A 113529-nucleotide genomic window follows, 5' to 3' on the forward strand; every position below is an offset into this window, starting at 1 on the left:
GAGGGGGCACGCTAATGGCGACTCTCGAAATGCAAAGCACCGCCGCGCTGGCTGAATCGCGGCGTAAAATGCAGGCCAGGCGCCGCATTAAAAACCGCATTGCGTTAACACTCTCAATGGCGACGATGGCCTTCGGTCTGTTTTGGCTGGTCTGGATCCTGATGTCCACCATCACGCGTGGCATTGACGGTATGTCGCTGGCGCTGTTTACCGAAATGACCCCACCGCCGAATACGGCAGGTGGCGGGCTGGCGAACGCCCTGGCAGGCAGCGGTCTGCTGATCCTGTGGGCGACCATCTTCGGCACCCCGCTAGGGATTATGGCGGGTATCTATCTGGCGGAATACGGTCGTAAATCCTGGCTGGCTGAGGTCATTCGCTTTATCAATGACATTCTGCTCTCTGCCCCCTCTATCGTGGTCGGTCTGTTCGTTTACACCGTGGTGGTGGCGCAGATGCAGCACTTCTCCGGCTGGGCCGGGGTCATTGCGCTGGCGTTGCTGCAGGTGCCTATTGTGATCCGCACCACCGAGAACATGCTGAAACTGGTGCCGGACAGCCTGCGTGAAGCGGCTTACGCGCTGGGAACACCGAAATGGAAAATGATCTCGGCGATAACGCTGAAAGCGTCCATCTCCGGGATCATGACCGGTATCCTGCTGGCGGTTGCGCGTATTGCGGGTGAAACGGCTCCGCTGCTGTTTACATCGCTCTCCAACCAGTTCTGGAGCACGGACATGATGCAGCCGATCGCCAACCTGCCGGTGACCATCTTTAAATTCGCGATGAGTCCATTCGTGGAATGGCAGCAGCTGGCCTGGGCCGGGGTGCTGATCATCACTCTTTGCGTACTGTTGCTGAACATTCTGGCGCGCGTCATTTTCGCGAAGAAGAAACACGGTTAATTTTTTACGGCGCGGCACATCGCGGCGCCGAATGAGGAAATGAGTCAATGAGTATGGTTGATACTGCCCCGGGTAAGATTCAGGTTCGTGATTTGAACTTCTACTACGGCAAATTCCATGCCCTGAAGAATATCAACCTGGATATCGCAAAAAACCAGGTTACGGCATTCATTGGTCCGTCTGGCTGTGGTAAATCTACCCTGCTGCGTACCTTTAACAAAATGTATTCGCTCTATCCGGAGCAGCGTGCCGAAGGCGAAATCCTTCTGGACGGTGAGAATATTTTGACCCACGCCCAGGACATTGCCCTGCTGCGTGCCAAAGTGGGTATGGTTTTCCAGAAACCGACGCCGTTCCCGATGTCGATTTATGACAACATCGCGTTTGGTGTGCGCCTGTTTGAAAAGCTCTCTCGCACCGATATGGACGAGCGCGTGCAGTGGGCATTGACCAAGGCCGCACTGTGGAACGAAACCAAAGATAAGCTGCACCAGAGCGGTTATTCTCTCTCCGGTGGTCAGCAGCAGCGTCTGTGCATTGCACGCGGTATCGCGATTCGCCCGGAAGTGTTGCTGCTGGATGAACCTTGCTCAGCGCTGGACCCGATCTCAACCGGTCGTATTGAAGAGCTGATCACCGAGCTTAAGCAGGACTATACCGTGGTTATCGTGACCCATAACATGCAGCAGGCTGCGCGTTGCTCCGATCACACGGCATTTATGTATCTGGGCGAGTTGATTGAGTTCAGCGATACGGACGCGCTGTTCACCCGGCCCGCGAAGAAACAAACCGAAGATTATATTACTGGCCGCTACGGTTGATTTGCCTCACGGCATGTGGAGAAACCATGGACAACCTCAATCTTAATAAACACATTTCCGGCCAGTTCAACGCAGAGCTGGAAAGTATTCGCACCCAGGTGATGACCATGGGGGGCATGGTCGAGCAGCAGCTCTCTGATGCTATTACGGCCATGCACAACCAGGACAGCGAGCTGGCGAAGCGCGTTGTCGAAGGCGATCATAACGTCAACATGATGGAAGTCGCCATCGACGAAGCCTGCGTGCGCATTATCGCCAAGCGTCAGCCCACGGCGAGCGACCTGCGTCTGGTGATGGCGATCATCAAAACCATCGCCGAGCTGGAACGTATCGGTGACGTCGCGGATAAAATCTGCCGCACGGCGCTGGAAAAGTTCTCGTCGCAACATCAGCCGCTGCTGGTCAGCCTGGAGTCGCTGGGCCGCCACACCGTGCAAATGCTGCACGACGTGCTGGATGCCTTCGCGCGTATGGATTTAGACGAAGCGGTGCGTATCTACCGGGAAGACAAGAAAGTCGACCAGGAGTATGAAGGCATTGTGCGTCAGCTGATGACCTACATGATGGAAGATTCACGTACGATCCCAAGCGTACTGACCGCTTTGTTCTGCGCACGCTCGATTGAGCGTATCGGCGACCGTTGCCAGAACATCTGTGAATACATCTTCTACTTTGTAAAAGGCCAGGATTTCCGTCACGTAGGCGGAGACGAGCTGGATAAGCTGCTGGCGGGTAAAGACCCGAAAGAGTGATGTTGGTGGCGGGTGGCGCGAAAGCCGCCTACCCGCCCTACGTTAACTTAACGCGTAATATCCCACCCGCGCGCCTTCCACAGCTCTGGCAACAGAGCCAGTTCGGAAAAGACGGTCACTTTAGGATGATCGATCGGCTTGTTGTGCGGATCGGCGCAGAAGTAAAACACCTCCATCCCTGCCGCAATTCCTGACTGCGCGCCTGCAGAAGAGTCATCCACCAGAATGCAGTTTTCCACGTTGACGTTCATCGCTTTCGCCGCGTGGAACATCAGCGCCGGGTCTGGCTTCCAGCGCTGGATATCGTAGCCGCTGAACAGTTTTTCCGGGAAGTGGTGCAACATCGCAAGCTTGCCCAGCGAGTGCTGCATTTTGCTGACCGGACCGTTAGAGACCACGCAGATGGGAACTGTCATCGCATCCAGTAGCGCATTTGCGCCAGCAATAACATCAAGTTCCGAGTCGAAAAGGCGCGCGACCTCGGCGCGGTACACCGGCTCCAGATCGGCTTTTGCCAGATTCACGCTGTGTTCCTGATTAATGATGTCGATGATCTCGTACAGCTTTACGCCCTTAAAGCGTTTGAACACCTCTTCGAGATCGAGCGTAATGCCGAATTCCTGGAACATGGTCACATACGCGCGGGAACAAATAACCTCGCTGTCGACCAGCGTACCGTCGCAGTCGAAAAATACCGCTTCAATTCCGGACATGCCTTTCCCTTATAATAAGTTTAACGTTTACGTACGGCAGTTTAACGAGACGCAATCGTTGCCGTATAAGTAAAATCAATGAAAAAAGTCTCTCGCAACCGCCACTATTGTCGCATTTTGGTATAGGATAGCGACGAATTTTCCCTCCTTGTTCGGAAATTGATGATGAGTCAACAACACACTACCCAGACAACTGGTCGGGGTTTGCTTGAGCGCGTGTTTAAACTGCGCGAGCACGGCACAACGGCACGCACCGAAGTGATCGCCGGTTTCACTACCTTCCTGACGATGGTGTATATCGTTTTTGTTAACCCGCAAATTCTGGGCGTTGCTGGCATGGATACCAGCGCCGTCTTCGTGACCACCTGCCTGATCGCTGCGCTTGGCAGCATTCTGATGGGAGTGTTTGCTAACCTGCCGGTCGCATTGGCTCCGGCAATGGGTCTGAATGCGTTCTTCGCGTTCGTGGTGGTTCAGGCGATGGGCCTGCCGTGGCAAGTCGGCATGGGCGCTATCTTCTGGGGCGCGATAGGACTGCTGCTGCTGACCATTTTCCGCGTGCGTTACTGGATGATCGCCAACATTCCTGTGAGCCTGCGCGTGGGTATCACCAGCGGTATTGGTCTGTTCATTGGTATGATGGGGCTGAAAAACGCGGGCGTTATCGTCGCCAATCCGGATACGCTGGTCAGCATTGGAAATCTAACCTCTCATAACGTGCTGCTGGGCGTGCTGGGCTTTTTCATCATCGCTATCCTGGCGTCACGCAATATTCATGCGGCGGTGCTGGTCTCCATTGTGGTGACCACGCTGTTTGGCTGGATGCTGGGCGACGTTCATTATAACGGCATTGTCTCCGCCCCACCGAGCGTTTCAACCGTTATTGGTCACGTTGACCTCGCCGGTTCTCTCAACCTGGGCCTGGCGGGCGTGATTTTCTCCTTCATGCTGGTCAACCTGTTTGACTCCTCTGGTACGCTGATTGGCGTGACCGACAAAGCGGGTCTGGCGGATGAGAAGGGAAAATTTCCGCGCATGAAGCAGGCGCTGTTTGTGGATAGCGTCTCTTCTGTTGCCGGTTCATTTATCGGAACTTCATCTGTTACCGCTTACATTGAATCTTCTTCCGGTGTCTCTGTGGGAGGTCGTACAGGCCTGACGGCCGTTGTGGTGGGTATTCTGTTCCTGCTGGTGATCTTCCTTTCACCGCTGGCCGGAATGGTTCCACCGTATGCGGCAGCGGGTGCGCTGATCTACGTGGGCGTACTGATGACGTCCAGCCTGTCGCGCGTGAAATGGGATGATTTAACCGAAGCGGTGCCGGCATTTATTACCGCCGTGATGATGCCGTTCAGCTTCTCGATTACCGAAGGTATCGCGCTGGGCTTTATCTCTTACTGCGTAATGAAGATTGGTACCGGTCGTTTTCGCGACCTCAGCCCATGCGTTGTGGTGGTGGCGCTGCTGTTCGTGCTGAAGATTGTGTTTATTGACGCGAAATAAACAGCAAGCCCTTTTCGAAGAAAAGGGCTTTAGTGTTTGCATCCTCTTCCGTGGGTGAGGGCAACAGGCCGCAATGACCTTACGCTTTCACCCGCTTAATATAATCTCCAAACGCCGTCAGTTGCCCGGACAGGTGGTCACGCGTGCTCTGATCCACAACCTCACCCGTTTGCGGGTCGACCTTGTTCTGAATCACACCGCCCATAAATTCCGGCTTGTTCATGACCATCGCATCCAGGAATACCAGGATCTGGCGCAGGTGATACTGACAGCGCGCGCCGCCAATAGCACCCATTGAGCTGGTCTGGATCAATACCGGTTTGCCGGACAGCGGCTGTTCCGGTAAACGGGATAGCCAGTCAATGGCGTTCTTCAGGCCACCTGGCACCGAGTAGTTATACTCTGGGGTCACAATGACCACACCGTCGGCCTGCCGGATCTGCTCTGCTAACGCTTCTACGCTCTGCGGGAACCCCACCTCCTGCTGAACATCCGCGTCATAAAGCGGGATATCGGCAATTGAAGGCAGCGCGGCGATCTCCATTCCTGCTGGTGCCAGCTGCGGCAGCGTGCGGGCAACCATGCCATTAAATGAACCTTTGCGCAGGCTTCCCAGTAACGTAACAACTTTCAACGTATCAGACATGATTACTCCTGTTTCATCATGATGGCCCTGAATGGATCAGCTTAGGGTGAATGCTTTTTCTACCGGTAAACTGGTTAATCTCATCAAGCGTGCGGCGGACTCATTGGCGCGCTCTGGCACATCCGGAAGGCTATGCCATCCGCGCTTACTGTCAAATTCCCAGATTTTCAGCCGCTCGATGGCAGGGGTTACCGCAACGGACCAAATCAACACGTCTTCAGCATCGCTCAGCGCTTCAACAAGCGTGGCTTTAGAGGCTCGCAGACGTCCGGAGCCTGGAAGTAACTGCAGCAAAGCCGCGTCGTCTGAGGCACATCCGCAGAGCTTACGAATACTCTGGCGCAGGGTAATAAGTTGGGCTCTGGCCTCAAGGGGATCGTTTTGGTTGCGCACCCACAGTTTTTCATTACTGGAGAGTGGGTAAGCGTTGTGCGGGTTAACACCGTTGAAGCCGCGAGTGGCGCGCTGAAGTTCCATATCCAGCCCGCAATCACCTTCGGTGGTAAGTGCGACGCCAATAATATTGCCGGTGTAGGCGATGGAAAAACGGGGCAGTTCAGGGTCGGCAAAGACCGGACGGCCTTCTGGCTGGATGATGATCTCCGGCAGTTCACGGGTGCCATACAGCATAAACAGCAGTTCTGCGAGCAGCCCTCTGGACGCTAAGAAACGCGTCCGGCGGTGTTCAGGAAGTTTGAGCGCCTCAGTGTGAGATGCTGATGAAACTTTGGCCGATACGAGACGTCCTTCTGTAAGTATTCCTCTTGCAAAGTGCGTAGCCATTTTTCGCTCCTTGATAATGGTCGTAGTCGGTAAAACGGTTACATCATTATCGCTTAACTTAGCTTCTGTTTTAATCAGTAAATGGAATTATGAGAAGTCTGAGGACCGAACTTTACATTTTGATGTGCAAACAGGGGGCCTGAAGTAGCGTAAGGCGCATGGCGCATCGACGTCAGCGCTAAAGGTTGCGCCATGACGCCACTCAGGTCACGGGCGATCCCCCATAACAAGATGCTGATCCCCTGGAAATCGCATAGGCCAGCATGCGTTTAAGCTCGTTTCGCGTCAGCAGCGCGACGTGATCCGAAGCTCGTTGTTTGAAGCGGTAGAGTACGACCTGAATGTGGGCAGTTGTGAGTTCTTCGAGTTCCAGCTTCCCGATGATGGGAATGATGTCCTTCTCGATAACGCGAGTAATGTTGCGCGGATCGCGGTTACTTTTTTCAACGATATCGGTCAGCCCAACGTTTGGCGAATGTTTTGACTGTCGTCAGGTCATTCTTTTTAAGTTTTTCTTACTGTTTTTTCTGCGTGAGATTGATGCCATGGGCCACCATTGAGCGGCACTTTTCACGCCAAAGCCGCGCTTCTGCAAGTGAGAAAGCCGGGTATTCACCCAGCGTGATCTTTTTCGATTTGTTAATTTTGAGATGGGCACAATTCAGGACACAACGATCGCGGATGTCTCCGCACGGCTACACATCAGTTCGGACGTTAAAAACCCGCATTAACAGGTAGTTAATGCGGGTTAGTGAACGTTCACGGACGAAGATGGACTAAAACTTACTTACCAATACAGAAGCTCGAGAAGATCCGCCCAAGCAAATCATCTGACGTAAACTCACCGGTTATCTCGCTCAGATTCTGCTGCGCCAGGCGCAGTTCTTCCGCGAGCAATTCGCCTGCCCACGCGCCCAGCAGCTGCGCCTTGCCCTGAACAAGATGATTGGCTGCTTCTTCCAGCGCCTGCAGGTGACGACGACGCGCCAGGAAGCCGCCCTCCATGCTGGTGTCAAAGCCCATGCTCTGTTTGAGATGATTACGCAGGTCGTCGACGCCTTCCCCGGTACGGGCCGACAGGCGAATAAGTGAGTGACCATTCACATCGCTGATACCCAGTATTTCGCCAGTGATATCCGCTTTGTTGCGTACCACGGTAATTGGCAGTCTGGTGGGCAAACGAGCAATAAAGTCCGGCCAGATATCCGCTGGGTCAACGGCGTCCGTCGTGGTACCGTCCACCATAAACAGCACGCGGTCGGCCTGCTCGATCTCCCGCCAGGCGCGTTCTATACCAATGCGTTCCACTTCGTCGCTGGCATCGCGCAGACCGGCGGTATCAATGATGTGCAGCGGCATGCCGTCGAGATGAATATGCTCGCGCAGCACGTCGCGGGTGGTACCGGCGATGTCCGTTACGATGGCGGCTTCACGGCCCGCCAGGGCGTTCAGCAGGCTCGATTTCCCGGCGTTAGGGCGACCAGCGATCACGACCTTCATCCCTTCGCGCAGCAGGCTTCCCTGGCGCGCTTCGCCGCGCACCGCATCGAGATCGCTCATTACCTGGTTTAGCTGGGCTTCGATTTTACCGTCAGAGAGAAAGTCGATCTCCTCGTCCGGAAAGTCGATAGCCGCTTCGACGTAGATCCTGAGGTGAGTAAGTGCTTCCACAAGGTGATTCACGCGAGCGGAAAACGCTCCCTGCAGCGAGTTCAGCGCGGAGCGGGCCGCTTGCTCGGAACTGGCGTCGATCAGGTCAGCAATCGCCTCGGCCTGAGCCAGGTCGAGCTTATCGTTCAGGAAGGCACGCTCGGAAAACTCGCCCGGCTTCGCAATGCGCAGGCCCGGCAGCGTAAGAATACGTTTTAACAGCAGATCGAGGATAACCGGGCCACCGTGGCCCTGCAGCTCCAGCACATCTTCCCCAGTGAAGGAGTTAGGGCCTGGGAACCACAGCGCAATACCCTGATCCAGCGGCGTACCGTCGGTATCTTTAAATGGCAGGTAATCAGCGTAGCGCGGCTTTGGCAGTTTGCCCAGTACCGCTTCGGCGACCTCGCGCGCCTTCAGGCCGGAGATACGCAGAATGCCAACACCACCGCGTCCCGGTGGGGTTGCCTGGGCGACGATAGTGTCGTTATGGCTCATGGTTGCTCTCGTTCAATACAAATAAAAAAGGCGGTCAATCGACCGCCCTTATTTTAGCCTTAACTTACCTAATCAGGACTTTTTCTTTTCGCGGCTATGCAGGCCACGTTTTTCCAGACCACGGTAAATCAGCTGCTGCTGAATGATGGTCACCAGGTTGCTGACGATATAGTACAGCACCAGACCTGACGGGAACCACAGGAAGAACACGGTGAAGATGACCGGCATAAAGGTCATGATCTTCTGCTGCATCGGGTCGGTCACGGTGGTCGGAGACATCTTCTGAATGAAGAACATCGTCACGCCCATCAGGATCGGCAGGATGTAGTACGGGTCCTGTGCGGACAGGTCATGGATCCACAGTGCGAACGGCGCATGGCGCAGCTCAACGGAACCCATCAGCATATAGTACAGTGCAAGGAAGATTGGCATCTGGATAATCAGCGGGAAGCAACCACCCAGCGGGTTCACTTTCTCTGCTTTATACAGGGCCATCATCTCCTGGCTCTGACGCTGTTTATCATCGCCCAGACGCTCACGCATCGCCGCAATTTTCGGCTGCAGCATACGCATCTTCGCCATGGAGGTGTACTGCGCTTTAGTCAGCGGGTACATGATGCCACGAACGATAAAGGTAATGATGATAATGGAGAAGCCCCAGTTACCCACGAAGCTGTGGATAAACTTCAGCAGCTTAAACAGCGGCTGAGAGATGAACCACAACCAACCGTAATCAACGGTCAGGTCCAGGTGTGGCGCAACGGCAGCCATTTTGTCCTGGATTTCCGGGCCAACCCACAGGGTGCTTGCCAGCTTGCCGGTTTCACCGGGCTGTACCAGAACCGGCTGGGATTTGTAGCCGATAGCTGCAAGACCGTTACCCAGGTTCGTGGTAAAGAAGTTATTGGTACCGTCGTTATTCGGGATCCACGCGGTTGCGAAATACTGCTGCAGCATCGCTACCCAACCGCCTCTAGAGCTGACGTTCAGGTTTTCGTTGTCCGCAATGGTATCGAATTTATATTTTTCGTACTTCGCATCAGGCGTAGAGTACGCCGCGCCACGGAAAGTATGCAGCGCAAAGTTGCTGCTTCCGGTGTCACGGTGAGACGGCAGATTGATGGACTGCTTTAACTGACCAAAAGTCGACACTTCAAGCGGTTTGTCGCCGGCATTCTGCACGCTGTAGCCCACGTTCACCGCAAACTCACCGCGTTTCAGGGTGAAGGTTTTGGTAAAGGTGTTGCCCGCGGCGTCGGTGTAAATCATCGGGATAACGAGTTCGTTCTGGCCATCAGCCAGCACGAAAGTATCACTCTCGACACTATACAGTGGACGCGCACCGTTTGCCGGGTTATCCGGGCCATCACGACCGGTCAGGCCGCTCTGAGCCTGGTAGATAAACTCAGACGTGGTTTCCAGTAACTGGAACGGTTCGGTAGACTTCAGCTCTTTCGGGTAGGTCAACAGCAGCGCCTGCTCAACATCACCACCACGGGTGTTGATAGTCAGCTCAAGCACATCGGTCTTAACCGTAATCTGTTTCCCCTGGCCACTGGCCGGAACGCCCTGGTCTGCGGCGCTACCCGCTACGGTGCTCGTGGTCTGCGTGGTCTGCTGCTGGGGTTGAGGATTTTTATCCTGCTCCCATGCCTGCCAGATCATGAAAGACACGAACAACAAAGCGATGATAAGAAGATTGCGTTGCGAATCCATCGTTAGTGTTCTCTGGTATCAAAGGGTCCTGGCGGGACGGGATCGTCTCCACCTGGGTGTAAAGGGTGGCATTTTAATACGCGTTTCACCGTCAACCAACTGCCTTTTATCACTCCAAACCTGCGCAATGCCTCAATTCCGTAGCTTGAGCATGTTGGCGTGAAACGGCAGTGCGGCCCGAGTAGCGGACTAATCAGGCGTTGATAGACCCTAATAAGGGCTATCAGGACCCGCGAGCCAGGCGACAGTGGCGGCGCCATAATTTTTCCAACGCTTCCGAGAGAGCACGGTTATCGAGGTCGGCAACCCCCTTTTTAGCCACCACCACGAAATCCATTGAAGGCAAATCGTGCTGACGTAAACGGAAGCTTTCACGCGTCAGACGTTTAATCCGGTTGCGTTCATGCGCACGTTTAACATTTTTCTTGGCGACTGTAAGACCGATGCGGGGATGCCCCAGCGAATTTTGGCGGCCGAGGATGGTGATTTGCGGCGTGCCAGCCCGTTGTGGCTGCTGGAAGACGAATGTGAAATGAGTGGGAGTTAACAAACGTAACTCCCTGGGAAATGCTAGCTTAACCACTCAGGGGTTAGCTTTATTACTTGGAAACGGTCAGACGAGAGCGGCCTTTAGCACGACGACGTGCCAGAACCTGACGACCATTTTTAGTAGCCATACGAGCACGGAAGCCGTGAGAACGGTTGCGCTTCAGTACAGACGGTTGAAAAGTGCGTTTCATGGCGATTTCTACCTAAACTTGAATAAATTCATGGCTTTTTCGGATGCCCGAACGCGTTTCGAATGACGGACGCCGAAGCCGTGGGTGATTAAAGAGGCCGGATTGTAATAATTGTACACTCCGGAGTCAATTCTCTTTCCTTATTTCCCGCGCATTTTCGCACGTTTTCGCATGCAAAATGAGCAGCGCTCGACGAACAGAAGCTGGGCTTTACGCGCCGGGGGAGAGGATTATACGGCCTCGCGTTCAAATCGCAAGGATCGTCCAGGATCTTCGTTAGATCATTTAAGCAAAAAATTGTCGATGCTCATTAAATTTTTCAATATGCGGGCTAAATCGTGGGGCACTCCCGTCAGGATCGTTTACACTTACCCAGTTTCGGAACTTCCTGTGGATAAATCAGGAAGAATCTGTGAGAAACAGAAGATCTCTGGCGCAGTTTAGGCTATGATCCGCGGTCCCGATCGGGATCCAGCGATCCTGGCCGGGTACAGACAGCGCATCGTTCAGGTTTTATCAACGATGCCGTGTATAACCGCTGATAGCGGTTCGCACATCACCCGCATTGGGTCATGTCGATGTGCGTCAACAATCATGAATATTCAATAGTTTTCTTTATATTGTTCCAGTGGAGTCCGCCGTGTCACTTTCGCTTTGGCAGCAGTGTCTTGCCCGATTGCAGGATGAGTTACCAGCCACAGAATTCAGTATGTGGATCCGCCCCTTGCAGGCGGAACTGAGCGATAACACGCTGGCTTTGTATGCGCCAAACCGTTTTGTGCTCGATTGGGTCAGGGACAAGTACCTCAATAATATCAACGGATTGCTAAACGATTTCTGCGGGTCAGATGCCCCGCAGCTACGTTTTGAAGTGGGGACAAAGCCGGTCACCCAAACCGTGCGCGAAACCGTCCATATGACGACCCCTGCTCAGGCTACCCGTCTCCCTGCGCCTCGCGTGGCACCTGCTCGCCAGGGCTGGGATAACGTCCCGGCCCCCGCAGAGCCAACCTACCGCTCTAATGTTAACGTTAAGCATACGTTCGACAACTTCGTTGAAGGTAAATCGAACCAGCTGGCGCGCGCGGCGGCTCGTCAGGTAGCGGATAACCCGGGTGGTGCCTATAACCCGCTGTTTCTTTATGGCGGCACGGGTTTGGGTAAAACGCACCTTCTGCATGCGGTAGGCAACGGCATTATGGCGCGTAAGCCAAATGCCAAAGTGGTGTATATGCACTCCGAACGCTTCGTTCAGGACATGGTAAAAGCCCTGCAAAACAATGCGATCGAAGAGTTTAAACGCTACTATCGTTCCGTCGACGCGCTGCTTATCGATGACATCCAGTTCTTTGCCAATAAAGAGCGATCGCAGGAAGAGTTTTTCCACACCTTTAATGCGCTGCTGGAAGGCAATCAGCAGATCATCCTGACCTCGGATCGTTATCCAAAAGAGATCAACGGTGTGGAAGATCGTCTTAAATCCCGCTTCGGCTGGGGTCTGACCGTGGCTATCGAGCCACCGGAGCTGGAAACCCGCGTGGCGATCCTGATGAAAAAAGCCGATGAAAACGACATCCGTTTGCCGGGTGAAGTGGCGTTCTTCATTGCCAAGCGTCTGCGCTCCAACGTCCGTGAGCTGGAAGGGGCGCTGAACCGCGTCATTGCCAATGCCAACTTCACCGGTCGTGCGATCACCATCGATTTTGTGCGTGAAGCGTTGCGTGATTTGTTGGCATTGCAGGAAAAACTGGTCACCATCGACAATATTCAGAAGACGGTGGCAGAGTATTACAAAATTAAAGTGGCAGATTTACTGTCTAAACGTCGTTCCCGCTCTGTGGCGCGTCCGCGTCAGATGGCGATGGCGCTGGCTAAGGAATTAACCAACCACAGCCTGCCGGAGATCGGCGATGCGTTTGGTGGCCGTGACCATACGACCGTGCTGCACGCTTGTCGCAAGATTGAGCAGTTACGCGAAGAAAGCCACGACATAAAAGAAGATTTTTCTAATTTAATCAGAACATTATCATCGTGACGCTATGAAATTTACCGTTGAACGTGAACATTTATTAAAACCGCTGCAACAGGTGAGTGGCCCATTAGGCGGCCGCCCAACGCTGCCTATTCTCGGAAACCTGCTGCTTCAGGTGGCAGACGGTACACTGTCGCTGACCGGCACAGATCTGGAAATGGAAATGATCGCGCGCGTTACGCTGACTCAACCGCATGACGCGGGCGCGACCACCGTTCCTGCACGGAAATTCTTTGATATCTGCCGTGGGTTACCGGAAGGCGCTGAAATCGCCGTGCAGCTTGAGGGCGACCGTATGCTGGTGCGCTCTGGCCGCAGCCGTTTCTCCCTCTCCACGCTGCCCGCCGCAGACTTCCCGAACCTGGACGACTGGCAAAGTGAAGTTGAATTCACCCTGCCGCAGGCGACGATGAAGCGTCTGATTGAAGCCACGCAGTTCTCCATGGCGCACCAGGACGTACGTTACTACTTAAACGGCATGCTGTTCGAAACCGAAGGTGAAGAGCTGCGTACCGTGGCAACCGATGGTCACCGTCTGGCGGTTTGTTCCATGCCAGTCGGTGTTTCACTGCCGAACCATTCGGTGATCGTGCCGCGTAAAGGGGTGATTGAACTGATGCGCATGCTCGACGGTGGCGAAACGCCACTGCGCGTGCAGATCGGCAGCAATAATATCCGCGCGCACGTGGGCGATTTTGTCTTCACCTCGAAGCTGGTTGACGGCCGTTTCCCTGATTATCGCCGCGTGTTGCCGAAAAACCCTGATAAAACGCTGGAAGCAGGATGCGATAGCCTCAAGCAGGCTTTTGCCCGTGCGGCCATTCTCTCTAACGAGAAATTCCGCGGCGTGCGCCTGTATGTGAGCGAAAATCAGATCAAAATCACCGCGAACAACCCGGAGCAGGAAGAGGCAGAAGAGATTCTGGACGTCACCTACGCCGGGACCGAAATGGAAATCGGTTTTAACGTCAGCTACGTGCTGGATGTGCTCAATGCGCTGAAGTGCGAGAATGTTCGCATTCTGCTGACCGACTCCGTTTCGAGCGTACAGATTGAAGATGCCGCATCACAGTCGGCTGCTTATGTTGTCATGCCAATGAGACTGTAATGTCGCTCACCCGTCTGTTGATCCGCGACTTTCGCAATATCGAAAGCGCGGATCTCGCTTTATCCCCTGGCTTTAATTTCCTGGTTGGCGCGAACGGCAGCGGCAAAACCAGCGTGCTGGAAGCTATCTATACGCTCGGCCACGGCCGGGCGTTTCGCAGTTTGCAAATTGGGCGCGTTATTCGCCATGAGCAAGAATCCTTTGTTTTGCACGGACGCTTGCAGGGTGAGGAGCGGGAAACCGCTATCGGTCTGAGCAAAGACAAGCAGGGTGACAGCAAAGTGCGCATTGACGGGACAGACGGCCACAAAGTGGCAGAGCTGGCGCTGTTGATGCCGATGCAACTGATAACGCCAGAAGGGTTTACGTTGCTCAACGGCGGCCCCAAATACAGAAGAGCGTTCCTCGACTGGGGATGCTTCCACAACGAAGCGGGTTTCTTTAACGCGTGGAGCAACCTGAAGCGTCTGCTCAAGCAGCGTAATGCGGCGTTGCGGCAGGTCACGCGTTACGCCCAGTTGCGCCCGTGGGATAGGGAGTTAATTCCGCTCGCGGAACAGATCAGCCGCTGGCGTGCCGAATACAGCGCAGGTATCGCTGAAGATATGGCGGACACCTGCAAACAGTTTTTACCCGAATTTTCTCTCAGCTTCTCCTTCCAGCGCGGCTGGGAGAAAGAGACGGATTATGCTGACGTGCTGGAGAGAAACTTCGAGCGCGACCGCATGTTGACCTACACCGCGCACGGCCCGCATAAGGCGGATTTCCGCATTCGTGCCGACGGCGCACCGGTGGAAGATACGTTGTCGCGCGGGCAGCTTAAGCTCCTGATGTGCGCGCTGCGCCTGGCGCAGGGGGAGTTCCTCACCCGCGTAAGCGGGCGACGCTGCCTGTATCTCATAGATGATTTTGCCTCGGAACTTGACGACGCGCGGCGCGGGGTGCTTGCCAGCCGCTTAAAAGCCACGCAGTCGCAGGTTTTCGTCAGCGCGATTAGCGCTGAACACGTTATGGACATGTCGGATGAAAATTCGAAGATGTTTACCGTGGAAAAGGGTAAAATAACGGATTAACCCAAGTTGAAATGAGCGAGAAACGTTGATGTCGAATTCTTATGACTCCTCCAGTATCAAAGTCCTGAAAGGGCTGGATGCGGTGCGTAAGCGCCCGGGTATGTATATCGGCGATACGGATGACGGCACCGGTCTGCACCACATGGTATTCGAGGTTGTGGATAACGCTATCGACGAAGCGCTCGCGGGTCACTGTAAAGACATCGTGGTGACGATCCATGCGGACAACTCTGTATCCGTCACCGATGATGGCCGTGGCATCCCAACCGGTATTCACCCGGAAGAGGGCGTATCTGCGGCGGAAGTTATCATGACCGTGCTGCACGCGGGCGGAAAGTTCGATGATAACTCCTATAAAGTTTCCGGCGGCCTGCACGGCGTAGGGGTTTCCGTTGTTAACGCCCTGTCGCAGAAACTGGAGCTGGTTATCCAGCGTGAAGGCAAAGTACACCGTCAGCTTTATACCCACGGCGTGCCACAGGCGCCGCTGGCGGTAACGGGCGATACCGACAAAACCGGTACACTGGTCCGCTTCTGGCCGAGCCATGAAACCTTCACCAACGTTACCGAATTCGAATACGACATTCTGGCAAAACGCCTGCGTGAACTGTCGTTCCTGAACTCCGGCGTCTCTATTCGTCTGAAAGACAAACGTGATGGCAAAGAAGACCACTTCCATTATGAAGGCGGTATCAGGGCGTTCGTTGAGTATCTGAACAAGAATAAAACGCCAATTCACCCGAATATCTTTTATTTCTCTACTGAAAAAGACGGTATCGGCGTGGAAGTGGCGCTGCAGTGGAACGATGGCTTCCAGGAAAACATCTACTGCTTCACCAACAACATTCCTCAGCGTGATGGCGGTACGCACCTTGCGGGCTTCCGCGCGGCGATGACCCGCACCCTGAACGCTTATATGGATAAAGAAGGCTACAGCAAAAAAGCGAAAGTCAGCGCCACCGGTGACGATGCCCGTGAAGGCCTGATTGCCGTTGTCTCCGTGAAGGTGCCGGATCCGAAGTTCTCCTCTCAGACCAAAGACAAGCTGGTCTCTTCTGAAGTGAAATCGGCGGTTGAACAGCAGATGAACGAACTGCTGAGCGATTACCTGCAGGAAAATCCGTCCGATGCGAAAATCGTGGTAGGCAAAATTATCGATGCGGCACGTGCCCGTGAAGCGGCGCGTAAAGCCCGTGAAATGACCCGCCGCAAAGGCGCATTGGATTTAGCCGGTCTGCCAGGAAAACTGGCTGACTGTCAGGAGCGTGACCCGGCGCTGTCTGAACTGTACCTCGTGGAAGGGGACTCTGCGGGCGGTTCTGCGAAGCAGGGCCGTAACCGTAAGAATCAGGCTATTCTGCCGTTGAAGGGTAAAATCCTTAACGTAGAGAAAGCGCGCTTCGACAAGATGCTCTCTTCTCAGGAAGTGGCGACGCTCATCACCGCGCTGGGCTGCGGCATTGGTCGCGACGAGTACAACCCGGACAAACTGCGCTATCACAGCATCATTATCATGACCGATGCGGACGTCGACGGCTCGCACATTCGTACGCTGCTGTTGACCTTCTTCTACCGTCAGATGCCGGAAATCGTTGAGCGTGGTCACGTCTACATTGCCCAGCCACCGCTGTACAAGGTGAAGAAAGGCAAACAGGAACAGTACATCAAAGACGATGAAGCGATGGATCAGTACCAAATCGCGATCGCGCTTGATGGTGCTACCCTGCACGCGAACTCCCACGCGCCGGCACTGGCGGGCGAGCCGCTGGAGCGTCTGGTATCCGAGTTCAACGCCGCGCAGAAAATGATTACGCGTATGGAACGTCGTTATCCTAAAACTCTGCTTAAAGCGCTGGTTTACCAGCCAACTCTGAGCGAAGACGAGTTGAGCAACGAACAGATCGTGACCCGCTGGGTGAACACCCTGGTGAGCGAGCTGAACGAGAAAGAGCAGCACGGTAGCATGTGGAAATGCGATATTCAGCAGAACGCCGATGGGCAGTTCGAGCCGATCGTTCGTGTGCGTACCCACGGCGTCGATACCGACTATCCGCTGGAGCATGAGTTTGTGACCGGTCCGGAATACCGTCGAATCTGTACCCTGGGCGAGAAACTGCGTGGTCTTATCGAAGACGATGCGTTTATCGAGCGTGGCGAACGCCGTCAGCCGGTTGCCACCTTCGAGCAGGCGCTGGAATGGCTGGTGAAAGAGTCCCGTCGCGGCCTCGCTATCCAGCGCTATAAAGGTCTGGGTGAAATGAACCCGGATCAGCTGTGGGAAACCACGATGGATCCGGAAAGCCGTCGCATGCTGCGCGTCACCGTTAAAGACGCTATCGCTGCCGATCAGCTGTTCACCACCCTGATGGGCGATGCGGTTGAACCACGTCGTGCCTTTATCGAAGAGAACGCCCTGAAAGCGGCGAATATCGATATCTAAACCGTTTTTGCCCGGTGGCGCTACGCTTACCGGGCAAAACAGACGGCTTAAGTATCGCCCGTAATTTCACTCTCCAGCGCCTGCCGTACCCAGTTCGCCGAAATATGTTCCTGCTCCAGCCGAACCTTCGCGCCAAAATGGTTATGCGCCAGCGCCTGGTAAAGCCGCTGTTCCTGCTCGGTCAGATTAGGTAATAGCCGCAGGCAGGGCTTGTCCTCTTCAACCCACGATGAGCGGTGCATGAATAATGTATTTTCATCCATCAAAACATGCTGAGTATGCGGGTAAAGTTGCCGGAACTGGCTCAGGATCGCAAAGCCGTGCGTATCAATATCGCCCCAGTAATAGAGCTTTTGGCGGCACAGCCAGCGAGCCGATGACAGCATATCGAAGCCGTAGCCTCGGCCAAAAATCACCATACTTCCCGCAGGCTCTGGCACGGTCAAAAAACTGATTTCGTTTTCAATCACCAGGACGGTGGTTACCGGTAAATTCAGCGACGCAAATTCATGGCTATCGATCTCTCTGTCCTGGCCGGCAAAACGATACCGGACGCGCTGGGGTTTATCGCGAAAACCAAAGCGGCGATTGAACTGTACGACACCGCGCGCCAGCGGGTCGATAGCCTCTGGCGGAAGGGTGAGATCCAGAAGCTCTGTTAAAATGCCGCGATGTTGTTCGATAAACTTACTGTTGATGTCAGGCAGATCGATTTGTCGTAAGTAGATGCCTGGACGAGGATTCATCTGCAACCAGGCGATAATCGCCAGCAAACGCGTCCACTCTTGCTCCAGCATGCGCAGCGGATACTTTACCAACCAGCCGCCCAGAGCAGGCTGAGCGGTAACAATGTGCTGAAAAAGATGCTGATAGCGTTCAGATACCTTCTGCTGACCAAGGATTTTTATCGCGTCCGCGGCAGAGTCCACCCAGACTTTTGCGGGCAGGCGGTTGACGCCAATGACCCTGTGCCTGACCTGTCGCCATTCGATGCGGTAGCCTTTTCCTTCAATCTGCGTCAGCGCGCCGATCCACTGGCGAACCTCATTAAACCGTGAAGAGAGATCGTCTGACGTTGGTTTTTTACATATCAATTGTCGGGGGAAATAGCCGCTGTCTTGCGTCACCTCCCGTAACAGGATCCCTTTTTCCCACAGCTTGCGTAACTGACTTTTTAGCGCCTCAGGCGTTGTCCAGCTCATGCGTTTTCTCTGCTTTTTCCTGCTGATAGACGTCGATGCTAATGTTGCGCAGGCGAGAAATTTTTCCGGCCTCGTTGTGCACAAATCCCACATTGGCGACATAGGGCTCAATAATATGAATTTTTTGCAGCGGCGTAACGATCAGCAGTTGCAGATTCAAGCGCTTGAAAAGCTCCAGCCCGTACTGCGCAGACTCGTCTGAACCCCGGCCAAACGCCTCGTCAATCACCACGAAGCGGAATGAGCGAGAGCGTTTCTCGCCCCACTCCAGCCCGAACTGATAAGCCAGGCTGGCGGCAAGTATGGTGTAGGCCAGCTTCTCCTTCTGTCCGCCCGATTTACCCCCGGAATCCGAGTAGTGTTCATGCTCAGTATCATCTTCTCGCCAGCGCTCGGAGGCGGAGAAGGTGAACCAGTTACGCACATCTGTCACTTTTGTCGTCCAGCGTTTGTCCTGATCGCTTAGCCCCTCGCGGCCCCGGAAACGTTCATGGTTAGGAAAATGAATCATCGTTTTAAAAAATTTCCTGACCATGAACAGCAGTGTCTGCAATGCAGTAATGATGTGCCATCGGGAATGTTATGGCCATAAAATGGCTCTTTCGGCGCGTTTTTAACCTGAAAGCCGTTTTTCAGATGCACTTATCCCGCAGTCTGTTCCTGAAGCCATCGTTTCCGGTCGATTTTATGCTGCCTTTCTGCCACTAACTCCGTGGCGTGCCTCCCGGCCTGAGCGCTGACAAAGCGCAGCCGGGTCCCGCACAGAAGGCATTTGTACGGATCCGTGCGCAGAAATTCTTTCATCAGCGCGGCGAAGCCGGGCTGTTCCGGTTTTTTCCGCGCTTCCATCCCCAGGGCTGCATACACCTTCGGCAGCAAGGTGCCCCGTTTACGGTTAGACAGGAAGCCGTAGTAACGCACCATCTTAAAATGCTTCTCCGGGATATGACTGATATAGCGTCCGATCATCTCCTCCTGGGTCAGCGTCTGCTGCCGGTACTGCTGCGTACGATGGTCGTAATAGTGGTGCACCACCGCGCCGGCGCTGTAGTGCCTGAGCTTCGCCGCCGATACCGGCGGGCGCTTCAGGTAGCGCCCGAGGTATTTGACGCTTCGCCATGCGCCTTTTGTTTTCTTCGCAAAGTGAACCTTCCATCGGCGTCCGTACTGCGTCTGCAGATACCGCTGCCACTGAGTTTTATCGCGGATATGGCCCAGCCCCGGCAGGCTGCCGGGATTAATCAGGTCATAACTGTGGCGCAGCAGCCGGATGACGGCTCCGCGCCAGATTTCCTCCACGGCATGCTTCTTAAAGAAGAGGTCGCGCCATACGCCGTGTTTAATATCAAGCCCGCCGCGGGTAACGGAGAGGTGGATGTGCGGATGCTGGTTAAGTTGTCTGCCGTACGTATGCAGGGCGCAGAAGATACCGACCTCCACGCCCTGTTTGCGGGTCCACCGGAGTATGGCCCGGGTGGCTGCCCGGAACAGTGCATTGAGAAGGGGCCAGTTGCTGTTGAAGAAGGGCCACAGCAGGTGGGGCATGGTGAAGGTGATGTGCTGCCAGTCACAGTCGGGCAGAATATGCTGTTGCTCTGTAATCCACTGTTCCGTGGCTTTATGTCCACACGAGCTGCAGCCTTTTGATTTACAGGTCTGGCAGAAGAAGCGGGAATGTGTACAGTCCGGGGAGGCGCAGCAGTATCGCTTCACCCCCATGGCAGCAGTGCCGCAGGCGAGCATGCGCTCGACACAGAGAACGGTCCACGGGCTGAGGGTGTCACCGTGTTTATCCATATACCTGTTCCAGCCGTCATCAGTGGTGAACAGCAGCTTTGCGGGGCGCGGGATATACATGCGGCGGATTATCGCTCTGCAGTGGCACCGGTATGATAGTGCCAGTCGTCACAGTCATCGGCCCAGTTGTCGGTGTGTTTATCCCACGGTGCGAAGGTCACCGGTAGCATGCCGGATTCTGTGGCGAGAATAAACACATCGGCTGGCATGGACTCAATGACGACATCGCCGTCGGGTGAGTCAGGCGGCTCAAAGCCGCGGATGATACAGACGAGAGGCGGGTCGAAGTGTGTATCGAGGAAAAACTGCGGCCCCAGGTGGACACAGTGACGAATGGCATCCTGCGGTGTGTCGTAAAAAAACTCGTCGGGGTCATCATGGTCGCTTTCCGGGGGCAGGGAGACGAGGAAACGCTTCGGATAATCAGGGCGTGAGAGTCGGGACGAGGGCGTGGGTTTACGCTTTCGGGGGGCTTTGCTGCGGGCCATACCAATGACTTCCTGAGAAAATTAACATGCCGCAGAGTATAAAGCCGGACTCAGGACATGCAAACCATCGGAATCGCGAAGCGATGACGCTCGCCCTGTAAGGGCGCTACGTTCGATGATGCGCTTAACCTGTAAGAATTTATCTTCTGAGTACTGCTCATCTTCTGAGCCGGTAAGTGCGCCTTCAGTACAGATGCGCAGCTCGCTCTGAAAATCGCGAATATCCGCGTCGGCGCTGAGCTGAGCCACCAGAGAAATATAGCGACCCGGGTTGTAATCAACGGGAACCAGGGAGTCGTTAATTTTCTCAATACGTTCTTTGATAGTCTCTCTTTCCCGGTTGAGCTGACTCTGAAAACTGGCAATATCATTGATGGTATTTTCATTGAGCAACTGCTTAAAGCGAGCTTCAAAGCGCGGGAGATCGTCGGCTCGCAATGCATTCAGCATCTGGCGATACTCATGGACAGACTCAAGACTGATGTCGATCTCCTGGGTCTCTAGCGGGAACTGATGATTATATCCCGTCATGCTGTTGATGATTTTGTCCCGGGAGCGGAAGAGTTTTTTATCTTCGCTGTCGATTTTATCCTGCAGCCAGCCACGCATCTCCTGCTGGCAATTATCACAGGACTCGACGCTGAGTTGCCTGTCGGGTAAGGCCTTTTCACGCCACTGCTCAAGCTGAGGGTAATAACGAGGCATATCCTGCTCATTCGCCGTTTTTTGCACAGACTCCGCTTCCTGCAGGCTCTCCTCTGCACGCTCTATCTTCTCCTGCGTGCGTCCACGTAAGGCGATTTTATCCCCATGGGTTGTCTCCAGCGTCTGGATTTCCGTGAGGATCTCATTCAGTCGTTGATTCAGTACCAGCAGCCGATCGGATGCGGCTTCAAGCTCGCGTTTCTCAGCTTCCAGTCGGGCAATAGCCTGAGCCAGCGGCTGCCAGTTCATGGCCTGATAATCGTTATGTTCGCCAAGACGGTTATAAATATCGCGTTGCTGCTGCAGGCTTTTAAGTTTTTCCTCAACGGAGGCTAACTCGTTGCCGAGTTCTGCCAGCGCGTCCTCAAGCTCCCGCGCCTGTTTTTCCAGCACGGCGATTTTTTCCAGGTTACTCCACCCAAGAATATAGCGGCTGCGGTCGTGAATAGTATGACGGTCATCTTTTTCATGACGATCGCCCGGCGATTTAATCTGGCCGCTGCGGGTAATCGCCTTACTTTCGCGACGGAACTGTTCCAGCGTTTCACAACAAATATGGTTAAACTGCTGCAGGCGTCGTTCAAGCCAGTCATACCAGACGGTATCGGGTTTTATTTGTAACTTTTCGCTCACCGCACCGGGAAGCGGAGATACCGTAGCATGGTGCTGAGCGGGATTGACCCTGAAATAACTTAACCGGCCATTAAGATGATTATTTTCAACCCATTGCGCCACCTGTTGGTAGTGCTCATCGGCCACCAGAATGGAAAGCCCAAAGCCGTGTAACAGACGTTCCGTTGCACCTTCCCAGACTTTTTCCTCTTCACGCACGGCGAGTAACTCGCCAACGAAGGGGAGATGTTCTTCATTTAGCCCCAGCGCCTGGCAGATACTGTCGCGCAGCATAATCTGACGGGCGTCGATATTGCTGCGCCGTGAACGGAGGTTATTGATTTCAGCGATAAGCTGCTGGTGTATTTCGCGTTTACGGGAAAAGGTAATGTACAGCTCGTTTTTCTGCTGCTGTAACTCGGCTTCGCGGTCGGCGAGCTCATCCGCCTGCGTTTGCAGAAGCTGCCGTGTCGCCAGCCACTCTTCATGATCTTTCACCGCAGAGAGAGCTATTTTTTCCAGCAGCGCGTTATAGTTCTCTGCTGCTTTCAGACGACGGTTTTTTTCCTGTTCATGATGAGTAATATCCAGGCGCAATTGTTCCAGACGATCGCCACCGTTAGCGGCAATATCAGCACGCAGTTGCCTTTCCTGGTTACGTTTTTCCTGTAACTGTTCAGCGGTGACCGCCAGCGTGTTTTGATAGCGCTGCAGTTCATCGTTAAGATTCACCAGCCGCTTTTCAAGCAGGGCGTGCTTCTGGTGGGCAAACCAGCCCGCCAGAGCGTCACGGCAGGCGCGCATGGTTTCTGTTTCCTGAACCAGCAGCGCATGCCTGTCGCACTCGTCAACGAGCGGCGTTAAGTGCTCCACCTGCCGCCGGGCTTTCAATATCGACTCATGCGCGCGATTAAGATCGTCAAAATGTTCAATCAAATGCTTAATTCGTTGGGCGACATCAAAAGGCTCCAGCATATGGCTACGGACAAAATCGGTGAGATTACCCACCGATTTCATAGATACCGTCTGATGAAATAACTCCAGCGCCTGTTCATTGTTTATACCGAAGCGACGACGGAACCAGATGCCATAAGGCGGGAACGAATCAAATATTTCGGCGCTATGTTTTCGTAGCTGTTTGCGAAGGTTATTAATATCAGAACCAAAACCGGAGAAGTCCTCAGCGATGGAAAGCGCTTTTTCCGAGGTAATATAAAACGTAACCGGCTTTCCTGCGGGTTCCTTTAATGAAAAAACCTGTGCCAGGGTAACGGTTTGACCAAAGCCTTCATTGCGAAAAATACCCAGAATGACGGAATAATTACGGTGATCGCGTAGGGCGACGGGTTTTCCGCCCATGCTGTTTTCCAGCCGCTCAGATTTGTAGTATCCCAGCACATACGATCGGAGCGAGCGCTCTTTATTCTCCGCCCCTGCCGCTTTGTTATAGGCTATGCGGTGAGCGGGAACCAGGAGTGTGGTTACCGCATCCACCAGCGTAGATTTTCCGGAACCGATATCGCCCGTGAGGAGCGCGTTTTTACCCTGCAAGTTAAAGGTCCAGACCTGGTTGTTAAAGGTTCCCCAGTTAAAAATCTCCAGCCGTTCAAGACGAAAACCAGCGGAGGATTCATCGCTGCTAAAATCAAGCTCCAGCGCATTAGTCATGATTTTCTCCTCGAATATACTGGTTATAGGCCTGCAGGCGCGCATCAAAATCAGATAGCCACTGTGCATCGACAAATGCTTTCAGAATACGCCGGACTTCCCAGGTCTGATTTTGATTACGGAGAGGGCGTAAGAATCCCATCTCAGAAATTTTATTAATATGGCGACTAATCTGATCGACCAGCCGTACTTCATTGGTGCTTTCAGCCATGAAAACACGCAATAAATCGATAATCTGATCCTGGGTCAGAATTAAACGTGTTTCGCTGCCGCTGGCGTCGAATTCCGCCATTTTTTTGCGCAACAGAGCCAGCAGAAGGCTGACGGGAAATGACAGAGGGCGTCGGGAAATTAGCCGAGGCGCGGATTCATCATCGGCTTCATCAGCGCTTGATCGCAAAAAAGCATAACCTTCCGCTTCATCCAGATGAAGCTCCAGATTCATCACCCGACAGTAGTCGCGAACCTGAATTTGTAAACGCAACAGCGCGCCCCACAGATGAGGATCGTTCTCCTGATAAATCACACCTTTCAGCAGTGAAATAATCAGCGTCGAAAGGGCGCTGTCCGGTGACACGGTGGCGTTATTCTGTTCCATTCATTATCTCCTTTGCGCGGGTAAAAATGATCGTATTAATGTGCGCCTTTTTTTGTTCACCCGTTGCAGTAAGCCAATATACGGTTTCGCTGCTGCTTTCATCAAACGTTGCGCTAACGGATTCACTGGCGAGTTGAATATAGGTAACCAGCTCAGCGAGTCCTTGCTGCAATGGATACAGGGAGAGTACTTCCTGCAGGCTTATTTGCGAACGCGTGTGCAGGATCTTACGAATATTGCGCAGTAAGCGAGATTTATCGACGGTGATTTGTGAGAAAAGAATATCAATGTCTATTGATTCATCACCCTGCTCAAGAACCTGCTGGATAATTTTGGCTTTCACCGGAGGAGTGTAAAGCGGGCGCTCACAAGGCAATATCACGGAGGGTTGAAGATCGTAAATATCCATTATGTCGCCTGCGGGAGGCGTCGATTTTAAGGCGACAGCATGATGCTCAATATTATGTAAAATCTCCATAATCCGCTTATTTTCAAGCCAGGCCTGATCGTCGAGAAAGCGTCGTAACTGTTGCGAAAGCTGCGCAACGGTGCGTTGCGTATGTTCTCCCGCCTCCAGCCAGTCGTAATGAATACGTTTAATACGAGAATCAGGCTGCGTTTCGGCAACAGCATCAAGCGACAGGAGTTTTTCCAGTAAGCGTGAGAACTCATCCTGTCTTGATTGTGACATCAGAAAATCCCAGAACGCGCGAAAGCTCCGGCCTTGATCTGATTCGGTGATGGCATCGCGCTCGCCCAGCACCTGGGTTAACAGATCGCCTTTGGCGCCATTCCATAGCGCGATGCGTTCGCGAACAAGGCGATCGAGCTGGCGGAAGTTGTGCTCAACCTGGCGGAAATCGGAGAGTAGCTCGCGGGATAAATGGACGATCTGCTGAAAACGTTCTTTTTGTGCGGTGCTATCCAACAGCGTTAGGCTGTGTCCCTTAATTATATAGTCGTTGATAAAAGAGCCGGATGCAGCCCAGCTTCACCATCGCCAGATAATTTCTCGCCGTTTTGTCGTAACGCGTCGCTATGCGACGGTATTCTTTCAGGCGACCAAAACATCGCTCAACAACGTTGCGATTGCGGTACGCATTACGATCGAGCTGTGAACGCCCATCCAATGCCATTTTCTCATTTGATTTTCGGGGAATGACTGCTTTTATACCTTTGCTTTTCAGTTCGTTGCGTAACGCATGCCCGGAGTACGCTTTGTCGGCCAGTACCGCATGGCCACGGCGTTTCATGCTGCCGTTCTGGCGCTGAACACCAATACCGTCGAGAAGACGTTGCGCGAACTGGCTTTCGTGAGCCTGTCCGGGACTCAGCACTATGTTTAACGGAAGACCGTTTCCGTCTGTCGCCAGATGGATTTTGGTGCCAAAACCACCGCGAGAGCGACCCAGCCCATTATCTCCGGCGATATCGGGATGTTTTTTTGAGCCCCGGCAGCACATTTCAACGCCCGGATATTGCTGCCATCCAGCGCCGTAGCAGACCAGTCAACAAGATTGCTGGCATCAAGTAGCGAAAGCAACCTGTTGAAAATAATGTTAATAACACCTGATTTTGACCACCGGTTAAAGCGGTTATAAACCGTTTTCCATGGTCCATATCGTTCAGGTAAATCACGCCACGGAGCCCCGGAACACAACACCCAGAACATACCGTTGATAATTTTACGATGCTCAGCCCATGGGCGTCCGGCCCGTGGAGATACGGGTTCAGCAGGCAATAAAGGCTGGATGATAATCCATGCTTCATCAGGAAGGTCGTAGCGAGCCATAGTTCAATATGTTGTGGAAACAGACAGTTACTATAGCTCAAACGATTAAGGGACACAGCCTAGTTTACCGTTGCGGATGGCGGCTATCTCCGCATCAATCTCATTGCGCTGTTGTTCAAGCTCCTGAATGCGCAGCTCCGGATTATTTTCACTGCCTGAGATGACCTGTTTGAGCAATTCAAACAGGGTGACCAGCCTGGACTCTGTACCGATAAAGGCGGCATCGCCCAGTTTATCCAGCCAGCTTAGCGCCTTTTCGGTCGCAGGTGTCAGGTCGAACCAGGGCCGGTCATCGCCTGGCGGGTAAAATTTCCTCAACCAGCCGCGCTCAGGAGCCGCCCAGTCATTCAGATATTCCCGCGCAGGGCGCGGATACATCTCCTCACCGTAGTGCTGGTGCAGGACATAAAGCGTATCTTCCAGTTTTTCCGTAAGCTCATCCTGGGGAATACTGCGGGCATTGGGTAATGAGAACGCCTGCCAGAGAAAACTGGCGATAAGCGCGGCGGAATCTGCGCGCAATAACTTCCATGCGGGGTGATTGGTGCGCATGGTATCCAGAGTGGCAAAATCCATAACAGCGCATCTCCTGAAAATATAAGGTTATTTGTCATTTTACCCTGTTCAAAAGAGGTCAAAAAAGGGGGTTGATCGCATTGTTTACTCTCCTCTTTAATCTGCTGTTTTTTGAGCGGAATCGCGTTAGCATGAGTTCAGACTCATTCAAACCGGGGATCTCATGGCTATTAAACTCATTGCAATCGATATGGACGGCACCTTACTGCTGCCAGACCACACTATCTCTCCAGCCGTTAAAAACGCGATTGCCGCCGCACGCGAGATAGGCGTCAAGGTGGTGCTGACTACCGGGCGTCCGTATGCGGGTGTGCACAGCTATCTGAAAGAGCTGCACATGAATCAACCGGGTGATTACTGCATCACCTATAACGGCGCGCTGGTGCAGAAAGCCGCAGATGGCAGTACGGTGGCACAAACCGCCCTGAACTATGACGACTACTTGTTTCTGGAAAAGCTGTCCCGCGAAGTCGGTTCTCATTTCCACGCGCTCGATCGCAATACGCTCTATACCGCTAACCGTGATATCAGCTACTACACCGTACATGAATCCTACGTCGCGACCATTCCGCTGGTGTTCTGTGAAGCGGAAAAAATGGACCCGGCGACCCAATTCCTGAAAGTGATGATGATAGATGAACCCGAGATCCTGGATAAAGCCATCGCCCGCATCCCGGCGGAAGTTAGAGAGAAATATACCGTGCTGAAAAGTGCGCCGTACTTCCTCGAAATTCTCGATAAACGCGTGAATAAAGGTACGGGCGTAAAATCCCTGGCCGACGTGCTGGGCATTAAGCCAGAGGAGATCATGGCGCTGGGCGACCAGGAGAACGACATCGCAATGATTGAGTTCGCAGGCATAGGGGTGGCAATGGATAACGCCATCCCGTCGGTGAAAGAGGTGGCTGATGTCATCACCAAATCTAACCTCGAAGACGGTGTTGCCTGGGCAATCGAGAAATATGTTCTGAACTGTTAACCCCGGCGGGGTCAGTTTTGGTCTATATGAGTAGGCTAATCACTTCTGATGTTTTACCCTGATGCGATAACCGCGCATCAGGGCCTCTTTATGAAACAAATCACCTTTGCTTCCCGCCATCACCAGCTCACGAATATTAACACCTGGACGCCTGACAGCCAGTGGCTTGCCTATGACGTTCGCCCGTCCGGCGCATCGTTCAGCGGCCAGACCATCGAACGGGTAAATGTCAGTACGGGCGAGGTAGAGGTGATTTATCGTGCTCCACACGACGCGCACGTCGGCGTGGTGACCGTTCATCCGGTGGAAAACAAATTTGTCTTTATCCATGGGCCGAAAAACCCCGATGCAGACTGGCAGTACGATTTCCACCATCGCCAGGGGGTGATTGCCCACAATGGCCAGGTGAGCAACCTGGATGCCCTGGATATTTCTGCACCCTACACCGCCGGGGCATTGCGCGGGGGCAGCCATGTCCACGTGTTTAGCCCTGATGGAGAATTCGTCAGCTTTACCTACAACGACCACGTGCTGCACGAACGCGACCCAAAACGCGACCTGCGTAATGTCGGGGTGGCCGCGCCTTTTGGTCCGGTTGAACCTCAGGGCAAGGATCCACATGAATATGCGGGTACCTTCTGGAGCGTACTGGTAAGCCGCACAACGCCGAACCCACGGCCGGGTAGCGATGAGATTAACCGCGCTTACGAAGAGGGGTGGGTGGGCAATGACAGGCTGGCGTTTATCGGCGATACCTTGTCAGAGAAAGGCAAAAAAGTGCCAGAACTGTTTATTGTGTCTCTGCCAAAAGATGCGCAGGGCTGGAAACGTGCAGGTGATGCCCCGTTGCAGGGAACCCCTGATACCCTACCGGCGCCCCCCTTTGGCGTAATGCAGCGCCGCCTCACCTTTACCCATCAAAACCGCTATCCGGGGCTGGTTAACGTGCCGCGCCACTGGGTACGTAGTCATCCGCAGGGAACGCAGATCGCGTTTCTGATGCGCGATAATAACGGCATTGTGCAACTGTGGCTTATCTCACCGGATGGCGGCGAGCCGCGGCAGTTGACCCACACCGTGAGCAGTATTCAGTCCGCGTTCAACTGGCACCCTTGCGGGAACAGGCTGGGATTCGTGCTTGAAAACCGGATTGCCTGCTGTGATGCGCAGAACGGAGAGGTGACGTTTTTGACGTCCAATCATGGCAACCCGCCCTCTGCCGATGCGGTGGTGTTTTCCCCGGATGGGCGCGCTATCGCCTGGATGGAAGAGACGGAAGGTTTTCGCCAGCTATGGCTAACGAAAACCGCGCAGAGCTAGTGTGAAGGCAGGGCCGCGGGCGGAATGACGGAATTAGTTGCCAGATTTTCTTTTTCGCTTTGCTCAACGCGCGAACGCACGGAATTGTCCGTGCGGAACATATCCCACGGCAGAAGAAGCGTATCTGCTACTACCGTAAAGGGCATATCAAGGATAACCAGGGACCTGGTTCCCCAGTTTGTATTATCATCGGAGATCATCGACGCGCTGGCGCGGGTCCCTGGATATGTTCCTTCTTTACCGCCAGTGTGAGACATCACGCTCGAACACCCGCAAAGTAAAACAATCCCGCTGAACGTCGTCAGCTTTATCAGAACATTTTTCATCATCGCTCAGTCCATCATTAATGGCACTACTTAGACCTGCACTCTGGGTTATAACGAGCCTTGTTCAAAATGAATAGCCCGAAAGTCCAAACCTGTGGCGACCATAGCAATTTAACTCTTCGTGCTGTTGTCCCAGTCTAAGCGAGTTGCACGAAAGTGCAAAAAAAAGTACAGGCATAATGCTTGAAAAGACCGGTTTTAGCCCCATTTTCAGTATAAGACCCGATAAGGACACGCCTGATGGGTGTTCGGGGGACAACGGCCTGTCCATGGTGGAAGGCTGCAATTTCTCGCTGATTTCAGGAGTATTATTTATGCGTAACTTCGATCTTTCTCCGTTATATCGTTCTGCAATTGGTTTTGACCGCCTGTTTAACCATTTAGAAAATAACCAAAGCCAGAGCAATGGCTATCCTCCATACAATGTTGAGCTGGTGGATGAAAATCATTATCGCATTGCGATTGCGGTCGCTGGTTTTGCAGAGAGCGAACTGGAAATCACCGCGCAGGACAACCTGCTGTTGGTGAAAGGCTCCCATACGGCTGAGCAGAAAGAACGTACCTACCTTTATCAGGGTATCGCCGAGCGTAACTTTGAACGCAAGTTCCAGTTAGCTGAGAACATTCACGTTAAAGGCGCGAACCTGGTCAACGGTCTGCTGTTTATCGAACTGGAACGTGTGATACCGGAAGAGAAGAAACCTCGCCGGATCGAAATTAACTGATCGTGCGGGTCGCAACAGCGGCCCACCCAGAATTGCTTGCCGTAAAGGGAGCATATGCGAATCCACAAGGATTTGCAGGAATAATTGTGCACAAAATTACACTGTGCCGGACTCGCTTCTCAGAAGGAGATATACTATGCGTAACTACGATTTATCCCCCCTGCTGCGTCAGTGGATTGGCTTCGACAAACTGGCTAATGCCCTGCAAAACACTGCTGCCGAGCAACAAACGTTCCCACCGTACAACATCGAAAAAAGCGATGATAACCACTATCGCATTACCCTGGCGTTAGCCGGATTCCGCCAGCAAGACCTGGAGATCCAGCTCGAAGGGACACGTTTGACGGTAAAAGGCTCGCCTGAAAAACCAGAAACCGAAACCCGGTGGCTGCATCAGGGGCTGGTCACTCAGCCGTTTAGCCTGAGCTTTACTCTGGCCGATCATATGGAAGTCTCGGGTGCGAGCTTCATTAACGGGTTGCTGAACATCGACCTGACTCGCAACGTACCGGACGCGATTGCGCCGCAGCGCATCGCCATCAGTGAGCGGCCTGCGTTAAACAGTTGATGATATAGGTTGGATAAGGCGCAATCGCCGCCCGATCACAGACCGCATAACGTCCTGTCCAGGCAGGACGTTATGCGCCAGCGTAATGAATTTGCAAGGGTGGCACATCTAATGACCCGGTGGAGTATAACGGCGTAATATTTCTTTGCCGAATAAATTGTGATGAAAAAACGGATTAATGAATTAAGTAATTTATTGTTTAATTTATTGATGGCTTAAAGGGTCAATCCCAGGCGCTAATACTGCTCCTCCGGTGCTTAATTTTTCACTATCCAGCGTGTGGTCTCATTCGTTAACCGGGTCGCAATCTGCGGCACGTCGGTTCGCGGTGGGGTAATGGTGTATTATGTCACCCGGATTACGGCATCGCCGACATTTTTTTCGCTCTTACTCACAACTTGCTGTGTCGGCAGTACGCAAACGCCTGCCAACCTGAACACTATCGTCGCGTTGTTTACCATGGCCCCGGGTATCTGCTACCTGCTGTGCGCCTTAACGGCGAAAGTGTTCTTCAAACTGACAACGGAAAAATGAAGCAAATTTCGGCGAACCTCACCGTGCAGGCTTGAATGATTGTTTAACCCAATGGGTCAGATTGAATCGTCGAAACACCAAGGAGAAACGATGAAAATTTCCCGTCTCGGCGAAGCGCCGGATTACCGCTTCTCTTTAGCTAATGAGCGGACATTTCTGGCGTGGATCCGCACCGCACTGGGCTTTCTGGCTGCCGGTGTTGGCCTTGATCAGCTGGCGCCCGATTTTGCCACCCCTTTGATTCGTGAAGCGCTGGCGCTGCTGCTGTGTCTGTTTGCGGGTATACTGGCGATCTATGGTTATCTGCGCTGGTTACGCAACGAAAAAGCGATGCGTCTGAAGCACGATCTCCCTTATACGCGCGGGCTGCTGTTAATTAGCGCGATGCTGCTGGCGGTGGCGGGCGTGGTGATGGTGCTGGTGTTCTATGGCGGATAGCCGCAAATTGCGACGTGAAGCCGACCCTGGCCTTCAGCCGGAGCGGACCTCCCTTGCCTGGCTGCGCACACTGTTGGGATACGGTGCGCTGATCGCGCTGGCGATTAAGCACAACTGGCACCGCACGGGCGGGCCAATGTGGATCTCATTAATTGTGCTGGCGATGGTGGCGATTATTCTATGGCGTTATACCCGCAGCCGTAACCTGATGGACGTGGCGCAGGATGATTTTGCGCAGCCGAAGGCAGTGCGAGATAAGTTACTGATCGCCCTGGCTGTTTTATCCCTGTCACTGCTGTTTGCGGTCAGCCATATCCAGCAAATTTTAAACCTGTAGTTGTCGGTTTCGCCCGGCGAGGGTTGCGCCTTACCGGGCCGATAACTTAACGTCCTTTCGCTAAATACGTCGCCATTTCGTCTTCCGGCACCATCCCGCCGCCGGTCGCCCAGACCAGATGGGTAACGTTAGCTTCCGCCTTTACGCGTAGCGGTCCGGCCATTCCCGCCAGGGCAGAGGGTTCGAGACGGATCCCCTCTTCCTGCGCCAGCCAGCCGAGCATGTCATACATACTCCGATCGGAAAGCGTATAGAACCCGGCGAGCAGGCGTTCCATCGCGCGGCCCACGAAACCCGATGCACGTCCTACGGCCAGTCCGTCCGCAGCCGTTACGTTATCGATCCCGAGATCCTGAACCGCAATGTCATCGTGCAGGCCGGTGTAGACGCCCAGCAGCATGCAAGGTGAGTGAGTTGGTTCGGCAAAGAAACAGTGTACGTTATCGCCAAACGCCAGTTTAAGACCAAACGCCACGCCGCCAGGGCCGCCGCCGACGCCACATGGCAGGTAGACATACAGTGGATGTGCGGCATCTACCACCCGACCCTGGGCGGCAAACTGCGCCTTCAGACGCTCGCCCGCCACCGCATAACCGAGGAACAGGGTGCGGGAATTTTCATCGTCAATGAAGAAACAGTTCGCATCGCTTAGCGCGGCTTTTCGCCCTTGCTCCACCGCGACGCCATAATCCTGCTCATACTCTACGACATGCACGCCGTGGCTGCGCAGCGTGGCTTTTTTCCATTCCCGGGCGTCAGCGGACATATGGACTGTCACCTTAAAGCCGATGCGCGCGCTGATGATACCGATGGACATCCCCAGGTTGCCGGTAGAGCCTACCGCGATGCTGTACCGGCTGAAGAAGTCTTTAAAGCGCGGCTCCAGCAGGATGCTGTAATCGTCATCACTACTGAGCAAACCGGCTGACAGCACCAGTTTTTCCGCATGCGCCAGCACTTCATAGATGCCGCCACGCGCCTTAATGGAGCCGGAAATGGGCAGATGGCTGTCCTTTTTCAGCAGCAGCGTTCCGGGGATCGCCTTAGCAAACTCCCGCTCCAGCCGCTTATGCATCGCCGGTATCGCCACCAGTTCAGATTCGATAATCCCGCGGGTGGCCGCCGTTTCCGGGAATGCTTTTGCCAGATACGGCGCGAAGCGGTTCAGGCGAAAATGGGCGTCATCCACATCGGCTTTGGTTAACCCGACATACGGCAACCCCTCAGCAAGCGTAGTGGCGCGTGGGTTAAGCCAGGTCGTTTCTTGCAGGGCAATCAGCTCCTCAACCAGAGGAAACTGTGCGGTTAACGTGGTAATAATTGCGTTTTTCATAGTACGTCTCGTCGCGCTCAGATAATAAAAGAAAGCAGGAATGTGCCGCCAAGTGCAAGCACCGAGGCGATAAACGTCGCCGTCGTATAATATTTGAAGGTCTCATTCAGGGTGGCGCCGCAATACTGCTTTACCAGCCAGAAAAGGGAGTCGGTGACGATCGTGCAGCCAATGGCGCCGGAACCGATGGCAATGGTGATGATCGCCGGGCTGACGTTCGGGTAGAGCGGCAGCATCGGCGCCACAATCGCCGTGGCGCCCATCATCGCCACGGTCGCCGAGCCAACGGCGGCATGCAGCACCAGCGCCACCAGCCACGCGAGAAGGATGGGGTGCATATGCAGGTTCGAAAGCATCTGCGCCAGGGTGTCCGCCAGCCCGCTGGTTTTCAGAATGGCGTTAAACGCCCCACCCGCGCCGATAATCAATAAAATGTTGGCGATGGCACCAAACCCGTTCTCGGTATGGGTCAGCATCGCACTCATGGCCATATGCTGGCGGATCCCCAGAAGGTAATAGGCAACAAACACAGCGATAAACATCGCGGTGATCGGGTTGCCGATAAACTCCAGTAGCGCAAAGAGCGTGCTGTCATTGGCTGCCATATACAGTCCGGCGACGGTTTTCACCAGCATCAGGCCAATGGGCAGCAGCACGGTAAACAGCGTTGCGCCGAGAGAGGGTAGGGTGTGTTCTTCACGCACGTTAAGGTCTGAAAATTCTGCCGGAACCGCTTTAAACGGCAGGCGCTCCCCGAGCAGTTTCAGGAACAGCGGACCGCCTGCCAGCGAGGCCACCAGACCCACCAGCAGACCATAAACAATAACCGTACCCACGTCCGCGCCCAGCGCGTTAGTAACAAACAGCGCCGCCGGGTGTGGAGGCACCACGCAGTGCACCGCCATCAAGGCGGTACACAGCGGAATGGCCAGTTTGAGCAATGAGGTGTGGGTTTTTTTGGCAATGGAGAAGGCGAGTGGGATCAGCAGCACCACACCCACCTCCACAAACAGCGTAATGCCGCAGATGAGGCCGACCAGCACCATAATCACGTCCGCCGAGAGCCAGCGGCAGCGCTGGAGCGTGATGCCGATACGTTCTGCCGCACCCGAGACTTCCATTATCTTGCCGAGGATTGTGCCAAGACCAATCACCGCCGCCAGAAAGCCCAGGGTACCGCCAATTCCGCTCTCAACGGCATCCACTATCTCCAGCGGGCGCATTCCCATCATCGCGCCGACAAAAAAGCTCGCCAGCAGCAGCGCCAGGAACGGGTGAAACTTCAGTTTTACGATGGTTAAAACAATCAACACAATGCTTGTCAGCAGCGTCGCCACAACCCAGACCTGAGATCCCATGCCCCACCTCACCCTTTGTCATTACGACTATTGGACGAAAAACGGCATAGGCTGACAAACGATATAAATTGACGTACAGGTGAGCCAGATTGCATCAAACGCGTGACCAGGGTCTAAAATATGCACGTTAACGCTATTTGATTCACATAATTTCACCCGTAAACGGTAGTCTTAAGATGTAAATAACGAGTGAGGATTGTGATGAACGACGCGAATGAAACCCGAAATCGCCTGTTAAACGGCTGGCAATTGTCGAAAATGCACACCTTTGAGGTGGCGGCCCGGCATGCATCCTTCGCGCTGGCGGCGGCGGAGCTGTCGCTCACGCCGAGCGCAGTAAGCCACCGTATCAACCTGCTGGAAGAAGAGTTAGGTATTCCGCTTTTTGTGCGTTCGCACCGTAAAGTCGAGTTGACGCAGGAGGGGAAACGCGTTTACTGGACGCTTAAATCGTCACTCGACACCCTGAATCAGGAGATCCTCGATATCAAAAATCAGGCGCTGTCCGGCACGCTGACGGTCTACTCTCGCCCGTCGATTGCGCAGTGCTGGCTGGTACCGATGCTGGGGGACTTTACCCGCCGCTATCCCTCGATTTCGTTAACTATCCTGACCGGCAACGATTACGTCAATATGCAGCGAACGGGCGTTGATCTGGCGCTTTATTTCGACGATACCCCGCCTAATTACCTCTCGCATCATTTTTTGATGGACGAAGAAATTTTACCCGTGTGTTCACCGGAATACGCACGCGAGCATGCTCTCCTGCATAACCCCGACAACCTGCTGCATTGCACGTTGCTGCATGACCGCCAGGCCTGGAGCAACGATTCCGGTACCGATGAGTGGTTTAGCTGGGCGCAACAATTTGCGGTTAACCTGCCGCCATCGCCGGGAATCGGCTTCGATCGTTCCGATTTAGCGATAATAGCCGCCATGAACCATGTCGGTGTCGCAATGGGGCGCAAACGGCTGGTGCAAACACGTCTTGTGCGCAAAGAGCTGATCGCGCCTTTCGGCGATAAAGCCCTGAAGTGTCATCAGCATTACTACATCTCAACGCTTCCTGGCCGACAGTGGCCCAAAATCGATGCCTTTATCGGCTGGCTGAAGGAAGGGGCGAACTGAAGAATTATTACGCTTTGCCGCTACACCAAATGCGGAAAAGGGTGCTAAATACAGGTTATTACTTTTGAATTCTCGCAAGGTATACCGTGTTAAAGCCTCTTATAGCCACTGCGCTACTGGTTACTTCCGGCTGGGCCTTCGCCGCTGAGCCGCCGCTAACGGCTGCCCGCTATGCGCAGCAACTGGGAGTGGGTTTAGACGTGGATTGGGCGCGTACCGAGCGCGGGATACGCGAGTTCGACCCGCTGGTGGTACGCGATTTTCGCGCGAAAGGGATTAGCCATGTGCGGATCCGTGTCGCCGACGAGCCGACAGAAGCCAGACTGATCCATCTGCGTAAGCTGGTGGAAGCTTGCGAGCAATATGGCATGATCCCGATTATCGCTTATCAGGCTGACGCGTATAAAAACGACCCGAAAGCTGATACCGAGAAAGAGGTCATTAACTGGTGGATTGCCGTAGCGCACTATTTCGGCCAACGTTCGCCGCAGCTGGGTTTTGACCTGATCTACGAGCCTGCGGACAAGCTCAATCACAATGCGGCTTCACTCAACCGGGTGTACGAAAAAACGATTAAAGACATTCATGCGATTGATGCTCACCGTATGATATTCATCGCCCCCCGACTGCGCGCGGCACCAGAGGACCTCACCAGTCTGAAACTGCCTGCCCATAGCCAAAATTACCTGCTGGCTGAATGGCATATCTTCCCGTGGGGGCCGTCGAAAAGTAACGGTAGATATCCGTGGACGTCAGGCACGGTGGCGGAGAAAGCGGCTATTCATAATCGCATCAACACGGCGCTGCGCTGGCAGCAAAAAACGGGACACGTCAGTTGGGTCGGCGGCTGGGGAGTGGGGGAGTCAAACCGCCTGACGCCAACCGCGTCGCAAATGGCATTCGCGGCGTTTATGGCCTGCGAACTGCAAAAAGCAAAAATCCCCTATGCCATTAATGCAGATTTCCAGTTTTACGACGGAGAAGAGGGCGCCTGGCGGCCCGCGCCAGAGCCGTTATTACAGACCATGATTGCACCGGCATGCGAAAAGCCGGGAAATCACGGGGTCAGACCGGCTGCTCGTGATGCGAGACACGTGACGCCAGCGGCAGCCAGCACAGTAAAATCAGCAGCCCCATCAGCGTCATTAGCAAGCCCAAACTAGCTTGTCCGGTTTGTGGCATCATGGCGGAGAGCCAGGCCAGCGCGCCGGACCCCATATTCTGTAAACCGCCGACCAGCGCACCCGCCGTGCCCGCCAGGAACGGGAAGGGCTCCATCGCGCCGCTGGTCGCCAGCGGGAACAGCATCCCTGCGCCGAAGAAGAACAGCGCCGCCGGGACCAGCAGCGTCCAGACCGTCATTACGCCTGCCAGCCCCGGGATCCACATCATCACGCCCGCTAGCAGGCAGCACATCACCGACTGCCACATTAGCGTTGATAAGCGCTTGTTCGGACGTCCGGCAAACCATGCGCCAAAGAATGCCGCCGGGATTGGCACAATAAAAAGAATGCTCACCACCAGACTGCTCAACCCCAGCCCTGCGCCTAACAGCACGCCGGAGCAGGCTTCAAACACCGCGATACCCGCCAGACCACCGATCAGCATCAGCACGTAGCAGGCGAATGCCCCGTTGCTGAACAGCGTTTTATAGCTGGCGATAAGTTTACTGCATGGCGCGTCTTTGGGCCGGGTTTCCGGCATCCAGCGCGCCATGCTGAAGGTGACAAGGATGCACAGCACCAGCAGGAAGCCATAGCAGGCGCGCCAGGACCACAGGGTACCCAGCAGGCCGCCAATCAGCGGAGCCAGCAGAGGGCTGACCAGAATCCCCATGTTTAACAGGCTGTTGGCGTGGCGCAACTGCGTGCCCTGGTACATATCACGCGGCAAGGTACGCGCCATTACCCCACCGACGCCGGTACCAATGCCCTGTAACGCGCTGGCGGCAATCAATACGGTCAGGCAATGGGTGGCGATGGCAATGACCGTCGCTACCATAAAGATAGACATCCCCACCAGGATCACCGGGCGACGCCCGACGCGGTCAGACAGCGGTCCGTAGAAGAGCTGCGAGACGCCATAGGTCAACAGATAGGCGGCCATTACGCTCTGGACCGCGCCTTCGCGGACGTTCATTTCCTTTGCCATGTCGGCAATCGCCGGAATATAGATGGTCTGCGCCATCTGCCCGACGGCCACCAGTAACACCAGCATCAACAATAAGTTAACGTTCCTTTGTTTTTTCATTTCGCTGCAGACTTTTGCCAAAAAAGAGAAATAAAGAATAACTGACTACGCATTCCGCTAAATGTGCGAGGAACCTACCACAGTGAGATGAAAAATTAAGTATTGCCGTGGTGAATGTGGACGAGGGATCAGGCAGGTTTTATTAACGCGTACGGCAACTAATGTTGCCAAAAATTTGTGCCAGGTTAGGCCTGGCACAACGCTGCGTGCAGGCGATCACACTGCGCAAAAAAGGCGGTGCGTTACCCGCGGTTCGTCGGCGACCAGCGTAAACCCCGCCCGGTGATAGAACCCGTAAACGGCATCCGGCGCGTGGGTATTAAGAAAATCGAACCAGATGCTGGCATCGGCCATCACCACGGTTAACAGCTGTTTGCCAATCCCCAGCCCGCGACACTTTTCGCTGACGTAAAGATGGCGAATACGGCCCGCACGCGGCTGTTGGCTAAAGGGATCGCGGTTGAGGCCACATACGCCCACCAGTTTGCCGTTGAGAAACGCACCCAACAGTTTTTCACCCGGCGCATTGAAGCGGTTTTCACCGCGCTGCCAGTTCTCTTCCAGCCTGCACAGCATGTTGAAATTCAACGCGATACTCTCAGCCTTAAGCGCGATAAACCCCGGCTCTTCAGGGGTGACAGGCTCAATTAACAGACGCGACATAGCATTCCCTCGTTATTAAAGAGGGGCGGTTGCCCGCCCCTCTCAGGTGCGACTTGACCCTGAATTACCGCAGGTATTTCAGGACGGCATCAAGCAGTTGCAGTAGTGCAACAATGAGTTTGAGGACCAGTATCACCGTATCCACGACGCTCATACGCGTCTCCTTTTGGCAAAAGGAGCACGATGCTGGCGTACCTTTCCGCCGCCTGTTGCCAGCACCTGGATTGACGTAACACAGTGTGCTCACTTCGGGGGTTAAGGCACTGACGGCACCACCCGTTTCAGCCAGGACTTTTTTTGCGCCGGTAAAACAGCGGCCCCCTCGCGCACTGCGAACACCCACAGTATAGATAAATACTGTATGTATGAACAGTATTTAATGGACAAAATTCGAAAGGCAATCCATACTCAAAAACGGCAAAATCCGTGCCGGAATTGCACGTTCGTCTTCGATCGCGTATACTTTTTGCGTTGACGTAATACAGTGTGTTCTGCGGCGACCAACCGCAAACCCTGCTAAGAACCTCGCTTCGGCGGGGTTTTTTGTTTTCATCACCCTACAAGCGAAACGTGATCCCTGGCGCATTTTTACGCAGATGAAAATATTTCCATTGTCACGCTGTAAAACCTGTGTTTGTATAAATTCTATCAATGATTCCAAACACAGGTTCCCCATGACTGCATCCATGAACACCGCGACCCTACTAAAAACTGCGCAACCCGCCGCAGTGGTCGTCGTGCGTGTGGTGGTGGTCGTCGGCAATGCGCCGTAGGGACTGGATCAACACACAAATCCAAAACCCCGCCGGCGCAAACCGGGCGGGGTTTTTTAGTTTAAACGCCTCCCGGAAAGTCGGCCCATAAAAGGACTGGAGCATGGCACATTCGGGTACAACATCTACGAAGACGCGTTTTACTGGCGCGCAATTAATTGTTCATTTACTGGAGCGACAGGGCATCACCACGGTAGCGGGTATCCCCGGCGGGACAGTGCTTCCGCTGTATGATGCGTTAAGCCAAAGCAGCACAATCCGCCATGTGCTTGCCCGCCACGAGCAGGGGGCAGGGTTTATCGCACAGGGTATGGCGCGCACACAGGGCAAACCGGCGGTATGTCTGGCCTGTAGCGGGCCGGGCGCGACCAACCTGGTTACCGCCATCGCCGATGCGCGCCTCGACTCCATTCCGCTGATCTGCATTACCGGGCAGGTTCCCTCTTCGATGATTGGCACCGATGCGTTCCAGGAAGTGGACACCTACGGCATCTCTATCCCCATCACCAAGCATAACTATTTAGTTCGCCATATTGCCGAGCTTCCTCAGGTTATCAGCGATGCATTCCGCATTGCGCAGTCCGGTCGCCCAGGCCCGGTGTGGATAGACATTCCCAAGGATGTCCAGACCGCAGAAATTGAACTTGACGTCCTCCCGGAGCCGGGCGCCCGTGCCGCGGCGCCGGAATTTAGCGCTGAAAGCGTGCGCGACGCGGCGGCCATGATTAATGCAGCGAAACGTCCGGTGCTGTATCTGGGCGGTGGTGCAATTAACGCCTGCGAAGCGGTGCGCCAGTTCGCGGAAAAAGCCAACCTGCCAACCACCATGACGCTGCTGGCACTAGGATTGTTGCCAAAGGCACACCCGCTGTCGCTCGGCATGTTGGGGATGCACGGCGCGCGCAGCACCAATTATATTCTGCAAAAGGCTGATTTACTGATTGTTCTCGGTGCACGTTTTGATGACCGGGCGATTGGCAAAACCGAGCAGTTTTGCCCGAACGCTAAAATTCTTCACGTAGATATCGACCGCGCCGAGCTGGGTAAAATCAAACAGCCGCACGTCGCCATTCAGGGCGATATCGGCGAGGTACTGGCGCAACTGATCCCCCAGACGGAGGCGACCGGCCGCGACGAGTGGCGGCAACAGGTTGCCGACCTGCAACGAGAGTTCCCGTGTGCGATCCCAACCGAGGGCGATCCGCTCTGTCACTACGGCCTGATTAACGCCGTTGCCGCCTGCGTAGACGACAGCGCAATTGTCACCACCGACGTGGGCCAGCATCAGATGTGGACCGCACAAGCCTACCCGTTGAACCGTCCGCGTCAGTGGCTGACGTCCGGCGGTCTGGGCACCATGGGCTTTGGGCTGCCGGCGGCGGTCGGTGCGGCGCTCGCCAATCCAGAGCGTAAGGTTATCTGCTTCTCCGGCGACGGCAGCCTGATGATGAACATTCAGGAAATGGCGACTGCGGCCGAAAACCAGTTGGACGTGAAAATCATTCTGATGAATAACCAGGCGCTGGGGCTGGTTCACCAGCAGCAGAGTCTGTTCTATAAACAGGGGGTGTTTGCCGCCACCTATCCGGGAATGATTAACTTCTTGCAGATTGCTGCCGGCTTTGGCCTGCACACCTGCGATCTGAATGCCGAAGCGGATCCCCACGCGGCGCTGCAGGCGGCTGTCTCTCGTCCTGGCCCGGCGCTGGTCCACGTGCGTATCGACCCAGAACAAAAAGTGTACCCGATGGTGCCGCCGGGAGCGGCAAATACTGAAATGGTGGGGGAATAAGCTATGCAAAAACAATGTGATAACGTCATTCTGGAACTCACCGTTCGCAACCACCCCGGCGTAATGACCCACGTCTGCGGGCTATTTGCCCGTCGCGCGTTTAATGTTGAAGGCATACTTTGTCTGCCGATACAGGGCAGCGAGCATAGCCGCATCTGGCTGCTGGTTAATGATGACCAGCGCCTGGAACAGATGATGGCGCAGATAGATAAGCTACAGGATGTCACCAACGTGGTGCGTAACCAGTCCGATCCCACCATGTTTAACAAAATTGCGGTGTTCTTCGAGTAAACCGCTTTGCCTGATTAGCCCGGTAGCGACCGGGCTTTTTCGTCTCTTTCCCCGACCTTTACTCCGCTTTACACACTTGCCACGCAGCATGCTCTACAGTGTTTTTTGCTGCCGCCTTTCGTGCAGCCTTAGCCCCTTTTGCTAACGGAGAGCTTGCATGTTGACCCGACGATTGTCCTGCCTTGCACTATTGATGGCGCTGGCATCCCCCGCGATGGCCGCGGACGCCCCTGCCTACGGTGAAAAGCTGGAAGGTTTTGACTACGGCTGGCCGGTAAAACACATTACCTTTACCTCTCAAAATCAGTCTCTGGATATGGCTTACCTGGACGTAAAGCCGGAAAAACCCAACGGCCGCACCGTGGTGTTGATGCACGGTAAAAACTTCTGCGCCGGCACCTGGGGCGGCACGATCCGCGCGCTTTCAGCCAGCGGATATCGGGTGATCGCACCCGACCAGATCGGCTTCTGTAAATCCACCAAGCCGGAGCGGTATCAGTACAGCTTCCAGCAACTGGCGGATAACACCCACGCGCTGCTGAAATCGCTCGGCGTCGATCGCGTCACGGTGATCGGGCACTCGACCGGCGGCATGCTGGCAACCCGCTACGCGTTGATGTGGCCGCAGCAGGTGGAACAACTGGTAATGGTGAACCCGATTGGTCTGGAGGACTGGAAAGCGCGCGGCGTGCCGCATATCACCGTCGATCAATGGTATCAGCGCGAGCTGAAAGTCAGCGCCGACGGCATTCGTCAGTATGAGAAAAATACTTACTACGCCGGGGAGTGGAAGCCGGAATACGAGCGCTGGGTCACCATGCTCGCCGGGCTGAATAACGGCCCAGGCAAAGCGCGTGTAGCCTGGAACTCGGCGCTACTGTACGACATGATCTATACCCAGCCGGTTATCTATGAATTTAGCGAGCTGAAGATGCCGGTATTATTGATGATCGGCACGAAGGACAACACCGCCATCGGTAAAGACCTCGCCCCACCGGCGATCCGCAAGACGCTCGGCAACTACGCGGTACTGGGAAAAGAGACGGAGAAACGCATTCCGCACGCGACGCTGGTCGAGTTTAACGACATGGGCCACGCGCCGCAGATGCAGGATCCTGAGCGCTTTCACGAGGCGTTGCTCAAAGGGCTTCAGGCGCGCTGACTCGTCTCCAGCAACAGCCCGCGCAGCCATATCTGCGCGGGGTTGTCGCGCCTGGCGTGCAGCTTTTTTTCAGCAAGCTTAGCGCCAGCGTGCGTTTCTCGCTATGATGAGCAGCTATTCTAAGGAGAACGCATGGTCTGGATAATGCTGGCAACGCTTGCCGTGGTGTTTGTGGTTGGGTTTCGCATTCTTACCTCGGATTCTCGCCGTGCGATCAAACGGTTAAGCGAGCGACTGGGGGTGCCCCTGGTTCCGGTTGAGTCCATGATTGACCAGTTCGGGAAAACATCCGGAAACGAGTTTATCCGCTACCTTGAGCGCCCCGACGAGGCCCACCTGCAAAATGCCGCTCAGGTAGTGTTGATCTGGCAGGTTTGTATCGTTAACGGCAGCGAAGAGAATCTACACGCCTGGCACCGACTGCTGCGAAAAGCCCGTCTTGCCGCGCCAATCACTGACGCGCAGATCCGTCTTGCGCTCGGTTTTATGCGCGAAATGGAACCCGATCCCCAGGAACTTAACGCCTTCCAGTTGCGCTATAACCAGCTCTTCCTGCCGGAAGAGGGCGTGATTTATCTGCACTGATAACTTCAAAAAACTGCAAAAGTTGTCAAATCGTTAAATTCGTCACACTTTTGATGATAAACTGCGCGACTTTTCCGCCCGTTTTTTATCTCAGGTGATGCCATGACAGAACATATCTAACCCACGACCCCACCGCAGGCCAAAGAGGTTTCTCGCCCCAACTGGTCGGCGGTTTTCTCCGTGGCGTTTTGCGTTGCCTGCCTGATTACCGTAGAGTTTTTGCCGGTGAGTCTGCTGACGCCGATGGCGCAGGATCTGGGTATTTCCGAGGGCGTTGCCGGGCAGTCCGTGACCGTCACCGCCTTCGTGGCGATGTTCGCCAGCCTGTTTATCACCCAGGCGATCGGCGCCATTGACCGTCGCAAAGTGGTCATTCTGTTCAGCGTGCTGCTAACGCTCTCCTGCCTGCTGGTCTCGTTCGCTGAAAGCTTCACCCTGCTGTTGCTCGGCCGCGCCTGTCTGGGGTTAGGGCTCGGCGGCTTCTGGGCGATGTCGGCCTCGCTCACCATGCGCCTGGTGCCCGCGCGTACGGTGCCTAAAGCGCTCTCCGTCATCTTCGGCGCGGTCTCTATCGCGCTGGTGATTGCCGCGCCGCTGGGCAGCTTCCTCGGCGGGATTATCGGCTGGCGTAACGTGTTCAACGCGGCGGCGGTGATGGGGCTCCTGTGCATTATCTGGTTATGGAAAGCGCTACCGTCTCTGCCGGGTGAAGCGGCGCACCACAAACAGAACATGTTCGCGCTGCTGAAACGCCCTGGTGTGATGGCGGGGATGACGGCGATCTTTATGGCCTTTGCCGGGCAGTTTGCCTTCTTTACCTACATCCGGCCGGTGTTTATGACCATGGCGGGCTTTGATGTGGACGGCCTGACGCTGGTGCTGCTGAGCTTCGGTATTGCCAGCTTTATCGGTACTTCGCTGTCGTCTCAGTTCCTGAAACGCTCCCTGAAGATGGCGCTGGCGGGTGCGCCGCTGGTGCTGGCCATCAGCGCGGCGGTGCTGGTGCTGTGGGGCAGCGATAAGTGGGTGGCTTCGGCAGTGGCGATTATCTGGGGCTTTGCCTTTGCGCTGGTGCCGGTGGGCTGGTCAACGTGGATCACCCGATCGCTTGCCGATCAGGCGGAAAAAGCCGGGTCGATTCAGGTGGCGGTGATCCAGCTGGCCAACACCTGCGGCGCGGCCGTGGGCGGTGTGGCGCTTGATCATATGGGGCTGACGTCACCGCTGGTGATCTCCGGCACCCTGATGCTGCTGACCGCGCTGCTGGTGGCGGGGAAGGTTAAGACGCGCTGATTGATAAAAGTCACCTCATCGATATACTTGTACCGTAACTTGTACCGTAACTTGTACAGGAGGAAATATGCAGGTTGTGACTTTTACCGAAGCACGAAGCCGACATCAAAGATGTGTTGGACGACGTGAATGACAACGTGGAGACCACCATCATCAGCCACCGAAACGGGGGTGATGCGGTGGTGATGTCTTTACAGCACTACAACTTGATGATGGAAACCATCCATCTGATAAGTTCGCCTGCCAATGCCAGTCGATTGATGGGGTCAATCGCACAGGTAAACACCGGAAAAATCACGCAGAGGGATCTGATAGATGACCTGGCGACTGATTTGGACCGATAACGGCTGGGATGATTACCTGTGGTGGCAGGAGCAGGATAAGAAAACGCTTCGATGGGCTGGGTAAGCCGAGCCACTTAAAGGTAATCTTTCCGGATACTGGTCCCGCCGAATCAATGATACTGACCGTCTGGTTTACGGGGTGCCGGATAGCGCTCTCACGATTTTAATGTGCCGCTATCACTATTATTCGTCGTTCACGCCGATGCCTTCACCCGTCTTCTTGAATCCATCGAAATCAATACTACCGACGATACAATCAGCAGCGTTCCCAGCCAGTCCGGCAGGGTAAACGCCACGCCCAGCAGCAGCACCGACAATAACGCGCTGCTCAGCGGTTCGGCGCAGCTCAGAATGCTCGCCTTCGGCCCGCCAATCATCTGCGCGCCTTTCAGATACAGGCTGAACGTCAGCGCGGTGCCAATCACCACCAGATAGAAAAACACCAGCAGCAGGCTGCCGTCGATCACAAAGGCGGTCCCGCGTCCGGCATAGAACGGCGTAAGCATTACCCCCGCAATTAACATACTCCAGCCGACAATCGGCAGCGTGCCGTAGCGGGCGATCAACGTTGACGGATAGGTTGTATAAAACGCGGCGGCAAACGCCGAGGCAATGCCGAAGAACAGCGCGGCAGGCGAGATGGAGAGCGAGGTGGGGTCGCCGTGGGTGACCAACAGGAACGTACCGATCAATGAGGTCATAATCGCGGACAACACAAAAATACCAGGGCGCTTTTTCCGCGCCAGCGCGAACCACGCCACGATAATCGTCGGCGACAGGAACTGCAGCACGGTGGCGGTTGCAGCGTTAGATTTCTCTATCGTCAGCAGGAAGGTGAGCTGCACCGTGAGCGCGCCGACCAGCGAGAAAATCAGCAGGCTGATGGCGTCTTTGCGATGTTTGATGACCGAGAAAATCTTGTCGCCGTGAACGAAGGATAAGGTCAGGAGGATAACGCCGGTAAACAGCAGGCGAACCATGGTCAGGTACGGTGAAGAAATATGGCTTTTCTCCATGATATACTGCGCGCAAACCCCTGAGCTGCCCCATAAAACGGCGGCGATCAGCACGTTTAGCATCCCTTTACGTGTAGAACCCATTTTCTCCCCTGCTATGTTGTCGTTAATTCGGTCAACAGCATAGCATGATAGCGTGCGGCCTGATGCTCCCACTCCGGCCCCATGGCCGTCGTGGTTCATCCAGAAGTCATCGTTAATGCCCTGCTGCGGACGCTGGTGGAAGTCACGACCGGCCCAGAAGTAGGCGTTTGGGTTGGAGGCCATAACGTCATCATGGTCGACTGTATGGCGTCTGATAATCCCAATAGCGTTCAGTTCGATCATGCCTTTGCTGCCGAAACGGCCTGTAACTACCTCACCTGCCAGGGTCGCCGCCAGATTGCTCTGATCCACCCTCAGGGTAGCGGTTTTGCCGAGCAGGTGCTGCTGGGTTATAAACACGCGCTGGAGAAAAATTTCCCGCCTTTTAATCGCAACCTGGTCTTTATGGACGCCACATCCTCTTCAACGCGCTGCTGGTGGCCGACGAGCAGGAAGCCCAGCGGGTGATCCCGCAACTGCAGGCGTTTAATAAATCGGTGCCGGACGACATTATGGTCTTCAGCCTCGGTGGTTCACTGCAGCTATCGGGCATTCCGGTGATCCCGGCCATTGAGTATTCCATGGACGCGATGGCGGCGCGCATCGTGAGCTGGTTGAACGCAAAAATGCAGATGCTGGGGTCCTACGTTCTGCGTGGCGATCTCATTATTCCGGAGATCCGTAAGCGATAGAAACGCGTGAAGCTCAAGCCTCACGCTGATTCGCAATCGCGTTACTGAATCCCCCCGCCGAGCGATTGCCACAGGGTAATGCGGTTTTCCAGGTCGGTTTGCTGTAAGGCGATCAATGAGGATTGCGCCGACCACAGCGACCGCTGCGCAGTCAGTACCGTCAGGTAATTACCCGCCCCCGCCTGATAACTGCGGGTCGCCACATCCAGCGTTTTCTGTTCTGCCGCGACATATTCACGCTGGGCATCAAGCTGCTCGCTCAGCGTTTCACGGCGCGCCAGCGCATTGGCGACATCTTTAAACGCACTCTGGATCGCCTTCTCGTAGGTGGCGATCAGTCCCTTCTTCTCTGCTTGCGCGTAGCGTAACTGTGCCATATTGTTGCCGCCGCTAAACAGCGGCAGGGTGATGGACGGCGCGAACGACCAGATCTTCATCCCGTGGCTGAACAGCGATGAGAGCGAGTCGCTGCCGACGCCCGCGCTGGCGGTGAGCGAAATGCTCGGGAAGAAGTTAGCGCGCGCGGCACCGATGTTGGCGTTAGCGCTCAGCAGGTTATGCTCGGCCTCCTGAATATCCGGACGACGCAGCAAGGTGCTGGAACTGACTCCCGCCGGAATTAACGTGATGGCGTTATCGCTCAGGCTCTCCAGCGTGCCGGGCAACAAGTTTTCCGGTACCGTATCGCCCGCCAGCAGGTTGAGGGCATTTTTGTCCTGCATCACCAGCGTCCGGTAGCTTGCCACGCTGGCCCGCGCCTGCTGATAAACCGCCATTGCTGAGCTGACGTCCGTTGCGGCCACCACGCCCACTTCCTGCTGACGCTTAACAATTTTGAGCGAATGCGCCGCGCTTTGCAGGGTGGATTTCGCCAGCGCCAGATTGCTGTTATCCGCCGCCAGGGTTACCCAGGCGATGGTCAGTTCGCTGACCATCGTCAGGCGGGTATTTTGTGCGGTGAACTCGCTGGCAAGCCAGGTTTCACGCGCCGCGCGGGTCAGGCTCTGGTTGCGGCCAAACAGATCCAGCTCGAAGCTGGAGACCGCACCGTTGGCCTCATCGCTTGACGCGACGCCGCTCGCCAGCGTACGGCTGCGGCTGTGGCTCAGTTCCGCATCCAGCGTCGGGAACAATGACGAGCGCGTTTCGCCGAACTGGGCGCGGGCGGTGTCAATATCCGCAATCGCTTTTTGCACGTCGCGGTTGCTGTTGAGCGCCATCGTCACCACGCCTTTCAGGCGCGCATCGTTCATCACCTGCTGCCACTGGCTCACTACCGCCGTGGCTTCGCCGTGCGTGCCCGGCAACGTCGCCGGGACGGGCGCATCCGGGCGTTGATAGGTTGGATCTAATGAAACACAGCCTGCGCTCAGCAGGGCTAAGACTAAAACAGAGACGCGAAACATTATGACCTCCGGTTTGCGTGCTTACCGGAGAAGAGACGTTTCACCAGTACAAAGAATAAAGGGACGAAGAAGATCGCCAGCAGCGTGGCCGCCAGCGTCCCGCCGATGATACCGGTACCGATCGCCACGCGGCTGTTAGCGCCGGCGCCGGTGGCGATGGCCAGCGGCGTGACGCCTGCAATAAACGCCAGCGAGGTCATGATGATCGGACGCAATCGGGTCTGGGCCGCGCGCAGGGCGGCGCGCGACAGAGAATAACCTTCGGCGACTTTGGCTTCGGCAAATTCAACAATCAGGATGGCGTTCTTCGACGCCAGGCCGATGGTGGTCAGCAGCGCTACCTGGAAGTAGACGTCGTTGTTCAGGCCGCGCATTGATGCCGCCAGCGCCGCGCCCAGTACCCCAAGCGGGATCACCATGATGACCGAAATCGGCACCGACCAGCTTTCATACAGGGCGGCCAGACACAGGAACACCACCAGGATGGAGAGGGCATAAAGGCTCAGCGCCTGGCCGCTCGCCAGTTTTTCCTGCAGCGACAGACCGCTCCAGGCCCAGGTACTGCCCGCCGGTAGGTTATCTGCCAGCTGTTCCATTTTGCTCATTGCCGTACCGGAGCTTGCACCGCTGGCGTTTTCGCCCTGAATTTCATACGCCGCCGAGCCGTTGTAGCGCACCAGGCTCTCCGGACCATACTCCCAGCGGGTGGTCGCAATAGCGGAGAACGGCGTCATGGAGCTGTCGCTGCCGCGCACATACCATTTGTTGAGATCCGACGGTACCGCGCGATAGTCGCTATCGCCCTGGATGTAGACCTTTTTCACGCGGCCACGGTCGATGAAGTCGTTCACGTAGGTGCCGCCCCAGGCGCTGGAGAGGGTGTTGGTAACATCGCTCAGGGACAGCCCCAGCGAGACGGCTTTGTTGTTATCGATATCCACCTGCAATTGTGGCATCTGCGGCAGATCGTTGGCGCGCACGGCGTGTAAAGAGTTGTCCTGGTTGGCTGCGCCAATCAGCTGGTTACGCATCTTCAGCAGCGCGTCACGGTCGGTGCCGCCGCTGGCCATCAGCTCAAAGGTAAAGCCGTTGCTCTGGCCTAAACCATCCACCGCCGGTGGCGTCATGGCGAAAATGGTGGCATCCCGAAGGGTGCTCAGCGCCTGCGTGGCGCGCAGGGCAATGGCCTGAGCGGTATTCTCATCGCCTTTACGCTCTGACCAGTTTTTCAGAGAGACAAACGCCATCCCGGCGTTCTGCCCGCTGCCGCTAAAGCTGAAGCCTTCAATGGTGAAGATCACGTCGGTATTGGCTTTCTCGTTGGTGAGGAACCACTCGCGTACCTGGCGGCTGACCTCGGCGGTACGCACCGCCGTCGCGCCAGCCGGCAGGGTATATTGCACCATGATTTCACCCTGATCTTCCGTTGGCAGGAAACTGCCCGGCAGTTTCAGCATGGCGAACCCCATCGCACCGCAAAGCAGGGCGTAGACTATCAGCATGCCGCCGGAGCGACGCAGGGCGCGCAGGACCTTGTTCTGATAGCCATGCTCGGTCTTGCTGTAGAAGCGGTTAAATGCGCCAAAGAAGCCTTTTTTATGCGCTGGCGTATGGCGCAGAATCGAGCCGCACAGCGCGGGCGTCAGGGTTAACGCCACGACCACGGAGAGAAACATCGCCGAGATAATGGTGACCGAGAACTGACGATATATGACTCCGGTGGAGCCGCCGAAGAAGGCCATCGGCAGGAACACTGCGGAAAGCACCAGGGCAATGGCGATCAGCGCCCCGGAGATTTCGCCCATCGATTTTTCGGTCGCTTCCCGAGCGGGTAGCCCCTCGTCACGCATAATGCGCTCGACGTTTTCTACCACCACGATGGCGTCATCCACCAGCAGGCCTATCGCCAGCACCATCGCAAACAGCGTCAGGGTGTTAATGGAGTAGCCGAACAGCGCCAGCACGCCGAAGGTGCCCAACAGGACCACCGGCACCGCCAGCGCCGGGATCAGCGTGGCGCGGATATTTTGCAGGAACAGATACATCACCACCACCACGAGGATAATGGCTTCGAACAGGGTCTGAATCACGTCCTCAACCGAGATCTTGATGAACTCGGTGCTGTCTTTTGGGTAGGCCACGTCGTAGCCTTCCGGCATCGACTTTTTGAACCCGTCAATTTTATCTTTCACCGCCGTGGCGGTATTGAGCGCGTTCGCGCCCGGCGAGAGCATCACTGCCATACCCGCTGCCGGGTGGCCGTTCAGCTTCGCGGTGGCGGTGTAATCTTCACTGCCCATCTCCACGCGGGCCACGTCACTTATGTGGACGACCGAGCCGTTGGACTGACTCTTCACGATGATATTTTTAAACTGATCCACCGTCTGCAGGCGCGACTGGGCGCGCACGGTGGCCGTCAACTGTTGCGCATTGGACGAGGGCAGCGCGCCAATTTTACCGGCAGAGACCTGCACGTTCTGGGCTTCAATCGCGCTTTGTACGTCGGACGGCATCAGCGAGTAGGCGGCCAGCTTCGTCGGGTCGAGCCAGATGCGCATGGCATATTCCGCGCCAAACACCTGCAGGCTTCCCACCCCTTCCACGCGCGCCAGCGGGTCTTGCATATTACTGACCAGCCAGTCTGCGATATCTGAGCTGCTGGCGGCGTCGGTTTTGTCATATACGCCCATGATCAGCAGGAAGTTACTCTGGGACTTTTCGACGGTGATCCCGGACTGCTGTACCTCGCTCGGCAGGCGCGATTCCGCCTGCTGGACTTTGTTCTGCACCTGTACCTGAGCGGTGTCCGGATCGGTTCCTTGTTCGAAGGTCACATTAATGCTCACCGAACCGTCCGAACTGCTGGTGGAGGTGAAGTAGAGCAGGTTATCCAGCCCGGTGAGCTGCTGTTCGATCACCTGGGTTACGCTGTTTTCCAGCGTCTGCGCGGAGGCGCCGGTGTAGGTGGCGGAAATTTTGATCGACGGCGGGGGCAACGTCCGGATACTGCGCCACCGGCAGCGTGCGGATCGCCAGCACCCCGGCGAGCATAATCAGTATGGCGATCACCCAGGCAAAGACCGGGCGACGCACGAAGAAGCGGGAAAACATCAGGCGTTTCCTCCGTTGGTTTTCATCTCTTCGGCTTTCACTTCCTGACCGGGAGTGACTTTGTCGGTACCTTCCACAATCAGCTTATCGCCCGCCTTCAGGCCGCTCAGCACCAGCCATTTGTCGCCGTAGGTCTCCCCCGTTTCGAGCTGACGCTGCTCGACCTTGTTGCTGGCATTCACCACCAGCGCGGTGGCGGTGCCTTTGGCGTCGCGGGTGATGCCCTGCTGCGGCGCGAGGATCGCGTCGTTCATGATGCCTTCATCCACTTTGGCGCGCACAAACATGCCCGGTAAAAGCTGATGCTGCGGGTTCGGGAAGACGGCGCGCAGGGTGACCGAGCCGGTCGATTCATCTACCGCCACTTCAGTCAGCGCCAGACGGCCTTTTTCGCTGTAGGTGCTACCGTCTTCGAGGATTAAGAACACGCTTAACGTATTACTGTTACTGATGAGGGTTTGCTTGCGTAATCGCAGCAGATCGGCGCTGGAACGGGTTAAATCGACGTACATACTCTCCAGCCCACGAACGGTTGCCAACGCGGTGTCTTGTTGGGCGGTTACCAGCGCCCCAGGGGTGACGGAAGAGATGCCGATGCGCCCGGCAATCGGCGCGGTGACGGTCGTCCAGTTAAGGTTAATGCGGGCGCTCTCCTGCGCGGCCTTCTTTGATTCGACGCTGGCCTTGTCCTGCGCGCAGGTAGATTTTGCGTCTTCGGCATCCTGACGCGACACGCCATCGTCTTTCACCAGTTGGGCATAACGCTGGGCTTTCTGGCAGTCGGCCTGCACAAGAGCCTGTGCTTGTTTCAGCGCGGCGGCGGCTTCATCGTAGGCGGCGCGGTAGCTGGCGGGGTCGATTTGATATAGCGCCTGTCCGGCCTTCACCGTATCGCCTTCGGTGAACAGACGCTTTTGGATAATGCCGCCCACTTGCGGGCGCACTTCGGCGCTCATCGCGGCGGTGGTACGCCCGGTCAGCTCACTGACGACGGAAACCGGCTGGCTCATGAGTGTGACAATCCCCACTTCCGGCAGAGGGCGTTGGGGAGCAGATGTTTGCGCATTATCGCACCCTGTCAGGAGGAGTAATGCTGCGATGGAGGTTGTTATGGTTTTCATAATCTTTTTCCAGGGTGAACGACGCCTGCCCTGTTAATCGCTTAACAGGGAGGAGGGCTATTGAAAGGCACAGCGATACCGCATCTCTGGCGGCGCCAGAAATGCTGAAACGGAAAATTACGTAACGCGTTTAATTATTCACATACGACTACTTCGCAGTGAAAAGCATATTTAAAATATCCTGATAAATGGGCTGTAATTGTTCTGATGGTACTTTTAAGGGGGTTAATCGACGGTAAATCGTCCCCTCAATCATTACGGCGGTTATCTCCACGCAGCAGCGAATATGCTCATCGCTCAGGTGGGGAAACTGCTTTTTAAGATGTGCGTAAGCGTTGGCAAACATGCGGGATTCAGCTTCGTTCAGCATGGCCGCGACCTGCGGATTACGCGTAGCCTCTGCGGACATCTCAAGCATCAGCGCATCGTCATCTTCGTTGAGCGTCTGTCGCCAGGCGAGCGCCTGCGGCATTCCTTCCACCAGCGTTTTGCCCTGCATCTCCTTGATGCGTGAGTCGATGATACGACGGATCATCTCTTCGATAATTGCGTCTTTGTTATTGAAATAACGGTAAATTTGCCCGACGCTGAGCTGGGCCTCGCTGGCGATTTGCGCCATGCTGGCCGCGTGAAAACCGCTGGCGCGAAAGCAGCGGCGCGCGGCGGTGATTATCTCGTCCTGACGCAGTTTTTGTCGTTCTTCCAGCTTTGAGCTCATCGTCGGCTACCGTATAATGAGAATGATCGTTCTCATTATACGTTTTAGGCGCGTATTGGAAAGTGTTTTTTTATTTACTTATTGAATGAATATTTCCTGATTTAAACAATGGAGGAAATTAGGAATTTTTATGAAGGTTAAGCCTGGAGATATACAGAATGCGCTGAAAATAAGGAGAACACTATCGCTTGCCGTTATTCTGGCAGGATTATTCGCAGCAGGGCATGCCGCGACATACCCTGAGCAAAACGCATTAGTTGCCAATTCCATTGCCGATCACGGCCAGCACGTGGCGCACAATAATGTCCGGCGTGAGAGTGTTGAGCCTTTCGTCATTGCGCATGCGCGAGAACGGTACCAACACCAGGCTCAGCAGGGTGGAGAACAGCAGTTCGGGGGCCAGTGCAGGATTAAGTTTTCCGTTTTGCTGCCAGCCTTTGACGGTGGCGAGCATCGCCTGATATTTTTCGTCGCCAAACCGCGCCTGCAGATGGGTGCGCAGAACCGGCATTTCGCCAATCACCTCCTGCATCCACAGTGGCGCAAACCAGTGATACTCTTCGGCCAGTTCGGCCAGTACGTTGACCATTTCGCTAAGGGCGTTAACCGGGGATCCCGGGTTAGCGGTGAACAGGTTAACGATCCTGCTGCGTAACGGCAGGAAACGCTCCTCGATCATCGCGTCCAGCAGTTGCTCTCTGGAATTAAAGTAGTAATGCAGCATTGCAGGCGTAACGCCCGCCGCTTTGGCAATCGTGTTGAGCGAGGTATTGGCGATCCCCTGACGAGAAAAGAGGTTCAGGGCGATATCCAGCAGTTGTTCGCGGCTGGCGGTAGCGCGCTTACCGCCGCGTGGGCGCCCCGGGCGGCGCTGTTCAGAATTATCCTTTTGTGCTGACATGGCTATGCGGTCTCTTGATCTTATTCATCACTTCATTAAATATTAATTATCTAATTAATTAATTTCAAGTGATGACTTATGGAATCCGACGTTATGACTCGAACTGATAAAAAAGCACCGTCGATTAAGTTGCTGTTCAGCGCCCTGCTGCTGGTAATGCTGCTCTCGGCGCTGGATCAGACCATTGTCTCCACCGCGCTGCCCACCATTGTCGGCGAGCTGGGGGGACTGGATAAACTCTCCTGGGTGGTGACGGCGTATATTCTCAGTTCGACCATCGTGGTGCCGCTGTACGGCAAATTTGGCGATCTGTTTGGCCGTAAAATCGTGTTACAGATTGCCATTGTGCTCTTTCTGGTGGGGTCTGCGCTGTGCGGGCTGGCGCAAAACATGACCCAACTGGTGCTAATGCGCGCTCTGCAGGGGTTAGGCGGCGGTGGTTTGATGGTGATCAGCATGGCCGCGGTCGCGGACGTGATCCCGCCTGCGGACCGCGGTCGCTATCAGGGGCTGTTCGGCGGCGTGTTTGGTCTGGCGACGGTGATTGGGCCGCTAATGGGTGGGTTTATCGTTCAGCATGCCTCCTGGCGCTGGATTTTCTACATCAACCTGCCGCTGGGGCTGTTTGCCCTGCTGGTCATTGGCGCGGTATTTCAGGGCAGCGCCCGACGCAGCAAGCATGAGATTGACTATCTCGGGGCGATTTACCTCAGCATGGCGCTGCTGTGTATCATTCTGTTTACCACTGAAGGTGGAACCGTCCGCCAGTGGAGCGACCCGCAGCTGTGGTGCATTTTGGCTTTCGGCCTGACGGGGATCGCCGGGTTCATCTATGAAGAACGGCTGGCGTGGGAGCCGATAATCCCGCTGTCGCTGTTCCGCGACCGCAGCTTCCTGCTCTGTAGCTTGATTGGTTTTATCATCGGTATGTCGCTGTTTGGCTCGGTGACCTTTCTGCCGCTCTATCTGCAGGTGGTGAAAGAGGCCACGCCGACCCAGGCCGGGTTGCAGCTGATCCCGCTGATGGGTGGGCTGTTGCTGACCTCGATTATCAGTGGGCGCATCATTAGCCATACCGGAAAATATCGTCTGTTCCCTATTTTGGGCACCCTGCTTGGAGTGGTGGGGATGTTTTTACTGACGTACATCTCAATCGATTCACCCGCCTGGCAGCTGTATCTGTTCACCAGTGTACTGGGAATGGGGCTGGGTCTGGTTATGCAGGTCCTGGTGCTGGCGGTGCAAAACAGCGTGTCGGCGGATCAATACGGCGTGGCAACCTCGGGGATTACCCTGTTCCGTTCCATCGGCGGGGCAATTGGCGTCGCGCTGTTCGGTGCGGTGTTTACCTATGTTCTGCAATCCGGGCTGGTGGAAAGATTGCCTGAAGGGGCGGAACTGCCGCGCGCGCTGAACCCGACCGCTATTCATCATCTACCGGATGCCCTGAAGCTGAATTATCTCGCTGCATTCGGCTCGGCTATCCATGCCGTGTTCCTGCTGGCAACGGGCATAATGGTGCTGGCGTTCGTGCTGTCGTGGTTTTTACGTGAAGCGCCACTGCGCAAGAAACCTGAGTGAGGTCAGCGGCTGTGTTAATTATTGCGAGTCACTTTCTGAAATTGAAACGTCTCGCTTGTCACTGTTCCGGACGTTGGGCTGCTGCCGACGGCACTGGATATTAGCGCAAATCCGAAGAAACTGAAGATTTTGGAACTCGAAGGCGCGCAGTTGCCGCGCGTGCGGGATGACCCGGAAGTGGATGTTGCCATCATCAGCACCACTTACTCTGCAGCAAACCGGGCTTACACTAGTGCGCGATAGCGTTTTTATCGAAGACAAAAACTTGCCGTACGTCAACATCGTGGTGACGCGTGAAGACAATAAAGATGCGAAGAACGTGAAGGAATTTATTGAATCTTATCAGTCGTCTGAAGTGGCTAAAGCGGCGGAGACCATCTTTAACGGAGGGGCGGTGCTGGGCTGGTACGCGGTCTGGCAGGGCAGACGGGTTCAAAAAGTTGACCCGGTTTGCTGTGCGAATGCGGGTCTTCCCTTGTTGTGGTGGCTGAAGGCATGATAACGGTATGTTTAATCACCTGAGAGCACAGCCATGGATGAGAAATTTCTCTATGCCCACATCCTTAACTTGACTGCTCCGTGGCAGGTTAAATCCCTTTCCCTTGATGAAAGTACCGGTTCTGTTACCGTCATCGTAAATGGCGCCATCTCGATACCTGTCAGTTTTCAACGATAGTCGAAGCTGATGTTCCCCGCCTTATGTGTCCGGAGCATGGTCGTATGACGCTGCCAGTTCCGTGGGCCGGGCCAGGCAGTCGTTACACACTGTTGTTCGAATCCTTCGTGCTCTCGTGGCTGAAAATTAGCACCGTTGATGCTGTCAGAAAACAACTGAAGCTCAGCTGGAATGCCGTCGATAACATCATGCAGCGTGCGGTAAAGCAAGGACTGGCTCGTCGCCGATTACCTCAGTCTGCTCGTTACCTCTGTGTGGATGAGGTGAGTTTCAAAAAGGGCTATCAGCATGTCACCGTTATCTCAGATATGCAGGGACAAGCGCTTGAACTCAGGGATGATCGTGGTGTTGAGAGTCTTGCCGGTTATCTCCGAAACCTAGGTGACCGTCAGATTGAATCCATCAAAGCCCTGTCGATGGATATAAACCCAGCCTATATCAGCGCGACCCGGATCCACTTACCCAATGCGGTAGAAAAAATTGCCTCCGATCACTTCCATGTCGCGAAAATGCTCTGTGCCGTGGTGGATAAAACCCGGCAGTCAAAGATGAAAACCCTCCGTTGCAGGTCCGAAAAAGTGCACATCGCTCACGCTATCTGTGGCTGTACGGCAGCCATAAGCGTCATGGGGTTCTGAACGAGCCTTCATCACATTAAGCGGGAAGGCTCAGGTTAATCACTTTTCATGCATTAATAGCACAGGGCATAGGCCAGAGGCCCGCCGACTGCCGTCCATGCGCAAAGTTTAGCACACTCCGCAGGGGTATTACCCGGCTTCGACGTGCATGCAAAAGCGAATGCTGGCTGGGTGGCAGAAGACAGGAGCAAAATAGTTGCCATCAATAACGTTTTGCGTGATTTAAGAAGGGAGAACATAACGCTACCTCCATGATTAACGGTATTCAGTAAGTTGGGATATTGCCAATCGTAAATCAGCACCCAAGATACTTGTAGCACCATGGAGATTAGGTTTCACAAAAGATCGCAGATTGTTGTGGCTATGTTTACTCACCACTTTGTTATCTGTATTACCTGACACATAAATATTTTAGCCACCATGATCAGGGAGACCCGTGAATGCACAGTGTTTTTTGTGAAGAGCAAAAAAAAGACGACAGTGAGGGTGTCGTCTAAACGGGGTACAGCTTCGGGCCTCTTTCATTGCTGGGCCCTTCGCATACTTTCTTCAGGATACGGCCAGGCGCAAACCCAGATCGTCAGGGTAAGGGTCAAAATAGTTTTGCGTCATCAGGTACTGATCCGGGTATTCAGCCATATAGTGTTTGAGTAACGTCAGCGGTGCCAGAATGGGCAGCAGCCCGTCGCGGTAGTGTAAGATCACATCACGTAGCTCACCGCGCTGGCGACTGGTTAACTGCTTACGGAAATAGCCCTGCACATGCATCAACACGTTGGTGTGGTTTTTGCGTGAGGCGGGTTGTTTCAGGATGGTCATCAGTTTTTCACGGTAGGCGACGAAGAACGCCTCCAGATCCTCCCATTCGTGCAGCGATGCCACGAACGGTCCGATCTCACGGTAGCCCGCCTGGTGGTGGGCCAGCAGCTGCAGTTTGTAGCGGCTGTGAAAGTCCAGCAGCGCGCGGCGCGTCAGTCCATTGGCGCGCAGCGTATTGAGTTCATGAAGCGCAAATACGCGCTCGATAAAATTTTCCCGCAATACCGGGTCGTGCAGGCGCCCGTCTTCCTCCACGGGTAGCCACGGCCAGGATTCAAGGAGCGCGGCGGTGAACAGCCCGACACCCTCCTTGCGGCCCCGGTTACCGTTTTCATCATAAAGCCGCACGCGTTCCATGCCGCAGCTCGGGGATTTCGCGCACACAATAAACCCCGCCAGAGAACCGACTTTTGGCAAATATTCTGCTGTAAACGCGGCCATTTTCTGCGTGAGATCATCGTGCGGCGGCTTGCTATAGCGCAGCTGAGTTTCCCCCTCAACGGTGGGGATCAAACGTAAAGCCGGACGAGGCGTCGGCAGGCCGATAGCCATTTCAGGGCATACTGGCCTGAAGCTCACCCACTGGGCCAGTTCATCCATGACAAAACCCATACGCTTATGCCCGCCATCAAAGCGGACGGCGGAACCGGTCAAACATCCGCTAATACCCAATACCGGTTTTGTTGTCATGGTGTGTACCTCCAGAGTGCATACTTAAAAATTACACAGCATGCATTATTTGTCCAAGTATTGGCGGAGTTTTTTTTGTTATCCTTTAAAATTAACGTACATCAACTGCCTTTATACGTTGAATAACCGTACTGGCTAAGCAGCAGCGGAATGTGCAGCTTTTCGTTGGTGCGGGTTACGGTAAATAACACCGGGATCTCCGGGAAGAACGATTCCAGTTTCTTACCGTGGAAATAGTCAGCCGTTTTAAAGGTCACTTTGTAGACGCCTGGCTGCATATCCCGATCGGTGGGATACAGCGATTTAATGCGTCCGTCCTGGTCGGTTTTACCGCTGGCAAGCGGCATCCATTTATCCTGTTGCTGCTTTTCAAGGGTAACGGTGACCCCCGGCGGCGGCGTGCCGGTTTGCTGGTCGAGAATATGCACGCTGAGCGTGCCAGCAGGAGCGCTAAAGGCGGCAGGGGCAAAGGCCATAGTGGCCAGCATCAGCAGAGGGAGCGTTTTTTTCATTGTCTTTTCCTGTGGAGTTGTCAGTTACAGGAAAACGTTAGCATCTGCGGAGCGGGAAAATATTCAACTTTTCGTGACAACTCCCTCAGCAGAAAATAATCATAGGATAATCAGTTCAAGGGAAACCCGCTGCTGCCACTGCTCGACCTGTTTTTTGCGCGCGGCGGTGAGTCTACCGCTGGTGACCAAAAGCCATTTCCGATCGGGGAAAATTTCAGGCGCCAGGGCGGCAGGAGGGGTGGGGAGAATATCAATGCGGTGGCCCTGCCCGGTGCGCGTCAGGGCTTCGAGCCAGATCTCGCCCGGGTCGTTCAGATGCCAGCCGCAGAGCAGGACGTTATCGCCCGGCGCTTTTTTATCGCCCTCGAGGCAAAATGAGGTATAGGCGATGATGATGCCGTCAATGATTTCACGTAGGGTCAGGGAGGCGGGAACGTTGGCCGACATCTGGCTACGTAACGGGCGTAACACATTTGCCACCAATTCTGGCCGCGGGTATTCGCGTCCGGCGTCGTAAATCATCTGACGCAGGGCCTCGATTTTACCCTCCTGCAGGCGTTGCAGCATGGCCTGTTGCAGGGCGCTCCAGTTGTTGGTGTAACGAGGTGTGGGGCGCTCCAGCAGAGGTTTTACCTGGCCGATGGGGACGCCTTTTTTCACCCAGTCGAGGATTTTAAGCGCTTGCTGAACGTCCTCTTCGTTGTACTGCCGATGGCCGCCTTCCGTACGCTGCGGCTTGAGTAAACCATAGCGACGCTGCCACGCGCGCAGCGTGGTGGCAGTGATCCCGCTGAGTCTGGCGAATTCGCCGATGGAGTAAGCCATGTCCGTGTCCAGAGAGGAGGAATAATCTCAATATACTACGAATTTTTCACAAGGTGATGAAGCGCTACCGTGCTGCACTACACTTAACGTCTAACCGCGAAAATGAAAGGAATTCTCATGAAACTATGGCCTGTTGTGACCGGTATTGCCATTGCCCTGACTTTGGTTGCCTGTAAATCCCCCACGCCGCCACCTGGCGTGCAGCCCATTTCCGGCTTTGATGCCAGCCGCTATCTGGGCAAATGGTATGAAATCGCCCGCCTTGAAAACCGCTTTGAACGCGGGATGGAGCAGGTGACCGCGACGTACGGCGAGCGAAGCGACGGCGGCGTTAGCGTGCTTAACCGTGGTTATGACCCGGTGAAGAAAAAGTGGAACGAGAGCGAAGGTAAAGCGTACTTCACCGGTGAACCAACGACTGCTGCGCTGAAGGTGTCGTTCTTCGGGCCGTTTTACGGCGGTTATAACGTCATCAAGCTGGACGAGAATTACCAGTATGCGCTGGTGAGTGGCCCGAATCGCGACTACCTGTGGCTTTTGGCACGCACGCCAACCATCCCCGATGCGGTAAAACAGGATTACCTGAATACGGCGCGCAGCCTGGGCTTTAAGGTCGACCAGCTGGTGTGGGTGAAACAGTGAAGATTGTGCTTTCTTCGTAGTGTATTATTGGCGTGCCAGGACACTCTTACCTGGCAGCCTTTTTACGACAACGCACCGGAAAATAAGACTATATTCAGCGCCAGGTCTCCAGACGTTAGCGATCAGTGGCCGAAGAAGGATGATACAGTCCGGGAGATCGCCACGCTTGACCGGGCGCTGAAATCTGACCCAGCGCTGTGTTTCCCGACTTTTGTGGATAATGTCGTTTTCCACGATGAGCGTTATCGTTTTGCCCGTCGGTACGTCGCTTTAAGCCGCTTCAGCAGGCTGATGAACAACGCCGAACTTTTGCTGTTGCCGCCCACGTAGCTGACTTTGCCCGTTCCGCTGTGCAGCGCTCCGGCCAGATAGTATTTTTCGTTCTGCCCCGGCGTTACCACGCGTTTTTGTTGTTCGCGTACCTGCCAGTCCGTACCGATTTTGGGATTAAGGTGGATATCCACTTCATCTTCGTAAAATACCGGATGCTCTGCGCTGCATTCGTCCAGTGCTTTATGGATTGCCGCCATCTTTTCATCTTTATGCGGGTCGCGGATCCGCAGCGTTGGCGCGGCCCTTCGCCACATAAGCCCCGCAGACGGCAGCCAGCGGCGAACGGTTACGGCATGTAACTGACAGCCGGTTATCTCATTGATTTTTATTGCCAGAAGTTCTGTACTCCAGCGTGAACGTTGGTAACCAAAATCGCCGGGAGCATGTTTTACCAGCTCACGTAATAACGTGCAGATAGGCTCAAAAGGCCAGCGACGGGCACGTCCGGCAGGTAATGATTTCAGTCCTTCAACACCCGACAGTGTGAACCAGTTAATCCAGTGCCCGACAGAGGAACGGGCGCAGCAGAGTGTTCTGGCAACGTCGCTGACACGCTCGCCCCGGTGCAACATCAGCATAGCGGTCAGTCTGCGAGCATGGTTCTTGTCGCGCGCTTCTCTGGCTTCGGAGAGGGTGATTAGTGGATAAGAGCCGAAGGACATCAAGCGGGCTTTGTTATCAAAACGATAGCGAAAGCGCCAACCCTTGGTCCCGTTGGGTTCAATCAGCAGCGCCAGGCCCAAACCATCGCTTAGCGAATATGCTTTTTCTTTTGGCTGAGCCCGCTTTATCTCAAGATTTGTGAGTGCCATATGTATAGCCTTGTGTTAGCCACCAAATCCTATACAGATTCCTAAACATTTTTTAAGCGGATTTCAGAAACCGACTATGGTCACATATGGACGATAATTATTTTAACTTCTTGTTTTTGTAATTATAAATGGACGGGTATGGACTGCTATGGAAGGATTTTGGCGATGATGAGACTCATTCTATAATCGGTACGGATTTCAACCCCTCTCTCGCTAAGCACAAACAGCAGGAGCTGGAAAGCTGGCTGTTGCAGGGCCTGGAACCAAAGATTGATTTTACATTTCATGAATTCTTGTCACCTGAGAACGATGCTGTTGTCATTCTGGAGATAAATGCAAATTGCCATACCCCTGTGCGTTTTTCGGGAACAGAATTTATTCGTATTGGCTCTTATAAAAAACCGCTGGGTAAACATCCAGAAAAAGAGCGTGCCCTCTGGCGTGTCTTTGATCGGAAACCCTGGGAATACCGCGTAGCACGGGACAAGTGCTCTATTGATGAGGTGTTGCAGTTAATCGACTACCCATCGTTCTTCTCGCTCTTATCTCAACCGTTACCAGAAAACAAAGATTCTATAATGGATTACCTCGCAAAGGATTTTGTTGTTGAGAGAAATGATGCAGGGTCCTGGGATATTACCAATCTTGGTGCAATACTTTTTGCACGAGAATTAGATACCTTTAAAAATTTGTCCCGTAAAGCTATTCGTTTAATCCAGTACGATGCAAATAATCGTTTTAAAACGGTAAAGGAACTACAAGGCCATAAGGGTTATGCCGTCGGTTTTGAAGGCTTGATTGATTATATTAATAACCTTTTGCCATCAAATGAGGTGATTGGGAAGGCTTTTCGCAGCGAAGTAAGAATGTATCCGGAGCTGTCTATACGAGAAGTGGTTGCCAACTCGCTGATTCACCAGGATTTCAACATTGGCGGGACGGGGCCAATGCTTGAGTTGTTCGCCGACCGCATGGAAATTTCAAACCCTGGTATACCCTTAGTGGCGATTGATCGCCTTCTTGATTCTCCCCCGCGTAGCCGTAATGAAAGAATAGCCTCTCTCATGCGCAGGATGGGCATCTGTGAAGAACGAGGAAGCGGTATCGATAAAGTTGTTATTGAAACTGAGATTTATCAGCTTCCAGCCCCTCAGTTTGAAGTTTATCAGGAGCATACGAAAGTCACTTTGTTTGCTCATCGCGATTTTAAGGATATGGATAATGAGGAAAAAGTCAGAGCGACTTACCTTCATTGTGTATTGAAGTACCTTGAAAAGGTTCCGATGAACAACACCACGCTGCGGGAAAGATTTGGTGTTGATGAAAAAAACAGCGCAATGATTAGCCGTATCATCAAGGAAGCAATGAAAGAAGGTCGTATCAAACAATACGATTCATCAGTAGGAACCAAGGCAATGCGCTACATCCCATTCTGGGCGTAGTTGGGGATTTGCTTGATGGTTGCTTGATTCTGGCCCCTGGTTGTAAGCGTGATTTATATTTTCATTATTGAAAACAAAAAGATAGAACCTTTCCCGTTCTGCAATTTGCTTGATGGTTGCTTGATCCGAAGGTTTTTTCATCCTTCTCCAGCCGTCGATTTCTTATTTTGGTGATATCCAGGCATCAACAAACATTCCTGCCGATTATGGAAATGGTGTCATAATCACACCTCTGTTATTCACTGATTTTATTAATAAATAAATTCTTCAAATCCCAAATACAGTTTCCTGCATCTTTTTCTTTTCTCCTGATCTAGCCTGTTCGCAACACATGGCAGCGATGCTGCGCCCGAAAGCTTCCCGTTCCAGGATGAGCGATGATCTGAAAGAAGCGCTGATGGCGATCACTCCCGCAGGTCAATACTGAAGTAGCGTGGTCTGAAACTGACTGTCTGTCTTTGATACAGGCAACCACATCCTTTTATCGTTGAGCTGTTGCAGGCACAACGACCAGACAGAGGGCAGGCAGGAAATCAGGACGGCATTGCCGAAGGCTTTGCGTCCGGATTCCTGCCGGAGAGGTAAAACGCGGCGTCACTTTAATACGCGTAAGCGGGTGAAAGTGACGCCAGTGCGCAACACCGCTTCAGCCCAGTACCTGTCTGCAAAATCACTGCAACAATCCGACTGACACCTAAAGCGGCTGTCAGAATCTCAACCCAAAAACAGAGGAGAAAACCGCTTTACCGAACCGATACCGGAGGACAGGCTATCGTGCCTGTGGGGATTTACCTGCTCTGGCAGGCGGCTGCATTCGTGCATCACCGTACCCCGTCATACCTCATCCGCGCATCTTCCGGCGCACCGGTATCTTTCGACACAGCACGCTGTGACCAGACCGCGCGCCGGAGGACTGAGTGGAGAAATGCTATGCCGAGACTTACGCAACGCATGGAAAAACTCGCCCTGCTGGCTGGCGGCAGTTTTAAAACCATCCTTGACCGCATCCGCATTGCCGGACGTTTAAGCCAGCATCTGCACAGGCTGAATATCCAGATTAAGGATCTCCAGCATCTTAAATCATCGCATATCGAGAGTTATATCCAGGCGCGGCTGGATTCAGGTATCACGCCGCGCACGCTTCAGAACGAAATGGCGGCGCTGCGCACCATCCTTGCGCAGGCCGGGCGTGAAAAATTCGCGCATTCAGAACGTATCAGCAACAAAGCGCTTGGCCTGGGTAACGCCAGCCGGGCCGGAACTCACCGGGCGCTGACGCCGGATCGCTGGCAGGCTGCACTGGCTGATTTTCGCGGCAGGGATGAAGGTCTGGCGGTCACTCTGGAGCTGGCCCGCGCGATGGGGCTGCGCTCACAGGAAGCGGTGCAGTGCTGCCAGTCACTGAAAAGCTGTGCTGCTGCGCTTGATCGCGGTGACGAACGGCTACAGGTGGTGTTTGGCACCAAAGGCTCACGTCCCCGGAAGACACTGGCGCTGGAGCCAGAACGCTTACGGGAGATTCTGAGCCGGGCCATACCGCTGGCAGAGCAGCGCCACGGACGTCTTATAGATAAACCAGACCTGCGCAGCGCCATGAATTACTGGCGCTCAAGCGCCTCCCGTGCTGGGTTAACCGGGCCATATGCCCCTCACAGCCTACGCTATGCCTGGGCGCAGGAGGCGATGACAGCCTACCGGAAGCAGGGACTCAGCATGAAAGAAGCCTGGGCGATGGTCGCCATGGATCTCGGCCATGGTGATGGCCGTGGCCGCTATATCCAGCGGGTATATGGAGAACAGACAGAATGAAGCGTTAAGACAAAATCGTGTCATCAGCCTTATCCGGAGAAACATGATGAATAACAGCCAACGGTTTTTACGTTTACACCAGGTGAAAGAAAAAACTGGCTTTAAAAAATCCTGGATTTATCAGCAGATGCGCCTGAAGAAATTTCCGGCTGCCATTCGTATCGGCTCAACCCATGTCGCCTGGCTGGAAAGCGACATTGAAGAATGGATCAAACAGCAGGTCAGTAATAGCAGCCTGCCTGAAAAGAGTCGTGCGGCTGTCCATGACAGGAAAAAATACAGGAGGGCAAAATGAGCCGTTACGTTTCGGATATTACCGCCAGTGCCCGCCATCAGTGGCCGATGATATATGAGCAACTGGGTATCGTTGTGCCGCCTGCCCATCGTCACGGCCCCTGTCCCTGTTGCGGGGGAAAGGATCGCTTCAGGATGGATGACCTGGACGGGCGCGGGACATGGTTCTGTAACCAGTGCGGCGCAGGTGACGGACTGGATCTGGTAGCCCGGGTCTTCGGTTGTAACTTGGTCCGGGCGGCACGCAAAATATGGGAGCTGAGTCCGGAACCTCTGGTTCCGCCAGCCAGGGAAAAATGGCAGGCCGGAAACATGGATGCCCGGGTAAAAGCCCTGCTGCGTCACTGCCAGCCTGGCGAAGCGCCATACCTGGCAAAACGTGGCTGGCAGCGCCGCCAGTGGCTTCTGACAGAACACAGCAGCCGGACTATCGGCGGGTTTCACTTTGGTGCCGGAACGCTGGTACTGCCGCTAAGAGATACTGGCATGCGGCTAACGGGGGCCCAGTTCATTCATCCGGGAGGAAAAAATACCTGCTGCCCGGTAGCCTGCTGAAAGCATGTTTTTGCCCGGTTCACCAGGCGACCGATAACGGTTTTCCCGAGCCCTGGAAGCCGGACCTCACACCGCCGGAAGGTCTCATCATTACGGAAGGGTATGCCACGGCACTGGCTGTCTCCTGTCTTCACCCTTTCCCTGTTGTCGCGGCAATGTCAGCAAATAACCTGAAAAATGTTGCGGTGGCCTGCCGGGCACAGTGGCCGGGTTGTTGCTTTATCCTGGCTGGCGATAATGATTTCCGTAGCCAGAATAATACCGGGCTATTGAATGCGCAGGCTGCGGCCATTGCCGTAAATGGCAGGCTGGCGATGCCTCCCGGTAATGAAATGAGCGACTGGGATGAATTTTACCGACACCACGGTAAAGCTGCCTCGCGTAATGCTTTTGCCCGGGAACTCTTCAATAATTAAAGGCTATAGTGATGTCCGAACTCACCCACGCACTAACCACCTCCCTTCCGCTGCGCAGAGGCTCGGAAGGGTTTAACATCAGTCAGGCCTATCTGGTGAAAGGACTGATCCCCGCCGGGGCGCTGTGCAGCATTTATGGCCCAGGAGGCTCGTTTAAGTCCTTTCTGGCTGTTTCACTGGCATGTCATGCTGCCAGCGGAAAACCATGGAGTGGCAGACGTGTCAGTCAGGGCGCAGTGCTGTTTATTGCCGGAGAAGGAGGAACCGGCGTGTCACGTCGTATCCGCGCCTGGGAACTTTGCGTAAATGATGAGATGGCGCTCGATAATCTGTTTCGTGTTGACTGCCCGGTATTTCCGGCCACCCCCGGGAGCGTTCAGCAAGTCATCCTCGCGGCGCAGGATATTTTGCAACTGACAGGGATGCCGGTCAGGCTGATTATCCTGGATACACTGGCCCGTTGTTTTGGCAGTTCAGACGAGAATACCGCGCGGGATATGGGGGGGTTTATTCAGGGCTGCGATGCCATTCGTTACCATACGCATTCCACCATGCTGATTGTTCATCATTCAGGCAAGGATCAGGACCGTGGTGCTCGTGGCTCCAGTGCCTTTCAGGCGGCACTGGACGCAGAGTTCAATGTTCGTCGTGAAGGTCGCCGCAACGCCATCACCCTGAGCTGTACCAAAATGAAAGACGCTGAAATGCCGGAAGTTACCGCCTACGACCTTAGTGAAGCGGAAATCTGTATTGATGATGATGGTGAGCCAGTGACATCTCTGGTGCTGAATGATGTGCCCCGGCGACCGGACGACGATGACAGTCCCGCCACATCCGGTGTGCCCTATATGACGCATAACCATGCCGCTCTCTGGAAATGTATAAATCAGCGTATCAGTCGGAACCAGTCCTGTACGCGGGCACTGCTGCGCGACGACCTGCGTGCCAGGGGTATGAACGTGGATAAGAAATTTTCCCGCTGGCTTGAAAAGCTGCTGCGAGAACAATTGATTGTTCTCGATGGTGAAGAGATCCGACTGGCTGATGTGGGGGAATAATGGGGGGATGCCTGAACAGTGGGGGAAATATGCCGGAAAGTCACGTTGTCCCCCACTATTTTCGTATTTAGCCGGGAAAGATGGGGGATTTCATCCAATACCGCGTCACCACTGGTTTTTCTGCTTTTTTGTCACAGAAAGTGGGGGAGCCAGCCAGGGAAAGGAAAGCGGGGGATAAAATGGGGGAATCGAAGCCAAGACATGACAGCATCCTCCCTGATGCTGTAGGAAAAACTAACTACTGCGGTAATTTTTCATCCCTGAGCCGCCGGACCTCATCCTCTTCAAATGCATCGTGCAACCGCTGTAGCTGTTCGGCAAGGATAAGCAGTATTACAAAATTCGGGCCTATTTCATCAGGATTATCGAGCATCGCATGTACCAGAACACGCGAGCGATCGACCAGATCTCTGGCCGAGGGTTGTTCTACCGTTATTTTCATAGATACCTCCGGCGGAGGCAAATGCGACGGGGGACAGCAGGACAGGATACATACGCAGTGCTCCGCTTCGTGATAAGCAGGTTAACGCCATCACCGGAGACGCCAGGCTCACTGGTGATGACCCAGACAGGGTTGGCGTACCGGTTATCACGACCCGGCGCTTCTTTCGAAGCCCCTGCCTGAGCCACCATTGAAGGGGCGAGCGCAGGCCGCGCCAGTAGCACTGCAAACATCGCTACCGACACTCGTGATAATTCGGAACGCCAATTCCGGTTGCGGTTTTGCCGCAACACTCGCACTATAAAGAAAACTCAATCTAAAAACTACAGGTAATGATAGCTAATTACCTATTTGACAGATTAAGAGCCAATAATTATAGGTTTTTGATAATGTGTTACAACCTTTCTCATCTGGAGATTATGATGGAAGAAATAATAGAAAGTGAAATTACTAGCACTGAGATAGATAATCTTGCGTTTAATTTTTTTAAATTATTCGCACAATACGAATATTTTTTAAAGAAACAAGGTCTTTTCCAGTCTATCAGAGGAAAGATTATTGTTGATTGGGATCGTTATGCCAATAAGATTGTAGGGAAAAACTTTATGGAATTATTAGGTGAAGATAAAATATCAGCTGAGTATATTTTAAGGGAACCTCCTAAATCGCAAGTAGTTGAAAATGGAATGATAGTGTGGAAAAGTGTTAATAATGAAGAAGTTAATGTCCAAGCATTATTTGGTCATATAGGACGAGTAAGGAATAATTTATTTCATGGCGGTAAATTTAATGGAACTTGGTTCGATCCTAAAAGAAGTGCATTATTGCTCAAACACAGTTTAATTGTGCTTGAACGCTTTAGGGATATGGGAATGATTGAAATAGATAATTAGAGTCTGTAATTTATTTTTCATCAGTTATCACAACAGCCATGAGCACATAGCTGTTGTGATATGGGGTTAAATGCTTTTAGACCATCTAGATAATACTACTTCAAAGGGGCGTTTTGCTGAAATTCGTTGGAGGAAGTATTTTTTCTCATCTTTAGCAAGCCCTGAAACTGCATATATCATTGCTCTTTGTTGCCACGGATCCATAGAGGGGAAATGTTCTCTTAATTCTCTAACCCAATCATAAGCTTCATTTATTTTTGCTGCCAAAATAATCTCTCGCCTAATAAATGGGTCTGATTTTTGGTAGAGTTCATGTAGTTTTGAAAAGTGATTGATATGTTTATTCTTACTGAAAATGCTAAGGATTAATAATCTAAAATATTCGTTTGATTGCACCTCTGGTATTTTATATAGCTTTAATAGTTTTGTACCAATCTTCTTCCATTCGTTTGGTGCTATTGCTTGTATTGATCCTAAATAAAAACATATATTAGCAAAGCATGGCTCAAGTTTCTCTAGATTTTCCAAAGATACATTGATAGCGCCAGGGTGTCCAATCTGAGCAATTCGACGATAAAACCAACGTAATCTGATGTAATCTACTGGTATAGCATCAATATACTCATTGATTATTTTTTCTATGGCAATGTTTGAAATTAAAGACCAATCCTCAGTAGAAATTTCTGAGTATGAGATAGTTTTATATGGGTTCCCACCAGAATATTTTTTAATTATGCTTAGTAAACTTGCCTCATGATTATTTATCGGCCTATCTTCAATCATTTCTCTACAGATCGGAAAAAAATCAACTGGGGTTAATATTTTTGTTTTATGTCTCTGTAATGTTAATCGTTGTTGGCGATCTAATATGGTTGCCAAATTAGATAAGGCAACCTTTGCTTTCTTTTCTGATTTACAGAAAATCAATATATCATCTGCATATCTAATAAATTGATAACCAGCACTCTTTAAGCTATTATCAACGGGTATTAATGTAGCCTCGGCTATAAGGTGAATTGGATGCGGACCTACAGGAACGCCTCTAGAAACTCCAGCAGTTGTTGACTCTAAGAGAGATATCAACCACTTAATCGCTTGATTTGGCCAATTCGCAGAAATTAATTGGTTTTCGACTGTGTGATGATATATTTGATTATAAAAATCGGCTATGTCGCAATATAAAATATGAGTTGAACCTCTTGCTAACTTTTCAGCTTTTATCCAAAAATCATTCCAGCCAGTCTTGTTGCTGTATAAGCCATCATTAATGTTAGGATTAAATCTATAACTAAATACCACATTATCTGATAATCTTAACTTTTCAATATCTTTTCCATATTCATAAACTAATGCAGAAAGAATTATTGAGTCTTGCGGATCTAATTGAGTCGCTTGCCTATATGATACCTCATCTTTTGGTACGATGAATCGCCTGCAACTACCTGGTGGAAATTCATTAAGATTATGGCCGACAATCATCGATGTAAAGTCATCCTTGTTATTCACAATAGACTCAATTTCTATACTCTTAGGAAAAAGATCTCCATCAGAATGATGATTGACAAAATCAATAGCCCATTCAAGAGAGGTTTTATTCACTGTCATTGGCATTTTCACCACTGTTAATTTATTCTCTGAGATAACATGATAATACTCATGCTAAATTCAATATACAGATACATTTGTTTTTTTGTTCGTTTTGTGAGTAGCCTCTCTATAGGCTACAGATATCGGTGACATTTCATCATTATCTAACTTAAATTATATTAATGTTATGTAGTTAAGGCTGTGCTTTGTTGCTTCTAAGATGATGCAAAAGGTGGTATAGGGATAGGTAATAAAAGTAGCGTTCACACTTTGTGTTAATACTACCGAAGCTCCTGGGCTTATTGGTAGCGAATACTCGGGAGGATTACTGTTCTGGTGGCTGCTACTAGGTGTATATTTTAATGCTCCATATAGGCTATAAATTTAACTTATTAGAAAAATTCTTATTAAATCAGCATGAATTTTTAGAATACTATATGATCTTACGGGGCGGCACAGATTATATTCATATAATCTGTGCTTCGCTTTTTGTAACTAGCTTCTTCCAGGGAAAAAACCATCAACGCTATCTAAAACATTATTGTTTCTAAGATGAATTTGGTAAATTTTATCTTTTAAACTGGCATCTTTAGAGCAATCAACATTCCACCTTTGCAACCAATATTGAGCCAGTGCTGCTCTTACCGATACTTTTCTTACACCATTAGTCATCTGAAAATCATCCTCAATAGTTTTTTTGTTACGTATTTTCCCAACCATTGGGTGAACTGTAAGTTCAAGTTGAATAATTCTATTCCACATTTCATCATTATTTTTAGATGCCTGATCAGGGAGTGGTTTTCCTTGTGATGTTTTACTAATCCTATTTATAGCTAGATCAATGAATTTTTCTTTTTCGAAATCGAAACACCTAACATATGTTTTTATACCGCTATCAAACATTGTATGCGGCGCAATCTCTTTACTTGAAGTTCCATTTGCTACGGATTGATAAGTGATAAAAAGACTTTCTTTGTTAAGTATCGCTCTCGATAGTGCCGCTAATACCTCAATATCTGGGTTATGTAGTCTAGGGATGGTTTCGATACCCGTCGTTTCATACCCCATTGCTTGCGATGTTTCAGGACTTCTTAAACGAGATAATGCTGTCTCGACACGTAATGGGTATGTAATCTCGAACTTATCAAGGTTAATCTCATATCTCTTTACGCTGTGGTTTAAACGTAAGTTATGGTCCGCTAGATCTCTATAACGACGAATATCTCTAGTGGCTGCGGCCTCTTGGATGCCGAATTTTTCAGTCAGCTCACTTCGTGAGAGCCATCCTTTGAACATCAAAAGCCACTCTATATACCAAAGCCTATCAATAACATTCTGATTTCTAATGTATTTTTTTTCCATGCTATATACCCTTAGTTTTTATGCTGTTCAATGCTTGATCTGATACTCAAGATCTGTAATCATAATGATGAGTTTAGCATAAAGAGACAATAAAGGAGATGTTTAATGGCAACAAATAAACCATATGGTGACAATCATCGCATTGGGGCCGTAAAGAATCGCTCGCAGTTTCAGACTCCCTCTGGATTATGGGCAAAAAGGGACGCCGAAACAGGACGCATTATGGATATCAAACAGGATGGAACGCCATTTAAGGGGGTTAGGAAAGAAAAATAGCCTAATGGGCTTCTCAGCCCATTAGTACAAATCGAGAAATGAGTGGCACTTAACTCTCACCTTAAGTGCTTATGACAAGCAGCAAGCCACAAGATTTGTTGGTGACAACAGTACAGCTTTTTACTGGAAAATCAACTCACTTGTGGTCTAAAGGATAATGATAATGAGTAAAGTTGATGATGAACAAGAGTTTATCTTCAGGCCCTACATTACTGTGAAGGGAAGAAGAATTACTCGACCAAACGGGGGGATGTTCAAGATCCCAGTAAAAGACAAAAAGCCTGAGTTACGCGGAGGGTAATAAATTGTTTAACGAAATAGTTACGGTTTGTCCTCGTTGTCATAAAGAAGCACAAGGTGTTCTGTCGATTGAATATGCTTTTGGCTTCCGTATGTTACGAGGGCAGAAGAAACCTCAGTCTCACTGTCGTGCATGCCGGATTGAAGAGTTGCGTTTGTCACGTCAACTGGCAGCTTAAATGTCACACATTAATCGCCCATGCTATATTATGGGCGATTATTTTTTTAAAGATGGTCAGTTAGTTGTAATTATGCCATCAAGGAAATCCGCATACCATTGCATCATCTCCCGGCGTTTTTCCAGATACTGCGCATGATTATACGTTCCGCGAATTGCATTCTTATCAATATGTGCGAGCTGTGTTTCAATCCATGCGCTATCAAAACCATGTTCATGCAAGATTGTAGACATGGTATGCCGGAAACCATGTCCTGTAGCGCGTCCCTTATAACCCAGTAGTTCGATAACCTGATTTACACTTTCCTTGCTGATTGGCTTCTTACGGCTATTGCGGCCAATAAAGATGTACGGGAAATTTTTGGTGATCGGTTCCAGCTGTTTGAGCAGTTCAATCACCTGGTGCGAGAGAGGAACAAGGTGGGGGCGGCGCATCTTCATTCTTTCTGGTGGGATCTCCCAGAGGGCATTCTCAAAATCAATTTCATCCCATGTCGCGAAACGCATCTCTTGGGTTCTGACACCTGTAAGCATTACCAGTTTTGCTGCGTTTCTGGTAATAAGGCTCCCGGTATACCCTTCCAGATCGCGGATAAAATAAGGCATCTCGTTCGCAGGCAGCCAGGCATAGTTTTGTTTTTTCGGTGTAGCCAGTGCCATCGCAAGATCCGGGGCTGGATTGTATTTGGCACGACCCGTGATAATGGCATAACGAAAAACTTCACCACAGCGCTGGCGTACTTTCCGCGTTTTCTCCAGTGCACCACGTTGCTCAATGCGTTTGAGAACCTGTAGCAATTCTTGCGGCGTAATGTCCCCCATAGGGCGCTGGCCGATAAAAGGAAACACGTCTTGTTCGAAGGTTTTGATGATTTCATCACGGTAGCCCAGCGTCCAGCGATCGGCTTTACTACGATGCCACTCCCTACTGACTACCTCAAAAGTCATGGCTTTAGCCTGCTCTCGCAGCGCTTTTTGTGTACGACGTTCGGCCATTGGATCTACACCAGATATGACAAGTTTGCGCGATTTGTCGCGCATTTCTCTGGCTTCGGAGAGGGAGACTAGTGGATAAGAGCCGAAGGACATCAGGCGGGCTTTGTTATCAAAACGATAGCGAAAGCGCCAACCCTTGCTCCCGTTGGGTTCAATCAGCAGCGCCAGGCCCAAACCATCGCTTAGCGAATATGCTTTTTCTTTTGGCTGAGCCCGCTTTATCTCAAGATTTGTGAGTGCCATATGTATAGCCTTGTGTTAGCCACCAAATCCTATACAGATTCCTAAACATTTTTTAAGCGGATTTCAGAAACCGACTATGGTCACATATGGACGATAATTATTTTAACTTATTGTTTTGTAATTATAAATGGACGGGTATGGACTGCTATGGAAGGATTTTGGCGGAAGATCACAGGAGTCGAACCTGCCCGGGAACGCTGGCGTCCCCAACTGGATTTGAAATCCAGCCACCTCACCGGAGATGACGATCTTCCGCGCCTGCATTGCTACATGGAGGCGGGGCGCATTATAGCTACTTTCAGGCATTTACCACATACCCATACACACTTTTTTCACGCCTCTTTTAACCTGATGTCCCTTATTTTAGTTAATTCGTAAGAAAATCCTTAGGTTAACATTTCGTGCTGATCGACTTTTAACGCGATCACAAAAAAGAAGAAACGTAATCTGCTAACCAGAAAACACAATACCCGCCTTTCATCGGATGGTTTACAACCTCTCTAACCGGAATCAGCGCCCCTGAGCGTGAAGGATAAAAAAATGAAAAGCGAAGTGTTATCCGTTAAAGAGAAGATTGGCTACGGCATGGGTGATGCCGCCAGCCATATCATCTTCGATAACGTCATGCTGTACATGATGTTTTTCTACACCGATATCTTCGGCATTCCTGCCGGGTTTGTCGGGACGATGTTCCTGCTGGCGCGCGCGCTGGATGCGATCTCAGATCCGTGCATGGGCTTGCTCGCCGACCGTACCCGTAGCCGCTGGGGCAAATTCCGTCCGTGGATTATTTTTGGAGCCATCCCATTCGGTATCGTCTGCGTGCTGGCGTATACCACGCCGGACCTTAGCCATAATGGCAAGCTGATTTACGCCGCTGTGACCTACACGCTGCTAACTCTGCTCTATACCGTGGTCAATATCCCCTACTGCGCGCTGGGTGGCGTGATCACTAACGACCCCACGCAGCGTATCTCCCTGCAGTCCTGGCGCTTTGTGCTGGCGACGGCGGGCGGCATGCTCTCCACGGTACTGATGATGCCGCTGGTCAACCTGATTGGCGGCGACAATAAAGCTCTGGGGTTCCAGGGCGGCATCGCCGTGCTGTCGGTGGTCGCGTTCCTGATGTTGGCATTCTGCTTCTTCACCACCAAAGAGCGCATCCAGGTGCCGCCGAGCACCACGTCAATGCGTGAAGACCTTCGCGATATCTGGCGCAACGATCAGTGGCGCATCGTCGGCGTCCTCACCATTCTCAACATTCTCGCGGTCTGCGTGCGCGGCGGCGCGATGATGTACTACTGCACCTGGATAATGGGCTCGTCGGAAATCTTCGTCGCCTTCCTGACAACCTACTGCGTCGGCAACCTGATGGGCTCGGCGCTGGCGAAACCCCTTACCGACTGGAGGTGCAAAGTGAGCATCTTCTGGTGGACCAACGCTGCGCTGGCGGTGGTCAGCGTGGCGATGTTCTTCGTACCGATGCATGCCACTTTGGTGATGTTTGCCTTTATCTTCGCGATCGGCGTGCTGCATCAACTGGTAACGCCAATCCAGTGGGTGATGATGTCCGATACCGTCGACTATGGCGAATGGACCAACGGCAAACGTCTTACCGGCATCAGTTTTGCGGGCACGCTGTTTGTGCTGAAGCTGGGCCTGGCGCTGGGGGGGGCGATGATTGGCTGGCTACTGGCAGGCGGTGGCTATGACGCGGCAGCTAAAACTCAGAATAGCGCGACCATCAGCATCATTATCGGCCTGTTTACCCTGGCTCCAGCGGTCTGCTACGTGCTGAGCGCCATTATCGCCAGGCGCTACTACACGCTGAAAACCCCCTTCCTGACCAAAATCATGGGCGAACTGGCGCAGAGCGCACGCCGCAATCAGCAGGAATTTGAAACCCTGCCGGTCAGCAAAGAATGACAGAACTAAGAGGACGAGAGCATGAAAATCAGTGATGGAAACTGGCTTATTCAACCTGGCCTGAACGTAACGTATCCGGTTCAGGTATTCGATGTGGAGCAGCAGGGCAATGACCTGGTGGTCTATATGGCGCCGCGCGACGTGCGTGAACGCGCATGGCAGCTCGACAGCCTGATGTTTACGGTGCGCCTGTTTGCTCCGCAGGATGGCATTGTTGGGGTACGTATTGAGCACTTCCAGGGTGCGCTGAAGACTGGCCCGCACTATCCGCTGAACGTGATGAACGACGTCAAGGTTGAGATCGAGAACAACGCTGAATTCGCCGAGCTGAAAAGCGGAAATATCAGCGTGCGCGTGACCAAAGGCGAGTTCTGGGCGCTGGATTTTCTGCGTAATGGCCAGCGCATTACCGGTAGCCAGTTGAAAAACAACGGCTACGTGCAGGACGAAGCGAACGATCGCACCTATCTTTTCGAACGTCTGGACCTCGGCGTGGGTGAGACGGTCTACGGCCTGGGCGAGCGCTTTACCGCCCTGGTGCGTAACGGTCAGATGGTCGAAACCTGGAACCGCGATGGCGGCACCAGCACCGAGCAGTCTTACAAGAATATCCCGTTCTACCTGACCAACCGCGGCTACGGCGTACTGGTGAATCACCCGGAAAATGTATCGTTTGAAGTCGGCTCAGAAAAAGTCTCCAAAGTGCAGTTCAGCGTGGAAGGTGAGTACCTCGAGTACTTCGTGATCGACGGCCCGACGCCGAAAGAAGTACTGAACCGCTATACCCAGTTCACCGGGCGTCCGGCGCTGCCGCCTGCATGGTCATTTGGTCTGTGGCTCACCACCTCGTTCACCACTAACTACGACGAAGCCACGGTTAACCGCTTTATCGACGGCATGGCCCAGCGCAATCTGCCGCTGCACGTGTTCCATTTTGACTGCTTCTGGATGAAAGCCTTCCAGTGGTGTGATTTTGAATGGGACTCGGCGACCTTCCCGGATCCGCAAGGGATGATCCGCCGCCTGAAAGACAAAGGGCTAAAGGTCTGCGTGTGGATCAACCCGTACATCGGCCAAAAATCGCCGATATTCCAGGAGCTGAAAGAGAAGGGTTACCTGCTTAAGCGCCCGGACGGTTCTCTCTGGCAGTGGGATAAATGGCAGCCGGGACTGGCGATTTATGACTTCACCAACCCCGAGGCATGCCGGTGGTATGCCGCCAAGCTGAAAGGCCTGTTGGCCATTGGCGTCGATTGCTTCAAGACCGACTTCGGCGAGCGCATTCCAACCGATGTTCAGTGGTTCGATGGTTCCGACCCGCAGAAAATGCACAACCATTACGCCTACATTTACAATGAGCTGGTGTGGAACGTGCTGAAAGAGACGGTGGGAGAAGAAGAGGCGGTGCTGTTTGCCCGCTCCGCGTCCGTTGGTGCGCAAAAATTCCCGGTGCACTGGGGCGGCGACTGCTATGCCAATTATGAATCGATGGCCGAAAGCCTGCGCGGTGGTCTGTCGATTGGTCTTTCCGGATTTGGTTTCTGGAGTCACGATATCGGTGGATTTGAAAATACCGCACCGGCGCACGTTTACAAACGTTGGTGCGCGTTCGGGCTGTTCTCCAGCCACAGCCGCCTGCACGGCAGCAAATCCTATCGTGTGCCGTGGGCGTACGATGATGAGTCCTGCGACGTGGTACGCCACTTCACCCAGCTAAAATGCCAGATGATGCCGTACCTGTACCGTCAGGCGGCGCTGGCCCGTGAGTTCGGCACGCCGATGCTGCGGGCGATGATGCTAGAATTCCCGGACGATCCGGCCTGCGATTACCTCGACCGCCAGTACATGCTGGGGGATTCAATGATGGTTGCGCCAGTGTTCTCCGAGGCGGGTGACGTGCAGTTTTATCTGCCGGAAGGTCGCTGGACGCATCTGTGGCACAACGATGAAGTTCAGGGTAGCCGCTGGCATAAACAGCAGCACGATTTCCAGAGTTTGCCCGTTTACGTGCGTGATAACACCCTGCTGGCGCTCGGTAACAACAACCAGAAACCGGACTACGCGTGGAACGAGGGCACGGCCTTCCAACTGTTTAATCTCAATGATGGCGCAACAGCAATAAGCGAAGTGCCTGCGGCGGATGGGTCGGTTGCATTTACCCTAAACGCCACACGCAGGGGGAATACCCTGACCATCAAAGGGGCCGGAGAGGCGCGGAACTGGTCGGTGTGCTTGCGTAACGTGCAGACGGTGGGTGAGGTAAAAGGTGGCTCCCGGACGGGCAGCGCGTGGGGCGTGGTAGTGAAAGCCGAGGGAAATGAGGTCGTTGTCCACCTCTGAGTTCCCTCAACCCTCCCTTTCCCCCATCGGGCTGAGGGAGGGTGCGCCCCCCCAGTTTTTAGGGAGTGGGCTGCGGTGAGGACTGAGTCGATACCACTCCCATCGCCATCGTCTGCTGCACCTGCTGTTTCGCCATATTCACCGCATTCAGCTTTCCGTTAACCGTAGGCTTTAGCGGCGCATTGGCCTGGACGCTGCCGCTGGCGGTCACCTGCAGGTTGCCATCACCCGTTATCGGTAATGCAGGCCAACCCCAGTTTTCAATCACATTAAGGGGTACGCCGCGCCCGTTAAGGCTAACCGTAGTCTGCCGCTGCGCAAGCTGCGAAACCGTCGCTGTTGCCTCGAGGATCCCTTTCTGTGTAAAGGCGCTCAGTTCGGTAATGTTCACCGTAGCGGCGTTGGCATTCAGTGCCAGTGATGGCCGACGCACGTCCACGCGGTTAAAGGTGGCTGCCGCACCGTTTAGTGTCGCGTTACCGCTCCACATGCCCCACTGCCGGTCTTTAACCATCTGCAGGTTGGCGCCGTAGCCATCAAGCGAGGTAATCTGCCACGGGAAGGCCGGATCGATATCAATCACCAGGTTACGGCTAAGACCGAATTTTTTCAGCGTCAGGCTGTTCAGCCATTCAGGCAGTTTATTCATCCATAGCGCTTTCCAGTTTTCTGGCAGGGTATATTCCAGACCAGCGATGGCGGCATCGTCCAGCACCAGCGCCTTACTGTCGCGCTGCCAGTTGCCTGATGTGCGTACCATACCGCCTTCCCAGCGAGACGTGAACTGGCGCAGCGCAATGCCCTGCGGGGAAAATTCGGCATTCAGGATGGGGTCGTACAGATGCAGAGAGCCATAAATAAATTCGCTGGCGTTCATTGACATACGTCCCTCCTGGCTCTGCCAGTCGCCTTTGCTCAACGTCAGATTGCGCAGGCTTAAATCGAGGTCGGTTACAGCCCAGTCCGGACCCTGCAGACGGGCGTCGGTGACTTCCAGCCGCCCAATCTGCAGGGAGGGAAGGGTGGTGATGGGGGCGAAGAAATCCCTCAGCGATTTATCGCTCTGCAGGCGGATATCATTCAAGCGCAGGGTGTTAATGACCCAACTGCCGTCAGCATTGCGCAGGGCGGAGCCGGTGAGCGAGCCGCGCGCCATATCAGCCCCGATGGTACTCAGCACCACCTCTTTGCCGTTGAGCTGGCCCTGAATCAGCACGTTGCTGGCCGGTACGCCGTTCAGGGTCAGCGAACCCGCGCTCATCTCGATTTGCGCGTTTTTACCCAGCACGTTGCCGGCTTCTGGCTGCCATGGGCTCACGCCGCCCGTCACTTTTTGCGCGCTCAAATCCCAGTCGGTATACGGGCTGTTGAACGCCATGTTGTTCAACTGCAAACGGTCGGCCCGGAATGGCAGCGGCGCAGTTTGCGCAAAGAGGTTCAGCGTGCCATCGAACAGGGTGATGGTGTCCATATGCAGCGTGTCGGTTAGCTGACGGCTGCTTAACCCAATATCGACTTTTTTGGCAACCAGCGTGGCGGGTTTGCCATCACGACCAAAGGTGACATTTTCCAGAATGATGTGGGAGGGTGAAGAAAAACGGTGATCCATCAGATCAAAGTTCAGCTCGTAATCGGTGTTCACCGTTATCCAACTGCTGACCTGCGCCGCACCCCAGCGGGTCTGGATCATTATGTAGAATGCCAGTCCAGCAATGAGCAGGGCTAGCAGAAGATAGACGAGCAGCTTTCCAATAAATTTCATGGTCTTCCATCCCTCGAAACGCACATAGTGGAGTTATGCACGATTTATGCGCAATGCTCAAGGCAGGAATGGTGTAATTAGATGTCACGGCAGGTAATGACAGCCTGCCGTGATGAGTATCAATTTTTTTCAGGCGGGAAGACGAGATTCAGGACAATAGCGGTGATACCACCCGCGGCTATACCAGAGGAGAGCAGGTTTTTCACCCAGTCAGGGGCAAACTGCAGGATCAGCGGCTGCTGAGAAACGCCCAGGCCGACGGCCAATGACAGCGCAATAATCATAATGGCGCGACGGTTCAACGGCTCGCGGGAGACGATACGCACGCCAGAGGCGGCGATAGTGCCAAACATCACCAGCGTCGCGCCGCCGAGCACGGGCTCAGGGATGTGCTGCACAAAACCGCTTACCGCCGGGAACAGGCCGAGGACGATCAGCATCAACGCCACCACAAAACCGACGTAACGGCTGGCAACCCCCGTGAGCTGGATAACCCCGTTGTTCTGGCCGAAGCAGGAGTTGGGGAAGGTGTTCAACACCGCGGAGACAAACGAATTCAGCCCGTTCGCCAGCACGCCGCCCTTCAGGCGCTTCATATACAGCGGGCCAGAAACCGGTTGTTCAGAGACGTCGGACGTTGCGGTGATATCGCCGATGGTTTCAAGAGAGGTGATCATAAAGACCAGCATCAGGGGCACGAGCAGGCCCCAGTCAATGCCCAGGCCGTAATAGAGCGGGGATGGGATGGCGAGCAGTGCCGCGTTCGTGGGAGCGGTATTTTCCGGCAGCATGCCCAGCGCCCACGCCGTCAGATAACCGGCTGCCATAGCGATCACCAGCGAGGCGACGCGCAGGTATGGATTACGCTGGCGGTTTAGCAGAATAATAATGGCCAATACCACACCGGCCAGCAGCAGATTTTTTGGCGCGCCGAAGGTATGGTCACTCATTGCCGCATAACCTCCGCCGATGGAAGTCAGACCCACCTGAATCAACGACAGGCCGATGATCATCACCACTACGCCGGACACCAGTGGGGTGATCACCCGGCGTGCCAGGTGCAGTACCCGGGAGATGATCATTTCCGTGCAGCTAGCCAGCATCAGTGTGCCGAACAGTGCCGCCATCATAGTCGGGACATCCGCTCCGCCGGTTTTCAGGGCTGTGCCGCCCATGATAAGTGGGGCGACAAAGTTAAAACTGGTGCCTTGTATTGACAGTAATCCAGATCCCACCGGTCCCCAGGCTTTAATTTGAATAATAGAGGCTACGCCGGAGGCAAAGAGAGACATACTGATAATGTGCTGAGTGTCCTGAGCCGGTAAACCAAGCGCCTGGCAGATAAGCAGCGCCGGGGTGATCACCGCAACGAACATGGCCAACAGATGCTGGCAGGCGGCGAAAAGCGTCTGAGGCAGCGGTGGACGGTCTTCAAGGCGGTAAATTAATTCGCTATTTTGTTTCTGCGCAACCGGTTGCGCATCTGGCGACTCAACGGTGTTAACGGACATCGGCGACAATCTCAGGGTGGAAAAGCGGGCATTTTATCTGACCATCTGGTAAAAGCAAACGATTGCTAGCGAAAAAAAACAGTAGCTTCCTTTGGGGTCTGGCTTTTACTGTGTTGATATTAGAAAGTCCCCTACACTTTCAGGAACTGCTCATGAAGAGCGTTTATTATCCAGGGGAATGCTGCGTAATTAACGGGCGTGCGCATAACAGGAGCCATTTATGATCTATCTCGACACCTTATCCACCCTTGTTGCCGCAACGCTGGTGCTTCTGCTGGGGCGAAAGCTGGTACACGGCATTACGCTGCTTAAAAGATATACCATTCCGGAACCCGTGGCGGGCGGATTGCTGGTGGCGATTGCGCTGCTGGTGTTGAAAATGAGCATGAATATTGAGTTTGAGTTTGATATGTCGCTGCGGGAACCGCTGATGCTGGCGTTCTTCGCGACCATTGGCCTGAATGCGAACCTTGCCAGCCTGCGAGCGGGGGGAAAAGTACTGTGCATTTTCCTCGCGGTGGTCATCGGACTTTTGCTGATGCAAAACATCATCGGGCTTGGTATGGCGTACCTTCTTGGGCTGGATCCGATCATGGGCTTGCTGGCTGGCTCCGTGACGTTACTCGGTGGTCATGGCACCGGCGCGGCCTGGAGCGAAGTATTTGTTGAACAGTACGGGTTTGAGAATGCGCTTGAGGTCGCGATGGCCTGTGCCACTTTTGGGCTTATTCTGGGTGGACTGCTGGGCGGGCCGGTGGCCCGCTATCTGATCAAATACTCACCTACGCCGGAAGGCATACCCGACGACAAAGTGGCGCCAACCACCTTTGAAAAACCAGACGCTGAACGCACAATATCCTCGCTGGTGCTGATTGAAACCATCGCGATGATCGCTATCTGCCTGACCACAGGCAAAGTTATTGCGCAATGGTTATCGGGGACGGTGCTGGAGTTACCGACCTTCGTCTGCGTACTTTTTGTGGGCGTGGTGCTGAGCAACGGCCTGGCTGTGCTCGGCTTCTATCGGGTTTTCGAGCGTGCGGTGTCGGTTATGGGCAACGTCTGCTTGTCGCTCTTCCTGGCAATGGCGCTGATGAGCCTGAAGCTGTGGGAACTGGCCTCGCTGGCGCTGCCGATCTTCGCCATTCTGGCGGTACAAACCCTGTTTATGACGTTTTACGCTATCTTCGTCACCTGGCGGGTGATGGGCAAAAATTATGACGCGGCGGTATTAGCGGCAGGGCATTGTGGATTTGGTCTGGGGGCAACACCCACGGCAATCGCCAATATGCAGGCCATTACCGAACGTTTTGGGCCATCGCATATTGCGTTTCTGGTGGTGCCCATGGTCGGGGCGTTCTTTATTGATATTGTTAATGCAATAGTGATCAAGCTCTACCTGATGCTGCCTATCTTCGGCTAACCGTCAGGCGTTAGAATAGCGCTCGGTCTCCGGCATCCAACGCTCAATCAACGCTGCCGCCTGTTCGGGGTAGCGTTCATGTAGATGGCGTGCAAGGCGCTGAACTTCGGGGATCATGGCCTGATCGCGGAGCAAATCCGCCACTTTAAACTCAGCATTCCCCGTCTGGCGGGTGCCCAGCAGTTCGCCCGGCCCGCGGATCTCCAGGTCTTTTTGCGCAATCACAAAGCCGTCGTTGCTATCGCGCAGTACCTGTAAACGCCTCTGTGCTGTTTTCGATAGCGGCGCTTTGAAAAGCAGTACACAGTGGGAAGCCACCGCACCGCGTCCTACGCGTCCGCGAAGCTGGTGAAGTTGCGCAAGACCCAGACGCTCCGGGTTTTCAATAATCATCAGGCTGGCGTTCGGCACATCAACACCCACTTCGATTACCGTGGTCGCAATCAGCAAATGTAACTCACCCTGCTTAAATGACTGCATGACTGTCTGCTTCTCTGCCGGTTTCATACGCCCGTGAACCAGACCGATGTTTAGCTCAGGTAGCGCCAGCTTCAGCTCTTCCCACGTGGCTTCTGCCGCCTGCGCTTCAAGCAGGTCCGACTCTTCTATCAACGTGCAGACCCAGTATGCCTGACGTCCTTCATGAGTGCAGGCATTGCGCACGCGGTCGATAATTTCGCTGCGGCGGGTATCCGGAATGGCAACGGTTGTTACTGGCGTACGGCCCGGTGGTAATTCATCAATAGTGGAGGTATCAAGATCGGCGTAGGCCGTCATGGCCAGGGTGCGCGGGATAGGCGTAGCGGTCATGATCAGCTGATGCGGATGAAAGCCCTGCTGATGACCCTTTTCCCACAGCGCCAGGCGCTGGTGCACGCCGAAGCGGTGCTGTTCGTCGATAATGACCAGCGCCAGGCCGTTAAACTGTACCTGCTCCTGGAAAATGGCGTGGGTGCCGACAATCATCTGAACTGCGCCACTGGCAATCGCGTCCTGTTGTGCAACGCGCGCTTTGCCTTTTTGCTTACCGGCGAGCCAGCCCACTTCAATACCGAGGGGGGCAAACCAGTTGCGGAAATTCATGGCGTGCTGTTCGGCCAGCAGCTCGGTCGGCGCCATCAGCGCCACCTGTTTACCGTGCGCAATGGCACGCAGGGCAGCCAGCGCGGCGACCAGCGTTTTACCGGAACCGACATCGCCCTGCACCAGGCGCATCATCGGTACATCCAGCGCCATATCGCGCTCGATCTCGGCGGTGACACGCCCCTGTGCGCCGGTCGGTTTAAACGCCAGCGAGGCCAACAGCTTATCTTTAAGATCGTCACGTGGGCTTAACGGCTGAGCATGGAAACGTTGAGCGCCCGCGCGAAGCGCCAGCATGCTCAGGTTATGCGCCAATAATTCCTCAAGGATAAGCCGCCGTTGCGCGGGGTGTTGACCGCACTCTAAATCGCTAAGCTGTAATGACGGTGGCGGACGGTGGAGAGTGCGTATCGCCTCGGGTAGGCTCATCATCCCCTGTGCCAGCTCTGGCGGCAGCAGTTCAGTAATGGCGCAGGTATCAAGAAGCTCAAGCGCCTGGTCAGTAAGTTTACGCAGCGTCGCCTGTTTGATGCCTTCGGTCGTAGGATATACCGCAGTAAGGGTCTCCTGTAGATCCGGCGTGCCCAAATCGCCCTGCATGCGGTACTCCGGGTGGATCATCTCAGCGCCGTACTTGCCACGTTTTACTTCCCCATAGGCCAGCACCCTGCGACCGGTCGCCAGGCTGTTTTTCATCGCCGCGCTAAAGTTGAAAAAGCGCAGGGTGAGAATGCCAGTACCGTCGCTAATTTGACAGGTCATCATCCGGCGTCCACCGAACGTGATGTTACAGTTCAACACTTCGCCTTCAACGGTGGCATAGATAGCGGGAAGAAGGTCATCAATCTTATAAAGCTGGGTGCGGTCTTCGTAACGCAATGGGAGGTGGAGCAGGAGATCCTGCACGGTATGGAGGCCAATTTTAGCCAGCTTGCTGCTTTGCGCCGCGCCCACACCGGTGAGCGTACTGAGCGGTATAGCATCCAGCAGGCCGCCTTTCATGGTTTACCCCGTGAACTGCATGGTGGACCACCACTCGGCGTCGGCTTCAATATCGCCCTGCGCGTTGACGTGGGGGTAAGGCAATTTTTTCTGCTTCGCAACGCGGGCCAGCACCGGATAACCGCCTTCAAACAGCAGCCGCTGCTGTTCGTCTTCCGGCAGCATGCTGTTACTGCGCTGATACATGCCAGCGTTCTGCCGCTGACGCTGTGCTTCGTACAGAATGAGCGCAGAGGCTACGGAGACGTTCAGGGATTGCACCATACCGATCATGGGAATGATGATGTCCCGATCAGCCAGATCCAGCGCTTCCTGAGAGATACCGGTTTTTTCCTGACCCATTAAAATGCAGGTCGGGCGAGTGTAATCGACTTCACGGAAATCCACGGCGTTATCGGAAAGGTGGGTGGCAAGAATCTGCATACCGCGTCCTTTCAGGTGCGATACGGCATCGCTAATCGTCTGGTGAGTTTTGACGGTTACCCAGCTGTTACTGCCCGCGGCGGCGGATACCATGGTGCGCATGCTGCGTTCTGGCCAGACGGCGTGCACTTCATGCACGCCGATGGCGTCAGCGGTACGAACAATAGCAGAGACGTTATGAGGTTTATGGACCTGCTCCATGCACACCGTCAGATCAGGCTGACGCCTGGCGAGCATCTCACAGATTCTCTCATAACGTTTTGAATTCATTTATTTAATTTCGGTTGCGGGTGACTTTTATCACATCTGGCATTACGCGGATTTTGCGCATAATGTTCGCCAGATGCACACGGTCACGGGCGGTCAGGCGGATAAAGGCGCTGTACACGCGGCCATCTTTTTCTTCTGTATTCAGGCTCTGAATGTTGGAAGAGGCCGTGTTGATCGCTGCCGTCAGGTTCGCCAGGGCACCCTGGTGGTTAAACATATCCACTTTGATTTCGGTGATAAATTCCTGCGCTGTCTCTTTATCCCACTCGACCGCCATAAACTTCTCCGCTTCTTTTTGATAGCCGCGGATGTTACGACAGGATTCATGATGGATAACCAACCCTTTGCCGGGGCTGACGTGTGCAATAATCGGATCGCCCGGAATGGGACGGCAACATTTTGCGAAGGTGATAAGCACCCCGTCCGCGCCTTTGATAGGCAGGTGGCCATGACCCTGAGTCGTGGTCGGCGCCGCTGAAGCATCACCCTGTTGCAGATTCTTTGCTACCACCACGCTCATGGCGTTACCGAGGCCAATCTCTGCCAGCAGGTCATCAAGCGAGGCGAGCTTCATGCGCTCAAGCTCATGCTGGATATTCGTTGGCGGGATTTCGGCAAGCTTACGGCTGCCACCCAGCGCGTGGTTTAGCAAACGTCGGCCGAGGCTGACGGAGTCATCGCGCTTGAGGTTTTTCAGCAACTGACGAATTTTGGCGCGCGCTTTGGAGCTTACGACAAAGTTCAGCCAGGCCGCGTTTGGACGTGCGCCCGGCGCGGTGATAATTTCCACCGTTTGGCCGCTGGAAAGCGGCTGAGACAGCGGGTAAGGCTGCCTGTCAACGCGTGCGCCCACGCAAGCGTGTCCGATATCGGTATGCACGGCGTACGCGAAGTCGACCGGTGTTGCACCCGCAGGCAGTTCGACAATACGCCCTTCAGGTGTGAAAACGTAAATCTCATCCGGGAAGAGATCGGATTTAACGCTTTCAATAAATTCAAACGAACTACCTGCACTTTGCTGCAGTTCCAGCAGGCTCTGCATCCAGCGCTGGGCGCGAATTTGCGCGGTGGTACTGCTTTCGCCGCCGTGCTCTTTATAAGCCCAATGTGCCGCCACACCCATTTCTGCCATCTGGTCCATGTCTTCAGTACGGATCTGTACTTCAACGGGAACACCGTGCGGCCCGATCATCGAGGTGTGCAAAGATTGATAGCCGTTCGCTTTTGGAATGGCGATGTAATCTTTCATGCGCCCCGGACGCGGTTTGTACAGGCTGTGCATCTGCCCCAGTACGCGATAGCAGGTGTCTGAGTCATGAACGATAACGCGGAACGCATAGATATCCATAATCGAGTGAAAACGCTGCTCTTTGAGCACCATTTTGCAGTAGATGGAGTACAAATGCTTTTCGCGACCGCTGACGCGGCAAGGGATCCCCGCTTCCTGTAAACGGCCTTCAATTTCAGAGAGGATTTTTTGAATCATCTCTTTACGGTTCCCGCGCGCGGCTTTCACCACCTCTTTAATCACGCGATAGCGGTTCGGGTATAGCGCTTCAAAACCCAGCTCTTCCAGCTCGGTTTTAATGTGATGAATACCTAAACGGTGGGCCAGCGGACTGTAGATTTCGAGGGTTTCGCGGGCAATGCGGCGACGTTTATCCGGGCGAAGTGAGCCCAGCGTGCGCATGTTATGGGTGCGGTCAGCGAGTTTGATGAGAATGACGCGGATATCCTGCACCATCGCCATTATCATTTTGCGAAAGTTTTCGGCTTGCGCCTCTTTCTTGTCGCGGAAATTAAGCTTATCAAGCTTAGAGACCCCTTCCACCAGTTCGGCAACGCTTTTGCCAAAAAGCTGTTCCATGTCCTGGTAAGTGGCAGGGGTATCTTCGATCACGTCATGCAGCAGCGCGGCCATCAGCGTTTCGTAGTCGAGTTTCATCTCGGCCAGAATACAGGCCACCGCTACCGGGTGCGTGATATAGGGTTCACCGCTTGAACGTGTCTGGCCCTCGTGAGCGTCACGTGCAACGAGATACGCCTGCTGAAGACGCTTAATCTGCTCTTCAGGCAGGTAGGTTTGAATCAGTTGATTCAGGCTTTCAAACAGATACAAGGGCGACCCGCAGGTTTAATTAACGACGACCTTCAGCAATGGCGGTTACGGCCTGCAGTTCTGCGGCTTCCTGCTCTTGCTGCTCCTGGCGCTCACGCACGTCGAGGATCTGGTTGTTGATCAGACCTTCTTCGATTTCGCGAAGTGCAATAACGGTGGTTTTATCGTTTTCTTCCGGTACCAGCGGATCTTTACCGCCTACCTGCATCTGACGAGCGCGACGCGCGGCGACCAGCACCAGGTCAAAACGGTTACCAATTTTCTCTACAGCGTCCTGAACAGTTACGCGTGCCATACTTAAAATGCTCCACAGGTGAAGAAATGACTGGGCATGATACTGAAAGTGGGTTCAGTCTGCCAACAGTTTGGTGATTAATGCGTCATGTCGCTGCTTCTGGCGGCTCATACGCAGGCGTTCTGCACGAAGAATGGTCTTGAGATCGCTCAGCGCGGCATCAAAATCATCATTCACAATAAGGTAATCATATTCAGCGTAATGGCTCATTTCTGCAACTGCCTGTTCCATACGCTTTGCAATCACTTCTTCGCTATCCTGACCGCGCCCGCGCAGGCGGCGATCCAGTTCATCTTTCGACGGCGGTAAAATAAAGATACTGCGCGAATCAGGCATTTTATGGCGAATTTGCGCTGCACCTTGCCAGTCGATGTCCAGAAACACATTCACACCGGTCGCCAGAACCTGATCAATGGTCTCACGCGAGGTTCCGTAGTAGTTACCGAAAACTTCTGCGTGTTCAAGAAACGCCTCTCTGCCAATCATCGCTCTGAATTCATCGTGATTGATAAAGAAATAGTGTTCACCGTGCACTTCACCCGGACGCGGTGCTCGCGTGGTGTGAGAAACAGAAACCTGTGTGTCATACAACGGTTGGGTTTTTAACAGTGCCTGAATAAGGCTGGATTTACCCGCGCCACTAGGGGCAGAAACAATATAAAGCGTGCCTTGAGCCATGAGAGTCTTTTGTATGAGTTAACGAAGAAGTCCTACATACGGGCTTATTATACACGTCGGCGCTGTGTGACGTAGTCTTTGTCACACTTTTTCCCGTGGATTATTGAATTTTGCGTGCCGTTTTAAGGATTTACCTGTGCTTTACAGCAATAAAAAATAAATCCTGGAGGGCGTCTCGCAGAGGGAGATATTACCGTTAGCCTTGTTTTGCACACCAGGTTATACCTCCTGAAACGCAAAGGAGGAGTAGCGATGTGCCAATGGATAAGCGGGTTAATGCTGTTGTGGTGCGGCTATAGTGCTGCGGTGTGTCCGGTGTGGTCGCAGGCAAAAGCAGAAAAAGAGATTGCGACGTTAAGCGCACAAATCAAACGCTGGGACGACGCCTACTGGAAGCAGGGTGTGAGCGAGATCAATGACGAGGTTTACGACCAGCTCAACGCACGGTTAACGCAGTGGCAGCGCTGTTTCGGCAGCGAGCTTTCCAGTGACAAACTCCCCGCCCTTGTGGGGCGTGTAAACCATCCGGTAGCGCATACGGGGGTTCACAAAGTTGCCAGTAAAGAGGCGCTGCGCCAGTGGATGCAGAATCGCCACAATCTCTGGATGCAGCCCAAAGTGGACGGTGTGGCGGTGACGCTGATCTACCGGGACGGAAAGCTCGCCCGGGCCATCAGTCGTGGCGATGGACTAAAGGGGGAAGACTGGACGGCGAAGGTGCGTTTAATACCGTCGGTACCGCAACATCTGACCGGTTTGCTTGCGAACAGTGTATTGCAGGGTGAGCTCTTCTGGTTGCGTGAAAAACACATACAGCGACAGATGGGGGGAATGAATGCACGTGCAAAGGTGGCCGGGGCGATGATGCGGCAAACGGATAACGCGGTTCTTCGCCATACAGGCGTGTTTATCTGGGCCTGGCCGGATGGACCGAAAGGGATGCAGCATAGGTTGTCAGCGCTATCAGAGGCGGGATTTACCCTGACGGCGCGGTATACACTGCCCGTAGCGTCAAGTGAGGCCGTTGAGAAACAGCGTATAGCCTGGCAAACCAGCGCTCTGCCCTTTGCCACGGATGGCATTGTGGTCCGTTCTTCAGATGAACCCTCTGCAGAGAGTTGGTTACCTGGTGAAGGCAGTTGGGTTGTCGCCTGGAAATATACCCCCGTCGCGCAACTCACAGAGGTGAGAGATATTCAGTTTACAGTGGGGCGTACAGGCAGGGTGTCTGTTGTGGCGTTGCTTGAGTCCGTAAAACTGGATGATAAGCAGGTGCAACGGGTTAGCCTGGGATCGGTGGGTCGCTGGCAGCAACTGGATATCGCGGCGGGGGATCAGGTACGGGTGAGTCTTGCAGGGCAGGGTATTCCCAGGCTCGACAAGGTGGTATGGCGAGGGGCTGACAGGCAAAAACCGCAGCCTCCCGCCGCGCGCTATCACTCGCTAACCTGCTTTTATGCTTCGCCGGACTGTATGGAACAATTCTTTTCCCGGCTGACGTGGCTCAGTTCAAAGCAGGGGCTGGATATTGCAGGGTTAGGTGAATCTGGCTGGCGTGCGCTCTGGCAGGCACATCATTTTGAACACACCTTTTCATGGCTGCTCTTAACACAAGCGCAACTGCAGACCACACCGGGGTTTTCCTCCACTCGCGGGATGGCACTCTGGCATCAATTTAATCTCGTGCGCGAGAGGCCCTTTATTCGCTGGATCGTATCGATGGGCGTTCCGATTACCAACGCTACGCTCAAGGCGGCTGGCGCGATGTCGTGGCAAGCGTTGAGCCAGCGCAGCGTCGCTGACTGGCAGGCCTTACCGGGGACAGGAGCAGAAAAAGCGCGGCAAATCGTTAACTGGATGCACGCCCCTACGATTGATGCGCTGGCAAAGTGGCTTGCAAGCCAGCACATCAATGGGTTTTAGTGCGCGTTGTGCTTGTAGTGAAACACGGGTAGGCCGAGCTTCAGACGCAGCGCCAGCATACGCGCGGTAAAACCAAACAACAGCGTGGAGATAACCACGACATCCTGATTAGAGACATAATGTTGGAGGGCAACATACAGCACCGCCGCAGCGAAGGAGATACCCGCATACAGTTCCTTCTGAAACACCAGCGGAATGCGTTTACAGAACATATCGCGCAGTACGCCGCCAAATACCCCGGTTACCACCGCTGCGATGATGGCGATTATCGGGCCTTCGCCCATATCAAGGGCGATTTGTGCACCGATGATAGAAAAGACGATAAGCCCCAGCGCATCGAGTACCAGAAACAGACGGCGCAGATGAGGCATAACAGGCGCCATTATGGTGGTTAACACGGCGGCAGTGGCCACGATAATGACGTATTCAGGATGTTTAACCCAGCCGAGCGGGTAGTGGCCCAGCAGGATATCGCGCACGGAGCCGCCACCCAGCGCGGTGGCGGTGGCAATAATAATCACGCCGAAGGTGTCCATACGGCGACGTCCGGCAGTGAGGGCGCCGGTCATGGCTTCAGCAGTGATGCCGATGAGATAGAGAATGTGAAGCAGCATAAAACCTCCGGGATGAAGGTGAAGGTTAGCGATTAGTGCGTACAATCACGATTGAGATTTTCTAAGGTGAGTTAATAAACATAAATTTATCTTATGAAATCTATTTTAATGGTGAGTTTATATCTCTTTGTATTATTTTGAGTAAAGAAGCATTTTTGGTGTTGCTTTTGTAAGAAATAAAAGGATTTTAGGATTAAAAAAACTAATCTATTTTGCATTATAAAGACTGAGTGGCTATTATCATCACCCGCTCTGGCGAGATGTACCTAAAGGCTGTTTCGTCGCTGTTCGGCATGTGCGTGATCATCTTTTCACCCGGGCCACGCAGATCACATCAGAACAGGGATTGAGGACGATCGAATGAGGAACATCGGGTAAGATCAGCGGTTATATATACCTTCCACGCCCTTGATGCGTTGATTCAGGCAGCGTTCGGCAACAATAGGCTCAACCTAACTGTCTCACGGGCTTTAGACAGTGACATTTCCCTATAAGAGCCAATCAGCATCAGACGTGATTTTCTGGCGAACTCATACCTGAAGTGCCATACAGGGACTTTATCCCCTGCCAGGTAGCGTTTGAACGCTCCCTCAAACGACGTCATATGTGACGGTAAGAAAATTAAAAAGCCCGCAATTAGCGGGCCGTGATGGTTTTTTTGCTATTGAGTGCGACGGTATGCAACATCACTCTATGTTTTGAATTTGCTCGCGCATCTGCTCAATCAGCACTTTCAGCTCAATCGCAGAGCTGGTCACTTCAGCATTAATCGATTTAGAGGCCAGCGTGTTCGACTCGCGGTTGAACTCCTGCATCATAAAGTCGAGGCGGCGGCCCACCGCTTCTTTCTTCTTCAGTATGTTGTAGGTCTCTTTCACGTGAGCTTCAAGACGGTCCAGCTCTTCAGCCACGTCAACGCGCTGAGCCATCAGGACCAGTTCTTGCTCCAGACGATTATTTTCCAACTGAACTTCTGCATCTTCCAGCCTGGCCACGAGGCGTTCGCGCTGCCACTGCAGGACTTCTGGCATATGGGAGCGGACTTTCGCCACTTCGGTGCTAACGCCTTCCAGACGCTGCTCAATCATCCCTTTCAGCGCCTGGCCTTCGGTTTCGCGAGCGAGGATAAAATCATCCAGCGCGCCGTCAAGGGCCGCGAGAATTTCAGCCGCAATGGCGTCAAGATCCTGCTCTCCAGCGGCCATTACGCCCGGCCAGCGCAAAATATCAACCGGGTTGATTTCGCCTTCATCGCTTTGCATTTTGACCCAGTTCGCCGCATTCACCAGCTGTTTAGCCAGTTTTTCGTTGAGGATCAGCTCACCTTGCGCGCTGGCATCGGGTTCAAAGCGCAGGTTACATTCAACTTTACCGCGCGTCAGACGAGAACGGATACGCTCACGCACCACAGGCTCCAGGCCTCGGAACTGCTCCGGCATACGGAAATACGTTTCCAGATAGCGCTGGTTCACCGAGCGCATTTCCCAGGTAGCGCTACCCCAGCTACCCTTGATTTCACGCCGGGCGTAGGCGGTCATACTGCGGATCATAATCATTCCCGTGTTTGAAGGAGAGTTGGGGGATTATAGCTTTCGGGGGCTTCACAGGATAGGAATAAGCGTCCTTTATCCGTATAATGCGCAGCCACATTCGTTTCAAGCCGGAGAATTCATCATGCGTCCATCAGGCCGTAGCGCCAACCAGGTGCGTACCGTCACCCTGACCCGTAACTATACAAAACACGCTGAAGGATCCGTGCTGGTTGAGTTTGGTGACACTAAAGTACTGTGTACTGCCTCTATCGACGAAGGCGTTCCCCGCTTCCTGAAAGGTCAGGGCCAGGGCTGGATAACCGCTGAATACGGCATGTTGCCGCGTGCAACTCATACCCGTAACGCCCGTGAAGCTGCTAAGGGTAAGCAGGGCGGCCGTACTATGGAGATCCAGCGTCTGATCGCGCGTGCGCTGCGTGCTGCGGTTGATCTGAAAATCCTTGGTGAATTCACTATTACCCTCGACTGCGATGTCATCCAGGCTGATGGCGGCACGCGTACAGCATCAATTACCGGCGCGTGTGTGGCGCTGGCCGATGCCCTGAACAAACTGGTTGCTGCTGGTAAGCTGAAAACCAACCCAATGAAAGGGATGGTCGCAGCCGTCTCCGTAGGTATTGTTAACGGTGAAGCGCTTTGTGACCTGGAGTATGTGGAAGATTCTGCAGCAGAAACTGACATGAATGTGGTGATGACCGAAGATGGTCGTATCATTGAGGTTCAGGGGACGGCAGAAGGCGAGCCATTTACCCACGAAGAGCTTCTCTCCTTGCTGGCATTGGCCCGAGGGGGAATCGAATCCATTGTAACGACGCAGAAGGCGGCGTTAGAAAATTGATTTTAAAGGCGACTGATGAGTCGCCTTTTTTTTGCCTGTAAGACAGATAAAACCAGAGGAGCGAATCCATGAAATCGTATCAGCGACAGTTTATTGAGTTTGCGCTTAACAAGCAGGTACTTAAGTTTGGCGAGTTTATGCTGAAATCCGGGCGTAAAAGCCCCTATTTCTTCAACGCCGGGCTATTTAATACCGGGCGCGATCTGGCATTGTTAGGCCGTTTTTATGCCGAAGCGCTGGTAGATTCAGGGATTGATTTTGACCTGCTGTTCGGCCCGGCCTATAAGGGCATCCCGATTGCGACCACCACGGCGGTTGCGCTGGCTGAACACCACGATCGCGATGTGCCTTACTGCTTTAACCGCAAAGAGGCCAAAACCCACGGTGAAGGTGGCAATCTTGTGGGCAGCGAGCTGCAGGGCCGCATTATGCTGGTGGACGATGTGATCACAGCCGGCACCGCCATTCGTGAATCGATGGAAATTATCCAGGCCAACGGCGCTACGCTCGCGGGCGTGCTAATTTCTCTGGATCGTCAGGAGCGTGGCCGCGGCGAAATCTCTGCCATTCAGGAAGTGGAGCGCGATTACAACTGCAAAGTGACGTCGATAATCACTCTGAAAGAGCTGATTGCCTACCTGGAAGAGAAGCCGGAGATGGCCGACCATCTGGCGGCGGTACAACACTATCGCGAAACGTTCGGCGTATAATTTACGTGCCCGGTGGCGCTACGTTTACCGGGCCGGTTGGTTACCTGGGCCGGATTAGGTAACCAACCGGCAACAACGTTACTGCAACTGGGCGGCCACTAGTGGCCAGCGGGCTTCAAAATCTTCCGTTGGACGGTATTTAAATTCGCTACGCACAAAGCGGGAAAGCATCCCTTCACAAAACGCCAGAATTTGGCTTGCCAGCAGCGTTTCATCGGTAGTGTAACCTTCGCCTTCACGCATTTTCTTTTCGCGCAGCACCTGCCGCAGCTGGGCTTCAATGCGCTCAAAAAGCTGGTTAATACGCCCCTGTAATCTGTCCTGTTCGAACATCAGCGCGTGACCGGTTAGAATACGGGTTAGCCCAGGATTACGTTCACCAAAGCCCAGAATCAACTGCACAATCAGACGCAGACGCGCGGTGGTGTCTTTTTCGTCTTTCAGAATCAGGTTGATGCGTGTGATCAAGCTATCCTCAATAAACTCGATCAGGCTGTCAAACATCCGGGTTTTACTTGGGAAATGACGATACAGCGCCGCTTCTGATACACCTACAGAGGCGGCCAGTTTAGCGGTAGTGATGCGTTGACTGCCATCGCTGGATTCAAGCATCAGAGCCAGAGATTGAAGTATTTCTTCGCGACGATTCCTTTTCGCGGTTTGTTTTTCTGCCATGTTACAAAATACCCCTGAAAATAAGCACTGTCAGGCTGGCATCCACACCACGACCGCAAACGAGCGTTTGCGGTTTGTTATTACATTATGACGCTGTGGGATGCGTGTCTGCCGGGCGATTATTTGCGCCCGGAATGGCCGAAACCGCCTTCGCCACGGTCGGTGGCATCAAAGTCTGCCACCAGGTTAAATTCTGCCTGCACCACCGGTACAAAGACCATCTGCGCGATACGCTCGCCTGGTTCAATGGTAAAGCTGTCCTGACCGCGGTTCCAGACGGACACCATCAACTGACCCTGATAGTCAGAATCGATAAGGCCCACCAGGTTACCCAGTACGACGCCATGCTTATGGCCCAGGCCAGAACGTGGCAGGATCACCGCTGCCAGAGACGGGTCAGCAATATGAATAGCCAGACCGGTCGGGATAAGTGTGGTTTTACCCGGCGCCAGTTCTACGGCGTCATCGAGACAGGCACGCAGGTCAAGACCGGCAGAGCCGGAGGTGGCATAGGTTGGCAGCGGGAATTGCTCACCAACACGCGGGTCCAGTATCTTAACGTCGATTTTTTTCATCATAACGGGTAACGATCTCGTCCAGTAATTGTTGGCCCAGGAGTTCCTTACGCTCAAGCGGTAAGATTTTATCTCCATCCTGCCAGAAAAGGTGCAGTGCGTTGCTGTCGCTGTTAAATCCTTGTGTGGCCAGCGATACGTCATTCGCGCAAATTAAATCGAGGTTTTTGCGGGTACGTTTTTGACGGGCGTATTCTTCCACATTATTCGTTTCTGCAGCAAACCCAACGACGTAAGGACGGTGACTTTTTAGTGCGGCGACGCCAGCAACAACATCCGGGTTTTTTACCATTTTTATTGTTAATTCATCACCTTGCTTTTTAATTTTAGCCTCGGCAATGGTTTCGGCGCGATAATCTGCGACAGCCGCACAGCCGATAAAAATTTGCTGATGTTGCGCGTGAGCCTGTACGGCGGTTTCCATTTCCAGTGCGGTGGTGACATTAATGCGCTGAACATTCGCCGGCGTAGACAACGAGACCGGACCGCTCACCAGCGTGACGTTAGCGCCACGTTTCGCCGCTGCGGCCGCAATGGCAAAACCCATTTTTCCGGAGCTATGATTGGAAATATAACGTACAGGATCAAGTGGCTCGCGCGTTGGGCCCGCGGTAATCAGGATGTTGAGATGTTGCAGATCGAAGACAGGTGTGAAATGCGCAGCCGCCATATCGACGATAGCCAACGGGTCCAGCATACGGCCCGGGCCAACGTCTCCACAGGCCTGGCTGCCGCTGTCCGGCCCCCAAACCAGCAGGCCGCGCGAGGTCAACGTGCCTAAATTATGTTGGGTTGCGGCGTTACGGTACATCTGCTGATTCATGGCGGGCACAACGGCAACGGGGGCCGGTGTAGCGAGACAAAGGGTGGAGACCAGATCGTTTGCCATGCCTGCCGCCACGCGAGCAATTAAATCTGCCGTAGCAGGGGCAAGGATAACCAGGTCTGCCCATTTCCCTAGCTCAATATGGCCCATGGCGGCTTCTGCTGCAGGGTCAAGCAGACTGTCTGATACCGGATAACCGGAGACGGCCTGCAGGCTCAGAGGCGTGATAAAAGCTTTGCCGCCTTCGGTTATCGCTACCCGCACGTCGGCCCCGCGCTCGCGCAGACGACGCACCAGCTCCGGCGTCTTATAGGCAGCTATACCGCCGCTCACGCCAAGAACGATTTTTTTACCGGCCAGGCTCATCATGTTTCTTTCCTGTTGGGTTTCACCAGAGAGCGGGCATTTTATCACAATCGTAAAAACGGGTGCATTTTGTCCTTCGTCTACTTTGCGAGGCGTTACGCAAGTTCGAAAAATCAGCGTCGAGCACCGGATGCGCCTGTGGCAGCATAAGGGCAAACAGAAGGAGGCAGGGCATGGAAGAGAATGAACTGTTGTTACCCCGTGAAAAATTGCTGCGTTATGGCATCACGTTTTTAAAAGATGATGAACTACTGGCGCTCTTTTTGCGCACCGGAACTAAGGGCAAGACGGTATTTACGCTGGCGAAAGAGTTAATTGAACATTTCGGTTCACTGCACGGGTTGCTGACGGCTGAACTGGAGGCGTTCAGGCACGTCGAGGGAATTGGTGTCGCGAAATATGCGCAATTGCGGGGGATTGCCGAACTTGCTCGTCGTTTTTACAATGTTCGCCTGAAGGAAAAAGACCCGGTACTGACACCAGATGGCGCGCGTGAATTCCTGCAAAGCCAACTGGCTGATGCCGAACGCGAGATCTTTATGGTGATCTTTCTTGATGCCCAAAACCGAATACTGAAACACAGCCAGCTTTTTTCGGGGACATTGAGCCATGTAGAGGTGCATCCGCGTGAAATCGTGCGGGAAGCGATAAAAGTCAATGCAGCTGGCGTGATCCTCGCGCATAATCATCCGTCTGGCTGCGCACAACCGAGTAAAGCTGACAAAGTAATCACCGAGCGTATCATCAAATGCTGTCAATTCATGGACATTCGAGTGCTGGACCATTTGATAATTGGCCGCGGAGAGTACGTTTCTTTTGCAGAATATGGTTGGATTTAGACCCTTTCACGCGATCCATTGGGATCTTTGTCTGTTCGGGACTTGAGCACACCGCCGAGTCAGCGTATACTACGCCACCTTTGAGAATCTCGGGTTTGGCATTTGGGCCTGGCAATCGAGAGTTCAATAGAACTGCGCGATGACCAGGCTGTAAAAAAGCCTGACGAGGCGCCGATACCCCATACGAAGCTCGAGCTAATTTGATTTTTGGAGAATAGACATGTCCCGAGTCTGCCAAGTAACTGGCAAGCGTCCGGTGACCGGTAACAACCGTTCCCACGCACTGAACGCGACTAAACGCCGTTTCCTGCCGAACCTGCACTCTCACCGTTTCTGGGTTGAGAGCGAGAAGCGTTTTGTCACCCTGCGTGTATCTGCTAAAGGTATGCGTGTAATTGATAAGAAAGGCATTGATACAGTTCTGTCCGAACTGCGTGCCCGTGGCGAAAAGTACTAAGTACTTAACGAGGAAATAAATCATGGCTAAAGGTATTCGTGAGAAAATCAAGCTGGTTTCTTCTGCTGGTACAGGTCACTTCTACACCACCACGAAGAACAAACGTACTAAGCCGGAAAAACTGGAACTGAAAAAGTTCGATCCAGTTGTACGCCAGCACGTACTGTACAAAGAAGCCAAAATCAAATAATTTTAGCTTCCTTGTATTAAAAAACCCCGCAACAGCGGGGTTTTTTGCATTCTGCATCTCAACGGAGGAACCATGCCTGAATTACCTGAGGTAGAGACCAGCCGCCGCGGCATTGAGCCTCATCTGGTCGGCGCGACCATTCTTCATGCCATCGTGCGTAACGGCCGTCTCCGCTGGCCGGTTTCCGATGAGATCCATGCATTAAGCGATAAACCGATTCTGAGCGTGCAGCGCCGCGCCAAGTATCTGTTGCTGGAGCTGCCCGACGGCTGGATTATCATCCATCTGGGGATGTCCGGAAGCCTGCGCATCCTCACGCAAGAGTTGCCGGCGGAAAAGCACGACCACGTAGACCTGGTGATGAGCAACGGCAAAGTGCTTCGTTACACCGACCCACGGCGCTTTGGCGCCTGGCTGTGGACCAAAGAGCTTGAAGGACATAGCGTCCTGGCGCATCTGGGGCCTGAGCCGCTCTCAGAGGCGTTTAATGCGGCCTACCTGCAGGCGAAGTGTGCGAAAAAGAAAACCCCGATTAAGCCCTGGCTGATGGATAACACGCTGGTGGTTGGCGTGGGGAATATTTACGCCAGCGAATCGCTGTTTGCCGCCGGGATCCATCCCGATCGGCTGGCCTCTTCGCTGTCGGCGCAGGAATGCGAACTGCTGGTCAGGGTGATTAAAGCGGTGTTGCTACGCTCGATTGAGCAGGGCGGGACGACGCTTAAGGACTTCCTGCAGAGCGACGGCAAGCCGGGCTATTTTGCTCAGCAACTGCAGGTGTATGGACGTAAAGGCGAGCCGTGCAGAGTGTGCGGAACGCCGATCATAGCCACGAAGCACGCCCAGCGCGCCACGTTCTACTGCCGTCAGTGCCAGAAGTGATGCACTTATAGCCGGGCAAGCGCAACGCCGCCCGGCAATCAGATGGCTACTTTAGCTTTGCCAACAGTGCCTGATGGACGTTCACCGGCAGGAAATGCGTCACATCACCGTGATGACGCGCCACCTCCTTCACCAGCGTGGAAGAGATAAACGACCACTCTTTGGAGGGCATCAGAAACACGCTCTCCAGCTCCGGCATCAGGTGGCGATTCATGTGCGCCAGTTGCATCTCATATTCGAAGTCTGCCACCGCGCGTAAGCCACGGATCAAAATATTGGCCTGCTGGGCGCGGGCGAAGTTAGCCATAAGGTCGCTGAACCCGACCACTTCAACATTCGCCAGGTGTGAAATTGCGTCTGTCGCAAGCTGGACGCGCTCGGGCAGATCAAACATCGGCTGCTTGCTGGGGCTGGCGGCAATGGCCAGAACTACTTTATCGAACATGCATGCGGCACGGGTGATGATATCAAGATGACCATTAGTGATGGGATCGAAGGTACCCGGATAAATCGCTTTTGTGCTCATGGCTCACGTTTTCTCTGAGTAGCCGCGGCAAAGCGCCCACAGCTCAGTGTATTTGTTGAAAGTATACTGGGCATTCACCACGGCGAGTAGCCAACCCTGTTTACCGTCCAGCACGCCTCCACGCAACAGCAGCGTTTTCAAAAACGCGCCCAGCGTATGGCTGAAGATACCGGCCAACGTTGTCTTCTTGCCGCGCTGATGACGTTCCTGCGCCCAGGCGGTGGCATAGTTGAGCTGTTTGCGCTGGAAGCTGGCGAAATCCCGGCAGGTAAGGTGAAGCAGATCGCCCGACAACGGGATCACCGCAGCGCTATCGCAGGCCAGTGACTCATGCACCAGATTGACGTTGTACTGATAGCGATCGCGTTCATAAAGGCGCATAACACGGTCAGGATACCAACCGCTGTGGCGCATAAAACGGCCGAGGAAGTAGTTACGACGCGCAATACTGTAGACCGCGCCGGGCTGAGGCGCGGCAAGTACGGACTGAATGGATTGCCGGAGTTCCGGGGTAATGCGCTCGTCAGTATCAAGCATTAGCACGTAATCACCGGTGGCATAGGCTTGCGCGCGCTGGCGCTGAATGCCGTAACCTTGCCAGTCGGTATCGATATAAACGTTAACGCCTGCTGCACGAGCAATGTCTACCGTGTTGTCCTCGCTGCCTGAATCAAGGAGAACAATTTCGTCAGCCCAGGCAACAGAAGCCAGGCAGTCCGCAAGCAGGTCGGCGGCGTTTTTGGCGATCAAGACCACCGACAGGCGCGTTGACATTAGTGGCTCCGCTGAGGCAGATAGGGTTGCAGAAGTTCCAGCAGACGGGTCAATGCGCCCTGGTTCTGATGCAGCACTTCAACGGCATGGCGACCATACCAGAGACGATAATCTTCATCGGTCAGAAGGGTTGAGATCTCTTTAACCACCGAATCTGCATCGGTTACGGTAATTAAGCCGTCGGCTTGCTGCAATTTTGCGCAGATATCTTTGAAGTTAAACGTGTGTGGCCCCATCAGCACCGGAATTGCGTGCGCTGCGGGTTCCAGCGGGTTATGGCCGCCACGCTCCACCAGGCTGCCGCCGACGAACGCGAGATCCGCAATTCCATACAGCAGCATCAGCTCACCCATCGTATCGCCAATTACCACCTGGGTGCTGCCTGACGGGATCTCACCGCTGCTACGCAGGGTGAAGCTAAAACCGCCTTTCTGCACCATTTCGCGGGCATCTTTAAAACGTTCAGGGTGACGAGGCACCAGAATAAGCAGTAAATCCGGGAATTTTTCCAGTAGCTTGCGGTGGGCCTGCAGAATAATCTCTTCTTCGCCGTCATGGGTGCTGGTGGCAATCCACACCTGGCGACGCGGTGCCCACTGGCGACGCAGCGTTACCGCCCGGGCGGCGAGCTCAGGCGTCACGGAAATATCGAACTTCAGACTACCGGTAACCGCAAGCTGGTTGCGCTTGAGGCCCAGAGAGATAAAGCGCGCCGCATCTTCTTCGTTCTGCGCCGCAATCAGCGTAATTCTGCTGAGCAGGCGTCGCATAAAATTCCCCAGCTTGCCGTAGCCTTTTGCCGAGCGCTCGGACAGGCGGGCGTTAGCAATGACCAGCGGAATTTTACGGGTATGCAGGGCGGAAATCATGTTCGGCCACAGTTCGGTTTCCATCACGATCACAAGCTTCGGTCGAACGCTATTCAGGAAGCGATTCATGGCGCAGGGGAGATCGTAAGGCAGATAGACGTGATGCACATCTTTGCCGAATGCGGATAACGCGCGCTCAGAGCCGGTCGGCGTCATGGTGGTGACGGTAATCGGCAGCGACGGATAACGGTGGCGGAGGGCGCGAACCAGCGGAATGGCCGCCAGCGTTTCACCAACAGAAACGGAATGCAGCAAAATACCGTCCGGGGCGACTTTATTGCGGCAGTAGCCATAGCGTTCAGACCAGCGTTTTCGATACGCAGGCGCTTTACGGCTACGAAGCAACAGTCGCAGCCACACGAGTGGCTGAATGAGGTAGAGAAGGGCGGTATACAACAATTCCAAGCGATTATCCGTTTTTTTTAGTTTCGGCGGGCAAATTCTAAGCATTTACGCCAGGTAAAGCTATCTCTTATGCCAGATACCGTTTCAGGCGGAAGTAACGACGGCCAAGGCGCCAGCGCAGCCGTAGAGTTTTTGCATTTTTCCAGATCAGCATCCAAATGCCTGTATCAAAAAACTCCTTAATAATCATCGATTTTTTATGGTTATCTTTCATGGTGTCAAAAGTATGAATAATGCCGAGACCCTCTTTGGCAATTTGCCAATGACAGGCGGGGATATTTTTCACCTTTTCCGGATAGCGTTGATTGATGGCATCCAGCATCTGCAGAATTTTCATGTAATGACGTGCCGAGCGAATCAGCGTGTCATCATTGTCTGGCATATGTGAGACCGATGCCGAGTGAATATAGTAGTCGTAATAGCGTTCACTGGTGTACTGAACCCGTGCGGCCGCGAGTAACACTTCCGTGGTCCACGGAATATCCTGATGGCGCAAGCCGGGCTCGAAACGAAAACCGTTCTGACGAATAAAGTCGTGGCGATAGATATTGAGCCAGGTGACGTGCAGGAACTTACGAGAGTCCAGCGCCATTTTTAGCCATGCAGGGCCAGTCATTACGCCCGTTGACGCCAGTTTGTCTTCAGGAAAGATGGGGCGTGAGGGTTTCTTGTTGTCTTCCCAGACGTAGTTGCCGTTACACGTAGCCACATCCAGCTCTTGCGTGACCGCCATCTCCAGAAGATGCTGGTACATGCCTGGTTTAAAGACATCATCAATATCCGGGAAAGAGAGATAGTGCCCGGTCGCGGCAGCCAGACCACTATTGCGCGCGATGGAGACACCCTGGTTTTGCTGCTCAATAACCTGCAGATGCGGCAGTTTTTCACGCCATTTTTCCACAATTTGCATAGATGAATCGGTGGAGCCGTCGTTAACAACAATCGTTTCCATGCTGTCGATTTTTTGATTAACCAGGCAGCTAAAGAACTGATCGAGGAAAGCTTCACCGTTATAAACGGCAACCACCACGCTTAATAATGGCGCTGAATTTTGCATATGAAACCTGATAATTATGGATTGTCTACAAGAGCAATATATTGCTGGCAGATGGCGTTGATACCGAACGATGCAATCGTTTCGCGATCCACAACCGGCGGAGAGGCATAGACATCCGCCAGCGTTTTCGCCAGCGACGCGTCATTCAGTTCCGTCAGCCCACGCGCTAAAGTACCCGTGAGGATCTCTGAAGGTCCACCAGGACAGTTGGTACTGACGGGGGGAGTCTGGCAGATAATCGATTCAACCAGCACATTACCAAAACCTTCGCAGTCGGAACTCAGCACTAAAAGTCGGGCTGCTTTGATCCAGGGGTAAGGATTGGGCTCGAACGGACGGAAAATAATCTTGTTTTCAATCCCGAGGCTGCTGGCAAGCTGCTTGAGTGCCTGAATTTTAGCGTCAGACCCATTGCCCATCATTACAAGCGTCGCGTCTATCTTACTCAACGCGAACGCGCGCAAGAGGCGGTCATGACGTTTATGCTCATGAAAGCGGCCAACGTGAATAATGTAATCTTTTACCGGCACTTCAAAGGGTGCATCCGCCAGGCGCTGGATCTCGGGAATATCGAAAGGATTATGGATGACCGCTTTGCGCCGAAGGTTGATGGTCAGCGTTTCTGAGAGATCGCGAAGCACGGCGGCGGAGACGGCGACAACGTTTCGGTTTTCGTAAGTATGACGAATTTTGTAATGTTTAAACCAGCGCGAAAGCCCGCTGCGATGACGAAGATAAGAGAATGAGAACATGCCATGGACGCAAAACCAGACCTTATCCCGCTCCAGAGCACGGCTGTGTGCCACAATGCGATCGGTTTTATGCAGATGCGAGAACACCACATCAAATTTTCCGTTGCACTCAGCCTGTTCAACGGCGTTGTCGAGCAGCTGCGCACGGCGTGGGATTTCAGTGAGTTTTCGCCAGGGCTTTTTACACGTATCCTGAATAACCTGAAAATCAATGCCTTCTGGGATGGCGTAGTCGCATACCTTCCGTAAGGAGAAAAGGGAGACCTGATGCCCCATTTCTATCAATCCGCTGGAGAGGGTGAGTACCGTTTTCTCGGCGCCTCCACCGGGTAAACCATCAATAATCATTAGGATACGCATTATTAATCCAGTAATTTTTGATAAAGCGAAATAAGTTGACTCGATAGTTTTCCAGGGGTTGCTTCTTTCACGCGCTCACGCGCAGCTACGCCCATTTTGTTATTTTTTTCTAGTGAAGGGATGGCCGCGATTGCATCCTTCAATGTGTCGATATCAAGAGCGTCACAGTAAAAGCCATTCTGACCTTGTTCAATAAATTCTGCTCCACCGCAACTCTGAGAGGTGATAACAGGCAAACCGCAAGCCATCGCTTCAAGAATCACGTTCGGGAAGGGATCATACAATGTTGGCAGCAGCAAACCATCAGATAGCTGATAAAAAGGCAGCGTCTCTTTTTGTACACCCATAAAGCGGACCCGTTCCTCACAGCCTAAAGCGCGAGCGAGATCGCGGTAGCGCTGTTCTGCTTTATCCTGACCAACGACGATCAGCCACGCCGCTGTTCCTGCAATAGCACGAATGGCGCTAGCCAGTCCCTTTCTTTCAAATCCTGAGCCGACAAAACAGAACACGACGGCATCTGCTGGCAAGCCAGCGCGTTGACGCAGCGCGGCACGTTGTGCCTCTTCTGCCGGAACGAAGCGGCCGGAATCTATTGAATTATAAATCACATGTATCTTTTTTGCGTCAATATCAAAGTCTTCGACGATTTCACGCTTGATCATCTCCGCATTGCAAATCACCGCTTTTAACTCAGGTGCCTGATACATGTCGCGTTCGGCGCTCATCACGTAACGATGATAGCGGTCATGCATGAGCATTTTTGCTCGCCAGGCGGGCAAAACACGCGCACGTTGCAGTAGCCAACGGCGATGAACCCCATCGCCTGCACGATAGATGTCGCAGCCCGGGATACGCTCATGGCTCTGCACAATATCAAATTGTTGCTGCTGCCACAGCGCACGCGCGGCATGAGCAAACCCGCGCTCCCGGCTAATGCGGCCCCACTTACGCGGGTCACAAATGTGGATATGCCAGTCGTCCTGCTTCTCTCCTTGCCACTCACGTGTAATGACGTTGAGTTCAAGATTTTGGTTACTCAGCGCGGTGAGTGCTCTGGAGACGAAACGCTCAGCCCCGCCATCAGGGCGATACTTTTGGCGAACGATGGCCAGACGATCATGTTTCATTACAGATATCTCCTGGCTGCTAAGATGACCGCATCCACGGGAATGACGTCGAGGTAGCGCGCATTCGTGTGGGTATCTATGGCGTCAGGATCGGGTAACGGGCCATAATCTCCCGCCCATATGACTTCACCGTTAACCTGCCACGGAGACCAGAATGTCAGTTTCGACGGGCCAAAGAGGGCGATGCAGGGGGTGTGCAGCGCGGCGGCCATATGCATTGGAACGGAATCAACGCCAATAAAAAGTGACGCATGATCGATAAGGGCTGCCAGCTGGCGCAAAGTTAATTGTCCTGCCAACGACACCACGCCCGTAGCGGGGGAGGAGGCGAGAATACGGTCGATCATCTCCAGCTCTTTTTTGTCCGGTCCGGCCGTCAGGACGACAGTATGGCCCTCTGCCTGAAGTGCGCTAATGGTTTGCGCCATTTTGCCCTCATCCCAGCATTTGAAAAACCAGCGTGACGTAGGCTGCACGACGATAAAACGGTCACCTACGTCTTTTTGCGTCAGCTTTTCACGGGCAGAATGCCAGTCGCTTGTGGTGTAGGCCATGGTAACGGCGGGCTTGAGGGCAACCGGCAAGGGCGTCAGAATTGAGAGATTCTGTTCAACGGTATGCAACGTACTGTGATTCTCTACAGAAACCAAATCGGTATGGCAAAACCGCCAGAAAGCGCTTTTGCGCTTATTAAAGGCGAAGCCGAGACGAACCGGTGCGCCGGTGAAACGGGTAACGAGGGCGCTGTGCCACTGATCGGCAAGGTTTATCACCAGATGATAATGCTGAGTTCTCACTGCACGGAGCAACTGCCACTCTTTTTGCAGGTGCTTAAGCGTACCCAACTGTTTCCACTTACGGTCGATACCGTAGATTGTTCCTGTTGCGGGATGTGCCGCAAGCATGTCGCGCGTCTCTTCATAAAGCAGGACATCGATCTGTGCCGCGGGCCATTGTTGGCGCAACGAATCAATGACGGGTGTGGTGAGTAACATGTCGCCATGATGGCGTAGTTTGATAAGTAAAATGCGCAAATCAGGCGTGTCAGGTAAGTTATTCATCATCATCTTATCAGCGTTGTACTGTAGCCAATTCTAATAGACCTGCTGGCGACTTGCACTCTTTCTCCATAATGCCAGTAATTTCCCCACAAGGGTTTACTCGTGCTTTAGAGCGTGCGTAACATAGCGCTAACTCTCCTGCCTTACGGACTCATTATGAAAAAACCAGCGTTTATCATCACGATCGATACCGAGGGCGATAATCTCTGGCAAAACCATCGGGTAATTAAAACGGAAAATGCGCGCTATCTGGCACGGTTTCAGGCGCTCTGCGAGCGTTTTGGTTTTAAGCCCGTCTGGTTGACGAACTATGAGATGGCAATCGAACCGGTTTTTATTGCGTTCGCCAGGGATGTCATCGCCCGGGGGCAGGGGGAAGTGGGGATGCATCTGCACGCATGGAATAGCCCCCCTGAGCACGATCTTACCGGCGATGACTGGCGCTGGCAGCCTTATCTGATTGAGTTTTCGGATGAGGTGATGCGTGAAAAAGTGTTATTCATGACCCGCTTGCTGGAAGAGACCTTCCAGACCAAAATGCTCAGCCACCGCGCCGGGCGCTGGGCGTTTGATAGCCGCTATGCCAGGCTACTGGTTGAGCAGGGCTATCAGATCGACTGTTCCGTTACGCCACGGGTGAACTGGCGCAACGCGAAAGGCGCCCCGCAGGGCCATGGCGGAACAAATTATCAGCATTTTCCCGACCATGCTTACTTCATGGACGCAGAGGATATTTCCCGGCCGGGCAATAGCTCGTTGCTTGAAGTCCCGATGAGCATTCAGTATAAACACCCGGCCTGGCTGAACACCGTCAAGCAGAATTACGATCGCCTGCGCGGCAAATATCGCTCTCCCTCCGTCAACTGGCTACGTCCGTCTGGCGGGAATACGTCACAGATGATTCAGGTTGCGCAGCAATGTCTGGCCCAGGGCAATGATTATGTAGAATTTATGCTTCACTCTTCTGAGTTCATGCCGGGTGGAAGCCCTACGTTTAAAGACGATGCGGCAATAGAAAACCTGTATCAGGATTTGGAGCAGCTCTTTACCTGGTTATCAGATAAGACGGTTGGAATGACGCTGGCGGAATTTTATCAGTACAAAAACAATTTGCCCACCTAAGCGCTGAGTTTCATCCTGACTCCTCAGCGCATGACGGAAGAATTTATTATTGACGTCGGGTTTGCGAAAAATGGGGGCTCAATGCAAACAGCGTCATGAAGAAAATTAAAGCCTCTGAGCTCAGAAGCATGACGTCGGTCAGCCCGTAAAGCAACAAGAGCAGCATGGCGGTTAACAGCAGACCATTTCTGTTTGCCATGGCGTAAACTATTATTGAGACGAAGAAATAAAGCAACACCGCCAGGCCAGGGATCCCCTGTAAGGAGTATTTCTCAATAATTTCATTATGCAGGTGGATGCGCAGGTAGCCGATTGCGGCAGCAACATGTGGATGACCATCCTTGACATACTGTTTTGTCCACGCTTCCCGGCTATCAATGGATTGACCCAAAGGATGGGCGAGGCCGGTGGCGATCCCTACATTCCACATAGAAAAACGCGCGCCAAGAGAAGTCGCATCATGCCCTTCCTGGTACTTTGTTATTTCACTCTGGGTTTGTTCAATTTTGGGTGAAATTAAGGGCTTATAACTAACAATAATGATACCCGCAACAATGCACAAGAATATCATCAAGGATTTAAGGTGGATTTTTCTAAACTGATAAAGCGTCAGAACAATCGCCAGAATGAGATAAAGCCCCATAGCGGCACGCGTTGCGGTCAGCAGAATAATGAACCAGGACAGCAGGACGACGAGACCTGCCACGACATATAGCTTCACGTTTCGTTGCAGATAGAGGCTATACACCAATGCTAACGAGAGAACAGAATAGACATAGGCCGCAATGGTTGGACGATTAATCGCCATCTCGACGCGGTCAATTCCCTCTACTGCCTGGAAAACTCCGTACCCCGTCGCCAGCACAAATCCCACGGCCGTGGTTATTAAAAAATATTTCTGGAAATTTTCTTTGGTCACATAAAATTTGAAGCGGTCCAGATAAAAAATCAACAGGCTTGCCAGTATTAATTTTTTACTGGAGCCAAGATAATCACTGTAAGCATTAAGCCCTTCACTGTGAAGCTCATAGACCAAATACCAGACCAGGTTCAGCAACCCTATAAGCAGCACAGGATAGGCAATGCTAAACGGTCGCAGAGTAAGCTTTTTATACTCAAAGGCTAAACCCACAATACTGGCATAAATAGCGATGTAAAAAAATTCGCGTTGTTTACCTGAACTCACTAATACCAGCGCTAACGAGACAAGGCTCAGTATGAGCGTCAACTGATAAAGCCTTAACTTTACTTTTTCCATAATGACTCAAGAACCCTTTTTTTATAGCTGAAACGAATATCGCGTGATAAGAAAAATGACGGGGAATAGAGCGTATTTACCCGCTGTTTAACAATCGTTGATTGATGTTCAGTAAGTAGTTTTCGATGGTTGCTATAGATATCAAACCAATGGCAATTTACCAGATGCCTGAACTGTGGTGGAAAAGTCTTTTCCATCAATAATGTACATTTAATAAGTGTCGAAATCTTATTGCTGTTAAGACTGCTCGATAAACTGTCGCTACGCTTGATGTAATAATAATGACCTTGACGCTGGTAGCATATTTTACTCGACTGCATAAGCATTGCCGGGAATACGGCAAAATCCTCATAGCAGATCATCGACGGTATCGGGTTGTCCTCATAAAGCCGACGCTGAATAAACTGACCAATGAGATGCGCCTGAAAATCCTTATGGCGTAAAAATCGTTTAATGGCATCGTGTTGCGATAACGTTACCGGGGAGAATCCTCGCCAGTCGTCGGTGATTTTTTTGACATCGCGGATCTCCAGCAAACGCGTCAGCAGCATATCAGGACGTGCTGTTTTAAGGAACGCCACCGCGTCTCTGATACTGCCTGGTTTCAACAGGTCATCGCTGTCCAGCATCGTAATATAATCTCCCGATGCCAGCGAGACAGCGCTATTACGAACATGACCGACATTTCGGAACTCAACGTATCGGGCGATCGTATAAGGACTTTTGCGCAGCCAGCGTTCAATAATATCCTGCGTTGCGTCCACAGAACTGTCATTGAAAATAATCACTTCTACGTCATTACCCGCATTATCGATAGCGGCCTGTAGACTCTCGAGCGTAGCGTTAAGCGTATCTTCCGCATTATGCGCGGCAATAATGATGCTGAGAAAAGCCATAAAATGTTATTTCCTTAAGCATCAGGGTGAGAAGCTTGAGCCTTGGGTAATGCGCAAATAAAGTGTTTAATTTCCCGTAGTGATTCGTCGGTTACAGCGAAGAGTTCTTCTCGATCCTGTGAGAAATAGTAACGTGTTTCAAAGACATAAGAGCTTATGTTTGCATCATTTCCAATCAGAAGCAGCTTGCCAAGCGGGCGCTGTTCATCATGACAGCATGGGCCAAACAGCAATATGACGGGTACACCCACTGCGTCGGCGACATAGACATTTCCCGAGTCAGATGCGATATAGCAATCCATCTTTGAAATTGCCCACGGGAGTTCTTCCAGCGAGATTTTACCAATCAGATTGGTGAAATTGGTGAGTTCGCCGTAGAGGCGGGTAATATCATCCATCCATGGCTGCTCATTAGGGGCACCGAAAACATAAAACTCGCAGGGCAGGTCGGCGAGACGATCGGCAATACGCTTCCAGATGGCGGGTGGAATCGTCTTCGCTTTGTTGCCCGCGGCAATACTGATGCCGATGCGGATCACGCCCGGTTTATCAAGTATTTCCGGATAGATGGCCGGTTTGAAAAGGGGCTTAGTGGCGTGCTTAGGCGAGTCTTCCCAGGTGAGCGCGCGATCTGCTAGCTTAAGATAGTTCGTGACCGACAGCGTCCTCTTACCGTGCTCAACGCTACCATCCGCCGTGGCATAGAAAATCCCGTGGTACCATCTGCGTGTATAAGTACTTAAAAATTGTTTGTTTTTTGCATTGCAGACGGCGGCAAAAAAGAGATTCACGCTGTTGGGCTGCAGCAGATACACATTGTCGTAACGGTTCATTATCCTGCACGCAAAACAGAGCTTACGCCACAGGTTGCGCTTATGCTGCTCGATAAAAAAAATCTGTTCGATAGTGTCATCATGCTTTGCCAGCGCGTTTACGCTGCGGCTGATCAGCACATCACTTTTTTGCAGGTATGCCAGGAGAGGCGTTGCATTGATAAAGTCACCGATTTTGGCCGTCTGAATGACCAGGTTTTTTCCCGTGTCTTTTCGAAACAGCTTCCGGATGAGTTTCACCGGAAAGAGTAAAATCAGCAGAAATACGTAACTCATGGGTTAAATATCCCTGTTGGGAAGCCGATAGCTATCCTGTAAATATGAAAAAATTGCATCTGCGCTAATATCCCTCGTTTGCTGCGTGGGGCTGACCATCTGATGCTGGTTTTTACCGTAACCCCCAATCAACCCCGGGTCGGTTGGGCCAAAAATTGTAATATTTGGCCGATCCAGCGCCGCGGCTAAGTGGCTTAATCCCGTATCAACGGAAACGATAGCCTCAGCCCCTGCCAGTACGGCCGCAACGTGCGCCAGCGTGAGTTTAGGTAAGACTTCGACGTGCGAAAAACCTGCAGCCAGGCGTTCTGCACGCTGCCGCTCATGCTCAGCACCCCATGGCAGTTTAATATGGATACCGGTAGGTTGCATTAGTTCTATTAAGCTTCGCCAGTGCGTTTCCGGCCAGTGCTTATCGTCGCGCGTTGTGGCATGCAGGAATACCATGTATGGCTGAGCGCGCTTATCAGCATCGCGCAGAAAATGTTGCGAAATAGCGTAATCGCCCTGCGCATCCGGTTTTGCATAACCCAGGCTTTTGGCGAACAGCTCGCGGGTACGCTCGACGGCGTGCTGCTGCTTAGCAATAGAGTGGCGACGGTTATAAAACAGGCTTGCCAGCGGCTCGCGGGCGGATTGCCAGTCCATACCGTGCTTCATGCCATGGGCCAGACGGGTGACCAATGCGGCACTTTTAACCAGCCCCTGGGCATCGATAATCGCGTCATAACGCTGGGCCTGCACCGCTTCGCGGAAAGCTTTACGTTCGGCTTTGATGGGCGCGGAAAACCAGGCTTTGCGCCAGCGACGGATCGCCACCGGGATCACGCGGTCGACCGCTTGATGCCAGGTGGGGATCTGCGCGAAACCTTCTTCTACCACCCAGTCAAAACGAATGTCGGGGATCGTCTGCATGGTGTCCGTTAGCGACGGCAACGTGTGCAGTACATCTCCCATTGAAGAGGTTTTAACGATCAGTACCCGCATCCGCTATCCTTCTTCGCTCAACAGCAGCTCGTTGAGCGCTTCGAGCACCCGCTCTGGTGTTATGTCGATCAGGCTCTGATGATAACCTTCAGCCGCATCGCCTTTGCGTACCTTGTGGTAGCCGGTAATCAGGCGAATGACGCGCGCTATATGCGACAGCGGCGGCGTGAAATCCGGACTGCTGGGGCCATACAGCGCAACCAGCGGACGGTTTAGCGCGGCAGCGACGTGCATCAGCCCGGAGTCGTTAGTCACCACGGCTTTGCAGGCGGCAATCAGGATCACCGCCTGCTCCAGTTGGGTTTCCCCGGCCAGGTTACGACACCAGGCTTGTTGTTCGCTACTGAGCGCGGCAAGGATTTCGTTGCCCACCTGGCGATCTTTCATCGACCCGAACAGGACAACCTGATGACCTTCGTCAATCAGCTGTTTGGCAAGCCCGGCGTAGTGATAATGCGGCCAGCGCTTTGCCGGGCCAAATTCGGCGCCCGGGCAGAAGCCGATCATTGGGCGTTCGGATGAAATACCGAACGCACTGCAGGTATGAGATTTTTCGCCGTCGTTAACCTGTAATTGCGGCCACAGTAGCGGCTGCGGCAGGTCTTTTGCTGTCTGCATCACGCCTTTATCGTAGGCCAGTGCCACGTAGCGCTCCACCATCAGCGGCCAGGCGTCTTTATCCAGCACGCGCGCGTCGTTCAGCAAACCGTAGCGCATTTCGCCGCGCCAGCCGGTGCGGTGCGGTACGCCTGCAAAAAAAGGCACCAAGGCAGATTTGAATGAGTTGGGCAGTACGTACGCGCGGTCGTAGCGCTTTTCGCGTAGACTATGGCCGAGTTTGCGGCGTTCGCCAATTTCCAGCGCCCCGTGGCCGAGCGGCATCGGGATCGCCTCGTTTACTTCCGGCATACGCGATAAAAGTGGACGGCACCATGCCGGTGCCATCACGTCAATTATCGCCTGGGGATAGCGCGCCTTGAGCGTGCGATAGAGACTTTGCGACATCATCATGTCGCCCACCCATGACGGGCCGATCACCAGAATTTTCATACTTATGCGTCGCGGTTCAGCCAGGCCATGTATTCCGTCACACCTTCGGCAACGGTCTTGAACGGCTTGTCATAGCCCGCGGCGCGCAGGTTCGTCAGGTCCGCCTGAGTAAATGCCTGATAGCGGCCTTTCAGTTTATCCGGGAACGTAATGTACTCAATGCTACCTTTTTTATGGTATGCCAGCGCGGCGTCAGCCACGGCCTGGAAGGATTCCGCACGGCCTGTACCCAGGTTAAAGATGCCGGACACGCCGTTTTCCAGGAACCACAGGTTGACGGCTGCCACGTCGCCCACATAGACGAAGTCACGCTTGAAGCCATCACTGCCTTCGAACAGTTTCGGACTTTCGCCGTTGTTCAACTGCGTATTCAGGTGAAACGCCACGCTTGCCATGCTGCCTTTGTGACTCTCGCGCGGCCCGTAAACGTTAAAGTAACGGAAGCCCACGATCTGGGAGTTCGCTTCAGGCAATACCTGACGGACATATTCGTCGAACAGGAATTTGGAATATCCGTAAACGTTCAGCGGCTGCTCATATTCACGGGATTCAATGAAGTCTGAGGTGCGCCCGCCGTAGGTCGCCGCAGAAGAGGCGTACAGGAACGGAATTTCACGCTCAAGGCAGTAGTGCAGAAGCTCTTTGGAGTACTGATAGTTGTTATCCATCATGTACTTGCCGTCCCACTCGGTGGTGGAGGAGCATGCACCTTCATGGAAGATGGCATCGATTTCGCCGAACTCTTCACCTGCCATAATCTGAATAAGGAAGTCTTCTTTATCCATGTAGTCGGCGATGTTGAGATCCACCAGATTGACAAACTTGGTGCCATCTTTCAGGTTATCCACCACCAGAATGTCGGTGATGCCTTTGTCATTGAGAGCTTTAACAATGTTGCTGCCGATAAGGCCCGCGCCGCCGGTAACGATGATCATAACTGTAACCTTTGAAGTGTGGAGCCCGGGGACAGTCCCGGACGCTAATGTTTCTATCATATCATTAGTATGGCTGCCCTACAGCCATTCGCCGATATCCGCCCCATCCTGAATGATTTTGCGAATATGCAATAAAGGCAACACGTGATTTATGCTGCAAAAACGAGAAGAGATAATGCGTCATCTCGTCAGGAAGTATAGGTTTGGGTAATATGTGTCGAAATTTGCCGAGTCTGGAGAATTGCAATGCGTGGTGATTTTTACAAACAGTTAAACAGCGACCTTGATACCGCACGTGCGGAAGGGTTGTTCAAAGAAGAGCGTATTATTACCTCCGCTCAACAGCCGGACATCACGGTTGCCGACGGCAGTCATGTGATCAACTTTTGTGCGAACAACTACTTAGGTCTTGCAAATCACCCTGAGCTGATTGCCGCTGCGAAAAACGGCATGGACACCCACGGTTTTGGCATGGCCTCGGTGCGCTTTATCTGCGGCACGCAGGATAGCCAC

General features: G+C 53.4%; 106 protein-coding genes, 1 tRNA gene, 11 pseudogenes and 1 other annotated feature (2 of these 119 running past the window's edge). Of the genes and pseudogenes, 52 read left to right on the forward strand and 66 right to left on the reverse strand.

The genetic code is table 11. The features are described from left to right. The 4 genes in view from pstC to phoU are tightly spaced (at most 47 nt apart) and all read left to right on the forward strand, a layout consistent with a single transcriptional unit that may run on beyond the window. A protein-coding gene (gene pstC, locus NL510_RS00535) for a phosphate ABC transporter permease PstC (RefSeq protein ID WP_253380758.1) crosses the window boundary here: on the forward strand, window positions 1–15 show its 3' end. The gene continues 945 nt to the left of window position 1, outside the view; the window shows 15 of its 960 coding nt (coding positions 946–960); the start codon falls outside the window, past its left edge; it ends in the stop codon at window positions 13–15. Continuing rightward, entirely contained in the window at window positions 15–905 is an 891-nt protein-coding gene (pstA, locus tag NL510_RS00540) for a phosphate ABC transporter permease PstA (protein ID WP_253380760.1), read from the forward strand. The genes pstC and pstA overlap by 1 nt, the downstream gene beginning before the upstream one ends. 47 nt (window positions 906–952) lie before the next feature. Next, complete coding sequence (gene pstB, locus NL510_RS00545; protein ID WP_253380762.1) at window positions 953–1726, forward strand: phosphate ABC transporter ATP-binding protein PstB; 774 nt, start codon at window positions 953–955, stop codon at window positions 1724–1726. Between the two features lie 26 nt (window positions 1727–1752). Then, a complete protein-coding gene (gene phoU / locus NL510_RS00550) occupies window positions 1753–2478 on the forward strand; it encodes a phosphate signaling complex protein PhoU (RefSeq protein ID WP_253380764.1) in 726 nt (241 codons plus the stop codon). A gap of 47 nt (window positions 2479–2525) precedes the next feature. Here the strand turns inward: phoU and yieH are convergent, their stop codons facing one another. Further along, window positions 2526–3191: a 6-phosphogluconate phosphatase gene (gene yieH / locus NL510_RS00555; RefSeq protein ID WP_253380765.1), complete on the reverse strand. Its 666-nt coding sequence runs from the start codon at window positions 3189–3191 to the stop codon at window positions 2526–2528. A gap of 165 nt (window positions 3192–3356) precedes the next feature. Between yieH and NL510_RS00560 the strand changes: the two genes are divergently transcribed. After that, window positions 3357–4694 carry an NCS2 family permease gene (locus NL510_RS00560; protein WP_253384692.1) on the forward strand — a complete coding sequence of 446 codons (1338 nt, stop codon included), beginning with the start codon at window positions 3357–3359 and terminating at the stop codon, window positions 4692–4694. Between the two features lie 79 nt (window positions 4695–4773). Here the strand turns inward: NL510_RS00560 and NL510_RS00565 are convergent, their stop codons facing one another. The 8 genes and pseudogenes from NL510_RS00565 to rpmH form a co-directional block, all read right to left on the reverse strand. Further along, complete coding sequence (locus NL510_RS00565) at window positions 4774–5340, reverse strand: NADPH-dependent FMN reductase (RefSeq protein WP_253380767.1); 567 nt, start codon at window positions 5338–5340, stop codon at window positions 4774–4776. A 36-nt stretch (window positions 5341–5376) separates the two neighbouring features. Beyond that, complete coding sequence (locus tag NL510_RS00570) at window positions 5377–6123, reverse strand: 4'-phosphopantetheinyl transferase family protein (RefSeq protein ID WP_253380769.1); 747 nt, start codon at window positions 6121–6123, stop codon at window positions 5377–5379. Between the two features lie 238 nt (window positions 6124–6361). Beyond that, window positions 6362–6764: pseudogene (locus tag NL510_RS00575) on the reverse strand (Arm DNA-binding domain-containing protein); the annotation flags it as partial. Between the two features lie 142 nt (window positions 6765–6906). Then, window positions 6907–8271 carry a tRNA uridine-5-carboxymethylaminomethyl(34) synthesis GTPase MnmE gene (gene mnmE / locus NL510_RS00580; RefSeq protein ID WP_253380771.1) on the reverse strand — a complete coding sequence of 455 codons (1365 nt, stop codon included), beginning with the start codon at window positions 8269–8271 and terminating at the stop codon, window positions 6907–6909. A 72-nt stretch (window positions 8272–8343) separates the two neighbouring features. Then, the gene (gene yidC, locus NL510_RS00585; protein ID WP_253380773.1) at window positions 8344–9987 is read right to left on the reverse strand and encodes a membrane protein insertase YidC; all 1644 of its coding nucleotides are present in this window, start codon (window positions 9985–9987) and stop codon (window positions 8344–8346) included. A 2-nt stretch (window positions 9988–9989) separates the two neighbouring features. Continuing rightward, a complete protein-coding gene (yidD, locus tag NL510_RS00590; protein ID WP_001307474.1) occupies window positions 9990–10247 on the reverse strand; it encodes a membrane protein insertion efficiency factor YidD in 258 nt (85 codons plus the stop codon). Then, a complete protein-coding gene (gene rnpA, locus NL510_RS00595; RefSeq protein ID WP_253380775.1) occupies window positions 10211–10570 on the reverse strand; it encodes a ribonuclease P protein component in 360 nt (119 codons plus the stop codon). The genes yidD and rnpA overlap by 37 nt, the downstream gene beginning before the upstream one ends. A 16-nt stretch (window positions 10571–10586) precedes the next feature. Next, window positions 10587–10727 carry a 50S ribosomal protein L34 gene (rpmH, locus tag NL510_RS00600; RefSeq protein WP_003849659.1) on the reverse strand — a complete coding sequence of 47 codons (141 nt, stop codon included), beginning with the start codon at window positions 10725–10727 and terminating at the stop codon, window positions 10587–10589. A gap of 640 nt (window positions 10728–11367) precedes the next feature. Here rpmH and dnaA point away from each other — a divergent pair. The 4 genes from dnaA to gyrB are packed head-to-tail and all read left to right on the forward strand — an operon-like array spanning window position 11368 to window position 17380. Next, window positions 11368–12762 carry a chromosomal replication initiator protein DnaA gene (gene dnaA / locus NL510_RS00605; protein WP_253380777.1) on the forward strand — a complete coding sequence of 465 codons (1395 nt, stop codon included), beginning with the start codon at window positions 11368–11370 and terminating at the stop codon, window positions 12760–12762. A 4-nt stretch (window positions 12763–12766) separates the two neighbouring features. Beyond that, entirely contained in the window at window positions 12767–13867 is a 1101-nt protein-coding gene (gene dnaN, locus NL510_RS00610) for a DNA polymerase III subunit beta (RefSeq protein ID WP_253380779.1), read from the forward strand. Continuing rightward, window positions 13867–14940: a DNA replication/repair protein RecF gene (gene recF, locus NL510_RS00615; RefSeq protein ID WP_253380781.1), complete on the forward strand. Its 1074-nt coding sequence runs from the start codon at window positions 13867–13869 to the stop codon at window positions 14938–14940. Before dnaN ends, recF begins: the two co-directional genes overlap by 1 nt. 28 nt (window positions 14941–14968) lie before the next feature. Beyond that, complete coding sequence (gene gyrB / locus NL510_RS00620) at window positions 14969–17380, forward strand: DNA topoisomerase (ATP-hydrolyzing) subunit B (RefSeq protein WP_253380782.1); 2412 nt, start codon at window positions 14969–14971, stop codon at window positions 17378–17380. A 47-nt stretch (window positions 17381–17427) separates the two neighbouring features. Here gyrB and NL510_RS00625 read toward each other — a convergent pair whose 3' ends face one another. From NL510_RS00625 to NL510_RS00665, 9 genes and pseudogenes are all read right to left on the reverse strand, one after another. Further along, the gene (locus tag NL510_RS00625; RefSeq protein ID WP_253380783.1) at window positions 17428–18582 is read right to left on the reverse strand and encodes a DUF3322 domain-containing protein; all 1155 of its coding nucleotides are present in this window, start codon (window positions 18580–18582) and stop codon (window positions 17428–17430) included. After that, window positions 18563–19072, reverse strand: a pseudogene (locus tag NL510_RS00630) (SbcC/MukB-like Walker B domain-containing protein); the annotation flags it as partial. The pseudogene NL510_RS00630 and the gene NL510_RS00625, both read right to left, overlap by 20 nt. Before the next feature lie 152 nt (window positions 19073–19224). Beyond that, a complete protein-coding gene (locus tag NL510_RS00635) occupies window positions 19225–20439 on the reverse strand; it encodes an IS91 family transposase (RefSeq protein WP_301308581.1) in 1215 nt (404 codons plus the stop codon). Between the two features lie 8 nt (window positions 20440–20447). After that, entirely contained in the window at window positions 20448–20867 is a 420-nt protein-coding gene (locus NL510_RS00640) for a hypothetical protein (RefSeq protein WP_253378013.1), read from the reverse strand. 21 nt (window positions 20868–20888) lie between these two features. Continuing rightward, window positions 20889–23852, reverse strand: coding sequence for an ATP-binding protein (locus NL510_RS00645; protein ID WP_253380785.1), 2964 nt, complete (start codon window positions 23850–23852; stop codon window positions 20889–20891). After that, the gene (locus NL510_RS00650; RefSeq protein WP_253380786.1) at window positions 23845–24450 is read right to left on the reverse strand and encodes a DUF4194 domain-containing protein; all 606 of its coding nucleotides are present in this window, start codon (window positions 24448–24450) and stop codon (window positions 23845–23847) included. The genes NL510_RS00645 and NL510_RS00650 overlap by 8 nt, the downstream gene beginning before the upstream one ends. Continuing rightward, a complete protein-coding gene (locus NL510_RS00655; RefSeq protein ID WP_436298781.1) occupies window positions 24437–25378 on the reverse strand; it encodes a DUF3375 domain-containing protein in 942 nt (313 codons plus the stop codon). Before NL510_RS00655 ends, NL510_RS00650 begins: the two co-directional genes overlap by 14 nt. Before the next feature lie 19 nt (window positions 25379–25397). After that, window positions 25398–26242, reverse strand: a protein-coding gene (locus tag NL510_RS00660; RefSeq protein ID WP_253376809.1) for an IS5 family transposase whose coding sequence is annotated in 2 segments (ribosomal slippage) — window positions 25398–25897 and window positions 25897–26242 — 846 coding nt in all. Because the reading frame shifts where the segments join, the coding sequence is not laid out codon by codon here. 45 nt (window positions 26243–26287) lie between these two features. Continuing rightward, window positions 26288–26818, reverse strand: a complete 531-nt coding sequence (locus tag NL510_RS00665; protein ID WP_253380787.1) for a DUF3375 family protein — start codon at window positions 26816–26818, stop codon at window positions 26288–26290. Window positions 26819–26981: 163 nt separating this feature from the next. Between NL510_RS00665 and yidA the strand changes: the two genes are divergently transcribed. Together yidA and NL510_RS00675 are read left to right on the forward strand one after the other, a co-directional pair. Next, window positions 26982–27797 (forward strand): sugar-phosphatase, encoded by an 816-nt coding sequence (gene yidA / locus NL510_RS00670; RefSeq protein WP_253380788.1) that lies wholly within the window; start codon window positions 26982–26984, stop codon window positions 27795–27797. A 90-nt stretch (window positions 27798–27887) separates the two neighbouring features. Further along, entirely contained in the window at window positions 27888–29117 is a 1230-nt protein-coding gene (locus tag NL510_RS00675) for a YidR family protein (protein WP_253380789.1), read from the forward strand. Here NL510_RS00675 and NL510_RS00680 read toward each other — a convergent pair. Continuing rightward, the gene (locus tag NL510_RS00680) at window positions 29114–29446 is read right to left on the reverse strand and encodes a YceK/YidQ family lipoprotein (protein WP_253380790.1); all 333 of its coding nucleotides are present in this window, start codon (window positions 29444–29446) and stop codon (window positions 29114–29116) included. The genes NL510_RS00675 and NL510_RS00680 overlap by 4 nt on opposite strands. A gap of 245 nt (window positions 29447–29691) precedes the next feature. Next, window positions 29692–29764 (forward strand) — a sequence feature (ROSE (Repression Of Heat Shock gene Expression) occurs in the 5'-region of heat shock genes and acts as an RNA thermometer to modulate expression.). On the opposite strand from NL510_RS00680, the gene ibpA reads away from it, so the two are divergent. The 5 genes from ibpA (at window position 29758) to NL510_RS00705 (ending at window position 32045) form a co-directional block, all read left to right on the forward strand. Continuing rightward, a complete protein-coding gene (ibpA, locus tag NL510_RS00685) occupies window positions 29758–30168 on the forward strand; it encodes a small heat shock chaperone IbpA (protein WP_112012366.1) in 411 nt (136 codons plus the stop codon). Its footprint overlaps the feature before it by 7 nt. Before the next feature lie 136 nt (window positions 30169–30304). Continuing rightward, window positions 30305–30736, forward strand: a complete 432-nt coding sequence (ibpB, locus tag NL510_RS00690) for a small heat shock chaperone IbpB (RefSeq protein WP_253380791.1) — start codon at window positions 30305–30307, stop codon at window positions 30734–30736. 336 nt (window positions 30737–31072) lie between these two features. Beyond that, complete coding sequence (locus NL510_RS00695) at window positions 31073–31270, forward strand: hypothetical protein (protein ID WP_253380792.1); 198 nt, start codon at window positions 31073–31075, stop codon at window positions 31268–31270. A 90-nt stretch (window positions 31271–31360) separates the two neighbouring features. Next, window positions 31361–31708 carry a YidH family protein gene (locus tag NL510_RS00700; RefSeq protein ID WP_253380793.1) on the forward strand — a complete coding sequence of 116 codons (348 nt, stop codon included), beginning with the start codon at window positions 31361–31363 and terminating at the stop codon, window positions 31706–31708. Further along, window positions 31698–32045, forward strand: a complete 348-nt coding sequence (locus tag NL510_RS00705) for a DUF202 domain-containing protein (RefSeq protein ID WP_253380794.1) — start codon at window positions 31698–31700, stop codon at window positions 32043–32045. The genes NL510_RS00700 and NL510_RS00705 overlap by 11 nt, the downstream gene beginning before the upstream one ends. A gap of 46 nt (window positions 32046–32091) precedes the next feature. On the opposite strand, the gene dsdA is transcribed toward NL510_RS00705, so the two are convergent. Together dsdA and dsdX are read right to left on the reverse strand one after the other, a co-directional pair. Next, window positions 32092–33378, reverse strand: a complete 1287-nt coding sequence (dsdA, locus tag NL510_RS00710; RefSeq protein WP_253380795.1) for a D-serine ammonia-lyase — start codon at window positions 33376–33378, stop codon at window positions 32092–32094. 17 nt (window positions 33379–33395) lie between these two features. Next, window positions 33396–34736, reverse strand: a complete 1341-nt coding sequence (gene dsdX / locus NL510_RS00715) for a D-serine transporter DsdX (RefSeq protein ID WP_253380796.1) — start codon at window positions 34734–34736, stop codon at window positions 33396–33398. Window positions 34737–34937: 201 nt separating this feature from the next. On the opposite strand from dsdX, the gene dsdC reads away from it, so the two are divergent. Both dsdC and NL510_RS00725 read left to right on the forward strand, forming a co-directional pair. Beyond that, entirely contained in the window at window positions 34938–35864 is a 927-nt protein-coding gene (dsdC, locus tag NL510_RS00720; RefSeq protein WP_253380797.1) for a DNA-binding transcriptional regulator DsdC, read from the forward strand. Between the two features lie 86 nt (window positions 35865–35950). Beyond that, the gene (locus NL510_RS00725) at window positions 35951–37027 is read left to right on the forward strand and encodes a cellulase family glycosylhydrolase (RefSeq protein WP_253380798.1); all 1077 of its coding nucleotides are present in this window, start codon (window positions 35951–35953) and stop codon (window positions 37025–37027) included. On the opposite strand, the gene emrD is transcribed toward NL510_RS00725, so the two are convergent. The 3 genes from emrD to tisB all read right to left on the reverse strand — a co-directional run bounded on the left by emrD (window position 36930) and on the right by tisB (window position 38931). Continuing rightward, the gene (emrD, locus tag NL510_RS00730) at window positions 36930–38114 is read right to left on the reverse strand and encodes a multidrug efflux MFS transporter EmrD (protein WP_253380799.1); all 1185 of its coding nucleotides are present in this window, start codon (window positions 38112–38114) and stop codon (window positions 36930–36932) included. The two genes, NL510_RS00725 and emrD, sit on opposite strands and share 98 nt — an antisense overlap. 216 nt (window positions 38115–38330) lie before the next feature. Next, window positions 38331–38777: a GNAT family N-acetyltransferase gene (locus NL510_RS00735; RefSeq protein ID WP_253380801.1), complete on the reverse strand. Its 447-nt coding sequence runs from the start codon at window positions 38775–38777 to the stop codon at window positions 38331–38333. A 64-nt stretch (window positions 38778–38841) separates the two neighbouring features. Next, a complete protein-coding gene (gene tisB, locus NL510_RS00740) occupies window positions 38842–38931 on the reverse strand; it encodes a type I toxin-antitoxin system toxin TisB (protein WP_253380803.1) in 90 nt (29 codons plus the stop codon). Window positions 38932–39451: 520 nt separating this feature from the next. Here tisB and ivbL point away from each other — a divergent pair. The 8 genes and pseudogenes from ivbL to NL510_RS00780 form a co-directional block, all read left to right on the forward strand. Beyond that, window positions 39452–39550 (forward strand): ilvB operon leader peptide IvbL, encoded by a 99-nt coding sequence (ivbL, locus tag NL510_RS00745; RefSeq protein WP_071830013.1) that lies wholly within the window; start codon window positions 39452–39454, stop codon window positions 39548–39550. A 103-nt stretch (window positions 39551–39653) separates the two neighbouring features. Beyond that, a complete protein-coding gene (gene ilvB, locus NL510_RS00750) occupies window positions 39654–41342 on the forward strand; it encodes an acetolactate synthase large subunit (RefSeq protein ID WP_253380805.1) in 1689 nt (562 codons plus the stop codon). A 3-nt stretch (window positions 41343–41345) separates the two neighbouring features. Continuing rightward, window positions 41346–41633, forward strand: a complete 288-nt coding sequence (gene ilvN, locus NL510_RS00755; protein ID WP_253380807.1) for an acetolactate synthase small subunit — start codon at window positions 41346–41348, stop codon at window positions 41631–41633. A gap of 157 nt (window positions 41634–41790) precedes the next feature. Next, window positions 41791–42795 carry an alpha/beta fold hydrolase gene (locus NL510_RS00760; RefSeq protein WP_253380809.1) on the forward strand — a complete coding sequence of 335 codons (1005 nt, stop codon included), beginning with the start codon at window positions 41791–41793 and terminating at the stop codon, window positions 42793–42795. A 132-nt stretch (window positions 42796–42927) separates the two neighbouring features. Beyond that, window positions 42928–43380 carry a DUF1198 domain-containing protein gene (locus tag NL510_RS00765; RefSeq protein ID WP_253380811.1) on the forward strand — a complete coding sequence of 151 codons (453 nt, stop codon included), beginning with the start codon at window positions 42928–42930 and terminating at the stop codon, window positions 43378–43380. A 102-nt stretch (window positions 43381–43482) separates the two neighbouring features. Continuing rightward, window positions 43483–44673 (forward strand): annotated as a pseudogene (nepI, locus tag NL510_RS00770) (purine ribonucleoside efflux pump NepI). A gap of 67 nt (window positions 44674–44740) precedes the next feature. Beyond that, window positions 44741–45017 (forward strand): annotated as a pseudogene (locus NL510_RS00775) (type II toxin-antitoxin system Phd/YefM family antitoxin). Continuing rightward, window positions 44989–45201: pseudogene (locus tag NL510_RS00780) on the forward strand (Txe/YoeB family addiction module toxin); the annotation flags it as partial. The pseudogenes NL510_RS00775 and NL510_RS00780, both read left to right, overlap by 29 nt. 10 nt (window positions 45202–45211) lie before the next feature. On the opposite strand, the gene NL510_RS00785 reads toward NL510_RS00780, so the two are convergent. Then, a complete protein-coding gene (locus NL510_RS00785) occupies window positions 45212–46300 on the reverse strand; it encodes a DMT family transporter (RefSeq protein WP_253380813.1) in 1089 nt (362 codons plus the stop codon). On the opposite strand from NL510_RS00785, the pseudogene NL510_RS00790 reads away from it, so the two are divergent. Continuing rightward, window positions 46301–46809 (forward strand): annotated as a pseudogene (locus tag NL510_RS00790) (substrate-binding domain-containing protein); the annotation flags it as partial. 41 nt (window positions 46810–46850) lie between these two features. Here NL510_RS00790 and NL510_RS00795 read toward each other — a convergent pair. The 5 genes and pseudogenes from NL510_RS00795 to NL510_RS00815 form a co-directional block, all read right to left on the reverse strand. Beyond that, window positions 46851–48215: an efflux transporter outer membrane subunit gene (locus NL510_RS00795; RefSeq protein WP_253380815.1), complete on the reverse strand. Its 1365-nt coding sequence runs from the start codon at window positions 48213–48215 to the stop codon at window positions 46851–46853. Next, window positions 48215–51326: pseudogene (locus NL510_RS00800) on the reverse strand (efflux RND transporter permease subunit). The gene NL510_RS00795 and the pseudogene NL510_RS00800 overlap by 1 nt, the downstream one beginning before the upstream one ends. After that, entirely contained in the window at window positions 51326–52447 is a 1122-nt protein-coding gene (locus NL510_RS00805; RefSeq protein ID WP_253380817.1) for an efflux RND transporter periplasmic adaptor subunit, read from the reverse strand. Before NL510_RS00805 ends, NL510_RS00800 begins: the two are co-directional and overlap by 1 nt. A gap of 148 nt (window positions 52448–52595) precedes the next feature. Further along, window positions 52596–53165: a TetR/AcrR family transcriptional regulator gene (locus NL510_RS00810; protein WP_253380819.1), complete on the reverse strand. Its 570-nt coding sequence runs from the start codon at window positions 53163–53165 to the stop codon at window positions 52596–52598. Window positions 53166–53418: 253 nt separating this feature from the next. Then, window positions 53419–54066 (reverse strand): TetR/AcrR family transcriptional regulator, encoded by a 648-nt coding sequence (locus NL510_RS00815; protein ID WP_253380821.1) that lies wholly within the window; start codon window positions 54064–54066, stop codon window positions 53419–53421. A gap of 78 nt (window positions 54067–54144) precedes the next feature. On the opposite strand from NL510_RS00815, the gene NL510_RS00820 reads away from it, so the two are divergent. The 3 genes and pseudogenes from NL510_RS00820 to NL510_RS00830 form a co-directional block, all read left to right on the forward strand. Beyond that, complete coding sequence (locus tag NL510_RS00820; RefSeq protein ID WP_436298786.1) at window positions 54145–55647, forward strand: MDR family MFS transporter; 1503 nt, start codon at window positions 54145–54147, stop codon at window positions 55645–55647. 75 nt (window positions 55648–55722) lie between these two features. Continuing rightward, window positions 55723–56053 (forward strand): annotated as a pseudogene (locus NL510_RS00825) (MetQ/NlpA family ABC transporter substrate-binding protein); the annotation flags it as partial. A gap of 126 nt (window positions 56054–56179) precedes the next feature. Next, window positions 56180–56933, forward strand: a pseudogene (locus NL510_RS00830) (transposase); the annotation flags it as partial. Between the two features lie 577 nt (window positions 56934–57510). Here NL510_RS00830 and NL510_RS00835 read toward each other — a convergent pair. The 3 genes from NL510_RS00835 to NL510_RS00845 all read right to left on the reverse strand — a co-directional run bounded on the left by NL510_RS00835 (window position 57511) and on the right by NL510_RS00845 (window position 59807). Beyond that, entirely contained in the window at window positions 57511–58470 is a 960-nt protein-coding gene (locus NL510_RS00835; RefSeq protein WP_253380824.1) for a YbgA family protein, read from the reverse strand. A gap of 101 nt (window positions 58471–58571) precedes the next feature. Continuing rightward, window positions 58572–58982, reverse strand: coding sequence for a hydroxyisourate hydrolase (gene uraH, locus NL510_RS00840; RefSeq protein WP_253380826.1), 411 nt, complete (start codon window positions 58980–58982; stop codon window positions 58572–58574). Window positions 58983–59081: 99 nt separating this feature from the next. Beyond that, window positions 59082–59807 carry a MerR family transcriptional regulator gene (locus NL510_RS00845; RefSeq protein ID WP_253380828.1) on the reverse strand — a complete coding sequence of 242 codons (726 nt, stop codon included), beginning with the start codon at window positions 59805–59807 and terminating at the stop codon, window positions 59082–59084. A 117-nt stretch (window positions 59808–59924) separates the two neighbouring features. Here NL510_RS00845 and NL510_RS00850 point away from each other — a divergent pair, with 117 nt between their 5' ends. Further along, window positions 59925–60449, forward strand: a complete 525-nt coding sequence (locus NL510_RS00850) for a lipocalin family protein (protein ID WP_253380830.1) — start codon at window positions 59925–59927, stop codon at window positions 60447–60449. Window positions 60450–60632: 183 nt separating this feature from the next. On the opposite strand, the pseudogene NL510_RS00855 reads toward NL510_RS00850, so the two are convergent. After that, window positions 60633–61594, reverse strand: a pseudogene (locus tag NL510_RS00855) (IS630 family transposase); the annotation flags it as partial. A gap of 128 nt (window positions 61595–61722) precedes the next feature. Here NL510_RS00855 and NL510_RS00860 point away from each other — a divergent pair. From NL510_RS00860 to NL510_RS00885, 6 genes are all read left to right on the forward strand, one after another. Then, window positions 61723–63036 (forward strand): ATP-binding protein, encoded by a 1314-nt coding sequence (locus NL510_RS00860; protein ID WP_253380832.1) that lies wholly within the window; start codon window positions 61723–61725, stop codon window positions 63034–63036. Between the two features lie 930 nt (window positions 63037–63966). Continuing rightward, the gene (locus tag NL510_RS00865; protein ID WP_253380834.1) at window positions 63967–64845 is read left to right on the forward strand and encodes an integrase domain-containing protein; all 879 of its coding nucleotides are present in this window, start codon (window positions 63967–63969) and stop codon (window positions 64843–64845) included. Next, window positions 64826–65140, forward strand: a complete 315-nt coding sequence (locus NL510_RS00870; RefSeq protein ID WP_006687662.1) for a helix-turn-helix transcriptional regulator — start codon at window positions 64826–64828, stop codon at window positions 65138–65140. Before NL510_RS00865 ends, NL510_RS00870 begins: the two co-directional genes overlap by 20 nt. Continuing rightward, on the forward strand, window positions 65137–65694 hold the full coding sequence (locus NL510_RS00875; protein ID WP_253380836.1) for a primase-helicase zinc-binding domain-containing protein: 558 nt from the start codon (window positions 65137–65139) through the stop codon (window positions 65692–65694). Before NL510_RS00870 ends, NL510_RS00875 begins: the two co-directional genes overlap by 4 nt. Window positions 65695–65807: 113 nt before the next feature. Beyond that, window positions 65808–66110, forward strand: coding sequence for a primase/helicase family protein (locus NL510_RS00880; protein ID WP_253384694.1), 303 nt, complete (start codon window positions 65808–65810; stop codon window positions 66108–66110). 11 nt (window positions 66111–66121) lie between these two features. Beyond that, window positions 66122–67168 carry a helicase RepA family protein gene (locus NL510_RS00885; RefSeq protein ID WP_253380838.1) on the forward strand — a complete coding sequence of 349 codons (1047 nt, stop codon included), beginning with the start codon at window positions 66122–66124 and terminating at the stop codon, window positions 67166–67168. A 238-nt stretch (window positions 67169–67406) separates the two neighbouring features. Here the strand turns inward: NL510_RS00885 and NL510_RS00890 are convergent, their stop codons facing one another. After that, window positions 67407–67610, reverse strand: a complete 204-nt coding sequence (locus NL510_RS00890) for a hypothetical protein (RefSeq protein ID WP_079968719.1) — start codon at window positions 67608–67610, stop codon at window positions 67407–67409. After that, on the reverse strand, window positions 67607–67843 hold the full coding sequence (locus NL510_RS00895; protein WP_224421846.1) for an ash family protein: 237 nt from the start codon (window positions 67841–67843) through the stop codon (window positions 67607–67609). The genes NL510_RS00890 and NL510_RS00895 overlap by 4 nt, the downstream gene beginning before the upstream one ends. Before the next feature lie 186 nt (window positions 67844–68029). Here NL510_RS00895 and NL510_RS00900 point away from each other — a divergent pair, with 186 nt between their 5' ends. Next, on the forward strand, window positions 68030–68503 hold the full coding sequence (locus NL510_RS00900; RefSeq protein WP_253380840.1) for a hypothetical protein: 474 nt from the start codon (window positions 68030–68032) through the stop codon (window positions 68501–68503). A 66-nt stretch (window positions 68504–68569) separates the two neighbouring features. On the opposite strand, the gene NL510_RS00905 is transcribed toward NL510_RS00900, so the two are convergent. Both NL510_RS00905 and NL510_RS00910 read right to left on the reverse strand, forming a co-directional pair. Further along, the gene (locus tag NL510_RS00905; RefSeq protein ID WP_253380842.1) at window positions 68570–70108 is read right to left on the reverse strand and encodes an RNA-directed DNA polymerase; all 1539 of its coding nucleotides are present in this window, start codon (window positions 70106–70108) and stop codon (window positions 68570–68572) included. A gap of 477 nt (window positions 70109–70585) precedes the next feature. Beyond that, the gene (locus NL510_RS00910) at window positions 70586–71452 is read right to left on the reverse strand and encodes a BrxR family transcriptional regulator (protein ID WP_253380844.1); all 867 of its coding nucleotides are present in this window, start codon (window positions 71450–71452) and stop codon (window positions 70586–70588) included. A 105-nt stretch (window positions 71453–71557) separates the two neighbouring features. Between NL510_RS00910 and NL510_RS00915 the strand changes: the two genes are divergently transcribed. Next, a complete protein-coding gene (locus NL510_RS00915; RefSeq protein WP_170938784.1) occupies window positions 71558–71728 on the forward strand; it encodes a hypothetical protein in 171 nt (56 codons plus the stop codon). Between the two features lie 163 nt (window positions 71729–71891). Beyond that, entirely contained in the window at window positions 71892–72029 is a 138-nt protein-coding gene (locus NL510_RS00920; RefSeq protein WP_170938785.1) for a hypothetical protein, read from the forward strand. 234 nt (window positions 72030–72263) lie between these two features. Here NL510_RS00920 and NL510_RS00925 read toward each other — a convergent pair whose 3' ends face one another. Both NL510_RS00925 and NL510_RS00930 read right to left on the reverse strand, forming a co-directional pair. After that, the gene (locus tag NL510_RS00925; protein ID WP_253380846.1) at window positions 72264–73445 is read right to left on the reverse strand and encodes a tyrosine-type recombinase/integrase; all 1182 of its coding nucleotides are present in this window, start codon (window positions 73443–73445) and stop codon (window positions 72264–72266) included. Between the two features lie 159 nt (window positions 73446–73604). Continuing rightward, window positions 73605–73699 (reverse strand) — tRNA-Sec (locus NL510_RS00930). Window positions 73700–73985: 286 nt separating this feature from the next. Here NL510_RS00930 and NL510_RS00935 point away from each other — a divergent pair. Beyond that, a complete protein-coding gene (locus NL510_RS00935) occupies window positions 73986–75371 on the forward strand; it encodes a glycoside-pentoside-hexuronide family transporter (protein ID WP_253380848.1) in 1386 nt (461 codons plus the stop codon). 21 nt (window positions 75372–75392) lie between these two features. After that, entirely contained in the window at window positions 75393–77711 is a 2319-nt protein-coding gene (gene yicI, locus NL510_RS00940; RefSeq protein ID WP_253380850.1) for an alpha-xylosidase, read from the forward strand. 58 nt (window positions 77712–77769) lie between these two features. Here the strand turns inward: yicI and NL510_RS00945 are convergent, their stop codons facing one another. Continuing rightward, complete coding sequence (locus tag NL510_RS00945; RefSeq protein WP_253380851.1) at window positions 77770–79473, reverse strand: AsmA family protein; 1704 nt, start codon at window positions 79471–79473, stop codon at window positions 77770–77772. Between the two features lie 119 nt (window positions 79474–79592). Continuing rightward, entirely contained in the window at window positions 79593–80984 is a 1392-nt protein-coding gene (locus NL510_RS00950; protein WP_253380853.1) for a nucleobase:cation symporter-2 family protein, read from the reverse strand. A 220-nt stretch (window positions 80985–81204) separates the two neighbouring features. On the opposite strand from NL510_RS00950, the gene gltS reads away from it, so the two are divergent. After that, window positions 81205–82407, forward strand: a complete 1203-nt coding sequence (gene gltS / locus NL510_RS00955) for a sodium/glutamate symporter (RefSeq protein ID WP_253380855.1) — start codon at window positions 81205–81207, stop codon at window positions 82405–82407. A gap of 3 nt (window positions 82408–82410) precedes the next feature. On the opposite strand, the gene recG is transcribed toward gltS, so the two are convergent. From recG to gmk, 5 genes are read right to left on the reverse strand one after another with little or no spacing between them, the layout of a single operon-like run. After that, a complete protein-coding gene (gene recG, locus NL510_RS00960; protein WP_253380857.1) occupies window positions 82411–84492 on the reverse strand; it encodes an ATP-dependent DNA helicase RecG in 2082 nt (693 codons plus the stop codon). A gap of 3 nt (window positions 84493–84495) precedes the next feature. Then, the gene (gene trmH, locus NL510_RS00965; protein WP_253380859.1) at window positions 84496–85185 is read right to left on the reverse strand and encodes a tRNA (guanosine(18)-2'-O)-methyltransferase TrmH; all 690 of its coding nucleotides are present in this window, start codon (window positions 85183–85185) and stop codon (window positions 84496–84498) included. Window positions 85186–85189: 4 nt separating this feature from the next. Further along, window positions 85190–87304 (reverse strand): bifunctional GTP diphosphokinase/guanosine-3',5'-bis pyrophosphate 3'-pyrophosphohydrolase, encoded by a 2115-nt coding sequence (spoT, locus tag NL510_RS00970; protein WP_253380861.1) that lies wholly within the window; start codon window positions 87302–87304, stop codon window positions 85190–85192. A gap of 19 nt (window positions 87305–87323) precedes the next feature. After that, on the reverse strand, window positions 87324–87599 hold the full coding sequence (gene rpoZ, locus NL510_RS00975; RefSeq protein WP_000135058.1) for a DNA-directed RNA polymerase subunit omega: 276 nt from the start codon (window positions 87597–87599) through the stop codon (window positions 87324–87326). Between the two features lie 54 nt (window positions 87600–87653). Further along, entirely contained in the window at window positions 87654–88277 is a 624-nt protein-coding gene (gmk, locus tag NL510_RS00980) for a guanylate kinase (RefSeq protein WP_253380863.1), read from the reverse strand. A gap of 252 nt (window positions 88278–88529) precedes the next feature. On the opposite strand from gmk, the gene ligB reads away from it, so the two are divergent. Continuing rightward, on the forward strand, window positions 88530–90200 hold the full coding sequence (ligB, locus tag NL510_RS00985; protein ID WP_253380865.1) for an NAD-dependent DNA ligase LigB: 1671 nt from the start codon (window positions 88530–88532) through the stop codon (window positions 90198–90200). Here the strand turns inward: ligB and NL510_RS00990 are convergent. From NL510_RS00990 to NL510_RS01005, 3 genes and pseudogenes are all read right to left on the reverse strand, one after another. After that, window positions 90197–90814 carry a trimeric intracellular cation channel family protein gene (locus NL510_RS00990; protein WP_253380867.1) on the reverse strand — a complete coding sequence of 206 codons (618 nt, stop codon included), beginning with the start codon at window positions 90812–90814 and terminating at the stop codon, window positions 90197–90199. The genes ligB and NL510_RS00990 overlap by 4 nt on opposite strands. 383 nt (window positions 90815–91197) lie before the next feature. Beyond that, window positions 91198–91266: pseudogene (locus NL510_RS00995) on the reverse strand (tyrosine-type recombinase/integrase); the annotation flags it as partial. A gap of 234 nt (window positions 91267–91500) precedes the next feature. Beyond that, on the reverse strand, window positions 91501–92364 hold the full coding sequence (locus tag NL510_RS01005; RefSeq protein ID WP_253380869.1) for a YicC/YloC family endoribonuclease: 864 nt from the start codon (window positions 92362–92364) through the stop codon (window positions 91501–91503). 124 nt (window positions 92365–92488) lie between these two features. On the opposite strand from NL510_RS01005, the gene rph reads away from it, so the two are divergent. Both rph and pyrE read left to right on the forward strand, forming a co-directional pair. Beyond that, window positions 92489–93205, forward strand: coding sequence for a ribonuclease PH (rph, locus tag NL510_RS01010; protein ID WP_253380871.1), 717 nt, complete (start codon window positions 92489–92491; stop codon window positions 93203–93205). Window positions 93206–93273: 68 nt separating this feature from the next. Continuing rightward, window positions 93274–93915, forward strand: a complete 642-nt coding sequence (pyrE, locus tag NL510_RS01015) for an orotate phosphoribosyltransferase (RefSeq protein WP_253380873.1) — start codon at window positions 93274–93276, stop codon at window positions 93913–93915. 78 nt (window positions 93916–93993) lie between these two features. Here the strand turns inward: pyrE and slmA are convergent, their stop codons facing one another. From slmA to coaBC, 3 genes are all read right to left on the reverse strand, one after another. Further along, window positions 93994–94590 (reverse strand): nucleoid occlusion factor SlmA, encoded by a 597-nt coding sequence (gene slmA / locus NL510_RS01020; RefSeq protein WP_253380875.1) that lies wholly within the window; start codon window positions 94588–94590, stop codon window positions 93994–93996. A gap of 119 nt (window positions 94591–94709) precedes the next feature. Continuing rightward, window positions 94710–95168, reverse strand: coding sequence for a dUTP diphosphatase (gene dut, locus NL510_RS01025; RefSeq protein WP_253380877.1), 459 nt, complete (start codon window positions 95166–95168; stop codon window positions 94710–94712). After that, window positions 95146–96357 carry a bifunctional phosphopantothenoylcysteine decarboxylase/phosphopantothenate--cysteine ligase CoaBC gene (coaBC, locus tag NL510_RS01030; protein ID WP_253384698.1) on the reverse strand — a complete coding sequence of 404 codons (1212 nt, stop codon included), beginning with the start codon at window positions 96355–96357 and terminating at the stop codon, window positions 95146–95148. Before coaBC ends, dut begins: the two co-directional genes overlap by 23 nt. A gap of 173 nt (window positions 96358–96530) precedes the next feature. Between coaBC and radC the strand changes: the two genes are divergently transcribed. The 4 genes from radC to mutM all read left to right on the forward strand — a co-directional run bounded on the left by radC (window position 96531) and on the right by mutM (window position 98725). Next, window positions 96531–97196 (forward strand): RadC family protein, encoded by a 666-nt coding sequence (gene radC / locus NL510_RS01035; RefSeq protein WP_253380879.1) that lies wholly within the window; start codon window positions 96531–96533, stop codon window positions 97194–97196. A 220-nt stretch (window positions 97197–97416) separates the two neighbouring features. Further along, window positions 97417–97653 carry a 50S ribosomal protein L28 gene (rpmB, locus tag NL510_RS01040; protein WP_002436699.1) on the forward strand — a complete coding sequence of 79 codons (237 nt, stop codon included), beginning with the start codon at window positions 97417–97419 and terminating at the stop codon, window positions 97651–97653. 22 nt (window positions 97654–97675) lie between these two features. Beyond that, entirely contained in the window at window positions 97676–97843 is a 168-nt protein-coding gene (gene rpmG, locus NL510_RS01045) for a 50S ribosomal protein L33 (RefSeq protein ID WP_003024094.1), read from the forward strand. A gap of 72 nt (window positions 97844–97915) precedes the next feature. Then, window positions 97916–98725 (forward strand): bifunctional DNA-formamidopyrimidine glycosylase/DNA-(apurinic or apyrimidinic site) lyase, encoded by an 810-nt coding sequence (mutM, locus tag NL510_RS01050; protein WP_253380881.1) that lies wholly within the window; start codon window positions 97916–97918, stop codon window positions 98723–98725. Window positions 98726–98771: 46 nt separating this feature from the next. Here mutM and coaD read toward each other — a convergent pair whose 3' ends face one another. From coaD to rfaQ, 7 genes are all read right to left on the reverse strand, one after another. After that, a complete protein-coding gene (gene coaD, locus NL510_RS01055) occupies window positions 98772–99251 on the reverse strand; it encodes a pantetheine-phosphate adenylyltransferase (protein WP_253380883.1) in 480 nt (159 codons plus the stop codon). A 3-nt stretch (window positions 99252–99254) separates the two neighbouring features. Next, on the reverse strand, window positions 99255–100025 hold the full coding sequence (locus tag NL510_RS01060) for a glycosyltransferase family 2 protein (RefSeq protein ID WP_253380885.1): 771 nt from the start codon (window positions 100023–100025) through the stop codon (window positions 99255–99257). Next, window positions 100025–101299 (reverse strand): lipid IV(A) 3-deoxy-D-manno-octulosonic acid transferase, encoded by a 1275-nt coding sequence (gene waaA, locus NL510_RS01065; RefSeq protein WP_253380887.1) that lies wholly within the window; start codon window positions 101297–101299, stop codon window positions 100025–100027. The genes NL510_RS01060 and waaA overlap by 1 nt, the downstream gene beginning before the upstream one ends. 67 nt (window positions 101300–101366) lie before the next feature. Beyond that, window positions 101367–102356 (reverse strand): glycosyltransferase, encoded by a 990-nt coding sequence (locus tag NL510_RS01070; protein WP_253380889.1) that lies wholly within the window; start codon window positions 102354–102356, stop codon window positions 101367–101369. A gap of 14 nt (window positions 102357–102370) precedes the next feature. Further along, complete coding sequence (locus NL510_RS01075; protein ID WP_253380891.1) at window positions 102371–103468, reverse strand: glycosyltransferase; 1098 nt, start codon at window positions 103466–103468, stop codon at window positions 102371–102373. A 2-nt stretch (window positions 103469–103470) separates the two neighbouring features. Continuing rightward, window positions 103471–104598 (reverse strand): glycosyltransferase family 4 protein, encoded by a 1128-nt coding sequence (locus NL510_RS01080; protein WP_253380893.1) that lies wholly within the window; start codon window positions 104596–104598, stop codon window positions 103471–103473. After that, window positions 104598–105665, reverse strand: coding sequence for a putative lipopolysaccharide heptosyltransferase III (gene rfaQ, locus NL510_RS01085; RefSeq protein ID WP_253380895.1), 1068 nt, complete (start codon window positions 105663–105665; stop codon window positions 104598–104600). The genes NL510_RS01080 and rfaQ overlap by 1 nt, the downstream gene beginning before the upstream one ends. A 150-nt stretch (window positions 105666–105815) precedes the next feature. On the opposite strand from rfaQ, the gene NL510_RS01090 reads away from it, so the two are divergent. Then, window positions 105816–106781: a polysaccharide deacetylase family protein gene (locus tag NL510_RS01090; protein ID WP_253380896.1), complete on the forward strand. Its 966-nt coding sequence runs from the start codon at window positions 105816–105818 to the stop codon at window positions 106779–106781. A 46-nt stretch (window positions 106782–106827) separates the two neighbouring features. Here NL510_RS01090 and NL510_RS01095 read toward each other — a convergent pair whose 3' ends face one another. From NL510_RS01095 to rfaD, 6 genes are read right to left on the reverse strand one after another with little or no spacing between them, the layout of a single operon-like run. After that, the gene (locus NL510_RS01095) at window positions 106828–108039 is read right to left on the reverse strand and encodes an O-antigen ligase family protein (protein ID WP_253380898.1); all 1212 of its coding nucleotides are present in this window, start codon (window positions 108037–108039) and stop codon (window positions 106828–106830) included. Next, window positions 108027–108935: a glycosyltransferase family 2 protein gene (locus tag NL510_RS01100; RefSeq protein ID WP_253380900.1), complete on the reverse strand. Its 909-nt coding sequence runs from the start codon at window positions 108933–108935 to the stop codon at window positions 108027–108029. Before NL510_RS01100 ends, NL510_RS01095 begins: the two co-directional genes overlap by 13 nt. A gap of 14 nt (window positions 108936–108949) precedes the next feature. After that, window positions 108950–110044, reverse strand: coding sequence for a glycosyltransferase family 9 protein (locus NL510_RS01105; RefSeq protein WP_253380902.1), 1095 nt, complete (start codon window positions 110042–110044; stop codon window positions 108950–108952). A gap of 3 nt (window positions 110045–110047) precedes the next feature. Then, window positions 110048–111031, reverse strand: coding sequence for a lipopolysaccharide heptosyltransferase RfaC (gene rfaC / locus NL510_RS01110; protein ID WP_253380903.1), 984 nt, complete (start codon window positions 111029–111031; stop codon window positions 110048–110050). A gap of 3 nt (window positions 111032–111034) precedes the next feature. Then, window positions 111035–112081 (reverse strand): ADP-heptose--LPS heptosyltransferase RfaF, encoded by a 1047-nt coding sequence (gene rfaF / locus NL510_RS01115; protein WP_253380905.1) that lies wholly within the window; start codon window positions 112079–112081, stop codon window positions 111035–111037. A 2-nt stretch (window positions 112082–112083) separates the two neighbouring features. Beyond that, on the reverse strand, window positions 112084–113016 hold the full coding sequence (gene rfaD, locus NL510_RS01120; protein ID WP_253380907.1) for an ADP-glyceromanno-heptose 6-epimerase: 933 nt from the start codon (window positions 113014–113016) through the stop codon (window positions 112084–112086). Window positions 113017–113262: 246 nt separating this feature from the next. Here rfaD and kbl point away from each other — a divergent pair, with 246 nt between their 5' ends. Beyond that, a protein-coding gene (gene kbl / locus NL510_RS01125; protein ID WP_253380909.1) for a glycine C-acetyltransferase crosses the window boundary here: on the forward strand, window positions 113263–113529 show its beginning. Its footprint extends 930 nt past the window's final position; 267 of the gene's 1197 nt are visible here — the first part of the coding sequence; its start codon is at window positions 113263–113265; the stop codon falls past the right edge of the window.

Source organism: unidentified bacterial endosymbiont, assembly GCF_918797525.1.
Taxonomy (GTDB): domain Bacteria; phylum Pseudomonadota; class Gammaproteobacteria; order Enterobacterales; family Enterobacteriaceae; genus Enterobacter.

Excerpts from the sequence above, each read along its gene's own strand:
- pstA (WP_253380760.1), top strand. The coding sequence starts at position 15 with ATGGCGACTCTCGAAATGCAAAGCACCGCCGCGCTGGCTGAATCGCGG.
- pstB (WP_253380762.1), top strand. The coding sequence starts at position 953 with ATGAGTATGGTTGATACTGCCCCGGGTAAGATTCAGGTTCGTGATTTG.
- phoU (WP_253380764.1), top strand. The coding sequence starts at position 1,753 with ATGGACAACCTCAATCTTAATAAACACATTTCCGGCCAGTTCAACGCA.
- yieH (WP_253380765.1), bottom strand. The coding sequence starts at position 3,191 with ATGTCCGGAATTGAAGCGGTATTTTTCGACTGCGACGGTACGCTGGTC.
- NL510_RS00560 (WP_253384692.1), top strand. The coding sequence starts at position 3,357 with ATGAGTCAACAACACACTACCCAGACAACTGGTCGGGGTTTGCTTGAG.
- NL510_RS00565 (WP_253380767.1), bottom strand. The coding sequence starts at position 5,340 with ATGTCTGATACGTTGAAAGTTGTTACGTTACTGGGAAGCCTGCGCAAA.
- NL510_RS00570 (WP_253380769.1), bottom strand. The coding sequence starts at position 6,123 with ATGGCTACGCACTTTGCAAGAGGAATACTTACAGAAGGACGTCTCGTA.
- mnmE (WP_253380771.1), bottom strand. The coding sequence starts at position 8,271 with ATGAGCCATAACGACACTATCGTCGCCCAGGCAACCCCACCGGGACGC.
- yidC (WP_253380773.1), bottom strand. The coding sequence starts at position 9,987 with ATGGATTCGCAACGCAATCTTCTTATCATCGCTTTGTTGTTCGTGTCT.
- yidD (WP_001307474.1), bottom strand. The coding sequence starts at position 10,247 with ATGGCGCCGCCACTGTCGCCTGGCTCGCGGGTCCTGATAGCCCTTATT.
- rpmH (WP_003849659.1), bottom strand. The coding sequence starts at position 10,727 with ATGAAACGCACTTTTCAACCGTCTGTACTGAAGCGCAACCGTTCTCAC.
- dnaN (WP_253380779.1), top strand. The coding sequence starts at position 12,767 with ATGAAATTTACCGTTGAACGTGAACATTTATTAAAACCGCTGCAACAG.
- recF (WP_253380781.1), top strand. The coding sequence starts at position 13,867 with ATGTCGCTCACCCGTCTGTTGATCCGCGACTTTCGCAATATCGAAAGC.
- gyrB (WP_253380782.1), top strand. The coding sequence starts at position 14,969 with ATGTCGAATTCTTATGACTCCTCCAGTATCAAAGTCCTGAAAGGGCTG.
- NL510_RS00625 (WP_253380783.1), bottom strand. The coding sequence starts at position 18,582 with ATGAGCTGGACAACGCCTGAGGCGCTAAAAAGTCAGTTACGCAAGCTG.
- NL510_RS00635 (WP_301308581.1), bottom strand. The coding sequence starts at position 20,439 with ATGTATATCCCGCGCCCCGCAAAGCTGCTGTTCACCACTGATGACGGC.
- NL510_RS00640 (WP_253378013.1), bottom strand. The coding sequence starts at position 20,867 with ATGGCCCGCAGCAAAGCCCCCCGAAAGCGTAAACCCACGCCCTCGTCC.
- NL510_RS00645 (WP_253380785.1), bottom strand. The coding sequence starts at position 23,852 with ATGACTAATGCGCTGGAGCTTGATTTTAGCAGCGATGAATCCTCCGCT.
- NL510_RS00650 (WP_253380786.1), bottom strand. The coding sequence starts at position 24,450 with ATGGAACAGAATAACGCCACCGTGTCACCGGACAGCGCCCTTTCGACG.
- NL510_RS00665 (WP_253380787.1), bottom strand. The coding sequence starts at position 26,818 with ATGGATTTTGCCACTCTGGATACCATGCGCACCAATCACCCCGCATGG.
- yidA (WP_253380788.1), top strand. The coding sequence starts at position 26,982 with ATGGCTATTAAACTCATTGCAATCGATATGGACGGCACCTTACTGCTG.
- NL510_RS00675 (WP_253380789.1), top strand. The coding sequence starts at position 27,888 with ATGAAACAAATCACCTTTGCTTCCCGCCATCACCAGCTCACGAATATT.
- NL510_RS00680 (WP_253380790.1), bottom strand. The coding sequence starts at position 29,446 with ATGATGAAAAATGTTCTGATAAAGCTGACGACGTTCAGCGGGATTGTT.
- ibpA (WP_112012366.1), top strand. The coding sequence starts at position 29,758 with ATGCGTAACTTCGATCTTTCTCCGTTATATCGTTCTGCAATTGGTTTT.
- ibpB (WP_253380791.1), top strand. The coding sequence starts at position 30,305 with ATGCGTAACTACGATTTATCCCCCCTGCTGCGTCAGTGGATTGGCTTC.
- NL510_RS00695 (WP_253380792.1), top strand. The coding sequence starts at position 31,073 with ATGGTGTATTATGTCACCCGGATTACGGCATCGCCGACATTTTTTTCG.
- NL510_RS00700 (WP_253380793.1), top strand. The coding sequence starts at position 31,361 with ATGAAAATTTCCCGTCTCGGCGAAGCGCCGGATTACCGCTTCTCTTTA.
- NL510_RS00705 (WP_253380794.1), top strand. The coding sequence starts at position 31,698 with ATGGCGGATAGCCGCAAATTGCGACGTGAAGCCGACCCTGGCCTTCAG.
- dsdA (WP_253380795.1), bottom strand. The coding sequence starts at position 33,378 with ATGAAAAACGCAATTATTACCACGTTAACCGCACAGTTTCCTCTGGTT.
- dsdX (WP_253380796.1), bottom strand. The coding sequence starts at position 34,736 with ATGGGATCTCAGGTCTGGGTTGTGGCGACGCTGCTGACAAGCATTGTG.
- dsdC (WP_253380797.1), top strand. The coding sequence starts at position 34,938 with ATGAACGACGCGAATGAAACCCGAAATCGCCTGTTAAACGGCTGGCAA.
- emrD (WP_253380799.1), bottom strand. The coding sequence starts at position 38,114 with ATGAAAAAACAAAGGAACGTTAACTTATTGTTGATGCTGGTGTTACTG.
- NL510_RS00735 (WP_253380801.1), bottom strand. The coding sequence starts at position 38,777 with ATGTCGCGTCTGTTAATTGAGCCTGTCACCCCTGAAGAGCCGGGGTTT.
- tisB (WP_253380803.1), bottom strand. The coding sequence starts at position 38,931 with ATGAGCGTCGTGGATACGGTGATACTGGTCCTCAAACTCATTGTTGCA.
- ivbL (WP_071830013.1), top strand. The coding sequence starts at position 39,452 with ATGACTGCATCCATGAACACCGCGACCCTACTAAAAACTGCGCAACCC.
- ilvB (WP_253380805.1), top strand. The coding sequence starts at position 39,654 with ATGGCACATTCGGGTACAACATCTACGAAGACGCGTTTTACTGGCGCG.
- ilvN (WP_253380807.1), top strand. The coding sequence starts at position 41,346 with ATGCAAAAACAATGTGATAACGTCATTCTGGAACTCACCGTTCGCAAC.
- NL510_RS00760 (WP_253380809.1), top strand. The coding sequence starts at position 41,791 with ATGTTGACCCGACGATTGTCCTGCCTTGCACTATTGATGGCGCTGGCA.
- NL510_RS00765 (WP_253380811.1), top strand. The coding sequence starts at position 42,928 with ATGGTCTGGATAATGCTGGCAACGCTTGCCGTGGTGTTTGTGGTTGGG.
- NL510_RS00785 (WP_253380813.1), bottom strand. The coding sequence starts at position 46,300 with ATGGCCTCCAACCCAAACGCCTACTTCTGGGCCGGTCGTGACTTCCAC.
- NL510_RS00795 (WP_253380815.1), bottom strand. The coding sequence starts at position 48,215 with ATGTTTCGCGTCTCTGTTTTAGTCTTAGCCCTGCTGAGCGCAGGCTGT.
- NL510_RS00805 (WP_253380817.1), bottom strand. The coding sequence starts at position 52,447 with ATGAAAACCATAACAACCTCCATCGCAGCATTACTCCTCCTGACAGGG.
- NL510_RS00810 (WP_253380819.1), bottom strand. The coding sequence starts at position 53,165 with ATGAGCTCAAAGCTGGAAGAACGACAAAAACTGCGTCAGGACGAGATA.
- NL510_RS00815 (WP_253380821.1), bottom strand. The coding sequence starts at position 54,066 with ATGTCAGCACAAAAGGATAATTCTGAACAGCGCCGCCCGGGGCGCCCA.
- NL510_RS00820 (WP_436298786.1), top strand. The coding sequence starts at position 54,145 with ATGGAATCCGACGTTATGACTCGAACTGATAAAAAAGCACCGTCGATT.
- NL510_RS00835 (WP_253380824.1), bottom strand. The coding sequence starts at position 58,470 with ATGACAACAAAACCGGTATTGGGTATTAGCGGATGTTTGACCGGTTCC.
- uraH (WP_253380826.1), bottom strand. The coding sequence starts at position 58,982 with ATGAAAAAAACGCTCCCTCTGCTGATGCTGGCCACTATGGCCTTTGCC.
- NL510_RS00845 (WP_253380828.1), bottom strand. The coding sequence starts at position 59,807 with ATGGCTTACTCCATCGGCGAATTCGCCAGACTCAGCGGGATCACTGCC.
- NL510_RS00850 (WP_253380830.1), top strand. The coding sequence starts at position 59,925 with ATGAAACTATGGCCTGTTGTGACCGGTATTGCCATTGCCCTGACTTTG.
- NL510_RS00860 (WP_253380832.1), top strand. The coding sequence starts at position 61,723 with ATGGACGGGTATGGACTGCTATGGAAGGATTTTGGCGATGATGAGACT.
- NL510_RS00865 (WP_253380834.1), top strand. The coding sequence starts at position 63,967 with ATGCCGAGACTTACGCAACGCATGGAAAAACTCGCCCTGCTGGCTGGC.
- NL510_RS00870 (WP_006687662.1), top strand. The coding sequence starts at position 64,826 with ATGGAGAACAGACAGAATGAAGCGTTAAGACAAAATCGTGTCATCAGC.
- NL510_RS00875 (WP_253380836.1), top strand. The coding sequence starts at position 65,137 with ATGAGCCGTTACGTTTCGGATATTACCGCCAGTGCCCGCCATCAGTGG.
- NL510_RS00885 (WP_253380838.1), top strand. The coding sequence starts at position 66,122 with ATGTCCGAACTCACCCACGCACTAACCACCTCCCTTCCGCTGCGCAGA.
- NL510_RS00890 (WP_079968719.1), bottom strand. The coding sequence starts at position 67,610 with ATGAAAATAACGGTAGAACAACCCTCGGCCAGAGATCTGGTCGATCGC.
- NL510_RS00895 (WP_224421846.1), bottom strand. The coding sequence starts at position 67,843 with ATGTTTGCAGTGCTACTGGCGCGGCCTGCGCTCGCCCCTTCAATGGTG.
- NL510_RS00900 (WP_253380840.1), top strand. The coding sequence starts at position 68,030 with ATGATGGAAGAAATAATAGAAAGTGAAATTACTAGCACTGAGATAGAT.
- NL510_RS00905 (WP_253380842.1), bottom strand. The coding sequence starts at position 70,108 with ATGACAGTGAATAAAACCTCTCTTGAATGGGCTATTGATTTTGTCAAT.
- NL510_RS00910 (WP_253380844.1), bottom strand. The coding sequence starts at position 71,452 with ATGGAAAAAAAATACATTAGAAATCAGAATGTTATTGATAGGCTTTGG.
- NL510_RS00915 (WP_170938784.1), top strand. The coding sequence starts at position 71,558 with ATGGCAACAAATAAACCATATGGTGACAATCATCGCATTGGGGCCGTA.
- NL510_RS00920 (WP_170938785.1), top strand. The coding sequence starts at position 71,892 with ATGAGTAAAGTTGATGATGAACAAGAGTTTATCTTCAGGCCCTACATT.
- NL510_RS00925 (WP_253380846.1), bottom strand. The coding sequence starts at position 73,445 with ATGGCACTCACAAATCTTGAGATAAAGCGGGCTCAGCCAAAAGAAAAA.
- NL510_RS00935 (WP_253380848.1), top strand. The coding sequence starts at position 73,986 with ATGAAAAGCGAAGTGTTATCCGTTAAAGAGAAGATTGGCTACGGCATG.
- yicI (WP_253380850.1), top strand. The coding sequence starts at position 75,393 with ATGAAAATCAGTGATGGAAACTGGCTTATTCAACCTGGCCTGAACGTA.
- NL510_RS00945 (WP_253380851.1), bottom strand. The coding sequence starts at position 79,473 with ATGAAATTTATTGGAAAGCTGCTCGTCTATCTTCTGCTAGCCCTGCTC.
- NL510_RS00950 (WP_253380853.1), bottom strand. The coding sequence starts at position 80,984 with ATGTCCGTTAACACCGTTGAGTCGCCAGATGCGCAACCGGTTGCGCAG.
- gltS (WP_253380855.1), top strand. The coding sequence starts at position 81,205 with ATGATCTATCTCGACACCTTATCCACCCTTGTTGCCGCAACGCTGGTG.
- recG (WP_253380857.1), bottom strand. The coding sequence starts at position 84,492 with ATGAAAGGCGGCCTGCTGGATGCTATACCGCTCAGTACGCTCACCGGT.
- trmH (WP_253380859.1), bottom strand. The coding sequence starts at position 85,185 with ATGAATTCAAAACGTTATGAGAGAATCTGTGAGATGCTCGCCAGGCGT.
- rpoZ (WP_000135058.1), bottom strand. The coding sequence starts at position 87,599 with ATGGCACGCGTAACTGTTCAGGACGCTGTAGAGAAAATTGGTAACCGT.
- gmk (WP_253380863.1), bottom strand. The coding sequence starts at position 88,277 with ATGGCTCAAGGCACGCTTTATATTGTTTCTGCCCCTAGTGGCGCGGGT.
- ligB (WP_253380865.1), top strand. The coding sequence starts at position 88,530 with ATGTGCCAATGGATAAGCGGGTTAATGCTGTTGTGGTGCGGCTATAGT.
- NL510_RS00990 (WP_253380867.1), bottom strand. The coding sequence starts at position 90,814 with ATGCTGCTTCACATTCTCTATCTCATCGGCATCACTGCTGAAGCCATG.
- NL510_RS01005 (WP_253380869.1), bottom strand. The coding sequence starts at position 92,364 with ATGATCCGCAGTATGACCGCCTACGCCCGGCGTGAAATCAAGGGTAGC.
- rph (WP_253380871.1), top strand. The coding sequence starts at position 92,489 with ATGCGTCCATCAGGCCGTAGCGCCAACCAGGTGCGTACCGTCACCCTG.
- pyrE (WP_253380873.1), top strand. The coding sequence starts at position 93,274 with ATGAAATCGTATCAGCGACAGTTTATTGAGTTTGCGCTTAACAAGCAG.
- slmA (WP_253380875.1), bottom strand. The coding sequence starts at position 94,590 with ATGGCAGAAAAACAAACCGCGAAAAGGAATCGTCGCGAAGAAATACTT.
- dut (WP_253380877.1), bottom strand. The coding sequence starts at position 95,168 with ATGATGAAAAAAATCGACGTTAAGATACTGGACCCGCGTGTTGGTGAG.
- coaBC (WP_253384698.1), bottom strand. The coding sequence starts at position 96,357 with ATGAGCCTGGCCGGTAAAAAAATCGTTCTTGGCGTGAGCGGCGGTATA.
- radC (WP_253380879.1), top strand. The coding sequence starts at position 96,531 with ATGGAAGAGAATGAACTGTTGTTACCCCGTGAAAAATTGCTGCGTTAT.
- rpmB (WP_002436699.1), top strand. The coding sequence starts at position 97,417 with ATGTCCCGAGTCTGCCAAGTAACTGGCAAGCGTCCGGTGACCGGTAAC.
- rpmG (WP_003024094.1), top strand. The coding sequence starts at position 97,676 with ATGGCTAAAGGTATTCGTGAGAAAATCAAGCTGGTTTCTTCTGCTGGT.
- mutM (WP_253380881.1), top strand. The coding sequence starts at position 97,916 with ATGCCTGAATTACCTGAGGTAGAGACCAGCCGCCGCGGCATTGAGCCT.
- coaD (WP_253380883.1), bottom strand. The coding sequence starts at position 99,251 with ATGAGCACAAAAGCGATTTATCCGGGTACCTTCGATCCCATCACTAAT.
- NL510_RS01060 (WP_253380885.1), bottom strand. The coding sequence starts at position 100,025 with ATGTCAACGCGCCTGTCGGTGGTCTTGATCGCCAAAAACGCCGCCGAC.
- NL510_RS01070 (WP_253380889.1), bottom strand. The coding sequence starts at position 102,356 with ATGCAAAATTCAGCGCCATTATTAAGCGTGGTGGTTGCCGTTTATAAC.
- NL510_RS01075 (WP_253380891.1), bottom strand. The coding sequence starts at position 103,468 with ATGCGTATCCTAATGATTATTGATGGTTTACCCGGTGGAGGCGCCGAG.
- NL510_RS01080 (WP_253380893.1), bottom strand. The coding sequence starts at position 104,598 with ATGAAACATGATCGTCTGGCCATCGTTCGCCAAAAGTATCGCCCTGAT.
- rfaQ (WP_253380895.1), bottom strand. The coding sequence starts at position 105,665 with ATGATGATGAATAACTTACCTGACACGCCTGATTTGCGCATTTTACTT.
- NL510_RS01090 (WP_253380896.1), top strand. The coding sequence starts at position 105,816 with ATGAAAAAACCAGCGTTTATCATCACGATCGATACCGAGGGCGATAAT.
- NL510_RS01095 (WP_253380898.1), bottom strand. The coding sequence starts at position 108,039 with ATGGAAAAAGTAAAGTTAAGGCTTTATCAGTTGACGCTCATACTGAGC.
- NL510_RS01100 (WP_253380900.1), bottom strand. The coding sequence starts at position 108,935 with ATGGCTTTTCTCAGCATCATTATTGCCGCGCATAATGCGGAAGATACG.
- NL510_RS01105 (WP_253380902.1), bottom strand. The coding sequence starts at position 110,044 with ATGAGTTACGTATTTCTGCTGATTTTACTCTTTCCGGTGAAACTCATC.
- rfaC (WP_253380903.1), bottom strand. The coding sequence starts at position 111,031 with ATGCGGGTACTGATCGTTAAAACCTCTTCAATGGGAGATGTACTGCAC.
- rfaF (WP_253380905.1), bottom strand. The coding sequence starts at position 112,081 with ATGAAAATTCTGGTGATCGGCCCGTCATGGGTGGGCGACATGATGATG.
- rfaD (WP_253380907.1), bottom strand. The coding sequence starts at position 113,016 with ATGATCATCGTTACCGGCGGCGCGGGCCTTATCGGCAGCAACATTGTT.